Raw genomic sequence first — 111,771 nt, 5'->3', positions numbered from 1 at the left:
CGGCGCGGGGTGGAGGTCGTCGCGGTGCGCACGGTGATCTCCTCGCTCCAGGAGAAGCCGGCCGACGCCCACGACGTGTACCTGCGGCTGCACCTGCTCAGCCACCGGCTGGTCCGCCCGCACGGGCAGAACCTCGACGGCGTCTTCGGCCTGCTGGCGAACGTCGCCTGGACCTCCCACGGCCCCGTGCCCGCCGACCGGATCGAGGAGGTGCGGCTCGCGGTGCGCGCCGCCGGGCAGCACCTCCAGGTGAGCCACCTCGACAAGTTCCCGCGCATGGTCGACTACGTGCTGCCCTCCGGCGTGCGCATCGGCGACGCCGACCGCGTCCGCCTCGGCGCGCACCTCGCCGCCGGGACCACCGTCATGCACGAGGGGTTCGTCAACTTCAACGCCGGCACGCTGGGCACGTCCATGGTCGAGGGCCGGATCTCCGCGGGCGTCGTCGTCGGCGACGGCTCGGACGTCGGCGGCGGCGCGTCGATCATGGGGACGCTCTCCGGCGGCGGCAAGGACGTCATCTCCCTGGGCGAGCGCTGCCTGCTCGGCGCCCAGTCGGGCATCGGCATTTCCCTCGGCGACGACTGCATCGTCGAGGCCGGTCTCTACGTCACCGCGGGTACGAAGGTCGGGCTGCCGGACGGCACCGTGGTCAAGGCCCGCGAGCTGTCCGGCGCGAGCAACCTGCTCTTCCTGCGCAACTCCACCACCGGCGCGGTCGAGGCCCGCCAGCGCCTGGGCTCGTGGGGCGGGCTCAACGCCGCGCTGCACGCCAACGACTGACGCCGGGCGCCCGGTTCGCCGTCCGGGAGCCGCTCCCACGCGCCCCGCGGCCGGGCCGCCACGCGTGCCCGCGACCCCCTAGGGTTGCGGGCATGCGTGACTTCACCACCGGATTCGGCTACGTCGGCAAGGGGCTGCGCTGGGTCGCGGGCCACGGGCGGTCGTGGGCCCTCGGCCTCGTCCCGGCGCTCATCGCGCTCGTGCTCTACGCCGCCGCCCTCGCCGCCCTCGCGTACTGGGCCGACGACATCGCCGTGTGGGCCACGCCCTTCGCCGACGGCTGGGACTCGCCCTGGCAGGGCCTGCTGCGCGGGCTGTTCATGGCGCTGCTGCTGCTCGGCGGCATCGGCTTCGCGCTGCTCACGTTCACGGCCGTCGCGCTGCTGATCGGCGACCCGTTCTACGAGGCGCTGTCGGGGCGCGTCGAGGAGGACGCGGGCGTGTGCCCGCCCGGCCCGGACGAGCCGCTGCTGCCGGGGCTGTGGCGGTCGCTGAAGGAGAGCGTCCATGTGCTCTCGCGGGCGCTGATGTTCACCGTGCCGCTGTTCTTCCTCGGCTTCGTCCCGTTCCTCGGGCAGACGGTCGTGCCCGCGCTCGGCTTCGCCGTCGCCGGCTTCTTCCTCACCGTCGAGCTGACGTCGTTCGCCCTGCAGCGCCGGGGGATAGACGTGCGCGGGCGGCTGGCGCTGCTGCGCCGGCGCAAGATGCTCGCGCTCGGCTTCGGCGTGCCGATCGTGCTGCTCTTCCTGGTGCCGCTGGCCGCGGTGGTGGTGATGCCGGGGGCGGTGGCGGGCGCGACGCTGCTCGCCCGCCACCTGGTCGGCGACGACGTCCGGGACCGCGGCCCGGCACCGGCTCCCGGACCGCCGCCCGTCAGGGCCTGAGCCGGACCACCGAGGGGTCGTGGTCGCTGGCCTGGTCGGCGTACTCCGCGTTCAGGTGCACGATGTCGTAATCAGCGCGGGCGGCGAGCGCCGGGCTGGCCAGGATGTGGTCCAGCACCTGCGAGTTGCCGTTGAAGACGTAGCCGTAGCGCTCGTCGCGCGGCAGTTCGTTCACCAGGTCGACGAGCGCATGGTCCGCGGTCAGCCGGGCCACGGCGGGGGAGAAGGGGAAGTCGTTGATGTCGCCGGCGACGACGACGCCCGCCTTCCTGTCCACGGCGAGCACGTCCCGAACGAAATCGTTGACCAGCCCGGCCTGCGCGATCCGCTGTTCCTCCGAGCCGCGCGCCGGCGGCTGGAAGCGGCTGTCGAGGCCCTGGTCGCCGCCCTTGGAGTTGAAGTGGTTGGCGACGACGAAGACCGTGCGCCCGCGGAAGGTGAACTCGCCGGCGAGCGGCTTGCGGCTGTCGTTCCAGGCCGCGTCGCCCGGGGCGATACGGCCGGGTGAGGCGGACAGCGCCGGGGTGCCGCCGTCGTCGGTGACCCGCACGGGCGTCGTCGCGTCCCCGCCGGGGCGGTCGGTGAAGGAGACCCGCTCGGGGTCGTAGAGGAACGCGACGCGGATGTTGCCGCCCGGCTGGCCGCCGTCGGCGTCGTCCGCGGGGTCGATCTGGCGCCACTCGTACGCGGGCCCGCCCGCGGCGGCGATCGCGTCCGTCAGCTTGCGCAGGGTGGCGTCGGCGCTCGTCACGGCGTCGTTCGTGGCGCCGTTGTCGTCCTGCACCTCCTGGAGGGCGACGATGTCGGGGGAGGCGAGGCCGTCCACGAGGGCGCGGGCCAGCCGGTCGAACTTCGCGGCGCCGTCGCGGGCGGAGAGGTTCTCCACGTTGTACGTGGCCACCGCCAGCTCGGCGTCGCGCTGCGGGCGGGTGGACTCGGGGTCAGGACCGGTCTGCCGCTCGTCGCCGAGGGCCGTGGCCTGCAGCTCGTAGCCGCCGAACTGGTCGTAGTCCAGCGGGCCCGCCGTGGTGCCGTCGAGGCGGTCGCCGACGTCCAGGACCGGGAAGGGGCGCTGGGCGAACGGGATGAGCGAGGCGACCTTGAGCCGGCCGCCGTTGGGGTCGCGGTAGCCGGCGTAGAGCGTGCCGCCGCGGGCGGTGCGGTTGTGCGCGGGCTCCGCGGTCACCCACAGCTCGTTGAACTCGGTGGTGGGCCCGACGACCCGGGCGTCGCGCACCGCGACCCGCATGCCCTCCAGCGACTCGTAGCGGTCGAGCGCGTACGAGCCGGGGCGCAGCCGCAGGTCCTCGATGCTGCCGCCGCCCGCGTCGGGCGCGAACCGGGCGGGGACGGTGGCGTCGCGCAGCACGAAGGCGCCGGGCAGCGGGTTGCCGGAGGAGAGGACGGTCCAGGTGGCGCCGGTCAGCTCGGTGACGGACTGCAGCCCGGCGTTCTTGCCGCCGGGGTAGTACTCGGTGACCGAGCCGGAGACCTCGACCGCGTCTCCGGGCGCGACGCCGGGGGTGGTGGAGCCGGTGAAGACGAAGACGGCCTCGCTGGTGGCGGCGTCGGCGTCGGGCTCCGGGTCCTGGACCCAGAAGCCGCGGGCGGAGCCGAAGGCGCGGACGGCGGTGACGACGCCGGGCACGCCGGTGACCTGCTCGCCGGCGAGCGGGGATATCCGGGTGTCGCCCTGGATGTCGCGGATGCGTATCTGCCCGTCGGCCGCTCCGGCGCCCGCGGCCCCCGCGGCGGGGGCGGTGAGCAGGGCGGCGGCGAGTGCGGCGGCGACGGCGTAGGGGACGGGATGGGCGCGTGGCATGGTGTCCTCCGGGACAGGGACAGGACGGGGGAGAAGGGACCTGCGTCTACGCGCGTCAATCTCGTGTGCCCGCACGGGCGTTGTCAAGGAACGTGAAGTGAACACCGGCCGTGCGGCCCGCCGGAACGGCGTCGTCGGCCGCGCCGCCCCGCGGGGGCTACCCTTGGGCAGCGTCCGATTGATCCCCAGTCTTCGGAGTTGTCGATGACCGCAGACCGCACCGTCCTGCCGCCCGTCCGGCTGCCCGCCGAGGCGGAGCTGGCCCGGGAGGCGCTGGCTTCGCCGCTCTTCGCGCGGGCCGTCCGGCTGGCCCGCTGGGCCGGTCCCGGGCTGCGGGTCGGCGCCAGCGGCGAGCTGCCCGACGCCGAGGTGCGCGAGGCCGCGGCGGAGCTGGGCCTGGAGGAGAGCGCGGACGAGGAGGGCGAGGCGCGGGCGGTCGCCGGCGAGGCGTGGCGGATCGCCGTGGACGTCGGCCTCGTCGACGTCACGGCGCCCGAGGAGGGCGACGAGGAGCTGGGCACCGCGGCCCCGAGCGCCGACCTGCGGCTGGTCACCGGCGGCGCGCCCGCCGACGTACTGGAGCTGTGGGCCGCCGCCTGCGAGTGCGTGCTGTCCGACGCCGCGCTGCCGGACATGAGCGCGCTGGTGGAGCAGATCACCGCGGGCGAGGAGCTGGACCTGGACCGGCTCGACTGGGATCCGGAGGCCGACGCGGACTTCCTCGACGGCGCGCTCGGCAACCTCTACCTGCTCACCGCCATGGAGGGCCCCGGCGCCGACGGTGCCGTCCCGCTGCCGGCGCTGGCCGCCTCGCTCGTCGTCCCCGACGACATGGACGAGCCGACCGAGGAGGTGCTCGCGGAGGTCTCCGAGGCGGTGCTCCGGCTCGACGAGCAGTTCCGGATGCTGGAGCCCGTCGGCGTCGTGGCGTACCGCCCGGTGGCCGAGGAGATCCTCCTCGAGGCCGCCGGCACCGCACCCGCGGCGGACGAGTCCGGGGACGGCGCCGAGGACGAGGACGTGTCCCGCTACGGCGTCGTGCGCCTCACCCCCCTCGGGCTGTACGCGCTGCGCCGGCGGATGCTCGCCGAGGGCCTGGTCGCCCCGCTCGTGGGCGAGCTGGCGAGCGAGGACGCCTACGTCCTCCTGGACGCCCTGCCCCGGCTGCCCGACGCGGTCGCCCAGACGGAGGCCGAAGCCTGGCTGGAGGACCGCAAGCCCGCCGAGGCGGCCGCCGAGCTCCTCGACGCCGCCCGCGGCACCGACGAGCGCGCCCCGGCCCGCCGGCTGGCCTGCCAGCAGGCGCTGGCCGTCGCGGGCGGCGAGGCCGAGCCGGCGGTACGCGACGTGCTCCACGACCGCGAACTCGGCGGTCTGGCGCGGGTCTGGCTCACCGAGCGTGGCGTCCCCGGCGTGCCGCAGCCCTCGGAGGACATGGTCTTCTGGCTCGCCGTCGACACGGTCGCCGCCCAGTTGGGCGGGTTGCGGGACGACACCCCCGAGCTGCGCGAGCTGGTGGAGCACCTGGTGGGCATGCACCGCGGCTTCTTCGCCGCCGCCTGGCGCGTGGACCACCCGGCCACCCCCGAGGTGCTGGAGGCGATGGGCCGGCTGCACCCGGACCGCCAGGTCGCCAAGGACGCCCGCAAGGCGGCCTTCAAGGCCCGTTCCCGGACCACGGCGTAGCACCGCGCCGCCCGGCACGTATCCGAGAGCGCCCGGCCCGTACGCGGCCGGGCGCTCTCGTGTGCTCCCAACTGGGCTTTGTCCTAGCCCGGGATGAAGTTGGCTCCGGTTCCTGCCAAAGCCCTTTTCGGCAGGGACGAAAGCGGTTACGGTCCTGACGGCGGCGCGCGCCTGTCCGCACACCAGTCACATGTCCGCACACCAGTCACGCCACACATGTCAGGTATGTCGCGAACGATGCCCCGTACCCGTCACCCACGGGAGGACGCAACGTGCACAAGACCCGACCCAGACTCCGCACCGCCCTGGCGGCCTTCGCGGGCGCCCTGCTCCTCGGCAGCGGCCTCGCCCCCGGCATGGCCGCCACCGGTGCCGCGCACGAGCCGCCGGCGGCGGCCCAGGACGGCCCCGCCGCACCGGACCTCCAACAGGTCACCCTCGCCAAGGGCGTAGACCAGGTCGGCGAGCCGATGGCGCTCGCCGTGCTCCCCGACGGCGCCGTGCTGCACACCTCGCGCGACGGCACCCTCTGGCACACCGGCGCCGCGGGCGGCACCCGCGTCGCCGCCCAGCTCCCCGTCTACCCGCACGACGAGGACGGCCTCCAGGGCGTCGGCGTGGACCCGGACTTCGAGACCAACCGCGCCGTCTACCTCTACTACGCGCCTGTGATGGACACCCCGCACGGCATCGCGCCCAGCGACGGCACTCCCGCCGAGTTCGAGGCGTACGAGGGCGTCAACCGCCTCTCGCGCTTCACCCTCAACCAGGACGGCACGCTCGACCTGGGCAGCGAGCAGACCGTGCTGGAAGTCGGCACCGACCGCGGCCGGTGCTGCCACAACGGCGGCGACATCGCCTTCGACAGCGAGGGCAACCTGCTGCTGTCCACCGGCGACGACACCGACCCCTTCTCCTCCGACGGCTACACGCCGATCGACGAGCGCGAGACCCGCAACCCGTCCTTCGACGGGCAGCGCTCCGCGGGCAACACCGACGACCTGCGCGGCAAGATCCTGCGCATCAAGGTCGACCCCGCCGACGGCTCGTACACCGTCCCCGACGGCAACCTCTTCGCACCCGGCACCGAGAAGACCAGGCCCGAGATCTACGCCATGGGCTTCCGCAACCCGTTCCGGATGAGCGTCGACAAGGCGACCGACACCGTCTACGTCGGCGACTACGGCCCCGACTCCGGCGCCGCCGACCCGGCCCGCGGGCCCGGCGGCCAGGTCGAGTTCAACCGGATCACCGAGGCCGGCAACTTCGGCTGGCCGTACTGCCACGGCGCCAACGACGCCTACATCGACTACGACTTCGCCACCGGCGCGTCCGGCGAGGCGTTCGACTGCGCCGCGCCCCGCAACGAGTCGCCGCGCAACACCGGCCTCACCGAGCTGCCGCCGGCCCAGTCCGCCTGGATCGCCTACGACGGCAACTCCGTCCCGGAGTTCGGCAGCGGCTCGGAGTCCCCGATGGCCGGCCCGGTCTTCCGCCACGACCCGGACCTCGGCTCCCGGCTCCAGCTCCCCGAGCGCTACGACGAGCTGTTCTTCGCCGGCGAGCACGGCCGTGAGTGGATCAAGACCATCGGCGTGGGCGCGGACGGCGGCGTCGGCGCCATCGAGGACTTCTCCTCCGGCAGCAAGATCATGGACATGGAGTTCGGGCCGGACGGCGCGCTGTACTTCCTCGACTACGGCACCGGCTTCTTCAACGGCGACCAGAACTCCGCCCTGTACCGGATCCAGAACGCCGCCCAGGGCTTCGCCCCCGAGCCCGTCGCCTCCTCCGGCGCGACCACCGGGCACGCCCCGCTGAAGGTCGCGTTCTCCTCGGCCGGCACCGCCGACCGGGACAGCGAAGAGCTCCGCTACCGCTGGGACTTCGGTGACGGCAAGACCTCCGACAAGCGGAACCCGCAGCACACCTACGGCAGGGACGGCCAGTACTCCGCCGTCCTCACCGTCACCGACCCCGACGGCAACACCGGCACCTCCGCCGTCCGCGTCGTGGTCGGCAACACCCCGCCCGAGGTCGAGCTGAAGCTGCCCGCCGACGGCACGGTCTTCGAGTACGGCGACGACATCCCGTTCGAGGTGGCCGTCACCGACGCCGAGGACGGCGAGATCGACTGCTCCCGGGTGCGCGTCGACTACGCGCTCGGCCACGACACCCACGGCCACCCGATGACCTTCGAGGAGGGCTGCACCGGCACCATCGAGACCTTCGAGGAGGACCGGCACGACGACAACGCCAACCTCTTCGGCCTCATCCGCGCCCGCTACACCGACGGCGGCGGCGCCACCGCGGGCGTGCCCGCGCTGAACTCCAGCGCCGAGCACAAGCTCCAGCCCGCGCACCGCCAGGCCGAGCACTTCGACACCGCGGAGGGCGCCACGGCCGGCGCCGCGAGCGGCGCCGAGGGCGGCCGGGCCGTCACCGGCGGGGGCGGCGAGTGGATCGCCTTCGAGCCGTACGTGCTCGACGGCATCACCCACCTGTCCGCCCGCGTCGACGCCGCGGGCAGCGCCGACGGGGCCGTGGAGCTGCGCGCGGGCGCGCCCGACGGGCCCGTGCTCGCCACCGCCCCGGTGGGCGGCGAGAGCGGCTGGCACGAGGCGGGCGCCGACGTGAAGGACCCGCCCGCCGGGACGACGTCGCTCTATCTGGTGTTCACCGGAGGGGAGTTCAGGCTGGACAGCTTCCACCTCGGCAGCGGCTGACGCCGCACGCCGCCACGCACCGCCGCCGGCGCCCCGAGGGGAGCGCCGGCGGGCAGCGGCGGCGGGGAAGGCCGCACGTACGGTCCCGGCGGGCGCGGGTCACCCCGCGCCCGGCGGGCCGCGACCGGCAGTCGCGTGCCGCACAGGCGGCGCGCGGCGGGCCCGGAGCCGGATCCGCACCGGCCGGCTCCGGGCACCTTCCGCGCCGTAGCACCGCATCCCCCCACGGCCCCTTGACCCGTATGCCCATCGACACCACCCGAGGAGCCACACCATGCGTCGTACGAGCCTCCCGCTCGCCGGCACCGCCCTGGCCGCCGCCACCCTCGCCGCAGGACTGCTCGCCCCGACCGCGACCGCGGCCGGGGAGTCCCCAGCCGGCGCCGCCGCGGGCGACACCACCTGCGCGGCCCCCGACGCCCGCTCGACCGTCCGCTTCCTGGACGACGACAGCGGCGTGCCCAACCGCGCCGCCGGGGGCGGCTGCACGATCAACGACCTCATCGACGACGAGCGCGCCTGGGAGAGCCGGGGCGCGTTCGTGGAGCACACCCGGAAGGTGTCGGGCTCCCTGCTGCGCGCCGACGTGATCGGCCCGGCGGAGTACGTGCGGCTGCTCGTGACCGCGGCGCAGTCCGGCATCGGCGGCAAGCACGGGCCCGCGCCGTACGACGTCATCTTCGACGGCAGCAAGGAGTCCTTCGACGACTGGGGTTACGTCGGCGGGCGCGGCTTCGAGCTGAACGACGACGGCTCGTTGGTCACGGGCCCGACCCCGCCCACCGGCGGGCTCGGGCTGCTCTGGTACGAGAAGGAGAAGTTCGGCGACTTCTCGCTGCGGCTGCAGTTCCGCGACGAGCGGGCGGACAGCGGCCGTTCCAACAGCGGCGTCTTCGTCCGCTTCCCGGGCGTGGACCCGGCGGCGAACCCGGAGTGCCGGACGAACGACCCGGCGTGGGTCTCCGTCAACTGCGGGCACGAGATCCAGATCAACGACTCGGCCGAGACCTCCGGCAACGACCCGCGCAAGACCGGCTCGGTCTACGGCTTCGCCGACCTCGACCTCGCCGCGGCGAAGCCCACCGAAAAGGGCGTCTGGAACGACCTGGAGATCCGGGTGGTCGGGCAGCAGTACACGGTGATCCGCAACGGCGAGGTCATCAACGAGTTCGAGAACAAGCCCGGCCTGCCCTTCCCGGGCCGCCCGGACGACCCGGGCACCAGCGGCCGGCAGTTCGCCGAGGGCTACGTCGGCCTGCAGAACCACGACACGCAGTCGGTCGTGGAGTTCCGCAACATCCGGGTGCGCGACCTGGCGTAGCCGGAGACGCACACGAATGCGGCGGGGCCCGGTCCGCGACCGGGCCCCGCCGCCTGTGCGCGTACGGGGCTACAGCGCCGCCGCGGCGGGCTTGACCATGCCCTTCACGGTGCGCGAGTCGACGAACTCGCCGAGGGCGGTCATCTCCCACTCGCCGCTGAACTGCTTGATGAACTTCGCCATGAGAACGCCCGTTCGAGGCTCGGACGAGGTGAGGTCGAAGCGGACCAGTTCCTCGCCCGTCTGGCCGTCGAGCAGGCGGCAGTACGCCTTGGCGACGTCGGTGAACTTCTGGCCGGAGAAGGAGTTGACCGTGAAGACCAGGCCCGTGACCTCCGGCGGCAGACCGCCGAGGTGGACGGTGATGACCTCGTCGTCGCCCGCGCCCTCGCCGGTGAGGTTGTCACCGGAGTGCTGGATGGCGCCGTTGAGGATCTGGAGCTTGCCGAAGAAGCAGTTGTCGATCTTGTTGCGCTGGGGGCCGTACGCGATGACGGAGGCGTCCAGGTCGATGGACTTGGCGCGGCGGCGTCCGCCGCCGTAGGCGGGCTCCCAGCCCAGGCCCATCTTCACCGTGGTCAGCAGCGGCTGGCCGCCCTTGACCAGCGAGACCGTCTGGTTCTTCTGGAGGTTGACGCGGCCCTTGTCGAGGTTGACCTTCCCGGGCTGCCCGGCGGCCGGCGGCGGCGCGGGCTGCTGCGGGGCGGCCGGGGGCGGGCCGAAGCCGCCGGGGGCGGGCGGGGCGCCGGGCGCCGGGGGAGCGGGCGGCGGGGCCGCGGGGGCGCCCCACTGGCCCGGGGGCGGCGGGGGCATGGAGCCGGGCATCGGCGCGGCCGGCGGCATGGGCGCGGCGGGCGGCTGCGGTGCGGCGGGAGCCTGCGGGGCCGCCGGCGCCTGCGGCGCGGCCGGGGCGGGCGGCGGGGGTGCGGCGGCGGGCGCGGCCTGGGCGGGCGCGGGCGCCGGCTCGTCGACGCTGACGCCGAAGTCGGTGGCGATGCCGGCGAGCCCGTTCGAGTAGCCCTGGCCCACGGCGCGGACCTTCCACGCGCCGTTGCGCCGGTAGACCTCCACCACGACGAGGGCCGTCTCGCTCGACAACTGCGGCGGCGTGAACGTGGCGATGACCGCGCCGCTCGCGGCGTCCCGCACCGTCGCCGTCGGCTCGGTCCCCGAGAACGTCCCGCTGTCCAGGCTGGCGGTGACCACGACCTTCTCGATGTCCGCGGGCACGCCCGCGGTGTCCACCGTGATGGTGTCGGCGGTGCCCGACTGGTGCGTCACCCCCGGGCCCGAGGGCTGGTTGTAGAAGACGAAGTCGTCGTCGGAGCGCACCTTGCCGGCGGCGGTGAGCAGGAGGCCCGAGACGTCGAGCCGCACCGGCGCGGTGACGTCCACGGCCACCCGGGCGGCGCTGAGCGGTAGGTTCGAGCCAGGGGTCATCGCAGTCATGCACCGGCTAACGAACGGCCCCGGTCCGCGGTTCCGCCCGTGTCGGCCGGACGGGGACCTCGGCCGAACCGTGACGCCCCTGGTCGCCGGCCGGACTCGGCGCGGCCCCCGTGCCCAGGGTCGCCGCCGCCACGCCCGCCGCCGCGACGCCCATCCCGGCCACCGCCACGGAGCCGGGCGCCTCGCCGAACATCGCGTACGCCCACAGCGCCGTGACCGGCGGCGTCAGGTACATCAGCGCACTGGTCACGGTGACCCCGCTGCGGCGCAGGCTCAGCCAGTAGAAGCCGTAGCCCCCGGCCGTGGAGAGCACCACCACCCACGCCACCGCCAGCCAGAAGCCGCCGCCCGCGGGCGGCGCGCCCCGGCCGCCGGCCAGGGCGACGGCGCTGAAGAGCGCGGCGCTCACCAGCACGTGCACGGGCACCGCGTCCGCGGGCGGCAGCGGCGAGCGGGCCCGGCGCTCCAGGAAGCTGGCGCCGAGCAGCGCGGCCATGCCGGCGAAGGGCAGCGCGTACGCCCACGGCGGTGCCGCGCCGGCGCCGCCGAGGTCGTCCCGTACGACGAGCGCCACCCCCGCGAGCCCCACCGCCAGCCCGGCCCACTGCCGCCGGCTCACCCTCTCGCCGAGCAGCGGCCCCGCGAGCGCGCCCGCGGCCAGCGGCTGGAGCGCGGCGATCAGCGCCGCGCTGCCGGCGGGGACGCCCAGGCCCACGGCCCAGACGATGGCGCCCAGGTAGCCGCCCTGCGACAGGGCGCCGATCACGGCCTGCTCGCCCAGCGCCCGGCGCGGGAGCCGGCGGCGGCGCAGCAGCAGCCAGCCGCCGGCGAAGAGCGCCGCGGCGGCGAGGAAGCGCCACATCAGCAGGGTGTCGGCCGCGGCCTCGCGGGTGCCCAGCTCGGCGCCTATGAAGCCGGAGCTCCAGAAGGCGACGAGACCGGCGGAGACGGCCGTGACACCCATGATGACCTCCTGGATTAAACCGATCGGTTTACTCGCTTCGGCCAGTGTACTAAACAGGTCGGTATACTCGGCGGCGGAGGTGGTCGCAGATGGCGACGCAGACGGCGGTGCAGCCGCGGCTCACGCCGGCGGCGCGGAAGATCCTGGACGCCGCGGAGACGCTCTTCTACAACCGCGGCATCACCGCCGTGGGCGTGGACCTGATCGCGCGCCGGGCCGGTGTGACCAAGAAGACGATCTACGACCGCTACGGCTCGAAGGACGCCCTGGTCGCCGCCTACCTGCGGCGGCGCGACGAGCGCTGGCGCACCTGGCTGCCCGCCGAGGTCGAGCGCACCGCCGCCGGCGGCACCGCCTGCGACCGGATCCTCGCCACCTTCGACGCGCTCGGCACCTGGATGGGCGGGCAGTCCCCGCGCGGCTGCAGCTTCGTCAACGCCGCCGCCGAGCTGCCCGACCCCGGGCACGCGGGCCGCCAGGTCATCGCCGACCAGAAGCACTGGCTGCGCGGCTATCTGCGCGAGCTGTGCGAGCGGGCCGGGGCAAAGGACCCCGGGCTCCTCGCCGACGAGCTGCTGCTGATCCACGAGGGCGCGACCGTGCTCTACGGGCTCTCCGCCGTGCCCGAGCCCGTCACCGTCTCCCGGCGGCTCGCCGAGGCCGCACTGCTGCGCGCCGGCTGCACCGCCTGATCCGCACGCGTCGTACGAGGCCGGTGCCCGTACGCCGCCCGCCCGCACCCGCGTACGCCGCCCAACTCCCCCCGGCGGCACGGAAGTCGTGCCGCCGCACCCATTGACGAACCCCCCGTGCCGCCCTACTTTCAGCGCGTCGTACTTCGTACGTCATATATGAGACGCGATACCTGAGATACCCAAGGGCGGCCATGACCTTCGCTCCAGGCCCGATCCCCTCCCGCACGCAGTACGTGCAGGACGCGATCAAGCACGCCATCCTCACCGGCAAGCTCACCCCCGGGCAGCCGCTCGTCGAGACCGACCTCGCCGCGCAGTTCGGGGTCTCCAAGACGCCGGTGCGCGAGGCGCTCAAGACGCTGGCCGGCTCCGGGCTCGTGGTGATGAGCCAGTACAAAGGCGTCACCGTGCGCACCGTGGACGCCGCCATGGCCCGCGAGGTCTACGACGTCCGGCTGCTGCTCGAACCCGAGGCGCTGCGCCGCACCGTCGCGCTGGAGGCGTCGCTGCTCGCCGCGGAAGAGGCCCTGGTGCGCGCCGAGTCCGCGCCCGACGCCGCCGACCGCAGCCTCGCCAACCGCGACTTCCACCGCGCCCTGTACCTGCCCTGCGGCAACCCGCTGCTCAGCCGCATGCTCGACGACCTGCGCGACCAGGCCGCGCTGGTCTCCACCGTCGCCTGGTCCGCCAACCCCTCCTGGGAGCGCGAGGCCGGCGAGCACCGGGAGATCCTCCGGCTCGCCGCCGCCGGTGACGCGCAGGCGGCGGGCGCCGCGCTCCACGACCACATCGCGTCGTTCCTCGCCCGGGCGTTCCCCGCATGACCGCCGTCCCGGCCGCGGCCGACGCCGCCGCCCCCGACCGGAAGGCCGGCCCCATGGACCACCTCAGGCCCGCACTCGCCGAGGCCGTCGCCATCCCCGTCACCCCCTTCGACGCGGTCGGCGGCATCGATGAGGACGCGTACCGCGCGCTGCTGCGCCGCCTCCTCGACGGCGGCGTACGGACCGTCACCCCCAACGGCAACACCGGCGAGTACTACTCTCTCGGCCCCGGCGAGCGCCGCCGGGTCACCGAACTGACCGTCGCCGAGGTCCGGGGCGAGGCCGCCGTCATCGTCGGCGTCGGCCACGACCTGCCCACCGCCGTCGAGGCCGCCAGGCACGCGGCGGAGGCGGGCGCCGAGATGGTGATGGTGCACCAGCCGGTGCACCCGTACGTCTCGCAGAGCGGCTGGGTCGACTACCACCGCGCGGTCGCCGAGGCCGTCCCCGGGCTCGGCGTCGTGCCGTACATCCGCAGCGACCGGCTCGACGGTGCCCGGCTGGCGCGGCTCGGCGAGCTGTGCCCGAACGTCGTCGGCGTCAAGTACTCCGTCCCCGACGCCGCCCGCTTCGCCGCCTTCGCGCGCGACGCGGGACGGGAGCGGTTCGCCTGGGTCGCCGGACTCGCCGAGCTGTACGCGCCCGCCTACTGGGCCTGCGGCGCCACCGGCTTCACCTCGGGTCTCGTCAACGTCGCGCCGAAGGTCTCCCTCGCGATGCTGGAGGCACTGCGCGCCGCCGACTACCCCGCGGCCATGCGCGTCTGGGAGCAGATCCGCCCCTTCGAGGAACTGCGCGCCGCCGACGCCTCCGCCGACAACGTCTCCGTCGTCAAGGAGGCGCTGGCCGCCCTCGGCCTGGCCCGCCGCGACGTGCGCCCGCCGGGCCGGCTGCTGCCGGGTCCCGTGCGGGAGCGGGTGGCGGAGATCGTACGGGGGTGGGGGATATGACCGGGGAAGGGCGCGGGCAGGGGCGCGAGTTGCGCAGCCACCGCTGGTACGGGGACGGGGTCGCCGCCGGACTGCGCTCCTTCAGCCACCGCGCCCGTACCCGGCAACTCGGCTATCTGCCCGGGGAACACCTCGGCAAGCCGGTCGTCGCCGTCCTCAACACCTGGTCCGACATCAACCCCTGCCACGCCCACCTCCGCGAGCGCGCCCAGGCCGTCAAGCGCGGCGTGTGGCAGGCCGGCGGCTTCCCGCTGGAGTTCCCCGTCGCCACGCTCTCGGAGACCTTCCAGAAGCCCACGCCCATGCTCTACCGCAACCTCCTCGCCATGGAGACCGAGGAGCTGCTGCGCTCGTACCCGGTCGACGGCGCGGTGCTCATGGGCGGCTGCGACAAGACCACCCCCGCGCTGCTCATGGGCGCCGCCAGCGCCGGCCTGCCCGCCGTCTTCGTCCCGTCGGGGCCGATGCTGCCCGGCCGCTGGCGCCGTGAAGTCCTCGGCTCCGGTACGGACATGTGGAAGTACTGGGACGACCACCGCGCCGGGCTCATCGGCGACTGCGAGCTGGCCGAGCTGGAGTGCGGGCTGGCCCGCTCGCCCGGCCACTGCATGACCATGGGCACCGCCTCCACCATGACCGCCGCCGCCGAGGCCCTCGGCATGACCCTGCCCGGCGCCTCCTCGATCCCCGCCGTCGACTCCGGGCACGAGCGGATGGCCGCGGCGGCGGGCGCCCGGATCGTCGGGATGGTCGCGGAGGACCTGACCCCCGCGCGGATCCTCACGCGCGAGGCGTACGAGGACGCCGCGGCCACCGTCCTCGCCCTCGGCGGCTCCACCAACGCCGTCATCCACCTGGTCGCGATGGCCGGCCGCTCCCGCGTCGCCCTGACCCCCGCCGACTTCGACCGGATCGCGCGCACCGTGCCGGTGCTCGCCGACGTACGCCCCGGCGGCCGGTTCCTGATGGAGGACTTCCACTTCGCCGGCGGCCTGCCCGCGCTGCTCTCCCGTCTGACCGACGTGCTGCACCTCGACCGCCCCACCGTCACCGGCACGCTGCGCGACCGGCTCGCGGGCGCCCGGGTGCACGACGCGGAGGTGATCAGGACCCGCGGCAACCCCGTCGCCGCCGAGGGCGGCGTGGCCGTGCTGCGCGGCAACCTCTGCCCGGACGGCGCCGTCATCAAGCACGTGGCCGCCGAGCCCCGGCTGCTCGCGCACACCGGCCCCGCCGCCGTCTTCGACGACTACCGCGAACTCCAGCGCACCATCGACGACCCCGCGCTCGCGCTCACCGCGGACCACGTGCTGGTGCTGCGCAACGCGGGCCCGCTGGGCGGCCCCGGCATGCCGGAGTACGGGATGCTGCCGATCCCCGCGTACCTGCTCAAGCAGGGCGTACGCGACATGGTGCGGATCTCCGACGCCCGGATGAGCGGCACGAGTTACGGCGCCTGCGTGCTGCACGTCGCCCCCGAGGCGTACGTCGGCGGGCCGCTGGCGCTCGTCGAGAACGGCGACCTCGTCACCCTCGACGTCCCCGCCCGCACCCTGCGGCTGGAGGTCGGCGACGCCGAACTGGCCCGCCGCCGCGCCGCCTGGACGGCGCCGCCCCCGCGCTACGAGCGCGGCTACGGCGCCCTGTACGCCGACCAGATCACGCAGGCCGACACCGGCTGCGACTTCGCCTTCCTGGCCCGTGCGGGCCGGGTGCCCGAGCCCTACGCGGGCTGACCGCCCCGGGCGCGCACCACCCCCGCTCCACCCCGTACCAGCCTGTCCGACTCATCGAACGACGTTCGCGAAGCGCTTCGACGGCACCGATAGGAGCAGACATGGCCCAAGCCGTGGCGCGGCCGCCGGGAACGGCCCGGCGGCGCGCGGAGAGCCGGCGCGGGGGCGGCCGGCGCGGGGGGTCCCGGCGCCTTCCGTACCTGCTGATCGCCCCCGCGGGGCTGCTGATGCTGGGCTTCATCGCGTACCCGATGCTCAGCGTCTTCTCCTACAGCCTGCGCCACTACAACGTCACCAAGCCCTGGCGCGACGGGTTCGCGGGTCTGGAGAACTTCACCACCCTGCTCACCGACGACCCGCTGTTCTGGGACTCCCTGGCGTTCAGCGCCAAGTGGGTCGTCGTCGAGGTCGGGCTGCAGCTCGCGTTCGGCCTCGCCCTCGCGCTGATCGTCAACCAGACGTTCCTGGGCCGCGCGTTCGCCCGCGCACTGGTCTTCTCGCCCTGGGCCGTCTCCGGCGTCCTCACCACGACGATCTGGATGCTGCTCTACAACCCCGCCACCGGTGTCAGCCGCTACCTCGCCGACGCCGGCATCGGCTCGTACGGCACCTCGGTGCTCTCCGACACCGGCACCGTCTTCTGGGCCGCCGTGCTCGCCGAACTCTGGCGCGGCGTCCCCTTCTTCGCCATCCTCATCCTCGCCGACCTCCAGTCCGTGCCGAAGGACCTCTACGAGGCCGCGGCGGTCGACGGCGCCGGGCGGCTGCGGCAGTTCGTGCACATCACGCTGCCGCATCTGCGGGACGCGATCATCCTGTCGACGCTGCTGCGCGCGGTGTGGGAGTTCAACAACGTCGATCTCCTCTACACCCTCACCGGCGGCGGCCCCGCGGGCGAGACGACCACCCTCCCGCTGTACGTCGCCAACACCGGCATCCACGGCCACGACTTCGGCTACGCCTCGGCCCTGACCACCGTCGCGTTCGTGATCCTCCTCTTCTGCTCGATCCTCTACCTGCGCCTGAGCAAGTTCGGAGGCGACAACCGATGAGCACCGCTCCGACCGCGCTCGCCGCGCCCCCGCGCGCCCGGGGCGCCGCGCCCGCCCCTCCCGCCCGCCGCGGGCGCCGCCGCCGGCGGCGGGCGTACGACGAGGTACCGCGCTGGCAGATCTGGCTCCCGCTCGGGCTCTACCTGCTGTTCACGCTCGTCCCCTTCTACTGGATGCTGCTCTTCGCGCTGCGCCCCGCCGGCTCCACCTCGCTGGTGCCGTGGCCGATGACGTTCGAGCACTTCGACAAGGTGTGGACCGAGCGCAGCTTCGGGACGTTCTTCCAGAACAGCATGCTCGTCGGCGTCGCCACGCTCGTGATGACGACCGGCGTCGCGCTCGCCGGCGGCTACGCGCTGGCCCGCTTCGACTTCCGGATCAAGAAGGCGTTCCTGCTCGGGCTCCTGTGCTCGCAGTTCATCCCCGGGGCCCTGATGCTCGTCCCGCTCTTCGAGATCTTCCGCAGCCTGCAGATGATCAACTCGCTGGGCAGCGTCGTCATCGCCGAGACCGTCTTCCAGCTCCCGCTGTCCCTCATCCTCATCAGCACCTTCATCAAGAACGTGCCGTACGCGCTGGAAGAGGCCGCCTGGGTCGACGGCTGCGGTCGCTTCCGGGCGTTCTGCGCGGTGGTGCTGCCGCTGCTGCGGCCGGGACTGATCGCCGTCGGCTCGTTCGCGTTCGTCCATAGCTGGAACCACTTCCTCTTCGCGCTCATGTTCCTCAGCGAGCAGGACAAGCAGACGATCCCCGTCGGCCTCAACACCCTCATCGGCGCCGACAGCGTGGACCTGGGCGCGCTGGCGGCGGGCGGCGTGATCGCGGCGGTGCCGGTGGTGATCGTCTTCGCGTTCATCCAGCGGTGGCTGATCACCGGCTTCAGCGCGGGGGCGGTGAAGGGATGACCGCCCGCGACCCCCGTACGCCCGTGCCCGTCGTGCTGGCCGGCGCCCGCGGCCACGGGCGGCGGCACCTCGCCAACATCCGCCGGCTGGAGCACGCGGGCCGGGTCCGGCTGGCCGGTATCTGCGAGACGCGCCCGCTGACCGCGGCGGAGTTCGCCGGCGAACCCGTCGCGCAGGACGGCGACTTCGCCGCGCTGCTGGCCCGTACGGGCGCGCGGCTGGCCGTCGTCTCCACCCCGATCCCCACCCACGCGGACCTCGCCGTGGTGGCCGCCGCGTACGGCGTGCACCTGCTGCTGGAGAAGCCGCCCGCGCCGTCGTTCGCGCTCTACGAGCGCATCGAGGCCGCCTGCCGCTCCGCCGGCGCCGCCTGCCAGATCGGCTTCCAGTCCCTCGGCTCGCACGCCCTGCCCGCCGTCCGCGCGCTCGTCGCCGACGGCGCCATCGGCGCGGTACGGGGCATCGGCGCCGCCGGTGCCTGGGTGCGCGACGAGGCGTACTTCCGGCGCGCGCCCTGGACCGGGCGGCGCCGGCTCGACGGCAGCGACGTGGTCGACGGCGTGCTCACCAACCCGCTCGCGCACGCCGTCGCCACCGCGCTCGCCCTCGACGGCACCACGCGGGCCGGCGACGTCACCGGCATCGAGCTGGAGTTGTACCGCGCTTACGCCATCGAGGCCGACGACACCTCCTGCCTGCGGCTGACCACCGCCCGCGGCACCGAGGTCGTCGCCGCCGTCACGCTCTGCGCCGAGCGGGCGGCCGACCCGTACGTGATGGTGCACGGCGTCACCGGCCGGATCACCCTCTGGTACAAGGAGGACCGCGTCCTGCTCCAGCGCGCCGGGCACGGCCCGGAGGAGTTCACGTACCGCAGGACCGACCTCCTCGGCAACCTCCTCGACCACCTCGGCGACGGCACCCCGCTGCTCGCCCCCGTCGCGGACGGCGGCGCGTTCATGCGGGTCGTCGAGGCCGTACGCACCGCTCCCGACCCCGTGCCGCTGCCCGCCACCGCCTGGCGCGCCGCACCCGCGGACGGCGGCGCTCCGGCCGGGCGCCGCGTGGTGCCCGGCATCGACGCGCTCGTCGCCGCCGGCGCCGAGCGGCTGGCCCTCTACTCAGAACTCGGCGCCCCCTGGGCCGCCGGCAGCGAGGTGAGCCACGTATGACCGTCCCCTCCCGTAACCGCACCGGCACCGACGCCGCCACCCTGCTGAGCTGCGCGGGGCGCCGCGTCGGCCGCTACGTCCACCGCCCGCGGCTCGACGCCCGGCTCTCCCCGCGCCCGTACCTCCACCCGCTCACCACCCTGGCCGGGGTGCCGGTCACCGAGCTGATGCCCGGCGACCACCCGCACCACCTCGGCGTCAGCATCGCCGTCCCCGACGTCTCGGGCGCCAACTTCTGGGGCGGGCGCACCTTCGTCCGCGGCCGTGGCCCGGTCGAATTGGCCGACCACGGCGAGCAGCGGCACGCCGGATGGCTGCTGCGCGACCCGGACGGCTTCGTCGAGGAACTGGGCTGGTACGCGGGCGGCGCCGAGGTGCTGCGCGAGCGCCGGGCGGTCGCGGTGGCCCCGGCGGGCGACGGGGCGTGGGCGCTGGGCGTGTCGTTCGCGCTCACCAACGTCTCGGGCGCGCCGGTCTCGTTCGGCAGCCCCGCCACCAACGGCCGCCCCGGCGCGGGCTACGGCGGCTACTTCTGGCGGGCCCCGCGCACGGAGCGCCCGCCGCGGGTCTTCACCGCGACCGCCGAGGGCGAGGAGGCGGTGCACGGGCGGCCCGCGCGCTGGCTGGCGCTCGCCTCGGACGCCTGGACGCTGGTCTTCGCCGGCGCCACCGACGCCACCCGCCGCGACCCCTGGTTCGTCCGTGCCCGGGACTACCCCGGCGTCGGCTCCGCGCTTGCCTGGTCCGCGCGGGTGCCGCTGGCGCCGGGCGCGAGCCTGACGCGGCGGGTCGTCACGGCGGTGGCCGACGGACGGCTGGACCGGACGGCCGCGGCCGCGCTGGCGCGCAGGGCGGTGGCGTGACGGCCCGCCCGTACGCCGCCGTTCCCCCTCCGACTCCGTCCCCCCCCGACCCGTACCCCTCCGACCCGTACCTCCGCCATCCCACCGAAATGAGCCGACACATGACCACGACCACACCACTGAGAGCAGCCGCCGCCGTCTGCCTGGCGGGCGCGCTCACCCTCACCGCGGCCGCCTGCGGCGACGACGGCAGCACCGGCGGCGGCAGCGAGGGGAAGGGCGCGGGCTCGATCACCTTCTGGGACAACAACGGCGGTGTGCGCACGCCGGTGTGGAAGGAGATCATCGCGGACTTCGAGAAGGCGCACCCGGACATCGACGTCGAGTACGTGCCGATCCCGATCAACGACGTGCAGTCCAAGTACGACACCGCCATCGCCGGCGGCGGGCTGCCGGACGTCGGCGGCGTCACCACCTCGTACCTCGCGAACATGGTGGCGCAGGACGCGCTGGAACCCGTCGGCGGCCGGATCGAGGACGGCGGGCTGAAGGGGGTGCTGGCCGAGAGCATGACCGAGAGCGTCCGGGCCGCGGGCGGGCGGGGCGAGGAGATGTACTCCGTGCCGACCTCCGCCAACAACGGCACGCTGTGGTACCGCACGGACCTCTTCGAGGACGCCGGGCTCGCCCCGCCGACCACCTGGGACGCCTTCTACGCCGCCGCCGAGAAGCTGACCGACAAGGAGAACAACGCCTTCGGCTACACCATCCGCGGCGGCGAGGGCTCCATCGCGCAGGCGCTGGACGCGATGTACGGGCAGTCGGGGATCACCGGCTTCTGGGACGGCGAGGAGACGACGGTCAACGCGCCGGAGAACGTCGCGGCGCTGGAGAAGTACGTCGGGCTCTACGGGGAGGTCACGCCCGAGGCGGACGTGAACAACGACTTCGTGAAGATGGTCGCGCAGTTCGACAACGGCGACATCGGGATGCTGAGCCACAACCTCGGCTCGTACCAGGACCATCTCAAGGCCCTGGGCGAGGGCAGCTTCGCGGGCCTGCCGCAGCCGACGGGGCCCGGCGGGAAGCGGGTGCAGGTCTCCAACCCGGTCGACGGCCTGGGGCTGTTCAAGTCGAGCGGCAACAAGGGCGCGGCCTGGAAGTTCATCGAGTTCGCCGCGGCGCACGAGGCCAACAGCACGTGGAACGAGGCGGCGGCGCAGATCCCCGCCAACACGGAGGCGGCCGGGGACCCCTGGGTCAGGGAGTCGGCGCGGGACAACGCCGCCTTCGCGTCGCTGACGGACGGCAGCACGGAGATCGTCCAACTGCCGTACTACCTCCCGGACTGGAACGACATCAGCAAGACGGGGAACGAGCCGGCGTTCCAGAAGGTGCTCCTCGGCGAGATGTCCGCGAAGGAGTTCCTGGACGGGATGGCCGACCAGTTGAACGAGGCCCGGGCGGAGTGGCAGGAGCAGAAGTGATCCCCCGCGGGCCGGCGGCCCGTGCGGCCGCCGGCCCGCCGACACCGACTCTGTGAAGGAGCCGCACATGCGTCACCTGACACGGCACGCGACGGGTGCGCTCGCGTGCTGCGCGGCGCTGCTGGCCACGGCGGCCGGCCCCGCGTACGGGCACGACCCCGCCCGCGGCACCCTCCCCGCGGGCGACGGCTGGGCGTCGGCGGCCGGCGGCACGACCGGCGGTGCCGCGGCGGGCCGGGAGAACGTCCGCACGGTCCGTACCTGGGACGAGTTCCGCGCGGCGCTCGCGGCGGGCGCCGGGGAGCCGCAGATCGTCCGCGTCGCCGGCACGATCGACGCCGGCGCGGCCGGCTGCGCCGCTTACGAGGCCCCCGGCTACGACTTCGACCGCTACCTCGCCGCCTACGACCCCGCCGTCTGGGGCCGCGACACCCCGGTCAGCGGCCCCCAGGAGGACGCCCGCGCCGCCTCCGCCGCCAACCAGGCCGCCGCCATCGAGGCGTACGTCCCCTCCGACACCACCGTCGTCGGCGTCGGCCGCGACGCCGCCATCCGGGGCGCCAGCCTCCGGCTCCAGGACGCCGACAACGTCATCGTCCGCAACCTCACGCTGGAGAGCCCGCTCGACTGCTTCCCCCAGTGGGACCCCACGGACGGCGACCGCGGCGCCTGGAACTCCGAGTACGACGCGGCCGTGGTCCACAACTCCACCCACGTCTGGCTGGACCACAACACCTTCACCGACGGCCGCCACCCCGACAGCTCCCTGCCGCACCATTACGGCGAGCTGTACCAGCGGCACGACGGCGAACTCGACGTCGTGCGCGGCGCGGACCTCGTCACGGTCTCCTGGAACGTCTTCGAGGACCACGCCAAGACCCTGATGATCGGCAACAGCGACGGGGCGGGCGCCACGGACCGCGGCAGGCTGCGGGTGACGCTCCACCACAACCTGTTCCGCGCGGTGGGGGAGCGGGCGCCGCGGGTGCGCTTCGGGCAGGTGGACGCGTACAACAACCACTACGTGATCGCGGCGGAGTCGTACGCGTACTCCTTCGGCATCGGCTTCGAGTCGCGGCTGGTGGCGGAGAAGAACTCCTTCCGGCTGCCGCCGGGGACCGGCGCGGGCCGGATCCTGAAGAAGTGGAGCGAGGCCCCGCTGACGGCGGCCGACAACACCGTCAACGGCGTCCCGACCGACCTCGTCGCGGCCCACAACGCGGCCCACCCGGACGCCCCGCTCCAGCGGGACGCCGGCTGGACCCCGGCGCTGCGCACCCGGGTCGACGATCCGCGGGCGGTGGCGGGCGTGGTGGTGCCGCGGGCGGGAGCGGGCCGGATCGGCTGAGCCGGCCGCGTACGCGGGGCAACGATACGTGCGCGGGCACGCGCCTGTACGCCTCCGCCGCTGAGGTGTAACACAAGCTCAACCTCATCAGGCGGCTCAGCAGGCACAATGCGACCTGCCGTGTGCACGGCAACCGTCCCCGTCGCCGTTCAGGAGCACCACCGTGTCCGAGCAGATTGCCGACAAGTCCCCTTCGCCAGCGCCGGGTTCCGGAGGGCTGGAGAGTTTCTTCCGCATACGTGAGCGCGGGTCCACCGTCGGACGGGAGATACGCGGTGGACTCGCCACGTTCTTCACGATGGCGTACATCCTCGTGCTCAACCCGATCATCCTCAGCGGCGCCGAGGACAAATACGGCAACCAGCTCGACTTCGGTCAACTCGTCACCGTCACCGCCCTCGTCGCCGCCGTGATGACCGTGCTCATGGGGGTGACCGCCAACCTCCCGCTCGCGCTCGCCGCCGGGCTCGGCATCAACGCCGTCGTCGCGTACCAGATCGCCCCGCTCATGACCTGGCCCGACGCGATGGGGCTCATCGTGCTGGAGGGCATCATCGTCTGCCTCCTCGCCGCCACCGGCGTGCGCGAGGCCGTCATGCACGCCATCCCGCAGCCGCTGAAGGTCGCGATCAGCGTGGGCATCGGCATGTTCATCGCCCTCATCGGCTTCATCGACGCCGGCTTCGCCACCCGCATCCCGGACGTCGCCGACACCACCGTCCCGCTGCAGCTCGGCAGCACCGGGTCGCTCAGCGGCTGGCCGGTCCTCGTCTTCTGCGCCGGTGTGCTGCTCACCGTGTCGCTGCTCGCGCGGGGTGTGAAGGGCGCCATCCTCATCAGCATCCTGGCGATGACCGTCGTCGCCATCGTCATCAACTCCGTCGCCGACATCGCCGACGAGGCATGGGGCCTCACCGTCCCGGACTGGCCGGGCGACGTGGTCGAGGCGCCGGACTTCGGGCTGCTCGGGGAGTTCAGCTTCTTCGGCGCGTTCGACGAGGTGAGCGCGGTGACCGTGGTGCTGCTCGTCTTCACCCTCTTCCTCACCGACTTCTTCGACACCATGGGCACGGCGGTCGGCGTCACCAGCGAGGCCGGCCTTCTCGACGAGCAGGGCCGCGTCCCCCGCCTGGGCCGCCTCCTCTTCGTCGACGGCCTCGCCACCGTCTTCGGCGGCGCCGCCTCCGGCTCCTCCAGCACCAGCTACATCGAGTCCGCCGCGGGTGTCGGCGAAGGCGCCCGCACCGGCCTGGCCAACCTCGTCACCGGCGGCCTCTTCGCCCTGGCCCTCCTCTTCACCCCGCTGGCCCTGGTCGTCCCCTCCCAGGCCGCGGCGCCCGCGCTGATCGCGGTCGGCTTCCTGCTGATGACGCAGGTACGCCACGTCGACTGGACCCGCTACGAGATCGCCGTCCCGGCGTTCCTCACGATCGCCGTCATGCCGTTCACGTACTCGATCACCAACGGCCTGGGCGCCGGCTTCATCGCGTACGTGCTCCTCCAGACGGTCATGGGCCGCGCCCGTAAGGTGCACCCGCTGATGTGGGCGGTGTCGGTGCTGTTCGTGGTCTACTTCGCGATCGAGCCGATCGAGGACCTGCTCGGGGTGTGAGGTCGCGGACGCGGACCAGCCGCCCCGGTGGACGGGGACGTCAGCCGTAGTAGGCGACGTCGTCCCAGAAGCCGGTCCGCGGGTCGACGGCGCGCGGGTCCCCGGTTCCGAGCATCCAGCTCTGCAACTGCTTCCGGAGCCGGGTCCTCACCGCGGCATATCCGGGACGGTCCGCGAGGTCGTCGAGACTGTGCGGATCGGATGCGAGGTCGTACAGCTCCTCCTTCGGACGCTTGCCGGTGGCCAGCCGGAATGCCCGCGCGAATTCCGGCCGGTGCCGGTTCTCCAGGAGCTGTGTCTTGGTGGGGCCCGCGTCGATATCGCCGAAGACCCCCTGCAGGCCCAGGTCGAAGTCCGGATCGCCGGCGGGCCAGCGCTCCGGGAAGAAGTTGCGGATGTACAGCCACCTGTCCGTACGTAGTGCGCGGACGGGGTAGGCGAGGTTCCCCTCCCGGGCCCTGGCGTGTCGCTCGCGCTCGACGACGACGAACTCGCGCGGAGCAGCCGTGCCCGAGAGGGCCGGCAGCAGCGACTGCCCGGTCATCGCCGCCGGTACGGGCAGCCCGGCGGCGTGGAGGAAGGTGGGAGCGAGATCGCTCAGCACCGTCAGGCGATCGATCACCGTGCCAGGGGTGGCCCGGCCCGGCCAGCGGATCGCGAGCGGCACGCGGGTGCCGGCGTCGTAGGTGTTGGCCTTGGCCCGTGGCCAGGGCCAGCCGTGGTCTCCGGTCATCACCACGAGGGTGTTCCCGGCGAGCCCACGCTCGTCCAGGAGCCGCAGGGCATCGCCGACCTCGCGGTCGAAGCGCTCCACCTCGGCCAGGTAGTTGACGACGTCGGCGCGGACCTCCGGCGTGTCCGGGAGATACGGCGGGACGTCCACGGAGGCCGGGTCGATGCCGGACTGCTCGCCCAGCGCGGGGTCGTACGGCCGGTGGGGATCGGAGGAGCCCAGCCAGAAGCAGAACGGCGTCCGCTCCGGCTGCTGGTCGAGGAACTCGCCGAATGACGGGAAGCCCGGGCCCGCCGGGTCGTGCGGCCACTGCGGAAACACGCCGGGGCCGTAGCCCTTGCGTATGCGCCCGACACGGTATCCCGTCTGCTCGAGGAGGGCCGGGTACACGTCGAACGTGGCCGGGAGTTCGGACCACAGGTTCGCTCCCGCCCCGAGGCGGTGGGGTGCCTGGCCGGTGAGGAGCGCGTTCCGTGACGGCGTACACGAGGGGGCCGCGCAGAAGGCGTGGGTGAACAACGCGCCTTCTGCGGCGAGCCGGTCGAACGTCGGCGTCCGCGCGGCCCGGGATCCGTAGGCGCCGGCGTCCGGGTAGCCCCAGTCGTCGGCGATCGCGAGGAGGACGTTGACCGGTGGGTCCGGTTCGCCGCTCGCCGCCCGGGCCGGCGTGCCCAGCGCCAGCGCACCGGTGATTCCGGCGAGCCCGGACATCCCGGAGATCAGCATCGTGCGCCTGCGTATGTCCTTGCCGTCCGGGTGGCGTGAACTCATCGAAGAACCTCCGCTCCGGTCGCCGTCCGTCCGCCATCGGCCGCGTCGTCAGCGCACCGGCTCCACACCGCCGTGAGCCGCAGGAGCGGTGAGCCCGGCATCCGTCACGTGCCGCGCGCCACGCCCAGCATGCCCTCAACCGGTCTGCGGAAACGCCTCGCGGAGCCAGCACAGGCCGCGCGAAAATGCGTTGACGTTCCTCCGGCGGCGGGCAACCATCGCCGCTCATGCTGCAAAGTGAGATCTGGGACGACCAAGCCGCTCAGCGTTACGACACCCCCGGGACCGGCATGTTCGCACCGGAGGTGCTGGGGCCCACGGTGGACCGCCTGGTGGAGCTCGCCGGGGGCGGGCGGGCGCTGGAGTTCGCCATCGGGACGGGGCGAGTGGCGGTGCCACTCGCCGAGCGCGGGGTCCCGGTCAGCGGCATCGAGCTGTCGGAGCCGATGATCGACCGGCTTCGCACCAAAGCGGACGAGGCGGCCATCCCGGTCGTCGTCGGTGACATGGCGACCGCGCGGGTCCCGGGCGAGTTCCAGCTCGTCTACCTCGTCTTCAACACCATCTCCAACCTGCTCACGCAGGCCGGGCAGGTTGCCTGCTTCCGGAACGCCGCACGCCACCTTGCACCGGGCGGGCGGTTCGTCGTCGAGCTGTGGGTCCCCGAACTCCGCAAGCTGACGCCGGGTCAGCAGGCCGTGGTCTGGGAGTCGACGACCGGCTATATCGGGCTCGACACCTACGACGTCCTGCGCCAGCAGGTCGTCTCGCACCACTTCCGGTTCGATGCGGGAGCCGGCCACGAGGCCCGGTTGTTCCGCAGCCCTCACCGGTACATCTGGCCGGCCGAACTCGACCTGATGGCCGAGCTGGCCGGCATGACGCTGGAATCCAGGCACGCCGACTGGGCGGGAGGGGAATTCACCGCGGAGTCGCGTTCCCACGTCTCCGTCTACCGGACGGCCGGCCCGCACTGACCGGCCACGTCTCCTGCCGGCGGGTTCTCGGCGCGTGCCGAGCAGGCAGCCCACGCTCGTACGAGCGGCCCGGTCGGGCCGTGGGGAAGGCAGAACGTCATGCGTGCGGTCCGGTATCACGAGTACGGCGGTGTTCTGAGGTCCGGCGCGCTCAGCCCGGGGTGACGAAGCCCGACTCGTAGGCGGCGATCACCGCCTGCGTACGGTCCCGGGCGCCCATCTTGGCGAGCACCGCGGCGACATGCGACTTCACCGTCGCCGCGCCGATGTCCAGCCGGGCGGCGATCTCCGCGTTCGTCAGCCCCCGCGCCATCAGCCGCAGCACGTCGGCCTCGCGGTCGGTGAGCCGGGCGCGGAGCGCGGTGGTGCGGCGGGTCCTGGCGTGCGCGGCGGCCAGGGCGCGGACGGCGGCGGGGTAGAGGAGCGAGTCGGTGCGGGCCACGAGGCGTACGGCCTGGACCAGGTCGGCGGCGCCCGCGCGCTTGAGGAGGAAGCCGGCGGCGCCGGCGCGGAGGGCGTCGTAGACGTACGAGTCGTTCTCGAAGGTCGTGACGACGATGATGCGGGGCGGGACGGGCATCGTGCGCAGGAGTTGTTCGGTGGCGCGGATGCCGTCGATCTCCGGCATGCGTACGTCCATGAGCACGACGTCGGGCTCCAGGCGGCGTACGACGGAGACCGCCTCGGCGCCGGTGGCGGCTTCGCCGACGACCGCCAGGTCGTCCTCGGCGGAGAGGATGGCCCGGAGCGCGGTGCGCACCATGCGCTCGTCGTCCGCGAGGACGATGCGGAGCGGAGGCGGACCCGGCTGCGCGGCGGCGGTGTGCGGCTCACCGGCCCCGGAGCGTAGCGCTCGCGGCGGCTCTTCGGCGTTCTCCCGCGGCTCGTTCACAGCGGGAGCCTCGCCGTCAGCCGCCAGCCCCGCTCGTACGGGCCCGCCTCCGCGGCGCCGCCGAGCAGCCGCGCGCGTTCGGCGATCCCGCGCAGCCCCCGGCCCCCGCGCGCGGCGGCAGCCGTCCCGTGCGCCGTCTCCGGTACATCGTTCTCCAGCACGATCCCCAACTCTCCGTCCGCCACCGTGATCCGCAGCCGTACCGGCACCGGGCCCGCGTGCCGCAGCACGTTCCCCAGCCCCTCCTGGACGATCCGGTACGCCTCCCGCGACACCGGCCCCGGCAGCGCCGCCGTATCCGCGGCCACGTCCACCCGCACCGCCGCCCCCGCCGCCCGGGTGCGCGCCAGCAGCGCGTCCAGATCGCGGGCCAGGTCCGGCGCGGGCGCGTGGCCGGAGCCGGAGCCGGGGGCGGGGCCGGGGCCGGGGGCGGGGCCGGGGTACGGACCGGCGGCGGCGTCCTCCTGCCGCAGCAGCCCCAGCACCGTGTCCAGTTCCGCGACCGCCGAGCGGGTCGTGCCCTCGATCGCCGCCAGCGCCTCCCGTACGAACTCCGGGTCCCGGTCGAAGACCCGCCGCGCCGCGCTCGCCTGCAACGTCACCGCGCTCAGGGCATGGCCGACCGAGTCGTGCAGCTCCCGCGCCAGGCGGTTGCGGCGGGCCAGGTCGGCGGCGCGCTCCTCGGCAGCGGCGAGCCGGTCGGCGGGGGTGGGGCCGAGGAGCGCGGGGGCGGCGCGGGCCAGCAGCAGTCCGGCGGCGGCCGCGGCGGCGGTGAGCGCGGCCAGCAGCGCGAGGCCGAGCGGCGGGGCGAGCCACGCGGGCACCGCGAGCAGCCCCCAGTCCCGCTCGCGCAACTCCCTCCAGAACGGCGTCGCGAGCAGCACCGCCGCCATCGGCGGCACCGCCAGCGTCGCCCCGCTGACCAGCGCCCCCAGCCCCACGTGCAGCGTGAACCACCCCGCCGTCCGCCGCCGCGCCGCCCACGAGCGGTCCCGCCCGGCGGGCGGCAGCCCGCCCGGCACCCGGCACAGCGCCTGCGCGGCGGAGGTCTCCAGCGTCCGCACCATCGGGAACGCCAGCGGCGTCGCCGCCACCAGGGGCAGGGCCAGCAGGTACGCCACGACTTGCCAGCCCAGGCTGCGGAAGGTGTCGACGTCGTGGTCCGCGACCTGGAGTGCCACGCTGACCAGCAGGAAGTACGGCATGAGCAGCGCCCCGCCGAGCAGCAGATGGGCCCAGCGAAGCCGTATGGCCCCCGCGGACACGGATCAGCCCCGCCCGCGCGGCGGCGAGCCCGCGGGTACCGGGCCCCGCGCGGGGCCGGTGGGACCGGTGGGGAAGCCGGGCACCGCGAGGGGCCGCGGCCCGGTGCCTCCGGCGGACGCCGCGCGGCCGGCGGGCCGCGGGCCGCCCGCGGATACCGCCGCCGCGCGCTCCGCGAGGAACGTGGCGCCCACCGCGAGGACCAGCAGGCCGGTGATCATGCCGCCAGCGTAGGCGAGGTTCATCGGCTGGGTCGGCTGCCTGTCGCCCCGCACCGGGTTCTCCGTGACCAGCGACGCGAGCAGCATCCAGCCGCTCCACGCCGCCAGCGCCGCCCCGCCGGTCCAGCCCAGCGCCGCGGCCGTCGCCAGCCGGGTGCGCGGGCGCGGGCGATGGGCGACGAGGACGACGCCCGCGGCGGCGGCCAGCGCGAAGGCGACCTGGATCGCCTCGTTCACGCGGAGGTTCGCGGAGCGCTGCCCGACGAGGTGGCCGGACAGGCCCGCCGTCGACCCCAGCGCCCAGCTCAGGTGCAGCCCCGCGACCAGCAGCGCGACGACCGCGGCCAGCACCGCGAGCACGCGCTGCGCCGGCCCGGTGGGCGACGGGGGCAGGCCGGCGAGCCGGCCGCGGAGCAAGTGGCCCCAGCGGTCGCGTACGTACAGCGCGAAGAGCCAGCCGAGCGCCAGCGCCTGCACGCCGAAGCCGGTGTACACGACGGTGAAGACCCACTCGTCCAGGAACGGCTCCCCGTCGTCCGCCCCGGCGCCCCCGCCGCCGAAGAGGGCGATCACCGCCTGCAGCGGGAAGCCCACCACGATCGGTGCGAGCAGCCCGGTGGCGGCCCACAGCGGCAGCGCGACCAGCCACGCCGGGATCCGGCGGCCCCACGGCCGCGTCAGCGCGAAGGCCAGCACGATGACGGCCGCGTCCATGAGGACCGTGAGGGAGTTGACAGCGGCCATGGTGCCGCGCTTCTCCAGCAGTTCGCTGCCCGCCGGGATGCCGACCGTGCTGCCGGCGATCCATGCGGTCTTCAGCGACAGGTACGGCAGGCAGGCGACGGCGGCGACGAGGCGCAGCGCGCGGACGGTGCGTGAGGGGTGCGGGTCGGTGACGTCCATGCGTTCACGTTCCCGTGAGGCGTCCGTCCCGTACGTCGCCCGCGCCGACGATCCGCCTCCGCCGCGCGGCGGAGACGCTTCCGCCGCCGGGTCATACGCCCGGGGGGCGGGCAGGATCAGAGGTGCCGCGTCGCCAGCGTCAGCCGGTCGCGCGCGTCGAGCAGCGCGTCGCGGATCCCCTGCTCGTGCGCCGGTGTCAGCCGCGCCACCGGCACCGAGCAACTGATCGCGTCCCGCGCCGGGGTCCGGTACGGGACCGCGACCCCCACGCAGCGCAGCCCCAGCGTCGACTCCTCCCGGTCCAGGGCGTATCCGCGCTCGCGCACCCCGTGCAGTTCCTCGATCAGCCGCTCCCGGTCCGTGACCGTGTGCTCGGTGAGCGGCGCCAGCGACTCGGGCAGCAGCTTGCGGATCTCCTCGTCGGGGTACGTCGCGAGCAGCGCCTTGCCCAGCGCCGTCGCGTGCGCCGGGAGCCGGCGGCCGACGCGGGTGAACGGCCGCAGGTAGTGCTGGGACTGGCGGGTGGCGAGGTAGACGATGTTCACGCCGTCCAGCCGCGCCAGGTGGATCGTCTCCGTCGTGTCGTCGGCGAGCCGGTCGAGGGTGGGCCGGGCGGCGGCCACGACCTCGTCGCCGTCGATGTACGACGTGCCGACGAGCAGCGCCCGCACCCCGATCCCGTACCGTGTGCCGGTCGCGTCGGTCTCCACCCAGCCCAGCTCCGTGAGCGTGCGAAGGAGCATGTAGAGGCTGGACTTGGGGTAGCCGACGGCATGCTGGACGTCACCGAGGCTGTGCATTCCGGGTCTGGCCGCGAAATACTCGAGAAGTTCCACGGTGCGGACGGCAGACTTGACCTGTCCACCCCCACCGGCGTCGGCGACCCCCATGGCGCTTGACCTCTCTGCTGCCGCAGCGATAAAAGTCCAAGAAAAATTCATGTATAGAGACGGCGTTCAGAATACCGAACCAACGGTATCGTCGGTCACCGTCCGCCATGTGTGCAAGAGGAACGGAGACATCTCAGTTGTCCGCACCAGTCTGGAGCGTCGATCCCCGCACCGGTAACCGCCGGGAGCAGGTCGCCACCGAGGCGACCGCCGAGGAGGTCGACAAGACCGTACGCGCCGCGCACGCCGCCGCCCCGGCGCTCGCCGAACGCGCGCAGCGCGCCCGGTTGTTGCGGGCCGCGGCCGACCTCTTCGACCAGCACGTCGACAAGGTCGTCGAGTGCGCCGACGCCGAAACCGCCCTCGGGCCCGGCCGGCTCAGCGGCGAACTCACCCGCACGACCTACCAGTTGCGCGCCTTCGCCGACATCGCCGAGGCCGGCGACTTCCTCGACGTGCGCATCGACCACGCCGACGCCTCCCTCGCCCCGCCACGGCCCGACCTGCGCCGCTGGAAGGTGCCGCTCGGCGTCGTCGCCGTCTACTCCGCCTCGAACTTCCCGCTCGCCTTCTCCGTCCCCGGCGGTGACACCGCCAGCGCGCTCGCCGCCGGCTGCCCGGTCGTGGTCAAGGCCCACCCCGACCACCCGGGCACCTCCGAGCTGTCCGCGGCGCTGCTGCACCGCGCGGCCGAGCAGGCGGGGCTGCCGCAGGAGGTCGTCTCCGTCGTGCACGGCTTCGACGCGGGCGTGGAGCTGGTACGCCATCCCGTCGTCGCCGCCGCCGGGTTCACCGGCTCGGTGCGCGGCGGGCGGGCCCTCTTCGACGCCGCGGCGGCCCGCCCCCGGCCCATCCCGTTCCACGGCGAGCTGGGCAGCCTCAACCCCGTCGTCGTCAGCGCGGCTGCCGCCGCCGAGCGCGCCGAGGAGATCGGCGCGGGCCTCGCGGGGTCGATGACGCTGGGCGTCGGGCAGTTCTGCACCAAGCCCGGCCTGGTGCTGGTGCCGGCGGGCGAGGCCGGCGACCGGCTCGTCACCTCGCTCACGGCGGCGGTCAGCGACACCGAGCCGGGCGTGATGCTCGACCCGCGGATGCGGGAGGCGTTCATCGCGGGCGTACGGGAACGGGCGGAGCTGCCCGGCGTGGAGAGCCCCGTGACGCCGGGCGCGAACGGCGAGCACACCGTCAGCGGCGGCTTCCTCACCGTCGACGCCGAACGCCTCGCGGGCGGCGGGGAGTACGGGCTGCTGACGGAGGAGTGCTTCGGGCCCGTCACCGTCATCGTGCGGTACGAGGACGTGCCGCAGGTCTCCGCGGTGCTGGCCGGGCTGCCGGGCAACCTCACGGCGACCGCGCACCTGGGCGCGGCGGAGGCCGGGGACGCGGACGCCGGGGACGGCGGCGCGGCACGGCTGCTCGCCGAACTGACGCCGCTCGCCGGGCGGATCCTCGTCGACGGCTGGCCCACGGGTGTCGCCGTCGCCCCCGCGCAGCACCACGGCGGCCCCTACCCGGCGACGACGTCGACCTCGACGTCCGTCGGCGGCACGGCGATCGAGCGCTGGCTGCGCCCGGTGACGTACCAGAACGCGCCCCAGGCGCTGCTCCCCGCCGAGCTGCGCGAGGACAACCCGGCAGGCGTGCCCCGCACGGTGGACGGCGTCCGGGAGAACTGACGCGCGGGGCGGGCGGCGGCGGTTCGAACGCCGCCGCCGCCGTCGCCCGTACGGGTGGCACGAGGCGCCGCACCCCCGTCCCGTCCCGCAGGATGGCTCCCCGGGAGAGCCCGCAGACGCTCCCGGGGAGGAGCACCATGGTCCGGTCCAGGCGCCTGGCCGCGGCGTGCGCGCTCGCCGCGGCGCTGTCGTTCGCCGCCGTTCCGAACGCCCGTACCGCGGACACGCCGCGCGTCGACCTCCGCGTCCTCGTCGTGGACGACGGCGGGGAGCCGGTCGCGGCGATCGCCGAGCACCTGGCGGCGATCGGCACGCCGGTCACGGCGGTGCGGCTGGGGGAGCGCGGGAGGCCGCGGATCGACGCGGAGTTCCTCGCCGGCACGGAGGAGGGGCGCCCGCGGGCGCGGTACCAGGCGGTGGTGGTACCGGGCGGAGGCGGCGCGCGGGAGCCGGGCGGCGGCGTTGCCGGTGCCGTTGCCGCCGTTCCCGCCGTTGCCGCGGGCGGCCGTGGGCCCGCAGGCGCCGCAGCCCCCGTTCCCGGCGGCGCCCGCGCACCGGCCCTCGGCCGCGCCGAGACCGCCGCCCTCGCCGCGTACGAGCGGCGCTTCGGCATCCGCCAGGTCGACGCCCACGCCGCCGCAGGACCGCACTCCGCCCTCGGCGCACCCGCGTGGTCCGGCCGGCTCGACGGCCGCACGGCCCGCGTCACCCCCGCCGGGCGGGCGGGTCCCTTCAGGTATCTCGCGGGTCCCGTGCCGTTCGCGGACCTCGATCCGCGGGCGGCCGAGACGTACGGCCGGCTCGTGCGGCCGGGCCCGGACTTCACGCCGTACGTGGACACCGCCGTGCCCGGGAAGCCGCGCGCACGCGGCGCGCTCGTCGGCGAGTACGCCGACGACGGTCGGCGCCGGCTCCTCGTCACGTTCGGCGCCCCCGGCGACCGGCTCGCCTACCGGCTGCTCGCCCGCGGCATCGTCGACTGGGCCACCGGCGGCGTGCATCTGGGCGCCGCCCGCTACGGGTTCGCCGTCCAGGTCGACGGCGTCCTCGACCGCGACGCCCGCTGGGACCCCGACGGCGACTGCACCTCCGGCACCCCCGGCTGCGCCGGCCTGCCGCCGATCCGGATGAACCGCGGCGACGCCGCGTACGCCCGCGACTGGTCCGCCCGCCGGGACTTCACCCTCGACCTCGTCTACAGCGGCGGCGCCGCCGAGCGCCACCGCCGGGCGCACGGCGGCGCCGACGCGCTGGCCGACCGGCTGATCACCGACCGCGAGGCGTTCCGGTGGATCAACGGCACGTACGATCGCGCGCCGCTCGGCTGCGTCCGCGGGCGCGGCGGCGACGCGGCGCGCTGCGCGCGGGACGCGGCGGGCGAGGTGCGGTGGACGCCGGAGCGGCGCATCGCGCTGCAGATCGAGGAGAACGTCCGCTGGGGGTGGGCACGGAACCTGCTCGTGCGCAGGGACGAGCTGGTCACCGCGGGACACACCGGACTCGCCGTCCCGCCGGGGCAGCCGCTCGACAACCCGGGCCTCGCGCCCGCCCTGGGCACGACGGGCGTCCGCTGGCTGGCCGCCGACCGGGCCCGGGACCCGCTCTCGCGGCGGGTGGGGACGGCGTCGACGGTGCCGCGGTACGGGCTGGGGCTGTTCGCGGGGGCGGGGACGGAGCGGGAGCAGATCGACGCGTACGCGTACCGGTTCGGGGAGGGGAGCCGGGGCGGGGGCGGCGATCCGGCGGGCGGCTACCGCTCGTATCTCGTCCCCCTCGCCGCCCGCGCCGCCCTCGGCCACGTCCTCGCCGCCGACCCCGCCCCGCACTACCTCCACCAGTCGAACCTCGCCGAGGACCGCATCGCGTACCCCCTCCTCGACCGCGTACTCGCCGACTACCGCCGCCTGTTCACCCCCGGCACCCCGCTCGACAACCCCCGCCCCCGGGCCATCGCCCGCGACCTCCAGCGGCGCGCCGTCTGGGCGGAGGCGGTACGGAACGGGAAGGTCACCGCGTACCGCGTCGGCGGCACCGTGACGGTGCGGGCACCGGCCGGCGTCGAGGTGCCCGTCACCGCCCCGCCCGGCACCCGTCAGCGGTTCAGCCGCGGCGACGCCGAGGTGGGCCGTCCGTACGCCGGGCGGGCCGCCGGCTGGACGCGCGCCGATCCCGTCCGCGAACGGGTCGTCCTCCGGCTGCCGTGAGCGCACCGCGGGCGGCCGGGCCTCAACTCAGCGCCCTGGCCAGCGCCTCGGCGAACCGGTCCGTCGTCCGCCGGTCCCGCACCGCGAGCCGCAGCCAGCCGGGGCCGAGGCCGGGGAAGGTGTCGCCGCGGCGTACGGCGAAGCCGAGTCCGCGCAGCCGGTCGCGTACGGCGAGACCGGCGGCGGCGCCGTCCGCGCCCGCCACATGGACCAGCACGAACGGCGCCGCCGCCGTCCCCGCGGTCGTGACCTCCGCGAACTCCCCGAGCCTGGCCAGCAGATACGCCCGGTCCGCGCCGACCGCCCGCGCCGCCGCCTCCGCCTCCGCGAGCGCCCGCGGCGCGCACACCTCCTCCGCGGCGATCAGGGCGGGTGTCGACACCGGCCACAGCGGCTGGGCCCGCGCCAGCGCGGCGACCGTTGCGGGGTCGCCGAGGACGTAGCCGACGCGCAGGCCCGCGAGCCCCCAGGTCTTCGTCAGGCTGCGGAGGACGACCAGGCCGGGGACGTCGGTGCGCCCGGCCAGCGACTCGCGCTCGCCCGGCACCGCGTCCATGAACGCCTCGTCCACGACGAGGACGCGCCCCGGCCGGGCCAGCGCGGCGAGGGCGGCGGCGGGGTGGAGGACGGACGTCGGATTGGTGGGGTTGCCGACGACGACGAGATCGGCGTCCTCCGGCACCGCCCGCGGCGGCAGCCCGAAGCCGTCCTCCGCGCGCAGCAGCACCCGGTCCACGGCGTACCCCGCGTCCCGCAGCGCCGCCTCCGGCTCCGTGAACTGCGGGTGCACGACCACCGCCCGGCGCACCGCGGGCCGCAGCGCCCTGGCCAGCAGCACGAACGCCTCCGCCGCGCCCGCGGTGAGCAGCACCCGGTCGGCCGGCACCCCGTGGCGGGCGGCGACGGCGGCGCGGGCGGCGCGGCCGTCGGGGTAGGCGGCGAGCCGGTCGAGGGAGGCGGCGAGGCGTTCCTTCAGCCAGGCGGGAGGCGTGCCGGCGCGGACGTTGACGGCGAGGTCGGTGAGGCCGGGGGCGGCGTCGCGGAGTTCGGCGTCGCCGTGGTGGCGGAGGTCGTGCGGGACGGACGGTGGGGAGGGCTCAGTGCGCATGGGCGTGGTCGCCGTGGTGGTGACCCGGGCCGGGGGCGTGGGTGTGGCCGTGCCCGGGTCCGTGGTCGTGGGCCGTGCCGTCTTCGCCCGGGTGGAAGTGGGGTTGCTGCGGGGCGCCGACCTTGGCCTCGTAGCCGGGGAGGGCGACGCGGTAGACGCAGGAGTCGCAGTTCATGCGCAGGTCCCCGGCGACGGCCTCCTCGTACCGCTCCGTCACCAGCTCCACCAGCTCCTCCTCCGGGCCGATGACGTCCGCCGTGCGCACGACGACCCCGGGGTGCGCCGCCGCCCACTGCCGCGCCTGGTGGGCGACGCGTCCGGGGAGGACCCCGGTGAAGAGGAAGTAGGGGAGCACGACGACGTGTTCCGCGCCCAGCCGGCGGCAGCGCTCCAGCCCGGCGGTCACGTCCGGCGCGGCGAGCGACACGAACGCCGTCTCCACGCCCGCGTACCCGCGGCCCTCCCAGAGCAGCCGGGCGGCCTTGTGGACCTCGGCGTTGGCGTCGGGGTCGGTGGAGCCGCGGCCGACGAGGAGGACGGTGGTGCGGGCCCGTTCGGTGCTCTGGGCCTCCGCCACCCGGCGCGCCAGGACGGCGAGGAGCTTCGGGTGCGGGCCGAGGGGGCGGCCGTAGGCGTACGAGAGGCCCGGGTGGCGCTCCTTCTCGCGGGCGAGGGCGGCGGGGATGTCGCCCTTGGCGTGCCCGGCGGAGACGAGCATCAGGGGCACGGCGGCGAAGTGCCGTACGCCGCGCGCCACGAGCTGTGCGACTGCCTCGCCCAGCGGCGGCGGTGACAGCTCGATGAACCCTCCGGCGACGGGCAGCCCGGGGTGGCGCTCGGCGAGCACGCGCACGAACGCGCGGAACGCCTCGGCACCGGCGGCGTCCCGGGTGCCGTGACCGGCGATGAGCAGGGCGGGCTTGGTCACTTGCGTCTCCTCGGTGGTACGGGACCCGGCGGGGCCGGGCGTGGTGGCGCTGGGGGAGGGGAGGGGCGGCTACGGGCCGGTGCTGAGCGGGGGCGCGGCGGATCCTGCGGGCGGCGGGTTCCGGCCGGCGGCCGGGCTCGGGGGCTCGGCGGCCGTGCCCGTGCGGTACGCGGATGCCGGGGGCGGCGTGTAGAGGAGGGCGTTCAGGGCGGCGGCGGCCACCGCGGAACCGCCCTTCTCCGAGAGGTTGCTGATCGCCGGCAGCCCCGTGGCCCGTAGCGCCTCCTTGCTCTCCACCGCCCCCACGAACCCCACCGGCAGCCCGACGACCAGCGCCGGGCCCGCGCCCAGCGCGAGCAATTCCTCCAGCGCCGTCGGCGCACAGCCGACCACCCACACGGCGCCGTCGCCGACTTCCTCGTACGCCAGCCGCACCGCCGCCGCCGAGCGGGTCAGCCCGGGTGCGGCCACCGCCTCGCGCAGCCGGCAGACCGCCCTGCGGGCGGTGATGCCCGCCGCGACCATCTCGACGTCGGCCACGACCGGCGCGCCCGCGTGCAGCGCGGCGTGCGCGGCGCGCAGCGACGTCTCGTCGCACACCAGGTCGCCGGCGTAGGCGGGGTCGGCGGAGGAGTGGATGACCCGCTCGACCACCGCGCGGGTGAGCGGCGGCAGATGCGCGGTATCGACGCGGGCGCGCAGCCTGCGGTACGACTCCTCCTCGATGGGGTGGACGGTCCTCGTCACGGGCGCTCCTCGGGGGCCTCGTCGATGGCGTCGGCCGGGCAGACCTCCACGCACTCCAGACAGCCGGTGCACAGGTCGGCGCGGACGAACAGGGCGCCGCCGCGGGGGCGGATGGCGTGGGCGGGGCAGGTGAGGAGGCAGGCGCCGCAGCCGGTGCAGCGGTCGCTGACGGTGAGGGTGAGGGCCGGAACTCCCGCCGGGCGGGGTTCGGGGAGGCTGCCGGCCGCTCGGGCGGCGGTGTGTTCCGCGGCGGTCGGGGGCGCGCCCGTGCGCGTACAGGCGTTCACGTCTGCCACCGGTAGCCGCGCGGCGTCACCATCCGGCCCGCGATCTCACGGGTCGCCGAGTTGCCGACCGTCACCACGGTCATCATGTCGACACTCTCCGGGTCGAGTTCGGCGAGCGTCGTCAGCAGCACGTGCTCGCCGGGGCGGGAGGCGTTCCGTACGACGCCCACGGGCGTCCCCGGCTCACGGTGCTTCGCCAGCAGCGCCAGCGCCTCCGGGAGCTGGCGGCGGCGCGCGCGGCTGCGCGGGTTGTAGAACGTGACCACGAGGTCCGCTTCCGCCGCCGCCCGCACCCGGCGCTCGATGACCTCCCACGGAGTGTGCAGGTCGGACAGGCTGACGGAGACGTGGTCGTGCCCCAGCGGCGCGCCCAGCAGCGCCGCCGCGGCCAGTGCCGCCGTCACGCCGGGCACGCCGGCGACGTCGATGTCCGCGCCCGCCTCCGCCAGTGCGGGCGAGGCCATCGCGTACACCCCCGCGTCGCCGCTGCCGACCAGCGCGACCGCGTGCCCGGCGCGGGCCTCGGCGACGGCGGTACGGGCCCGCTCCTCCTCGGCGCCCAGCCCCGATGCGAGGACCCGGGTGCCGGGCCTGAGCAGGTCGCGGATCTGCGCGAGGTACTGGTCCAGGCCGACGACCACCGACGCCCGGCGCAGCTCGGTGCGGGCCCGCGGCGTCAGCAGGTCGCGGGCGCCGGGGCCGAGGCCGACGACCGCGAGCCGCCCGCGGGGGCGGCGGCGGGCGACGGCGCAGGTGGCCATGGCGGGGCGGTCCGCGGGGGCGGACTTCCGTTTGCGTACGAGGAGTTCGGCGCCGGGGCCCGCGGCGGTGAGCGCCGCGGCCTCCGCGACGCTGGGCGTGCCGACCGCGGCGAGGGGCGCGGCGGACGGCGTGGGCACGTCGACGGCGGCCAGCTCGGCGGCGGGGAAGGTGCGCAGCGGCACCCCGAGGCGGTCGGCGGCGGCGAGCAGGCCCGGTTCTCCGGCCTTGGCGTCGACGGTGGCGAGCGCCGCCACGGACCGCGGGCTCAGCCCGGCCCCGTCGAGGGCGTCCTGGACGAGGCCCAGCACCTCGTCGGCCCCGGCGCCGCGGCTGGCGCCCACGCCGACGACGAGGGACGGCGGGCGCAGCACCGCCTCGCGGGCGGCGAGGGGAAGGCGGCGGTCGGTGACGTAGAGGCGGACGTCGGTGGCCACGCCGCGTACCCCGACGTGCGGCGGCAGCGCGGGCAGCGGCCACGTCGCGTCGGCCCGCAGCGCGACGGGAGCGCCGTCCAGCACCGCGCGCGTCACGGCGGCGACCGCGCCTTCGACGGGCCAGCCGACGGAGTCGAGCCCGGGGATGCCGGCGGCATCGGTGGCGGTGGTCACGACCGGCGTGCACCCGTCGCCGAGCAGGTCGGCGACTTCGGCGGCCAGGTCGTTGGCGCCGCCGCCGTGGCCGCCGAGGAGCGCGACGGCGAAGCGGCCTGCCTCGTCGACGCAGACCACGCCGGGGTCGGCGGCCTTCCCGCGGAGCAGGGGGGCGAGGAGGCGGACGGCGGCGCCGGTGGCGAGAAAGCAGACGAGCTGGTCGCAGTCGGCGAAGGCGCGCGCGACGGCGGCACGGACCGGGCCCTCGTCGTAGCGGCGGGTCCGGCCGGGCCAGGCGTCGGCCAGCCGCTGCGCGGCGGCGGAGCCGGCGGCGGTGACGGCGACGAGGCCGATCACGGGGCGGTCCGGTGGTGCGGGGCGGTCACGGGTTCTCCAGAGGAGTCGCGGGTGGTGGTGTGTCATGTGCGGGCGAGGGGGCGTCCGGCGGCCGTCCGCTCGCCGGCTCCGGCCGTGCTTCCGCGGGCACGTCCCGGCGGCCCCACAGGACGAACACCGGGTTGGTCGCCGCGAGTCGCGTGACCTCGCCGGGCAGCGGCGCGAGCCGTGAGGAGTGCAGCAGTACGCCGTCCACCGCGAACCCGGCGGCCGTCAGCGCGGCGCGTACCCCCGGCACCCGGTCGACGGCGGCCAGCGTCACGACCACCGCCCGCCGCGCCCGCCGGGCACACGCCGCGACGACCTCCGCCACGTCGCCGCCCCCGCCGCCGACGAACACCGCGTCGGGGTCGGGGAGTCCGGCCAGCGCGGCGGGGGCCGTACCGTGCACGGCCCGTACGTCGACGCCGTGCGCCGCCGCGTTGGCGCGGATCCGTACGACGCCCTCGGCGTCCCGCTCCACGGCGACGACGGCGGCCCCGAACCGCGCGCACTCCACCGCGACGGACCCGGACCCGGCGCCCACGTCCCACACCAGGTCGCCGAGGCGGGGCGCGAGGCGGGCGAGGGCGAGGGCGCGGACCTCGTACTTGGTGACCATGCCGGCCCGGTGCGCGAAGTCCCCCTCGGGCAGCGCCCAGCCGTCGCCGGGGCGGCGGGCGAGGGGATACGGGCCGGGGCCCGCGAGGACGCGCTGCGCGGGGCGAGGGTGCGGCCGGGGCGCGGGTCGAGGCAGAGCACGACGCTGACGGCCCGCGGCGGCCAGGTGCGGGCGGCGGCGTCGGCGGGGTCGAGGTACACGATGTCCTCGCCGGCGGAGCCGAGTCCGGTGCCGACGACGAGAGTACGGGGCACGCCGGAGCCGGCGAGGGCGGCGCCGAGTTCGGCGGGACCGGCGCCGGGTCCGGTGAGGACGGCGGTCTTGGGGTGGGCGCGGCAGACGTTGACGGCGGTACGGAGGTCGCGCCCGTGGGCGCTGACGACGGCGGCGTCGTCCCAGGGAAGCCCGGCGCGGGCGAAGGCGAGGGCGAGGGAGGGGACGGTGGGGCGGATGTCGAGGAGACGGGGGCCGAAGCGCTCGGCGAGTACGCGGACGATCCCGAAGAACCCGGGGTCGCCGGAGGCGAGTACGACGACGCGGGCGGGGGGTTGGGTGGTTCTCCCCGCCCCCGCCCCTCCCCGGACCCCAGGGGCTCCGCCCCCGAGTCCCCCACCCGGGGCTCCGCCCCCGGGCCCTGCCTGGGGCTCCGCCCCGAACCCCACCCGGGGCTCCGCCCCGGATCCCGCCGGGGGCTGCGCCCCCTGACCCCCATGGGGCTCCGTCCCGGGCCTGAGCCGCGCCCGCGCCTCTGCCGCCTCTGCCTGGAGAGTCCCCCCGGAACACCCGCGGGGCTCCCGCTGTGCCGGGGCGGGCTCGTTCGCCGGGGTCCAGGCGTCTCGGCCCACGTACGCCGCGATCCGGTCCAGGGCCGGGCCCAGCGGGCCCAGCGTCACGCGTTCCGCGTCCCGCGGCAGTTCCGCCTCCGCCAGGTGCCGCGCCGCGCCCACCACCAGCGCCGCGTCCTCGATCCGCGCCGGAGGCGAACCCGTGCCGCAGCCTATGACCGTGATCACCGCAGCAGCTCCCCGTCGCTCCGCGCCACCAGCACCCGCCCCGTGAAGTCCACCATCGCCGCCTCCGCCGCGACCCTCCGCTCCGTGAAGCGCTCCAGCACCTCCGCCACCCGGCCGCACAACTCCCGTCCCGCCGCCGGCAGCAGACCCGCCGCCTCCCACAACTCGTACGCGTGCCGCCCCGTGTTCGCGGCCCCCACCTCCGCCGCCAGGCTCTCTGGACCGCCCGCCGCCCGCGTGATCTCCGCCAGCACCCCCGGGTCCACCTTCGAGCGCGTGTAGTGCGTCATCAGCACCCCCGCCGCCAGCTTCGTCAGCTTCCCGACCATGCCGACGAACACCACCCGCTCCACCCCCTGCGCCACCGCCCGCCGCAGCGCCGCCCCCGTGAAGTCCCCCACCTCCACGAAGCACACCGCGGGCAGCCCCGGCAGCAGTTCCCTCGCCCCCCGCTCCGTCCGGCCTCCCGTGCACAGCACCACCGCCGTCTCGCCCTGCGCCGCCGCCACCGACACCGCCTGCTCGACGCTCGCCCGCCACGACGCCGTCGAGAACGGCCGCACGATGCCCGTCGTCCCGAGGATGGAGATGCCGCCCAGGATCCCCAGCCGGGCGTTCGTCGTCTTCCGCGCCCGCCGCTCGCCGTCCGGCACGCTGATCGTCACGTCCAGACCGCGCCGCCCCAGGTCCACGACCTCCGCCACCGCCTGCGTGATCATCCGCCGCGGCACGGGGTTGATCGCCGGGCCGCCCAGCTCCAGGCCGAGACCCGGTTTCGTCACCACTCCCACCCCCACGCCGCCGTGCAGTCCGAGACCGGGCCGCGCCCGCCAACTGACCGTCGCCGTCAGGTGCGAGCCGTGCGTGACGTCCGGGTCGTCGCCCGCGTCCTTCACCACCACCGCCTCCGTACGCCCCGGCCGCAGCTCCACCGCCCGCTCCACCGCGAACGTCACCCGCCGCCCCGACGGCAGCGCCACCTCCACCCACTTCCGCGCCTCGCCGGTCGCCAGCAGCAGCGCCGCGGCGCGGGCGGCGGCCGACGCACAGGTGCCCGTGGTCCAACCCGTACGCAACGCCTTCTGCCGCACCTTGGCCGTACGCGGCAGGTCGGGTTCACGGAGGCCGGGACCCGGCTGACCGGGCACCCGCGGCGCCGGTTCCGGCACGTTCGCTTCCCGCGCGTGCCGTTCCCGCGCGTCTCGTTCCCGCATGTTCCGTTCCCGTGCCTCCCCGGTCATCCGCACCCCTCCTCTCCGCCGACCCGAACCGACCCGGACACCGCCCTACGCCCCGCCCTCGCGCAGCGCCCTCCGCGCCTCCGGCTCCGCGCGGCGGAAGCCGTGGAAGTGCCCCGGGTGGTACAGGTGCGACCGTGTGCCCGCCGCCCCCAGCGCCGGGCCGACCAGGAAGAGCGTGTGCTTCCACAGCCGGTGCTCCTTCACCGCCGCCGCCAGCGTGCCGACCGTGCAGCGCACCACCAGTTCGTCCGGCCACGTCACCCGGTACGCCACCACCACCGGCGTCTGCGCCGCGTACCCGCCCGCCAGCAGCTCTTCCGCCAGCCGCCCGGAGCGCGCCGCCGACAGGAACACCGCCATCGTCGTGCCGTGCCGGGCGAACTCCCGTATCTCCTCGCCGCCCGGCATGGGCGTCTTCCCGCCGCCCAGCCGCGTGAGGATCACCGTCTGCGCCACCTCCGGGACCGTCAGCTCCCGTCCCGCCGCGGCCGCCGCCGCCGAGAACGACGACACCCCCGGCACGATCTCCACCTGGAGGCCCAGCGCCGCGCACCGCTCGACCTGCTCCTGCGTGCCGCCCCACAGCGCCGGGTCGCCGGAGTGGACCCGCGCCACCCGCAGCCCCGCGCGGGCCGCCCGGGCGTAGACCGCGACGACCTCCTCCAGCGGCACCGCGGCGGAGTCGACGATCTCCGCGTCCGCGCGGGCGTGTTGCAGGACGTCCTCGTGGACGAGGCTCGCCGCCCAGATCACGACGTCCGCCTCCGCGATGGCGCGCGCGGCCCGGAACGTCAGCAGATCCGCCGCCCCCGGCCCGGCTCCGACGAACGTCACCCTGCCGGTGGCGGGCGGCAGTTTCGCCGGGTCCGGTTCCGGCTGCGGGGCCGGGCTCCCCGTCGCGTACGGGCGCCGGCCCGGCATCCCCTTCCCGCTCACAGCTTCTCGCCCCGCCCCGCCCGCCGCGCCGGCGCGATCAGCGTCGACAGATACGGCAGCGGCTCCGCCCCCAGCTCCGCCGCCGGCCGCACCGACTCCTCCGCCAGACCCAGCGACGATCCCCACACTGCCCCCTCCATCCGGCCCGTCTCCGCGAGCGCCCCCGCCACCTCGCCCGCCAGCCGGCCGAACTTGTACGCCACGACCGTTCCCGGCCCCCGCAGCGCCTCCTTCAGCACCGCCGTGCCCGCCGTCACCGGCACCAGCGTCAGCGGCTCCGTGCCCTCCGCGAGCACCGCGCCGCCGCGGGCCGCGAGGTCCTGCATCGCGGTGATGCCGGGCACGCTCTCGATCCGTACGCCGGGGAGCAGGGCGGTGACGGTCGCGGCGAGGTACGTGAACGTGGAGTAGACGTTGGGGTCGCCGAGCGTGGCGAACGCCACCGAGCGGTGCGCGCGCAGCAGTTCCGCGACCCGGGCGCCCGCCGCGTCCCACGCCGCCTCGCGGCGCGCGGCGTCGCTGCGCTCGTTGAGCGCGAAGACGACGCGCACGACCTTCGCCTCGTCGACGTAGTGCAGGACCGTCGCCTCCGCGCGGCCCGTGCCGCCGCCCTCCATCACGGGGACGACGACCACCGCCGCCGTCCGCAGCGCGCCCGCGCCCTTCACCGTGACCAGTTCGGGGTCGCCGGGGCCCACCCCGACGCCGACGAGTCGCATGCTCATGCCGTTTCACACCCTTCGACGAGCCGGCGCGCCATGGCGGGGGCGGCGGCCCAGTGCACGTGCAGGTACGAGGCGTGGACGCCGCCCCGTACGAATCCTTCGACGCGCCGGACCGGCTGCGTCATCCCCCATGCGGGCGTCTCGCCCGCGGGCGGGTCGAGGGCGGTGCGGTGGAACTCGTGGCCGCGTACCCGGGTGCCGGCGGCGGCGAGCGCGCTGTCGGCGACGGCGACGGCGTCGCGGTAGCCGAGGGTGAGGAGGTCGCTCATACGGGCCCGTGCGTCCAGCACGCCGCACATGGGGGCGCCGTCGAGGTCGCGGGCCAGGTAGACCAGGCCCGCGCACTCGGCCGCCACCGGCGCGCCGCCGGCGGCGAGCCGGGCGACGTCGCGGCGCAGCGGCTCGTTGGCGGCCAGCTCGGCGCCGTACACCTCGGGGAAGCCGCCGCCGATGACGAGGGCGCGGGTGCGGGGCGGCAGGGCCTCGTCGTGCAGGGGGTCGAAGGGGACGACGTCGGCGCCGGCGGCGGCGAGGAGTTCGGCGTGCTCGGCGTACGCGAAGGTGAACGCGGGCCCGGCCGCCATGGCGACCACCGGCCGTTCCGCGGGGCGGGGAGTGTTCCCCGGTCCCGCCCCTTCCCGGAACCGGGGGCCGGCCCCCAGGCCCCCGGCATCGCCCGCGTCCGCGGCGCGCGGGGCGCTTCGGGGGCTCCGCCCCCGGGCCCCCGCCGCGGCTCCGGTCTCGGGGTCGCCTCGCGTGCCGCGCGCACCCGGCGGCTCCGCGCCGGTCTCCCTCCGGGGGCTTCGCCCCCCGGCCCCCGCCGCGGCGCGAGTCTCGCTGTCGTCTCGCGTGCCGGGCCCTCCCCGCTGCCCCGCTGCCGCCACCGCGTCCGCAGCCGACCACGGGTCCGCCGGGAGCGGCGGGGCCGTGCGGGCCAGCCGCAGCAGCTCCGGTACGTCGCACGACTCGCGTACCCGCGCCGCCAGTGCGCGTACCGCCGCCACCGCCGCCGGGCGTCGTTCCGCCGCCGGGACCAGGCCCAGGTGCCGGGACGGTGCCGCCAGTTGCGGGTCGCGGCGCAGGGCGCCCAGGACCGGGACGCCCGCCGCGTCCAGGGACTCGCGGAGCAGCGACTCGTGGCGGTCGGAGGCGACCTTGTTGAGGACGACGCCCCCGATCCGTACCTCCGGATCCCAGGACGCGAAGCCGTGCACCAGCGCCGCCACCGACCGCGACTGCCCCGAGGCGTCGACCACCAGCACCACCGGCGCCCGCAGCAGCTTCGCCAGCTCCGCCGTCGAGCCGGACTCGCCGGCGCCGGAGGCGCCGTCGTACAGGCCCATCACGCCCTCCACGACGGCCACGTCCGCCCCCGCCGCGCCGTGCGCGAAGAGCGGGGCGATCAGGCCGGGACCGCACATGTGCGCGTCCAGGTTGCGGCCCGGGCGCCCGCCGCCCGGGGAGCCGGCGACGGCGAGCGCGTGGTAGCCCGGGTCGATGTAGTCGGGGCCCGCCTTGTGCGGCGAGACGGTCAGGCCGGCGGCGGCGAACGCCGCCATCAGGCCGGTCGCGACCGTCGTCTTGCCGCTGCCGGAGGCCGGTGCGGCGACGACGAGCCGGGGGATGCCGATCACGGAACTCTCACCATTCGATGCCCCGCTGGCCCTTCTGGCCCGCGTCCATGGGGTGTTTGACCTTGCCCATCTCGGTGACGAGATCGGCGAACTCCACCAGCGGCGCCGGCGCGTTGCGGCCCGTGACGACGACGTGCTGGCTGCCCGGCCGCTCCCGCAGCACCGCGATCACCTCGGCGGTGTCCACCCACCCCCAGTGCATCGGGTACGCGAACTCGTCGAGCACGTACAGCCGGTAGGTCTCCGCCGCCAGGTCCCGCTTGACCTGCTCCCAGCCCTCCCGGGCCCGCGCCTCGTTGTCCGGCTCGGCGTCTCCGCCGGGGCGCGCCGGCCGCTGGATCCACGACCAGCCCTCGCCCATCTTGTGCCACGCCACCGTGCCGCCCTCGCCGCTCGCGCCGAGGACCCGCAGCGCCCGCTCCTCGCCGACGCGCCACTTGGCGGACTTGACGAACTGGAACACCCCGATCGGCCACCCCTGGTTCCAGGCCCGCAGCGCCAGCCCGAAGGCGGCCGTGGACTTCCCCTTGCCCGGGCCCGTGTGCACCACGACCAGGGGGCGGTTGCGGCGCTGCCGCGTCGTCAGCCCGTCGTCCGGCACGGCATCCGGCCGTCCCTGCGGCATCAGGCCGCCCTCCTCGAACTCGCCGGTCCACGCCCGGTGCCGGGCCCTTCGCGTACGGCACGCGCGCGCCGGTCGTCCCGGGCCTCCCGTACGAGCCCGCTCACCGCCTCCGCCCGCAGCTCGCCCAGCGCCACCGCCGTGCCCCGCAGCTCGCGGGCCAGCTCGCCCGCGAGTCCCAGCCGCACAGGACCCGACTCGCAGTCGACGACTACCGAAGCGACCCCCTCGGCCGCCAGCAGGCGCGCCGCGCGCGCCGCCCGGCCGACCGGCTCGTCGCCGCCGGTCGCCCGGCCGTCCGTGACGACGACCAGCAGCGGGCGGCGCGCCGGGTCCCGCAGCCGCTCGACGCGCAGCGTCTCGCGGGCCCGCAGCAGCCCGGCGGCCAGCGGGGTGCGGCCGCCGGTGGGCAGCCGCTCCAGGCGGACCGCCGCGGCGTCCACCGACGAGGTGGGCGGCAGCGCCAGCTCCGCGTCCCGGCCGCGGAAGGTGACCAGGCCGACCTTGTCGCGGCGCTGGTACGCGTCCAGCAGCAGCGACAGCACCGCGCCCTTCACGGCGCCCATGCGCTGCCGCGCGCCCATCGATCCGGAGGCGTCGACGGCGAAGAGCACGAGATTCGCCTCGCGGCCCTCGCGGACCGCCTCGCGCAGGTCGTCGCGGCGGACGACGAGGCCGGGGCCGCGGCGGCCGCGGGCGTGCTGGTGCGGGGCGGCGGCCTGGACGGTGGCGGCGAGGTGCAGGGTGGCGAGACCGCCGCGGGGGCGGCGGGCGCCGGTGGTGCGGCCGTGGGCGGTACGGGCGCGGGAGCGGCGTCCCGCGGCGCCCTCCCCGACGCCGGGGACGTCGAGGCGGCGGGTGCGGAACGGCTCGGCGGGGGCGGCGGGTTGCTCCCCGGGCGGGGGTGGCGCGGTCCCGGGCGGGCGGGGCTCCGCGCCGGGCTCCTCCGCCGGACCACGGGTGGCGGCGGGGGCGGAGCCGGGGGGTTCGGGGGCGGCGTCCGTGCCGGAGGGGGCCTGCGGTGCGGGGTCTTCGGGGGCGCCGGGTTGCTCCTGCCGCGCGGCGTCCGGTCCGTGGGGTCCGTCCGGGCCATCCGGTCCGTCCGCGGCGCCGGGGGGCGCCCCGCCGCCGTCGCCGTCCGGCGGGTCCTCGCCGGTGCCGCCGTGCTCCCGCAGCGTGTCGTCCAGCTTCTCCTCGTCGAGGCCCGGCGCGTCGAACGGGTTGCGCCGCCGCCGGTGCGGCAGCGCCAGCAGCGCCGCCTGCCGTACGTCCTCCGCCGTCACCTCCGTACGTCCCGACCACGCCGCCAGAGCCGTCGCCGTACGGGCCATGACGATGTCCGCCCGCATCCCGTCCACCTCGAACGCCGCGCACGTCGCCGTGATCTGCCGCAGCGCCGCGTCGCCCAGCACCACCGCGGGCAGCAGCGCCCGCGCCGCCGCGATCCGCGCCCGCAGCGCGTCCTCCTCCGCCGCCCAGCGCACCGCGAAGCCGGCCGCGTCCGCGTCGTACGCCAGCCGCCGCCGCACCACGTCCGCCCGCTCCGCGGGCTCGCGCGACGCGGCGACCTCCACCGTCAGCCCGAACCGGTCCAGCAACTGCGGGCGCAGCTCGCCCTCCTCCGGGTTCATCGTGCCCACCAGCAGGAAGCGCGCCGCGTGCCGCACGGAGACGCCCTCGCGCTCCACGTAGTTGGCGCCCATGGCCGCGGCGTCCAGCAGCAGGTCGACGAGGTGGTCGTGGAGCAGGTTGACCTCGTCCACGTACAGCACGCCGCGGTGCGCCTCGGCCAGCAGCCCGGGCTCGAACGTCTTGCGGCCCTCGGCCAGCGCCCGTTCGATGTCGAGCGCCCCCGCGAGCCTGTCCTCGGACGCGCCCACGGGCAGCTCCACCATCCGGGCCGCCCGCACCCCGTGCGGGCGCGCGGCCTCGTGCGGCCCGTCGGGGCAGCCGGCGTCCGGCGCGGCCGGGTCGCAGGAGAAGCGGCAGCCGGGCACGACGGCGACCTCGGGGAGCAGGGCGGCGAGGGCTCGTACGGCGGTCGATTTGGCCGTCCCCTTCTCGCCGCGCACGAGCACCCCGCCGACCGCCGGGGACACCGCGTTGAGCAGCAGCGCGAGCCGGAGTTCTGCCATGCCGACGACGGCGGTGAACGGATAGTGCGGCGCACCGGTGTTCATGCGCGGGCCCCTCCAACGGGTGATATGACGGTCGACTGCTGTGATACGCGGAAGAATCGTGCCAGCGTGTACGTGCCGGGCGTGGAGCGGACTTGTACGGTCCACGTCCTGTGGGTCATTCCTCCCCCTCCAGATCGCCCTCGAGTTCGAGGTAGATCTCGCGGAGCCGGGCCAGGGTCCGCTGGTCCGGCTCCGCCCAGAGACCCCGCTCGGCCGCCTCCAGCAGCCGTTCGCCGATCCCGCGCAGCGCCCACGGGTTCGAGCGCCGCATGAACTCCTGGTTCTCCGGGTCGAAGACGTACTCGGCGGCGAGCTTCTCGTACATCCAGTCGTCCACCACGCCCGCGGTGGCGTCGTAGCCGAAGAGGTAGTCGACGGTGGCGGCCATCTCGAACGCGCCCTTGTAGCCGTGCCGCCGCATCGCCGCGGTCCAGCGCGGGTTCACCACCCGGGCGCGGAAGACGCGGTGCGTCTCCTCCCCGAGCGTGCGCGTCTTCACCTGCTCGGGCACGGCGCTGTCGCCGATGTACGCCTCCGGCGAACCGCCCGTCAGATGGCGGACCATCGCCACCATGCCGCCGTGGTACTGGAAGTAGTCGTCGGCGTCGGCGATGTCGTGCTCGCGGGTGTCGACGTTCTTCGCCGCCACCTGGATCCGCCGGAACGCCGCCTCCATGTCGCCGCGCGCCGCCCGGCCGTCGAGCCCGCGGCCGTAGGCATAGCCGCCCCAGACCGCGTAGACCTCCGCGAGGTCCGCGTCCGAGCGCCAGTTGCGGGCGTCGATCAGCGGCAGCAGGCCCGCGCCGTACGCGCCGGGCTTGGAGCCGAAGATGCGGGCGGTGGCGCGGCGGCGGTCGCCGTGGACGGCGGTGTCCTCGTCCGCGTGCGCCCGTACGAAGTTCGCCTCCGGCGGCTCGTCCAGCTCCGCGACCGCGCGCACCGCGTCGTCCATGAGGCCGACGACGTGCGGGAAGGCGTCGCGGAAGAAGCCGGAGATGCGTACCGTCACGTCGATGCGCGGCCGGCCCAGCTCCGCGGCCGGCACCACCTCGAAGCCCGTCACCCGCCGCGACGCGTCGTCCCACACCGGGCGGCAGCCCAGCAGCGCCAGGATCTCCGCGATGTCGTCGCCCTGGGTGCGCATGCAGGAGGTGCCCCAGACCGTGAGCCCCACGGACTTCGGGTACGTGCCGTGGTCGGCGAGGTGGCGGGCGAGGAGGGAGTCGGCGAGGGCGCTGCCGACGTCCCAGGAGAGCCGGGAGGGGATGGCCTTGGGGTCGACGGAGTAGAAGTTGCGGCCGGTGGGCAGCACGTTGACGAGCCCGCGGGTGGGGGATCCCGACGGCCCGGCGGGAACGTAGCCGCCGTCGAGCGCGTGCAGCACGTTGCCGATCTCGTCGCCCGTACGGCGCAGCCGCGGAATGAGTTCCGCGGCTGCGAACTCCAGCACCCGCACGGCGTCGGGGCACTCGACCCCGAGCACCTCCGCCACGGCCCGACCTGCGGCCTTGACGGACCAGTCGCTCGCCTCCATGAACTCCACGAGGCGACGGGCCAGGGACTCCAGCAGATCGATGGCGTCGGAGGCCGTACGGAGGGCCGCGGGCCGCCGGTCCGCCGCGGCGGCCGGGGCATCCGTGGGCGCCGCCGGACCGCGTCCGGCAGGCTGACCGGCACTCTGCGCGGCGCCCCACTCCGCCAGCCCCGCCGGTGAGGCGATCCGCGCGCCCGGCTCGGCCAGCAGCTCCGCCTCCACCAGCCCCGCCCGGGCCGCGAGCGCCGCCCGCAGCCCCGGCAGCGCGCCGCCGGCGCCGCCCCACATCTGCGCGGAACGCAGCACCGCCAGCGCCAGGTTCACCCGTGGCTCGCCGACCGGTCCGGCTCCGAGCACGTGCAGCCCGTCCCGTATCTGCACGTCCTTGATCTCGCACAGCCAGCCGTCGACGTGCAGCACGAACTCGTCGAAGTCGGCGTCCTCCGGCTGCTCCGCCACGTGCAGGTCGTGGTGGAGTTCCGCGGCCCGCACCAGCGTCCAGATCCGGCCGCGCACCGCGGGCGCCTTCGCCGGATCGAGGTCGGAGACGAGCGCGTACTCGTCCAGCAACTGCTCCAGCTTCGCCAGGTCGCCGTAGGAGTCGGCGCGGGCCATCGGCGGCACGAGGTGGTCGACCACCGTCGCGTGCCCGCGGCGCTTGGCCTGGGTGCCCTCGCCCGGATCGTTGACGATGAACGGGTACACCAGCGGCAGGTCCCCCAGCACCGCGTCCGGCGCGCAACCCGCCGACAGCCCCAGCCCCTTGCCCGGCAGCCACTCCATCGTGCCGTGCTTGCCCATGTGCACGAGCGCGTCGGCGCCGAACGTGCGGTCCAGCCAGCGGTACGCGGCCAGGTAGTGGTGCGACGGCGGCATGTCCGGGTCGTGGTAGATGGCGATGGGGTTCTCGCCGAAGCCGCGCGGCGGCTGGATCATCACCACCACGTTGCCGAAGCGCAGCGACGCGAGCACGATCGCGGGTCCTTCGCCGCCGTCGTCCACGTACAGCTCGCCCGGAGGATCGCCCCAGTGCTCGACCACCGAGGCCCGCAACCCGGGGTCCAGCGCGGCGAACCACCGCTCGTAGTCGTCCAGCGGCACGCGCGCGGGCGCCGCCGCCAACTGCTCCTCCGTCAGCCACTCCACGTCGTGCCCGCCGGCGGCGATCAGCCGGTGGATCAGCTCGTCGCCGTCGTCCGGGTGGCCGTCGACGCCGTACCCCGCGGCCCGCAGCGCGTCGAGCAGCCTGACCGCGGAGGCGGGCGTGTCCAGGCCGACGGCGTTGCCGACCCGGGAGTGCTTGGTGGGGTACGCGGTGAAGACCAGCCCGATCCGCTTCTCGCCGTTCGGCGTGTGCCGCAGCCGCGCGTGCCGCACCGCGATCCCCGCGACCCGCGCGGCCCGCTCCGCGTCCGCGACGTACACCGGCACGCCGTCGGGACCGTCCTCCTTGAACGAGAACGGCACCGTCACCAGCCGCCCGTCGAACTCCGGTATCGCCACCTGCATCGCCGCGTCCATCGGCGACAGCGCCGCGTCCGAGTCCAGCCACGCGGCGCGCGCCGACGTCAGGCACAGCCCCTGGAGCACCGGCACGTCCAGCTCCGCGAGCGCCCCGACGTCCCACGCCTCGTCGTCCCCGCCGGCGGAGGCGTCGCCCGGCCGCGTACCGCCGGAGGCGAGCACCGTGGCGACGAGCGCGTCCGCGCGCCCCAGCAGCTCGAACAGCCCGGGCTCCGCGCCGCGCAGCGAACCGCAGTACACGGGCAGGGCGTTGGCGCCGTGTGCCTCGACGGCCTCGCAGAGGGTGTCGACGAAGGCGGTGTTCCCGGAGAGCTCGTGGGCGCGGTAGAAGAGCACGCCGACGGTGGGCCGGTCCTCCTTCAGCGCGTACGCACCATGCACGCCGTACGCGGGCATCTTCCGCGGCGGGGCGAAGCCCTCGCCGGTGAGCAGCACGGTGTCCGACAGGAACCGGCTCAGCTCGGCGAGGTTCGCGGGCCCGCCCTCCACGAGATACCGCAGCGCCTCGGCGACCACCCCGGCGGGCACGGACGACTCGGCCATCAACTCGGCGTCCGGCACGGACTCCCCGCCCAGCAGCACGGTCGGCAGTCCGGCGGCCCCGAGGGCTGCGAGGCCGTCCTCCCAGGCGCGCTTGCCGCCGAGGAGGCGGACGACGACGAGGTCGGTGCCGTCGAGGAGCGCGGGCAGGTCGTCGGGGCCGGTGCGGGAGGGGTTGGCGATCCGGAAGTCCGCGCCGGAGGCGCGGGCGGCGAGGAGGTCGGTGTCGGCGGTGGAGAGGAGGAGGACGGTGGTCATGCGTGACTCGCTTCGGTGGGGAGGAGGGCGGCGGCGAGGGTGGTGGTGAGGAGGGCGAGGAAGGAGACACGGGCGGAGAGGCGGACGGCACGCTCGATGTCGTGCACGCCCGGAGCGCGCCCGGCCGGATTGAGCACGGCCCGGTGCTCGGTCCGCCCCGCATACGACAGCTCCCCACCGAGCCGCAGCCCGAGCGCACCGGCGAACGCGGCTTCCACGGGTCCTGCGTTGGGGCTGGGATGCCGCGGCCCGTCCTCGCGCCACACGCGCCGGGCGGCGCGGGGGTCGGGCCCGGCGAGCGCCGCGAGCGCGGCGGTGAGCCGCGCGCCGGGATAGCCGGCGAGATCGTCGAGCCGGGCGGCGGCCCAGCCGAAGCGCAGATAGCGGGCGGACTTGTGCCCGACCATGGCGTCGAGGGTGTTGACGGCCCGGAACCCGGCGAGCCCGGGAACGCCACCGACCGCCCCCCAGAGGAGGGCGCCGACGACGGCGTCGGAGGTGTTCTCGGCGACGGACTCGACGACGGCCCGGGCGATGTCGGCTTCGCCGAGGCGGTGGGGGTCGCGGCCGCAGAGGTGGGGGAGGCGGTGACGGGCGTCGGCGAGGTCGTGGGCGCGGAGGGCGTGGGCGATGCCGAGGGCTTCACGGCGGAGGGAGGCTCCGCCGAGGACGGCCCAGGCCGCGAACGCGACGAGCAGAACAAACGGGACCTGTTCCCCGATCCCGCCCCTTCCCGAACCTCGGGGGCTGCGCCCCCAAGGCCCCGCCGGGGCTGCGCCCGTGGGGCCCTCGGGGCTTCGCGGCCCGGGCCCTGGCGTGGTTGTGGCCGGGGTCGTCTGGGGGCTACGCCTCGTGGCCGGGCCCGCGGGTGCGGTGAGGGGGGTGTGTTCCCCGATCCCGCCCCTTCCCGAAACTTGGGGGCTGCGCCCCCAAGACCCCGCCGGGGCTGCGCCCCTGGCCCCCTCGGGGCTGCGCCCCGAACCCGGGCACCGGGGTGCGCCCGCGTGCCCCTCCGGGCTTCGCCCTTGGGGTCCCGGTGCGGCTGTGGCAGCGGTGAGGTCCGGCTGGGTCGTGAGGGGGGTGTGCTCCCCGACCCTTCCCGGACCTCGGGGACTGCGCCCCCAAGACCCCGCTGGGGCTGCGCCCGCGGGGGCGCGGCGACCGGGCCTCGTGCCCTCGCCCCTGCCCCCTCCGGGACCCAGCGCCGAACTCCCGCCCGGGGCTGTGTCCGAACGTCCCGCGGGGCTGTGCCCCGAGCCCGGGTCCCGCTCCATGCCCGTGCGTGCGTCGAGGCTGCGCCTCGCCGTCCACGTGCTCTGGCCCCAACCCGGGGCTGTCGCCCTGCGCGTTGCTGCCGTGGCCAGGGCGGCCGTCGCCACCGTTGCGCCTACGCAGAGTGCCGTGTGCAGGACGCCCGCCGCGCGGTTGTCGCGCCAGAGGCGGGATTCGAGTGCTGCGGCGGCGCGGCCGAAGGCCGCTACCGGGTGGGCGCGGCGGGGGTCGCCGAAGAGGTGGTCGGCGGCGTAGCCGAGGGTGGCGCCCAGGGCGTACGCCAGCGGGCGGCCGCCGATGAGCCGGGCGGGGTGTGACGCGGTGTCGGGTGTCATGGTGCCGTTCGGTGCGGGGCGTGTGCCGGTGGGCATTCGGTGGTCGGGTTCCGGGGGCGAAGCCCCCGGGAAAGGGGCGGGGCGACAGCCCGGCGATCGGGCGGGATACGTGGCCGTCTGCGGTCTGGGGGCACAAGCCCCGCGGGGTTCGGGGCGTAGCCCCGGGCGGGGTCAGGGGCGCAGCCCCGGCGGGGTCTCGGGGCGGAGCCCCCGAGTTTCGGGAAGGGGCGGGGTCGGGGAACAACCCCCCTCAGCCCGCCACCCCCGCACCCGGCCCCGCCGGCATCCCGCGCAGCAACACCCCACGCACCGCCGCAGAGTTCAGTGTGATCACCGAGAGGCGAATCCCAGCAGGTGACGGCCGTCGTGCAGCCACTCCCGCACGCCCTCGCCCGGCACCAGAGACCCGGCACCCTGTCCGGCACCGACGACATACGGCAGAACGAGCATCAGGATCCCGCCGAACAGCGCCCACGGGGCGATGGTCCTCAGCGGCACAGGGGTGAGGAGAGAGTCTGTCGTGGGTGACACGGCCGACTGAGCCATGGCGGAAACCTCCCGGGGATCACGCGTCCCATCCGGTGGAGCTCTTCACGACGGTGCGGGTCTGACTCACCGAACTCCGCCCCGCGCGGGGCGTCGTCCGGCTCACAGTGGCGCGGCCGTGCCGGAATCTCACCGGGCTTCCGTTGCGCCGTCGTCTTCGGTTGACGAGGTGACGATACCGTCGCCTGCGGGCCGGCGACCACAGGGCGTCCGCCGGCCGAGATGCGGAAGGGGCAGGTGAGACTGCTGGTGACGGTCCGGGTGATGCTCGTCACGCCGGCGGTCAACGCCGAGCTGCGGCACGCGGTGTTCGGCGCGGACGAACCGCTGGACGCGGCGGGTCGACGTGCGGCGGAGCGCGCGGGGGCCCACGCGGCGGCTTCGCTGCGTACGCACACGCCGGCGTACGCCGCGCCGTCGGTCCGCTGCCGGCAGACGGCCGACGCGCTGGGGCTCGCGGCGGAGCCCGAGGCGGAGCTGGCGGACTGGGACGTCGGCCGCTGGCGCGGGCGGGGCCTGGAGGAACTGGCGGCGGCGGAGGGCGAGGCGGTACGGGCCTGGCTGACGGATCCGGCGGCGGCCCCGCACGGTGGGGAGTCGCTGCTGCAGTTGCGGGGGCGGGTCGGCGTATGGCTCGACGGCCTGACCGGACCGGCGGGCACGGCAGGACCGGCGGGCACGGCAGGACCGGCGGGCACCGCGGGCACCGCGGGCACGGCAGGAACGGAGACCACCGGCGACACCGGCGACACGCACCGGACGGACAGCGCCCCAGCCCCCGCCCTCACCCACCGCGTCGTCGCCGTCGCCGAGCCCGCCGCCGTACGCGCCGCCGTCGTGCACGCCCTCGACCTGCCCTCCGCCGCCTTCTGGCGCCTCGACGTACCGCCGCTGACCCGCACCGAACTGACCGGCCGCGCCGGCCGCTGGAACCTCCGTTGCGGCATCCCCCTGACCCCGGACCCCTGACCCCGGACCCCTGACCCGGGGAATACCCGCCACCACCCCGTCCGTTTCCGCCGTCATGCGTGTAGAGATCTGGTCCGACGTCATCTGCCCCTGGTGCTACATCGGCAAGGCCCGGTTCGAGAAGGGCCTCGCCGCCTTCGCGGGCCGGGACGAGGTCGAAGTGGTGCACCGCTCCTTCGAGCTCTCCGCCGGTGCCGCGCGGGGCGGCCGGCAGGAGCTCGGCCCCGAGCTGAAGGCCAAGTACGGCTGGGACGACGCGCAGCTCAAGGCGATGGAGGACCGGGTCGGCGCCGCCGCGGCGGCCGAGGGGCTCGGCATGCGCCACGACCGGTTCGTCACCGGCACCTTCGACCTGCACCGCGTCCTGCATCTCGCCAAGGAGCGCGGCCTTCAGGACCGGCTCCTCGACGCGTTCTACACCGCCAACTTCGCCGAGGCCCGCCCGATCAGTGAGGACGACACGATCGTCGACATCGCCACCGGCGCCGGCCTCGACGCCGGCGAGGTGCGCCGGGTGCTCGCGGACGAGGACGCCTACGCCGACGCCGTACGCGCCGACGAGAAGGAAGCCGCCGAGCTGGGCGCCACCGGTGTGCCGTTCTTCGTCATCGACCGCCGCTTCGCCGTCTCCGGCGGGCAGCCGGCGCAGGTCTTCACGCAGGCCCTGGAGCAGGCCGCCGCCGCGGGCGGGCTGCAGACCGTCGCGGGCACGGGCGGCGACGGCGCCGTCTGCGCCGACGACGACGCCTGCGACGTCCCGTAGCGGACCGGCCCCCCAGGAGCCCAGTCCCGCGGAACACGGCCGCGCCCCCCGCCCGGAAGGATCCGGGCGGGGGGCGCGGCACCGTCCCGGTGTCACATCCCCGCAGGTCCGCGGAGGTACGCCACGGCCATCGCGCTCCGCGTCACCGCACCGGCGTGAAGTCCCGCGCGCCGATGAAGTCCGGCCGCCGCACCGGTGCCGCGAACGGCTCCACCGCCGCGTTCTCCACGCTGTTGAAGACGAGGAAAACGTTGCTGCGCGGGTACGGCGTGATGTTGTCGCCCGAGCCGTGCATGCAGTTGCAGTCGAACCAGGTCGCACCGCCGGCCGCGCCGGTGAACAGCTTGATGCCGTGCGCCTCCGCCATCTCCGTCAGCGCCTCGTCCGACGGCGTGCCGGCGTCCTGCATCTGCAGGGACTTCTTGTAGTTGTCCTTCGGCGTGGCACCCGCGCAGCCGAGGAACGTCTTGTGCGACCCCGGCATGATCATGAGGCCGCCGTTGGTCTCGTAGTTCTCCGTCAGCGCGATCGAGACCGACACGGTCCGCATGTTCGGCAGGCCGTCCTCGGCGTGCCAGGTCTCGAAGTCCGAGTGCCAGTAGAAGCCGCTGGCGCCGAACCCGGGCTTGATGTTGATCCGGCTCTGGTGGATGTAGACGTCGGAGCCGAGGATCTGCCGCGCCCGCTCCAGGACGCGCTCGTCGCGTACCAGCTTGCCGAAGACGTCGCTGATCTTGTGGATCTCGAAGATGGAGCGTACGGCCTGGGTGCCCGCCTCGATGATCGAGCGCTCGTCGGCGCGGACCCGCGGGTCGGCGATGAGCCGGTCCAGCTCGGCCTTGTACGTCTCCACCTCCTCCGGGGTGATCAGCTGGTCGACCGTCAGGTAGCCGTTGCGCTCGTAGCCCTCCAGCTCCCAGGGCGGGATGGGCCCGTCGGCACCCGGTTCCGACCAGACCACCGGGTCCTGACGGGGCGTGCTCACTTCTTCCGCGCCGCGCGTCGGGTAGAGGTCGGTGACAGTCGGGCTGGCCATGGTTCTCAGTCCTCCTCAGTCAGCAGCGGGTACACGCCGTTCTCGTCGTGGTCCTCGCGGCCCGTGACCGGCGGGTTGAAGACACAGATGCAGCGGAAGTCCTCCTTGATCCGCATCGTGTGCCTCTCGTGCCCGTCCAGCAGGTACATCGTCCCCGGCGTGATGGCGTGCTTCTCGCCGGTCTCGTCGTTGGTGAGTTCGGCTTCGCCCTCGACGCAGACGACGGCCTCTATGTGGTTCGCGTACCACATCGACGTCTCGGTGCCCGCGTAGAGCACGGTCTCGTGGAGGGAGAAGCCGACGCGCTCCTTCGCGAGCACGATGCGCTTGCTCTCCCAGGTGCCCGACGCGGACTTGATGTGCCGGTCGGTACCTTCAAGCTCCTTGAAGGATCGGACGATCACGGTGCCTCTGTGCCTCTCTCTCGGGATCGGTCGGCGGCTCTGCCGCTCTGTCTGCCGGCGTGTACGTGCCTGCTCGTACGCGACGGGCGGGCCGCCCCGGCCCTCAGGCGGTCTCGCGGACCGCCCGGGCCAGCGTGCGCAGCCCCTCGTCCAGGTCGTCCGGCGTCGTCGTCAGCGCCGGCAGCAGCTTGACGACCTCGCTCTGCGGCCCGGAGGTCTCCAGGATCAGCCCCAGCTCGAAGGCGCGCCGGCAGACACGCGCGGCGCGCGCCGGGTCGGGGAACTCGAGCCCCCACACCATGCCGCGGCCGCGGTATGTGGCGTCCGCGTCGGAGTGCTCCGCGCAGATCGCGACCAGCGCCTGCTCGATCTGGGCGCCGCGGGCGAGGGTCTGCTTCTCCATCTGGCCGTCGGCCCAGTACGTGTCGAGCGCCGCGGTGGCGGTGACGAACGCCGGGTTGTGGCCGCGGAAGGTGCCGTTGTGCTCGCCCGGCTCCCAGATGTCCAGCTCCGGCTTGAAGAGCGTGAGCGACATCGGCAGCCCGTAGCCGCTGATCGACTTCGACAGCGTGACGATGTCGGGCGTGATGCCCGCGTCCTCGAAGGAGAAGAACCCGCCGGTGCGGCCGCAGCCCATCTGGATGTCGTCGACGATGAGCAGCATGTCGCGGCGTTTGCACAGCTCGGCGAGGCCGCGGAGCCAGTCGGCGCGGGCCACGTTGATGCCGCCCTCGCCCTGGATGGTCTCGACGATGACGGCGGCGGGCTTGTTCAGCCCGGAGCCCTGGTCCTCCAGCAGCCGCTCGAACCACAGGAAGTCCGGGACCTGGCCGTCGAGGTAGTTGTCGAACGGCATGGGGGTGCCGTGCACCAGCGGGATGCCGGCGCCGGCGCGCTTGAACGCGTTGCCGGTGACGGCGAGCGAGCCGAGCGACATGCCGTGGAAGGCGTTGGTGAACGAGACGATCGCCTCGCGGCCCTTGACCTTGCGGGCCAGCTTCAGCGCGGCCTCGACGGCGTTGGTGCCGGTCGGGCCCGGGAACATGACCTTGTACGGCAGGTCGCGGGGGCGCAGCACGACGTTCTGGAAGGTCTCCAGGAACGCGCGCTTGGCGGTGGTGGCCATGTCGAGGCCGTGGACGATGCCGTCGCGCTCCAGGTAGTCGAGGAGCGCGCGCTTGAGCACGGCGTTGTTGTGGCCGTAGTTGAGGGATCCGGCGCCGGCGAAGAAGTCGAGGTAGGTGTGGCCGTCCTCGTCGTACAGATAGCTGCCCTGGGCCCGGTCGAAGACCGCGGGCCAGCCACGGCAGTAGCTGCGCACCTCCGACTCCAGGGTCTCGAAGACGCTCAGGGCGGGCGGTGTGATGGTCACAGCGTTCTCCTGGGAGATGATCCGGTGTGCGGGGGGTGCGAATGGGTCGGTCGGCTCAGCCCGCGAGCGGGCCGATGCGGTACAGCAGCTCGGGCTCGTGCCCGTCCGGGAAGTGCTCCCCCTGGAACAGCACGTCGCGGTCGACGCCGGCGCCGTGGCGGCGCGCGTACGAGCGGAAGAGCTGGTCGGAGGCGGAGTTGTCCGGCGTGATGGTCGTTTCGAGGCGGCGTATGCCGCGGTCCGCCAGCGCGCGCTCGGTGAGCCCGTCGAGGAGCGCGCCTGCCAGGCCGCGGCCGCGGAACGCGGCGTCCACGGCGATCTGCCACACGACGAGGGTCTCCGGCCGCGCGGGCCGGATATAGCCGGTGACGAAGCCGACCGGGGCGCCGTCCGAGTCCCGTGCCACGACGCTGGTGTCGGCGAAGTCGCGACACCACAGCAGGTAGCTGTACGACGAGTTGAGGTCCAGCGATCCGGAGTCGCGTGCGATGCGCCAGATTGCGGCGCCATCCTCGATTCGCGGGGTGTCCAGCCGGACACCCGCCTCGTCTGCAGCCGCGGTGCGGGGTTTATCGGGAGGGCCTGCTAGGTCTGCTTGTGCGGCAGTCATGCAGATTGAATTTACCTAGGGGAAATTGAAATCGCACGGCCGGTAGGGGTTACAAAAGGGACGTAGGTGTGTTATCCGCGGGCACGCGCGAGCGCGCGAACCGAAGGGGATATGCCCCGATATATCAGCGAATTCCCGGGGGGAGTCGGCGCCCGGTCCCGAAATGTAACGTATTGATAACGACTCCGGCCGGTGTCCGGATTGAGAAGGTTGACTGGCCGAAAAATTACCTGGTTTATCCGACCGGGAAGCGGGCAGAAGAAGACGGGAAAATCACTTCGCGGAGGCGACGATAAACTGCCGTTAAACATACGTCAATGCCTCACCCCCCGTGTTCGTTCCTTCGCGTGAGCTCGGCTGTGGTACGCCCCGGAGATCGCCGCGAACGGCCGCCCGCTAGGGTGCCCGGCATGAGCGAGAGCCCGGTGCTGCGCGTGAGGGGCCGGGTACTGACCGGCCGCGAGGAAGTCCGCGACGAGCTGTGGGTGGTGGGCGGGCGCGTCACCTTCACGCCGCCCGCCGCCGCGCGCGAGGTCGTCGACATCGAGGGCTGGGCGCTGCCCGGGCTCGTCGACGCCCACTGCCACGTCGGGCTCGACGCGCACGGCGCGGTGGACGACGCCACCAGCGAGAAGCAGGCCCGTACCGAGCGCGAGGCCGGCGCCCTGCTGCTGCGCGACGCGGGCTCCGCCGCCGACACCCGCTGGATCGACGACCGCGACGACCTGCCGCGGCTCGTCCGCGCCGGCCGCCACATCGCCCGTACCCGCCGCTACATCCGCAACTACGCCCACGAGATCGAACCGGACGACCTCGTCGCGTACGTCGCCCGCGAGGCGCGCAGGGGCGACGGCTGGGTGAAGCTCGTCGGCGACTGGATCGACCGCGAGGCCGGCGACCTCACCCCGTGCTGGCCGCGCGAGGCCCTGGCCCCCGCGATCGCCGAGGCGCACCGTTTCGGCGCCCGCGTGACCGCCCACTGCTTCGCCGAGGACTCGCTCCGCGACCTGGTCGAGGCGGGCATCGACTGCATCGAGCACGCCACGGGCCTCACCGAGGAGACCGTGCCGCTCTTCGCCGAGCGCGGCGTCGCCATCGTGCCCACCCTCGTCAACATCGCGACCTTCCCGGAGCTGGCGGCGGGCGGCCAGGCCAAGTTCCCCCGCTGGGCGGACCACATGCGCCGGCTGCACGACCGCCGGTACGCCACCGTGCGCGCGGCCTACGACGCCGGCATCCCCGTCTACGCGGGCACCGACGCCGGCGGGTCGCTGGCGCACGGCCTGGTCGGGCAGGAGGTGGGCGAGCTGGTCGCCGCGGGGATCCCGGCGGCGGACGCCGTCTCGGCGGCGGCGTGGGGCGCGCGGGAGTGGCTCGGGCGCCCGGGCCTGGAGGAGGGCGCCCCCGCGGATCTCGTGGTGTACGAGGCCGATCCGCTGGCCGACGTGCGGGTGTTGACGGCGCCGCGGCGGATCGTCCTGCGCGGGCGGGTCGTCGGCTGAGAGCAGAGGAGCGGGGGGCGCGGGGCGACTTCCGCGATCTGATTCCCCCGAAGGGGTGAACGAGCGCAGAGTGTCCGTCGCGTCACCCTGAGTGCGTAAAGCTGGCGGGGCAGTTGACGATCCGACGCACGTAAACCCGTGGGGGGTTTGTTCCTTGTCCCGCTTGTCCCGCCTTTTTCGCATGCCCGCGACCGCCGTCACGGCGGCCGCACTGGCCGCCGGCCCGGCCCTGCTCCTTGCCGCACCCGTCCACGCCGACGGCGCCGACGGCGCGGCCCCGGCCCGTACCGGCTCGGCCGGCGCCTCCGTGCTCCGCGCCGACCTCGACGTCTCCCTGCTCGACAAGACAGTGCGGGTGCCGGTGCTTTCGACGCTCAACGAGGTCCGGGTGCCCGCCGCGGGCCGGGACTCCGGTGCCGCGGACAAGACCGCGCTCGACGTCCGGGTCGACGGCCTCGCGGCCGCCGAGGGCGGCGAACACCCGGAAGGACCCCGGGCGGTGAACATCGCGCGCGCCGAAGTCGCCACCGCGGACGCCACCGTGGACGTGTACGGCGCCGAGGCGTCGTCGCACCTCGCCCGCGCCGAGGTGCACGTCCCCGGGCTGCCGGCGCTCCCGCTCATCAAGGTCGAGGAGGTGACGTCGAAGGCCGTCTGCGCGGTGGGGGAGAAGCCGAAGGCGGAGTCCCGCACCCTCGGCTCCGTCACCGTCCTCGGCAAGCGCGTCACGGTCACCGTGGGCGGCGAGCCGACGGTGGTCGCGGTGCCGGGCGTGGGGGAGGTGTCGCTCGGCTTCTCGCAGACGGAGACCACGCGCGCGGCGGCGAGCGCCGCCGCGCTGCGGCTGCGGGTCTCGGTGAACCCGCTGAAGCTGAACGTCGCCGAGGTGGAGGGCGAGGTGACGCTGGTCGAGGCGGCGTGCGAGACGCCTGCCGGCGGTACGGGCCCGGGGGAGGAGCCCGGCGACCGCCCCCAGGGCGACGCCGAGCCGGTCCAGGACGAGCGGCCCGCCGACGCCACCGACCCCGCCCCCGAGCGGCAACTCGCAGAAACGGGCGGCAGCTCGGCGACCCCGTACCTGGTCGGCGGCGCCGCCCTCCTCGTCGGCCTGGGCCTCAGCGGCCTGGTGCTGGCCCGCATCCGGACGCGGGGCTGACACGCGCGAGAGCGGCGCGCGTGCGGCACCGTGTCTGACGGCCGTACCGGTACCGGGGACGTCCCCCGCGTGCCGGTACGGCCGCTACGCCGTCGGCGCCCCGGGCGGCAGGAACGGCAGGTCGCCCGGGGCGCCCGACTCGATCAGGCGCAGCAGGGCCTTGGTGTCCGCGTGCTCCTCGATCAGGTCGCCCAGCTTCTCCAACTGCTCCTCCCGCAGTGCCGCGAAGGACGTGTCCGGCGCCGGCACGAACGCCCGCCCGGCGTCCGCCGCCACCTGCCGCAGGAACGCCCGCCGGAAGCCGTCGTTCTCCAGGGCCCCGTGCCAGTGCGTCCCCCACACCTGGCCCACCCGGCACCCGGCGAGGAACGGCTCCCCACCCCGTACGTCCGCCACCCCGTGGTGGATCTCGTACCCCGCCACCGGCTCGCCCAGCGCCGTGCCCGCGGGCCGGCCCAGCGTCTTGCGCGCCGCGAACTCCACCCGTACCGGCAGCAGTCCCAGCCCGGCCACCGACTGCGCGGGCCGCGCCTCCACGCCCGCCGCGTCGCCGATCCGCTCCGCCAGCATCTGGAACCCGCCGCAGATGCCCAGCACCGGCCGCCCCTGCGCCGCCCGGCGCGCCACCGCCGTGTCCAGGCCCCGCTCCCGCAGCCACGCCAGCGCCCGTATCGTGCCCCGCGTCCCCGGCAGCACCACCAGGTCCGCCTCCGCCAGCTCCTCCGGCCGGTCGGTGAACTGCACGGCGACGCCGGGCTCCGCGGCCAGCGCGTCCACGTCGGTGAAGTTCGACATCAGCGGCACCGGCACCACCGCGACCCGCAGTGCCTCCCGCCCGTGCGGCGGCTCCGCGGGCAGCTCGCGGATGCGGCCGCGCAGCGACAGCCGCAGCCCGTCCTCCTCGTCGATGCCCAGCCCGTGCCGGAACGGCAGCACCCCCAGGGTCTGCCGCCCGGTCAGCCCGCGCAGCATCGACAACCCCGGCTCCAGCAGGGAGACGTCACCGCGGAACTTGTTGACCAGATAGCCCGCGACCAGGCCCTGGTCCGCCGCGCTCAGCAGCGCGGTGGTGCCGAAGAACGACGCGAAGACCCCGCCCCTGTCGATGTCCCCGACGACCACGACGGGCAGCCGCGCCGCCCGCGCCAGCCCCATGTTGACGATGTCGCTGTGGCGCAGGTTGATCTCCGCCGGGCTGCCCGCGCCCTCGCAGATCACCACGTCGTACGCGCGCCGCAGCTCCTCCAGGCAGTCCGTGACCGTGTCGAACAGCGCCCGCTGCCGCTCCCCGTGGTAGCCCGCCGCGCTCAGCTCCGCCACCGGCCGGCCCAGCACCACCACCTGGCTCTGCGCCTCGCCGCCGGGCTTCAGCAGCACCGGGTTCATCAGCGCGGTGGGCTCGGTGCGGGCGGCCGCCGCCTGCATGGCCTGGGCCCGCCCGATCTCGGCGCCCTCGCGGGTCACGTACGAGTTGAGCGACATGTTCTGCGCCTTGAACGGCGCGACGGAGACGCCGCGCCGGGCCAGCCACCGGCAGATGCCGGCGGTGACCACGCTCTTGCCCGCGTCCGACGTCGTGCCGGCGACCAGCAGGCCGCCGGCGCGCGCCGTCACTTGACGATCAGATAGATCCCGTAGGCCACGGCTGCTGCACACAGCGTGAAGCATACGTACGCACCCGCCCTGGCCAGGGCGGAGGGTGCCGTCTCGGTCGCCGCGGCACCCTCGGGTCCTTCCGGCTCCGTCTTCGGGGAGAGACCGACGATGCCCACCGTGAAGAGGCCCACGAGCGCCACCGTCATGACGAGGCTGACGCCGAAGACCTCGCCGAGTGCTGCCCAGTCGATGTCCATGCTGCTTCCTTGGTCTCAGTCGGGATCGGCCGTCAGACCGTGGCCTGGGAGGCGGGGCCGGACGCGGTCCGCGGCGCGGGTATGCTCACCGGCTCCACGGCACCGTCCGCGCCGTCGCCGGCGGTGACGGGCTCTCCGGTCACCGGGTCCACGTCGTTGACGTTGGAGTGGTCGACCCGGTCGCGGCGCGAGGCCGCCCAGATCGTCGCGCAGGCGGCGACGCCCAGGACGGCGACCGTCACCACGCCCCAGTCGCCCCGGTCCGCCAGGAACGCCGCGGCCCCCGCGATCAGCCCCGCGGCCGGCAGGGTCAGGCCCCACGCGGCGACCATCCGCCCGGCGGTGCTCCAGCGCACCACGCCGCCCTTCTTGCCCACGCCGGAGCCCATGATCGAGCCGGAGCAGACCTGGGTGGTGGACAGGGCGAAGCCGAGGTGCGAGGAGGCGAGGATCACCGTGGCCGAGCTGGTCTGGGCGGAGAAGCCCTGCGGCGGCTGGATGTCGGTGAGGCCCTTGCCCATGGTGCGGATGATGCGCCAGCCGCCGAGGTACGTGCCGAGCGCGATGGCCAGCGCGGCGGAGACGATGACCCAGGCGGGCGGGTCGGAGTCGGGGGCCAGCGAGCCGCCGGTGATCAGCGCCAGGGTGATGACGCCCATCGTTTTCTGGGCGTCGTTGGTGCCGTGGGCGAGGGAGACCAAGGCGCCGGAGGTGATCTGCCCGGCGCGGTAGCCCTTCGCGGTCTGGTCCGCGGAGCGGCGCTTCGCGAGCCGGTACGTCAGCCGGGTCGCGGCGGCGGCGGCGATGCCCGCGACCAGCGGCGCGGCGATGGCGGGGATGAGGACCTTCATGACGATGGCGTCCATGTGCACGCCGTTCCAGCCGACGGAGACGAGGGTCGCGCCGATCAGGCCGCCGAAGAGGGCGTGCGAGGAGCTGGAGGGCAGCCCGGCGAGCCAGGTCAGCAGGTTCCAGACGATCGCACCCACCAGCCCCGCGAAGATCACTTCGGGCTGTATGCCGGACCCTTCGTCGATGATGCCGCCGGAGATGGTCTTGGCGACTTCCACGGAGAGGAAGGCGCCGATGAGGTTGAGGACTGCGCTCATCGCCACCGCCGTCTTGGGCTTGAGCGCCCCGGTGGAGATGGTGGTGGCCATGGCGTTGGCGGTGTCGTGGAACCCGTTCGTGAAGTCGAACACCAGGGCGGTGACTACGACGACTCCGATGATGAGAGTGAGGTGTTCCATGTACCCAAGCAATCCGCTCGAAGGTCGGGGGCCGTGAGGAACGTAAGTACTCCGAGTGAACACAAGGTGAACTGGGCCGGACGCGACGGTGACGAGGGCGAATGGGTGTCGCAATGTCCCCGGCCAAACGCTTCATGCGCAGGTCATAGGGAGGATACAGATGCGTCACGCGTGGCGTGAGCTGCTGGCGACGGCCCGGCGGATGTACTCCGAAGGGCTGGTCGTCGGAACCTCGGGCAACGTCTCCGCGCGGGTGGGCGACCATGTGCTCATCACCCCGACCGGCGTTCCCTACGAGGAGTTGGGCGACGACGACCTCGTCGCCGTCGACCTGCGGGGGCGGCAGACGCACGGCTCGCTCAAGCCGACGAGCGAGCTGTCCATGCACCTGGCGGTCTACGGGAACACCGACGCGAGCGCCGTCGTGCACACCCACGCCGTGCACGCGACCGCCGTCTCCACGCTCGTGCCGGAACTGCCCACCGTCCACTACGCCACCGCGGCCCTCGGCGGCCCGGTGCGCGTCGCCCCGTACGCGCTCTACGGGACGCCCGAACTGGCCGCGGGCATGCTGACGGCGCTCGCCGGACGGTCCGCGTGCCTGATCCAGAACCACGGCACCGTCGCCTACGGCGCCGGCCTCGCGGAGGCATACGACAGGACCGCGCAGCTCGAATGGATGTGCCGGGTGTGGCTGGCCGCACGCTCGGTGCCGGGGCTGAGCCCGTCGCTGCTGTCGGCGGAACAACTCGGGGAGGTCGCGGAGAAGCTGAAGGGCTACGGCCAGCGGTGAGCCCGTGCCCGTGACCCGGGCGGGTGCGCGCACTGGCAGGGTCCTGGCCGTACGCGGACAATGACTGAGATGCGTATCAAACCGGCCGCCGCGGCCCTGACCAGCCTCCTCGCCGCCGGAGTCGGCGCCGGTGCCGCCGCCGTGGCCGCCGGGCGGTACGGCTCCCGCGCCGCCCTGCGGCCCGCCCCCGCGGGCCCCGTCGGCTTCGAGGGACCCCGGCTGCGGGTGATCGCCGCGGCCGGCGGGCAGGTCACCCTCGGGCCCGGCTCACCGCCCGCCCTGCGCCCCGAGACGTACGGGCTGACCGGCCGGGACGTGCACGCCGTCGTCGGCCCGCTGGTGCGCGCCGAGTCGTGGCCGGGCGGCCGGCTCGTGCGCCGGCTGGAGCGCGTCACGTACGGCAGCCTGGACGCGGGCACCCGGGTGCGGCTGACGCCGAAGGTGTACGTGGGCACGCCGCGCTCGGCGCTGGGCATCGCGTACCAGGAGGTCACCGTCGCGGGCCCGCTGGGCGCGCTGCCCGCGTGGTACGTGCCGGGCACCCGCGGCACCTGGGTCATCGCCGCCCACGGCCTCGGCGACACCCGCGAACAGGCCCTGACCGCCCTGCCGTTGCTGCACGAGCTGGGCCTGCCGGTCCTCGCCCCCGCCTTCCGCGGCGACCCCGGCGCCCCGCCCGTCCCCGGGGGCCGCGGTGCGCTCGGCCGGGCCGAGTGGCCCGACCTCGACGCGGCGCTCCACTGGGCGGTGCGGCACGGCGCGCGGCGCGCGGTGCTGTACGGCTGGTCGACCGGCGCCACCATGGCGCTGCGCACGGCCGCGGAGTCCGCGGCGGCCTACGGCATCGCGGGACTGGTGCTGGACTCGCCGGTGCTCGACTGGCGCGCCGCGGTACGTGCCCTCTCCGGCCGCTCCGGCGCCCCCGGGCGGCTTCCGCTGCCCGGCCGGCTGCGCGGTCTCGCGGTGCTGGCGGCCGGCGAGTACCCGGAGCTGGACACCGCGCTCGCCGTACCGGAGGCGCCGACGCTGGTGCTCCAGGGCCAGGCCGACGACATCGCCCCGCTCGCCGCGGCGCGGGCGTTCGCGGCCCGCGGCGGCGACAAGATGCTGCTCCGCGAGGTCCCCGACGGCGGGCACGCGACGCTGTGGAACGCCACCCCGGCCGCGTACGAGGACACCGTCCGCCGCTTCCTGACCCCCCTGCTCTAGGCCGTTTCCGCCGTATCCCCCCTCCACGGCCCCCCGGTCCGGCAAGATCCAGAAGACAGCCCACGGCCCCGTTTCCGGCCCGCCGTCGAGCCCGCCGCGGCGCGCCCGACGGCCCCTCGCCAACCCCGGATTGGGCTTTCGCCGCCCCACCCGCGAGACTTGGTGCGTGATGGCGCACAGTTCGCACCACCCGCCGCTCCGCCTCGTCCCCAGGCAGCCCCGTCGCGAGATGGCCGCCGCAGCCCGCCGGGCCGTCGTCGACCGGGCCCTTCGCCCGGCGCCGCGGCCCCCGGAGGGCATCGCCGCGCCCCGGGTGCTCGCCGGCCACGCCCGCGCCCTGCTCGCCGAGGCGGTGCGGGTCGCCCGGTGGGCGGAGGGGAGGCCACAGCCCTGGACGGAGGCACCACAGGCCGAGTGGGACCGGGCCAGGCTCGCGGGCCTGGTCGAGGTGCAGGGCGCGTACGCCCGCCCCGCCTGGCGGCTGCGGGCCTGGGACCGCGACGAGCGCGCGGTGCTCCGCGGCTGGGTCGCGCTCTTCGACGCCTGGTCGCTGGCGCACCCCGCGCCCGAGCCGCTGGCCGTCGACTCGGTCGCCCTCGGCGACGCCATCGAGGCCATGCCGCAGATGCTCGCCCTGCTCCACCTCACCGGCGGCCCCGTCGCGTACCCGTCCTGCTCGACCTCCTCGGCCAGCGCGTCGCCGAACTGCGCACCGAGCGCTGCGAGGTCGCGTACGGCAGCGAGGGCACCCCCGTGCCGGGCCAGGCCGCCGAGCCGGCGGCCGCGGAGGTCCCGGACGCGGAGCTGCCGGCGCTGCTGTCCGGGCTGCTGGACTGGGCGCTGGAGGCGTTCGCCTCGGTGGGGGCGCTGACCCGGGAGGGCCCGGAGGTGTCGCTGACGCCGCTGGGCCACTGGGCCGTGTGGATGAAGATCGAGCAGATCTGCATCGCCGCCCAGGGCCCCGAAGGGCACATCGAGAAGCCCGCCGAGGCGATGCTGCGCAGTTGCGCGGGGCTGACGCCGGGCCCGGCCCGCGCCGAGTACCGCGCGTGGCTGGCGGCGCGGCCCTCCGGCAGCGCGGTCGCGGAACTGCTGGAGGTGGCGCGGGGCGACGACGCGCTGCTGCGCGGGCTGGCGTTCGAGGCGCTGCGCGCGGTCGGCGCGGCGGCGGAGAGCGCGGTGCGCGAGGCGTGCGACGAGCCGATGCTGCGGCCTTACGCGCTGCTGTGGCTGGCCGAGCAGGAGGGCGGCGACGCGGACGAGGCGCTGGGCGCGCTGACCCGGGAGGAGGCGACCTGGCTGTGGGTCGACACCGCCGCCGCGGTCGCCGACCACGGCGAGGGCAGCCTGCTGGTGCGGCACCTGGAGTCGGCGGTGCAGGGCAGCGTGCCCGCGCTGCTGGCGGAGGTGGGCGGCGCGGGCCATCCCCGTACGGTCCAGGTGCTGGTGGCGCTGGCCGCCGCGCACCCCGACCCGGCGGTGGCCAAGGCCGTGCGCCGGGCGGCCTTCCGGGTGCACACCGGCGGGGCGTGAGCGGGGCGGGGGCGGGTCAGCGGGGGGCGGGCGCGTACGTGCCGAAGCTCCAGACGTTGCCCTCGTGGTCGCGCGCCATGTAGTCCCGCGCCCCGTAGTCCTGGTCGGTGGGCGGCATCAGGATCTCCACGCCGTGCTCCACGGCCTGCCGGTGGTGCGCGTCGGGGTCGTCCACCACCACGTACACCCCGCTGGGGCCGCCCGCGCCCACCGCCCTGTCGAACTCGCTGCCGGTGCCCTTCGAGCCCAGCATCACCATCCCGTTCCCCTGGGCCAGCTCCGCGTGCACCACCCTGCCGTCCTCGCCCTCGAAGACCGCGACCTCCCGGAAGCCCAGCCCCTCGGTGAGCAGCCGGACGGCGGCCTTGGCGTCGTCGTACAGCAGGGTGGGGTAGACGGTCGGGGCGTCGTCGCTGCCGGGCATGCGGATCACATCCTCTCGAAGCCTGTACGGGCAGTCTGGCACCGGCCACCGACACCGGCAGCCGGGCCGCGCTCCAGGGGGCCGCCCGCCGGGATCCGGCGGGTTAATCGGGTTGCGGGCCCCGATACACTTGCCGCATGGCAACTCTCCACGTGCATGAGTAGCGGCGTAGCTCCGTAACCCCCGTCCTTGCCGTCTTCCGCCCTGCCCTGGAGAACTTCCGTGATCACCGCCACCGGCCTGGAGCTGCGCGCCGGCGCCCGCGTCCTCATCGAATCCGCCACCTTCCGCATCGCCAAGGGCGACCGCATCGGCCTCGTCGGGCGCAACGGCGCCGGCAAGACCACCCTCACCAAGGTGCTGGCCGGCGAGGGCCAGCCCGCCGCCGGCACCGTCACCCGCGGCAGCACCGTCGGCTACCTGCCGCAGGACCCGCGCACCGGCGACCTCGACGTGCTCGCCCGCGACCGCATCCTGGCGGCCCGCGGGCTGGACGCCGTCATCCGCAAGATGCGCGAGGACGAGCAGCGGATGTCCGGCGGCAAGGGCGCCACCCGTGAGAAGGCCATGCGGCGCTACGAGCGCATGGAGACCGAGTTCCTCACCAAGGGCGGGTACGCCGCCGAGGCCGAGGCCGCCACCATCGCCGCCAGCCTCGGGCTGCCCGACCGGGTGCTCGGCCAGCCCCTCCATACGCTCTCCGGCGGCCAGCGCCGCCGCGTGGAGCTGGCCAGGATCCTCTTCTCCGACTCCGAGATCCTGCTGCTCGACGAGCCGACGAACCACCTCGACGCCGACTCGGTCGTCTGGCTGCGGGACTACCTGAAGACGTACCACGGCGGCTTCGTCGTCATCTCCCACGACGAGCAACTCGTCGAGACCGTCGTCAACAAGGTCTTCTACCTCGACGCCAACCGGGCCCGCATCGACGCGTACAACATGGGCTGGAAGCTCTACCTCGCGCAGCGCGAGGCGGACGAGAAGCGCCGCCGCCGCGAGCGCGCCAACGCGGAGAAGAAGGCCGCCGCCCTCAACGCCCAGGCCGACAAGATGCGGGCCAAGGCGACCAAGGCCACCGCCGCGCAGAACATGGCCCGCCGCGCCGAGCGGCTGCTCTCCGGGCTCGACGAGCAGCGGCAGGCCGACAAGGTCGCGCGGCTGCGGTTCCCCGACCCGGCCCCGTGCGGCAAGACGCCGCTGACCGCCGAGGGCCTGTCCAAGTCGTACGGGTCGCTGGAGGTCTTCACCGACGTCGACCTCGCCGTCGACAAGGGCTCCCGCGTCGTCATCCTCGGCCTCAACGGCGCCGGGAAGACCACGCTGCTGCGGCTGCTGGCCGGCGTCGAGAAGCCCGACACCGGCGGGGTGACCCCCGGCCACGGCCTCAAGCTGGGCTACTACGCGCAGGAGCACGAGACCCTCGACCCGGACCGCTCGGTGCTGGAGAACATGGCCTCGGCCGCGCCCGACATGGACGCCGTCGAGATGCGCAAGGTGCTCGGCTCGTTCCTCTTCTCCGGCGACGACGTCGAGAAGCCGGCCCGCGTGCTCTCCGGCGGTGAGAAGACCCGGCTCGCGCTGGCGACCCTCGTCGTCTCCTCCGCGAACGTGCTGCTGCTCGACGAGCCGACCAACAACCTCGACCCGGCCAGCCGCGAGGAGATCCTCGGCGCGCTGCGCACCTTCACCGGCGCCGTCGTCCTCGTCACCCACGACGAGGGCGCGGTGGACGCGCTGGAGCCGGAGCGCATCATCCTGCTGCCGGACGGCGTCGAGGACCTGTGGAACGCGGACTACGCAGACCTGGTAGCGCTTGCTTGATCACCTCCGTCTGGATCATTCGGCTCATGGGTGATCCATCATCTGAGTGAGTGGTGCTCGTACCGCGGCGTGGCGCCTGGTCACCGGGCGTGCGGTGCCGGCTACGCGCGCCGTCGCCGCCGACCCGCCCCGGCACCGCCCCCTGACCTGCCTAATCGCTCCGGTCCGCGGTCCTCGCCGGTGCGCGGACCGGCTCGGAACGCCGGGTTCCGAGACTCCCCGCGAGGAACTCGGGAGAAAACCTCGTGCCGCGGACCTTGCCGAACGGGTGGCCAGGAGGCCATAAAGGGGTGATCATGAGAGTCCAGAGCGCACTTCCGTACGAGGAGGCACGGGTGGCCGAGACTCTGAAGAAGGGCAGCCGGGTTACCGGCGCCGCGCGCGAAAAGCTCGCGGCTGACCTGAAGAAGAAGTACGACTCCGGTGCGAGTATCCGGGCGCTGGCCGAAGAAACCGGTCGCTCCTATGGATTCGTGCACCGGATGCTCAGCGAATCCGGCGTGACCCTGCGCGGTCGCGGCGGCGCGACGCGAGGCAAGAAAGCGTCGTCCTGACGGGACCGCCCGCGGCCGCCCCGAGGGGCGCCCCGGACCCCGCACAGGCACCCGGCCGGTCCGCCGGACCGGCCGGGTGGTTACTGTTCGGTATATGACAGAGCTGCTGCACAGAGACGGCGTACGGCTCGCCCTGGACGGCGAGGACGGCACGCTGGCCACGGTGACCCTCGACCACCCCGCCCGGCGCAACGCGCAGTCGCCCGCCCTGTGGCGGGCGCTCGCCGCCGCCGGGCGTGAACTCCCCGGCAGCGTCCGCGTGGTGGTGCTCCGCGCCGAGGGCAAATCCTTCTCCGCCGGACTCGACCGGCAGGCATTCACCCCCGAAGGCTTTGCGGACGAGCCGTCATTCCTTGAGCTCGCCCGCTATTCCGACGGCGACCTCGACGCGGTCATCGCCGAATACCAGGAGGCGTTCATCTGGTGGCGGCGGAATGACATCGTTTCCCTCGCGGCGGTGCAGGGACATGCGATTGGCGCGGGTTTTCAGCTTGCCCTCGCCTGCGACCTCCGGGTGTGCGCGGACGACGCGCAGTTCGCGATGCGGGAGACCTCGCTCGGGTTGGTGCCCGATCTCACCGGGACCGGCCCGCTGGTGCAACTCGTCGGATATGCACGGGCGTTGGAGATGTGCGTCACGGGGCGTTTCGTGCACGCGGCGGAGGCCGAGCGGGTGGGCCTGGCGAACCTCGTGGTCCCGGCGGCGGAGTTGGGCGCCGCGACCGCCGACCTGGCGGCGGCGCTGCTGGCGGCGCCGCGGGACGCGGTGATCGAGACGAAGGCGCTGCTGCGGGAGGCCGCGGGCCGGACGTACGAGGACCAGCGCGCGGCGGAACGCGCGGCGCAGGCCCGCAGGCTGCGGGACCTGGCGGGGGCGGGGGAGTAGGGGGCCGCTGCGGGTGGGACCGGGCTGGGCTCGGGTGCCGCGGTGGTACGGGGCGCGCGTACGGCCGCCGGGCGGTTACCGGATGTCGGTGACGAGGACCGTGACGGTCGCGGCGTCGGTCCCGGCGCGTACGGCGAGGGCCACGTCGAGCGCGCGGTGCGCGGAGTCGAGGACGACGCGTACCTCGGCGTGCTCGCCGTCCCGGAGGACGTCGCGGTCGAGCACCCCCGGCACGTCCGGTGCGCCGTTGCCGGAACGGGCGTTCTCCCGGGCCCCGGGCGGGGGAGGGTCCGGCGGGCCGCCGGGGGCGGGCTGTGCGGCGGTCTGCGGGCTCTCCAGCAGTCCTGCCACGTGCACGTCCACCGCGGCCACGCGGAGCCCCAGGCGTTCCTCCGCGCCCCGCAGCAGGGCCTCCCGCAGGGCCGCCGCGGTGGCGGTCATCGGCCGGTCCACGGTGGCATCGCACTGCGCCGAGATCCGCAACTCCCCGTACGGCAGCGCGCTCACGGGCGCGGGCCCGGCCGCGGCGGCTCCGCCGGGGGCACGGGGTCCGAGGTAGTGGACCTCGCCCCCGGCGCCGCCCGCGTCGCGCACCGTCTCCCGGCCCGCGGGCCGGGAGACGCCCCCGCGCGGGTCACCCCCGCGGCCCCCGCACCCGTGGCGTCGCGTACCGGCCCCGTGCCGCCCCGGGCATCCGCCCGCCCGTGGAGAGCCTCCTCATCGCCGGGGTCCGCCGGCCCCACCCGCAGCCCCGTCACCCGCGCCTCGCGCAGCCCCGCCGCCGCGCGGCGCAGCACGCAGGCCGCCGCGCGCTCGGCGATCCACGTGCCGTCCGCGGCGTCGCCCAGGGGCAGCAGCCTCCCGAGCCCCACCTGCTCGCGCACCGCCTGTTCCCAGCTCCGCGCCGTCATACATCCCATCCTCCCCGACCCGGACCCCGTCCCCGCCCACCCACGCGGCGGCACCCACCGCCTGCTTCGTGTTTCCCCCTCCTACGCCCCCATGTCCCCGCTCACCGCGCCCTGCCACCCGTTCACGGACCTGCGTGGGCCGGGTGTCGCATTCCCCTGGCCCGGCCCGGGCAGGGGACGGATAGTGGGGGGCGAAAACGAGCGCACGCCATGTTCGTCAGAAAGGAAGGATGGAGACGGTGAGCAGCGAGTCGACGGTCAGCGAGGTTCCGCGGGAGCCGGCGGCGGCCCCGCCGAAGGTGCTGGGCACGCGGCGCGGTACCGGCGATCCGGCGACGCGGGGGCGGACGACGATCGCCGACGGCGTGGTCGAGAAGATCGCGGGCCTCGCCGCGCGCGACGTCGTCGGCGTGCACGCCATGGGCAGCGGCCTCGCCCGTACCGCGGGCGCCGTACGGGACCGCGCACCCGGCTCCACCCGGACGTGGACCGGGGTGCGGGCCGAGGTCGGCGAGGTGCAGACGGCGCTCGACCTGGAGATCGTCGTCGACTACGGGGTCTCCATCACCGAACTCGCCCGCGCCGTACGGGAGAATGTCATCTCGGCCGTCGAGCGGATGACCGGCCTCGAAGTGGTCGAGGTCAACATCGCGGTGACCGACGTGAAGCTGCCCGACGACGAGGAAGAGGGAGCCGAGCAGCCGCGGCTGCAGTGACGGCGGGGCGGTGGACCCGCCCCGGGGAGCTTGGGGAAGGTGCGTGCGATGAGCATGGCAGTGGTCGGCCTGATCGCCGGCATGGCGCTGGGCTTCGCCGGCTACTTCGGCGGATTCGGTGCCTTCCTGCTGGTGGCGGCGCTCGGCGCGATCGGCTTCGTCGTCGGCCGGGTGCTGGACGGCGATCTGGAGCCGGGCGACTTCTTCCGCAGGCCGGGCGAGCGCGACGACCGGCGGCGGTGACGGGTGACGTCCGTGGCGAGCGAACACGCGGAAGAACACGCGGAAGGGCACGCGGCAGACGCGGCGGCAGCGGCACCCGCCGAGGACGCCGGAGGCGGCGAGCCCGCCGTGCCGGCGGGGGAGCGGGGCGCGACCCGGATCGAGGACCGCGTCATCGCGAAGATCGCCTCCCAGGCGGCCCGCGAGGCGCTCCTCGGCGCGCCCGGCACCGACGCCGCGCACGCCGCCGTCGTCGTCCGCGGCGACACCGCCCGCGTCCGCGTCGGCGTCCACCTGGGATTCCCGTCCGACCTGGGCGCCCAGTGCTGCGCCGTGAGTCGGGCGGTCACCGAGCGGGTAAGGGCTCTGGTCGGGCTGGAGGTCCCGGAGGTGGCCGTGGAGGTCGAGCGGCTGCACGCCACGGAGCGGCCGAACGCGCCGCGGGGGAGGGTGCGATGAGCGGCAACGACACGAAGTCCTGGCCGGACGCCGGCTCGGCCGGTACGGCGGCCGAGCCGCGGCCGGACGAGTGGCGGCAGAGCACGTCGGCCTCCGGGTACGCGGCCGGGCCGGACGGCGGGAGCGCCGACGCGGCGGCCCGCTTCTGGTCCGTACGCCGCGTGCCCGCCGCGCTCACCGCCGCCGCGGTCACCGTGGGCGTCGGGCTGCTCCTCTACGACGTCGTCGCCGTACGCGCGGAGCGCCCCGCGATGCGCTGGCGCCGCCGCGTCGCCGACGAACTGGCCGCCCGCCCGCTCGACGACGCCTGGGTGCTCGCCGCCGCCGCCCTGGCCGTGCTGCTCGGCGCCTGGCTCGTGCTGCTGGCCGTCACGCCGGGGCTGCGCGGCGTGCTGCCGATGCGGCACTCGGCGCCGGACCTGCGGGCCGGGCTGGACCGGCGGGCGGCGTCCGTCGTGCTGCGCGACCGGGCGATGCAGATCTCCGGCGTCCGGTCGGTACGGGTCTCGGTGGGCCGCCGCCGCGTCAGCGCCCGCGCCGAGTCCCACTTCCGCGAGCTGGACGACGTACGTGCCGACCTCGCCGCGGTCCTCGGCGACGGCATCCGCGAACTCGGCCTCGCCCGCAGGCCCGAGCTGTCCGTCCACGTACGCCGGCCGCCGGCGAAGGGGTGAGCGCGATGCTGCGCGTGGTCAACCGGATCCTGCTCGCCGTCACCGGCCTCCTCGTCGCCGGGGCCGGGATCGCCGTGCTCTTCGCCGGGCTCGACCTGCCGCGGACCGGCTTCGCGCCGTACGCCGGCGGCTCCGACGACGTGCTGCTGAGCCGGGCCACCCGGCTGCGGTGGCGGGACGACGGCTGGTGGTGGCCGACGGTGATCGGCGGGCTGTCGCTGCTGCTGCTCTGCAGCGGCTGGTGGCTCGTCGCCCAGTTGCGCCGGGCCCGCCTCGGCGAGGTCGTCGTCGACACGGGCGGCGCACTAGCGCCCGCCGCGCCGGGCACCTCCGGTGCCGAGCGCGCCCAGGAGGGCGACTGGGCTTCCGCCACGGACCCGGACCCCGACGGCGCGGAGTCCGGGGGCACCGCCACGCTCACGCTGCCGGCCGCCCCGCAGGCCCTGCTGCGCGGCTCCGCGCTGGAGGAGGTGCTGGCGGAGGAGGCCGGTGCGCTGGAGGGGGTGGAACGGGCCCGGGTGACCCTCACGGGCCGGCGCACGGCGCCGCGCGCCAGCTTCGGTGTACTGCTGGGCCCCGGCGCGCATCCCGCGGCGGCGGTGGACCACATCGAGGAGCGGGCGCTCGCCCCCGCCCGCGCGTCGGTGGGCCTGGCACGGCTGCCCGCGGAGATCAGGTTCCGCTCGGCCAAGCACCGCCCGGAGCGCGTCTCGTGACGGCGGGGGCGGGCGCGGGCCGTAGCTCCTGACCGTGCCGGACGACCGAGGCCGGCGCGCGGCGCGCCCGGCCCGTACCGGCGGTACGGCTCGTAGGGCGCACGCGCGACCGGCCCCGGGGCTCCGCGCCCGTCCCGCTCGCGGGTAAGCGGGGTAAGCGGCCGGCGTCCGTGCCCGTCCGTGCGCTCCGTCCGGCCATCGCGCTCAGATGCTCCGCCGCATGCCGCCGTCGATCGGCAGCATGATCCCGGTCAGGTACGACGCCGCGGGCGACAGCAGGAACGCCGCCGTCCGGCCGAACTCCTCCGGCGTGCCGTAGCGGCCCAGCGGGATCTTCGCCTCCATCCGGGCCCGTGCCGCCTCCGCGTCGCCGGAGAGCGCGTCCAGCTCGCGGGCCCGGTCGGTGTCGATCCGGGCCGGCAGCAGCCCCACGACCCGCACGCCGCGGGGCCCGAGGTCGTCGGCGAGCGACTTGGCGTACCCGGCGAGCCCCGGGCGCAGCCCGTTGGAGATGGTGAGCCCGGGAATCGGCTCGTGGACGGAGCCGGAGAGCACGAAGCCGATGACCCCGCCCTCCTCCAGCTCGCCCGCGGCCGTCCTGGCCATCCGCAGCGCGCCGAGGAAGACGGAGCCGAACGCCGTCTCCCACTCGGCGTCGGTGTTGGCGGTGGCGTTGCCCGCCGGCGGGCCGCCGACGCTGATGAGCACGCCGTCGAAGCGGCCGAAGTGCTCCCGGGCGGCGGCGATGAGGCGGTCCGGGGTGCCGGGTTCCGCGTTGTCGGCGGCGACGCCGACGGCCGACTCGCCGAGCGCGGCGGCGGCGCTCGCCACGCGGTCCTTGTCGCGGCCGCTGAGCACCACCTTCGCGCCCTCGGCGAGCAGTTGCCCGGCGACGGCGAGACCGAGGCCGCGCGAGCCCCCGGTCACGACGTAGGCGCGGTCGTTGAGTCCAAGATCCATGGGGGTCAGTCTGCCGCCATCTGCTCGGCGGGCGCCAGGGATGGGGCGCGGTCGTCGTCCGCGGCCCGCCGCGCCGGGGCGTCCGCGGTCTTCCCGGCCTCGCCGGCGGGGGTCCCGCCGGGCGCTTCCCCGTCCTCCGCGGGCTCGGCCGGTGCCGCGGTCTCCCCGGCCGCCTTCGCTGCCGCGGCCTCGCGGTCCCGGCGCTCCCGGCGTACGAGAACCCACCAGCCGAACGGCACCGCCGCCGCGAAGATCCACCACTGGATCGCGTACGCGATGTGCACCCCGATGCTGCTGTGGTCCGGCTCGGAGACCGGCTCCGGCTGCTTGCCCGCGGCCTTCGGAGAGGTGGCGACCAGTTCGACGAACCCGCCGAGCACCGGCCCCGGCAGGCCGTCCGCGGCCTCGTCGGCGCTGTTGATGAGCATCACCTGGCGGTCCGGCAGCCCGGCCTTGTCGCGGATGCCGCTGCCCGTCGTCTCGTCGGGGCGCAGCCGGCCGGTGACGGTGACCTCGCCGGCGGGCGGGGGCGGCACCTCGGGGAAGGTGGTGAGGTCGGCGCCCGCGGGCACCCAGCCGCGGTTGACGAGGACCGCGGAGCCGTCGGTGAGGCGGAGCGGGGTGACGACGAAGTAGCCCTGCTTGTCGTCGGCGCCGAGCCGCTGCCGTACGACGACCTCGCGCTCCGGCTCGTACGCGCCGGTGGCCGTGACCGTGCGCCAGGTGTCCTCGCGCGGCACCGTGCGGCCCTCGCGCATGAGCCGGTCCACCGGGACCGGCTCGGCCTTGAGGTTGCGGGCGACGAGGTCGTTGCGCGCGACCCGGTCCTCGTGGCGGTGGAACTGCCAGAAGCCGAGCTGGATCATCACGGGGATGAGCAGGACGGCCACCAGGGTGACGATCACCCACTGCCGGGACAACAGGAAGCGGTACACCCCTCGACCGTACTCCCCGGTCCGCCGCCGCCCGACGGGACCCCGCTACCCCGCCCCGCCCTCCTCGCCGGGCGGCGCCTCCGCCGGCTCGACGTCCCGCATGAGGTGGAGGAAGGCGGCCTCGTCGATCACCGGGGTGCCGTGCGCCGCGGCCCGCGTCACCTTGCTCGTCGGCGCGCCCGGATCGTTGGTGACCAGCAGGCTCGTGTAGCGCGAGACGCTCCCCGCGACGTGCAGCCCGGCCTCGACGGCCCGGTCCTCCAGCAGGCTGCGGTCCACCGAGGTGTCGCCGGAGAAGGCCACGCGCATGCCCTGCTTGAGCCGGCCGCCGCGCACGTACCGCCCCGGGTTGGGGTACGGGGACGCGGGCAGCCGGCGGTTGGGCCGCCAGGTGCGCCACTGGTACGCGCCGTGCCCGCCCGGCGAGCGGGTGCCGCCGGTGCCCCCGGCGGGCGCCTGCTCCGCCCACTCCGTCAGCGGCTGGCAGGCCAGCAGCGGCAGCCGGGCGCCGGCCGCGGCGGCCTGCCGCAGGCTGGGGCGGAAGATCTCGGCGAGGACGCGGGCGTCGTCCTCGGCGTCGTGGGCCTTGCGCTGGGCGACGCCGAAGTGCTCGGCCAGCGACGCCAGCCGGGCGTTGGGCAGCGGGAGCCGCAACTGCCGGGCGAGCGCGATGGTGCACAGCCGCCGGCGCACGGGAGCGGTCAGCCCGGCGCGGGCGTACTCGCGGGCGATCATCATCCAGTCGAAGACCGCGTTGTGCGCGACGAGCACCCGGTCCTCCAGCCGCGCGGTGAACTCCTCGGCGATCTCCGGGAAGAGCGGCGCGTCGGCGAGCATCTCGCGGGTCAGGCCGTGGATCCACACGGGCCCCGGGTCGCGCTCCGGGTTCACCAGCGTGTACCAGCTGTCCTCCACCGCGCCGTGGGCGTCGAGGCGGTAGACGGCGGCGGAGACGATGCGGTCGTCGGAGCGCAGCCCGGTGGTCTCGACGTCGACGACGGCGTACGCCTCGGGGTAGTCGGCGGGCCAGCCGTCGGCGGGGGCGGCGGGCGGGGGCAGCGGGAGGGCCGGCTGCGGCGCGGCCGGATCAGCGCCCGGAAGCGGCTGCTGCCGCGCGACGTGACGGGGACTCAGGGGCGTCGCGCGGTCTTCGAGCATGGGTTCAGAGCATAGAGCCTGCCACCGACACGGCGGCGCGCGCGGGGGCCGCCTGAGCACCCGTCAGGGGTCAGTCCGCGGGCTGCCCCGCGACCGGGCCGCGCGGGGTGACCAGGCCCGTCTCGTAGGCGAGCACCACGAGTTGGGCCCGGTCGCGGGCGCCGAGCTTCGTCATCGACCTGCTGACGTGCGTCTTTGCGGTGATCGGGCTGATGTGCAGCCGGGCGGCGATCTCCTCGTTGCTGAGGCCGCCCCCGACGAGGGTGACGACCTCGCGCTCGCGCCGGGTGAGCTCGCGCAGCGCGTCGTCCGTGCCGGGCACGCCGCCCGCGGGGCGGGACACGTACTCCTGGATCAGCTTGCGCGTCAGCGCGGGGGAGAGCAGCGCGTCGCCGCGGGCGGCGACCCGTACGCCGTGCAGCAGGTCCTCCGGCTCCATGTCCTTGACGAGGAACCCGGCCGCCCCGGCGCGCAGCGCGCTCCAGATGTACTCGTCCACGCCGTAGTTGGTGAGGATGACGACGTGCACGCCCGCCAGGTCGGGGTCGGCGGCGATCCTGCGGGTGGCCTCGATGCCGTCGAGCACCGGCATCTGCACGTCGACCAGCGCCACGTCGGGACGGTGCCGGGTGGCGAGCCGGACCCCCTCGGCGCCGTCGGCGGCCTCGCCGACCACCTCGATGTCGTCCTCGGCGTCGAGCAGCGCCCGGAACCCGCCCCGGATGAGGGCCTGGTCGTCGACGAGGAGCACCCGGATCACGTGGCCGCCCCCGCGGGGCCGCCCGCGCGGGGCAGCGGCAGCTCGGCGCGCACCCGGAAGCCGCCCTCCGGCCGCGGCGCGGCGTGCAGCTCGCCGCCGAGCGCGGTGACCCGCTCGCGCATCCCCGTCAGTCCGATGCCCGGCCGCGGCGGTGCCCCGGGGTCGGCGGCGCCGTCGTCGTCGACCTGGACGACGACCTTGTCCGGCGCGTACGAGACGTGCACGCCCACGGCCGCCGCGGGCCCCGCGTGCCGCGCGACGTTCGTCAGCGACTCCTGCACGATCCGGTACGCCGCCCGGTCCACCTCCGCAGGCAGCACCGGCCGCTCGCCCGCGACCGCCACCGTCGCCGGCACCCCCGAGCCCCTGGCCCGTTCCACCAGCTCGGGCAGCCGCTCAAGACCGACGCCCTCGGCGCCGCCGTCCGCGTTGCGCAGCACGTGCAGCGTGGAGCGCAGCTCGCGCGCGGCGTCGCCGCTGGCCTCCTGGATGGCGAGCAGCGCCGGCGGCGGCTCCTCACCGCGCTTCTTCGACAGGTGCACGGCCACCCCGGCCTGCACCTTGATCACGGAGATGCTGTGGGTGAGGGTGTCGTGCAGCTCGCGGGCGATGCGCAGCCGCTCCTCGTCTGCGCTGCGCTGAGCGTTCTCCGCGGCGCGCTCCTCGGCCTGCGCCAGCATCGCCTCGTGCTGGATGCGCATGGCCGCACCCATCGCGCATGCCACCACCCAGCCGAAGGTGAGGAACCGCTTCTCCAGCGCCGCGCGCAGCGCCTCGTCGCCGAGCGGGAGCAGCGGCAGCGAGCCGAGGCTCACCACGAGGGAGAGGAGGGCGGTGACGGCGAAGAAGCCGCGGTGCCCGCCGCGGATGGACCGGTAGACGGCGACCAGCATCGGCAGCACCGGGCTGCCGTCGGGGTAGCCGCGGAGCTGGTACGCGACCATGGCCGCCGCCGCGATCACCAGCACCGCGCGCGGGAAGCGGTGCCTGGCCACCAGCGCCACGCTGCCGATGAGGCCCAGCGCCCAGGCGAGCGCGTCGAAGCCGGTCCGCCCGTCGGGCGCCAGCAGCATCGTGCCCACGCAGCCGAGCGCCACGGCGGCGGCGAAGCCCGCGTCCTTGGCGTACGCGCGGGCATCGCGCCCCGTCTCCCGCCCGTCCTCGATCGCGGTCGCGAGGTAGCGCAACACCGTGTGCTCGCTGTTCGCGTCCGTCTGCGCTGCCGCCGTCATGCTCTGCACCGTAGCCAATCGGCGCCGGTCAGGCGTCCTCCGGGAGGCGCAGCGGGCGCTGCTGCGCAGGTTGCAGGCGGCGGGCCACCTGCACCCCTGACCGCAGCGCGGGAGCCACTCGCCGGACGATGACGGGCGGCGGTCCCGGGGCGGATCGTGGAGCCCGACGGCAGCCGGCCGTCGGACGGCCGGCACGCGCACGGCGGACGGGAGAGCCACCATGCCCCTTTACGGAACGGACGGAGACCACCGCGTACGGATCCCGCAGCCGGCGGCGGACCGGCACGCACTCCGGCACGGCGGCGGTCCGTGGGCCGCGGCGGTGAGGCCCGCCCGGCACCTCCTGCTGCGGCTCGCGGAGCCCGCGCGCCGCGCCGAGGCGCGGCGGCTGCTGGCGCTCGTCCTGGACGTGCCCCCGCTGCCGGGCGCGGAGCCGGCGGTGCTGATCGCCGAGGTGCCGGACGGCCGGCGGGCGGTGGACGTGCTCATCGAGCTGGCGTGGGCGGGGATCGAGCTGGACGGGTTCGCGCTCGACGCCGCGGCGTGACGGCCCGCGCCGGGAGCGGTGACGAGGGAGCGCGCCCGGCGCCGGCCGTCCAACTCACGGGCCCCCATGGTCACTTGGCGGGGTGCGGGGCACGTATCGTGTGGCGCGTCCATGCAAAAAAGTGATGGCGCGGGCGAAGAGGGCGGTGACACGATCCCCCGGTGGACTCTCGATATCTGCGCGCCTTCGTGACGGTGGCCGAGACCGGCGGGATATCGGCCGCGGCCGAGCGGCTGGGGTACGCGCAGTCGAGCCTCAGCGCCCAACTGCGCCGCCTGGAACAGGAACTCGGCGTCACGGTCGTGGTCCGCACCTCCACGGGGGCCTCCCTCACCGACGCCGGCCGCCGGCTGCTCCCGTACGCGCGCGAGGCGCTGGTGATCGACGAACGCATGCGCAGCGCGGCCGCCGCCTCCCGGCCGCGGCTGCGGATCGGGGCCCCGGAGACGCTGGCGGGGGAGTGGTTGCCGGACATCGTCACCGCGCTGGACTACGGCGCCGGCGGGCCGGACGCGGACGCGGAGATCAGCGTGGTCGTCGGCCCCCGGGAGCGGCTGGCGGAGCAACTGGCCGCCGGCGAACTGGACCTCGCCTTCCACTTCGACGACGGCAGCCGCACGGCGGGCCCGAGCGCCGTCGTCGGCCACGAGGACGTCGTGCTCGTCACCGGCCCCGCGCATCCGCTGGCGGGCGCGGCGGAGGTGACGGAGGCGGACGTGCTGGCCGCCGAGTTCCTCGTCGCGGAGCCGGGCTGCAGCTCGGCCGTCCTCTACGACCGCCTCAGCCGCGACCTGCCCGCCCGTACCCGCGCGGCCACCGCCGCCGGCTCCCTGCCCGCGCTGCGCCGGCTGGCGGCGCACGGCCGCGGGGTGGCGCTGCTGCCCCGGCTGGCCGTCGTACGGGACCTGGAGGACGGCGGGCTCGTCGACCTCCCGATGGCCACGCCGGCGGGCCCGGTGGCGATCGAGGCCCGCTGGCGCCGCGACCCGGGGCAGGCGGAACCGACGCTGCGGGCCGTCCTGCGCCTGGCCCGCCGCCACACCACCCAGCTCCCCCCGCCCGCGGCCCTCCGCCGCACCCCGGCCCGTACGGCCTGACCCGGAGGCGGCGGCTGCGCGGAGCCCCGTACGCCGGTAGGGGCGATCGCCTCGACCGCGTCTTCCCCGTCGGGACCTCTTCGGTGCCGCGCCCGCGGACGCGGGGCGGTTCTTGCGCCAGACTGAGGCCATGGCCGACGCCGCCCTGCCGACCCCCCGTCCCCGTTCCCGGGCGCTCCGCGGGGCCGTCGTGCGGGCGGCCCGGGGGGCGTTCGCCGCGGCCGCCGCCGCGCATCTGGTGGGGCAGCTCGCCGGAGCCGACTGGCTCGTGCACACCACCAAGCCCCTGCTCATGCCGGCCCTCGCCGCCTACGCCGCCGCCCGCGGCGCCCCGCGGGCGCTGGTCGCCGGACTGGCCTTCGGCTGGGCCGGCGACGTGCTGCTGCAAGTGGGCGGGGAGGGGCCGTTCCTGGCCGGGATGGGGGCGTTCGCCGCCGGGCACGTCTGCTATCTGACGCTCTTCCGGCGCGGGCACCGGCTGCCCCGGGCGGGGGAGCGGCGGCTCGCCGTCGCGTACGGGGCCGCCTGGGCCGCCGGTGTCGGCGCGCTGTGGCCGGGGCTCGACCCGGGGCTGCGCGGGCCCGTGGCCGCGTACAGTCTGCTGCTCGCCGCGATGGCGTTCGGCGCCGCCCGGTTCGGCCGCGGGCCGGTGCGGGGGGCGCGCTCTTCCTCTTCTCCGACACCCTCATCGCCACCGACCTCGCCGGCCGGCCGCAGCCGCCCGCCGCCGGGTTCTGGGTGATGGCGACCTACCTGGCCGCCCAGTACCTCATCACGGACGGCGTGCTGCGCCGCCGGCAGGCCGTCCCCGGCCCCGCCCGCGGGGCGGAGCAGCCCGGCCCCGGACACGGCGAAGGCCGGGCCGCGGCGCCCTGAGGCGCCGCCGCCCGGCCCGGTGGCCGCCGGTGGGGTTACGTCACCGGCGGGGCCTCACCGCCGTACGGCGTCGTAGGCGTCCACGATCCCCGCCCCGTAGAAGGCGTTGGTCCGCTTGTCGCCGGTGCAGGTGGAGTCCTCGACCCCGTTGCCGTCCGGGTCGTAGAACTCCGGGCAGCCAGGGTTGTCCGCCTGCGACTTCATCAGCAGGTGCAGCGCCGTGGGCGACACCCGCGGGTGCTTGCTCTTGATGAGCGCCGCCACGCCCGCGGCGTGCGGGGTGGCCATCGACGTGCCCTGCAGCCAGCCGTACTTGTTCTCCGGCAGCGTCGACAGGATGCGGCCGTTCTTCGACGGCGTGTCCGGGATCTGGTAGCCGTCACCGCCGGGCGCGGCGACGTCGACGACCTTCTGGCCGTAGCTGCTGTAGTACGACTTGTCGTCGTTCACGCCGGTCGCCGCGACGGTCACGATGCCCGGGAGCTGGGTCGGCACGTCCCAGCACTCGGACGGGTCGATGGTGCGCTCAAGAGGCGTGGTGTCGTTGGGGCTGGAGTCGTCCACGATCTCGTCGGAGGCGAGGTCGTCGTTGGAGTTGCCGGCCGCGGCGAGGTGCAGGGTGCCCTTGCCCATCGCGTACAGCGAGGCGCGGTTGACCGCCTCGACGATCGCCCGCTGGTCGGGGTCGTCGAGGCAGTTGTAGAGCCACGGGTCGACGTAGTAGCTGTTGTTGGTGATCTCGATGCCGTTGTCGCCGGCGAAGACGAAGGCGCAGACGACGGCCTCGGCGTAGAACAGCGCGGTGTCGGGCTCGCTCACCTTGAGCGAGGCGACCTGCACGCCGGGCGCGACGCCGGCCACGCCGACGCCGTTGCGCGCGGCGGCGATCTCACCGGCGACGTGGGTGCCGTGGTAGTCGCCCGCCGGGTCGTAGGGGCGCCAGGCGCCCTCGGTGGTGTCCGCGACGCCGCCGACGCAGTTGGCGGACTGCTTGGCGGAGAAGTTGGCCTTGAGGTCGGGGTGCGTGTCGTCCACGCCGGTGTCGATGACGCCGACGGTGACGTCACGGCTGCCGGTCGAGATCTTGTGCGCCTTGTCGGCGCCAATCGCCGGCAGGTCCCACTGCTCCTTCTCCAGCGGCTCGACGCCCGGGTCCTGCGAACGGGCCTTCGCGGCGCCCTTGTAGACCTCCGGCGCGCTGGTCTCCAGCGTGCCGGAGGGCGTCAGCGGCGCGGTACGGCTCGCGCCCGCGGACTGCACGCCGCGGACGTCGCGCAGCTCCGCCGCGAAGTCCGGGTTGGTGGAGTGGGCGACGACCACGCCGATCTTCTTGTGCGTGACGACCACCGAGCCGTCCGCGTCGGCGATCGCGTCCTCGACCCGGGCGATCGTCTTGTCGTCGGCCCTCGTGTTGACCACGTACGAAAGCTTCTCGCCGGCCGCGGCCCCGGCGCTGCCGCCGGGCTCCGGGGCCGACGCGGCGGAGGCCGCCCCCGGCAGGAGGCCGAGCGCCGCCGCGAGGGTCAGCCCCAGGGGCACTGCCAGCAGGCGCCGACCGCGGGGTCGGAGATGAGTCATGGGATCTCCAGATCATCAGTCAGGAATCCGCCGCGGACCGTTGCCGCGGTCAGGTACACGGCAAGCGAACGTAGCGCTGATCACCCGTGGCCATCAATACATCGCCCTGCAGTGTCTTTTGGCGTGTCGTGCACGCCAGGCGCTCGTGGCCCAGCCGTCACGCGCGTACGGCGGAACGTTTCACCGCCGCAACCTCTACAAACTGTTGATTGTCGGTGGCCTGGCGTAGGCTTCCAGAGGTCAGGTACCGCCGTGGGAGGGCCTTCTCCATGCTGCGTGACACCTATGGGCGAGTCGCCACCGACCTTCGCGTCTCGCTCACCGACCGCTGCAACCTGCGGTGCACGTACTGCATGCCCGAGGAAGGGCTCCAGTGGCTCGGCAAACCCGAGCTGCTCACCGACGACGAGATCGTCCGCCTCGTCCGCCTCGCGGTCACCGAGTTCGGCGTCACCGACGTGCGCTTCACCGGCGGCGAGCCGCTGCTGCGCCCCGGGCTCACCGGCATCGTCGAGCGCTGCGCCGCCCTCACGCCCCGCCCCAAGCTCTCCCTCACCACCAACGGCATCGGCCTGGAGCGTACGGCCGCGGCCCTCAAGGCCGCCGGGCTCGACCGGGTGAACGTCTCGCTGGACACCCTCAGCGCCGACGTGTTCCAGCGGCTCACCCGCCGCAAGCGCCACGGCGACGTGCTCCGCGGCCTCGCCGCCGCCCGGGCCGCCGGCCTGGACCCGGTGAAGGTCAACAGCGTGCTGATGCCCGGGTTCAACGAGGACGAGGCTCCCGATCTGCTCGCCTGGGCCGTCGCCGAGGGCTATGAGCTGCGGTTCATCGAGCAGATGCCCCTCGATCCGCAGCACGGCTGGCAGCGCGACGGCATGATCACCGCGGGCGACATCCTCGCCTCCCTGCGGACGCACTTCACGCTGACACCCGAGGGCGAGGCGGTGCGCGGCTCCGCCCCGGCCGAGCGCTGGCTCGTGGACGGGGGCCCGGCCCGCGTCGGCGTCATCGCCTCCGTCACCCGGCCCTTCTGCCGGGCCTGCGACCGCACCCGGCTGACCGCGGACGGGCAGGTGCGCAACTGCCTCTTCGCGCGCGAGGAGACCGACCTGCGGGGCGCGTTGCGCTCCGGCGCGCCGGACGAGGAGATAGCCCGGCTGTGGCGTATCGCGATGTGGGGGAAGAAGGCGGGCGCCGGGCTCGACGACCCGTCGTTCGTCCAGCCGGACCGGCCGATGTCCGCGATCGGCGGCTGACGCGGGGGAGCCGGGGATACTTCCGGGTGCGGCGGGCGCCGCTCAGGCCCGGCCGGGCCCCGGCCCGCTTTCGCCGTCGGCGCCCCTTTCTCCGGTTTCCGCCTTTTCTCCGGTTTCCGCGTTTGCCGCGCTCTTCTCCGCCTCCTGCCAGTCCGCCAGCGTGACGACCTCTTTGAGGAAGTCCCGTACGCCCAGGAACCGGCTCAGGTATTCGCGGTGCTCCTCGCACGCGAGCCAGGTCTTGCGGCGCTCCGGCGTGTGCAGCTTCGGGTTGTTCCAGGCGAGCACCCACACCGCGGGCGCACGGCAGCCCTTGGCGGAGCAGATGAGAGCGGGATCAGCGGTGTTCACGGGGCCCAGCCTACGTACCGGAACATGGGCGACGCCGGGCAGCCACGGGGGGAGCCGCCCGGCGTCGGTCCGTCGCTCCGACGGGGGATGCGGAGCGCGTACGAAGTATGTCACGCGAGAAGGGCCGCCCGGCACCGGATGGGCATATTTGATTTGAGCTTTTTCTGAGCTTGCACTCTTGGGGATCAAACGGGCGGCGGCACGCTGTCGCTGGTCGTCGACTCGTTGCCGGCCGGGGCCCGTTCACCCCTGGTGCCGGGCTCACGCGCGGTCCGCCGCGGCGGGGCGATCACTCTGCGCTCCGGGGCGACGACGAAGGTGGAGGGCAGCGAACGGATGCTCTCGCGGCCCGCGTTCGCGATGATCACCGCGAAGTACGGGATGAACATGCCGAGAATGAGCGCGACGACGGCGGTATGCCGCTGGACGTTCCAGAGCAGGGCCGCGGCCACCACCGAGACCGCCCGGATCGTCATGGAGATCACGTACCGCCGCTGCCGGCCGCGTACGTCATCGTCCAGGCTCTGCCGCGCGCCGGTGATCCTGAACACGTCGGCATCGCCGCGGCGCTTCCGCTTCACATTCCACCCCCTGGCACCGGGTACCTCCCCAAGGTACGCCGGGAAAGCGCTCCGCTCGATCCGGGGGCGGGACATACCGCCCCACAACCCGAACAGACCTGGCCGGAATGCGTCCCCCTGGTCACCGCAAGAAACTGGCACGGCAGGCGGACACCGCCGCACGAGGAGGCGACATGAACTGGCTGTGGGCCATCGTGCTGGGCCTGATCCTGGGCGTGATCGCCCGGATCATCCTGCCCGGCCGGCAGGCCATCCCCATCTGGCTGACCATCGTGTTCGGCATCATCGGGTCGATCATCGGCAACGCCGCGGCCTCGGGGATCGGCGTGGCCGACACCAGGGGAGTCGACTGGATCCGGCACCTCCTGCAGCTCGCCGGCGCCGTGGGGGTCGTGGCGCTGGGCGCCCCGATGTACGAGAGGTTCCGCGGCCACAAGATCCGGAGCCCCCGCTAGCGGAAGGCTCCGCTCCCCCCGGCCGGGGGGAGCGGAGCCTTCCGTCAGCCGTCCTGGGGGGCCGCCAGCTCGATCGCCGCCAGGTTGCGCTTGCCCCGGCGCAGCACCAGCCAGCGCCCGTGCAGCAGGTCCCCGGGCGCCGGCACGGCGTCCTCGGCGGCGACCTTCACGTTGTTCACGTACGCCCCGCCCTCCTTGACCGTCCTGCGGGCCGCCGACCTGCTCGGCGCCAGGCCCACCTCGGCCAGCAGCTCCACCACGGGACCCAGCTCCGCGACCCGCGCGTGCGGCACCTCGGCCAGCGCCGCCCGCAGCGTCGCCTCGTCCAGCTCGCCCAGCTCGCCCTGCCCGAAGAGCGCCCGCGACGCGGCGATCACCGCGGCGCACTGCGCCGCGCCGTGCACCAGCGTCGTCAGCTCCTCCGCCAGCGCCCGCTGCGCGGCCCGCGCCTGGGGCCGCTCCGCCGTCTGCCGCTCCAGCTCGATCAGCTCCTCGCGGCTGCGGAAGCTGAGGATCCGCAGGTAGCGGGAGACGTCGCGGTCGTCGACATTCAGCCAGAACTGATAAAAGGCGTACGGAGTCGTCAGCTCCGGGTCGAGCCAGACCGCGCCGCCCTCCGTCTTGCCGAACTTCGTGCCGTCGGCCTTCGTCATCAGCGGCGTCGCCAGCGCGTGCACCGTGGCCTCCGGCTCGACCCGGTGGATCAGGTCGGTGCCCGCCGTCAGGTTGCCCCACTGGTCGCTGCCGCCCGTCTGCAGCGTGCAGCCGTACCGCCGGTAGAGCTCCAGGAAGTCCAGGCTCTGCAGGATCTGGTAGCTGAACTCGGTGTAGCTGATGCCCTCTTCCGACTCCAGCCGGCGCGCGACGGCCTCCTTGGCGACCATCTTGTTCACCCGGAAATGCCGCCCGATGTCGCGCAGGAACTCGATCGCCGACAGGCCCGAGGTCCAGTCCAGGTTGTTGACCATCCGGGCGGCGTACGGGCCCTCGAAGTCGAGCAGCGGCTCGATCTGCGCGCGGACCCGCTCCACCCAGCCGGCGACGACCTCCGGGTCGTTCAGCGTGCGCTCCGCGTCCGGCTTGGGGTCGCCGATCTGGCCGGTCGCCCCGCCCACCAGGGCCAGCGGCAGGTGCCCGGCCTCCTGGAGCCGGCGCACGGTCAGCACCTGCACCAGATGTCCCACGTGCAGGCTGGGCGCCGTCGGGTCGAAGCCGCAATAGAACGTGACGGGACCGTCCGCGAGCGCCTTGCGCAGTGCGTCCTCGTCGGTGGACAGGGCCAGCAGCCCGCGCCACCGCAGCTCGTCGACGATGTCCGTCACGTGTCTCGTCTCTCTTCTCGGTCTCGATCCCGGTCCCGTGCCCGGCCGACCGCGCGGCCGGGCACAGGAGTGCTGCGTACGAGGGTAATGGCGGCTAGACGCCCTGGCTGACCGAGCTCATGTTGAAGTCGGGGATCCGGACCGGCGGCATCGCCGCCCGCGTGAACCAGTCGCCCCACTCGCGCGGCAGCGTCCGCTCCGTGGCCCCGGCCTCGGCCGCGCGCCCCAGCAGGTCGACGGGCGACTCGTTGAAGCGGAAGTTGTTCACCGCCCCGGTCACCTCGCCCTTCTCCACCAGATACACGCCGTCCCTGGTCAGCCCGGTCAGCAGCAGCGTCGCCGGGTCGACCTCGCGGATGTACCAGAGGCAGGTCAGCAGCAGCCCCGGCCCGTCGTGCCCGAGGCCCGCGACCATCTCGTCCAGCGACTTCGTGCCGCCCCCGTCCAGCACCAGGTTGTCCGCCTCGGGCGTGACGGGCAGTCCTGTGAGGTCACCGGTGAAGCGGCTCGTCAGCAGATGCTGCAGCGTGCCCTCGCGCACCCAGTCCGTGGGCCGGACCGGCATCCCGTTGTCGAAGACCGACCAGTCGTCGGTGGAGGTGTGCGCGATGACGAACGGCGCCGACTCCAGGCCCGGCTCCGCCGGGTCGCTGCGCAGCGTCAGCGGCAGCCCGGCCAGCTTCTCGCCGACGCGCGTGCCGCCGCCCGGCTTGCTGAACACCGTGCGGCCCTCGTGCGCGTCCCGCCCGGAGGCCGACCAGAACATGTACACCAGCATGTCCGCCACCGCGCTCGGCGGCAGCAGCGTCTCGTACCGCCCGGCGGGCAGCTCCACCGTCCGCTCCGCCCACGCCAGCCGCTGCGCCAGCTCCGCGTCCAGCTCGGCGGGGTCCACGTCGGTGAAGTCCCGGGTCGAGCGGCCCGCCCAGGCGGACTTCGTCCGGTCCGGGGACTTGGCGTTCAGCTCCAGCGTGCCGGTCGGCTGGTCGTGGCGCAGCCGCAGCCCGGTGGAGGTGCCCAGGTAGGTGGAGGTGAGCGTGTGGTTCGCGAAGCCGTAGAGCTGCCGGCCGCCGGCGCGGGCGCGGGCGAAGGACTCGCCGAGCACGGGCGCGAAGGCGGCGAACACGTCGGAGGAGGTCTCGGCGGGCGGCTCGGCGAAGTCGGCCGAGTGCGGCACGCCCTCGACCAGCGGCCGGGCGTCCTGCGCGGGACCGCTCTCCCGCGCCGCCGCCTCCGCGGCCCGTACCAGCGGCTCCAGGTCGTCCGCGGTGACCGCGGCCCGGGAGACGACACCGGAGGCCGTGCCCTCCCGGCCGTCGACGGTGGCGATGACGGTGAGCGTACGGCCGCGGGTCTCGCCGTTCGTCGTCAGCGCGTTGCCCGCCCACCGCAGGTTCGCGCTCGACTCCTCGTCGGCGATCACCACGCAGCCGTCGGCGCGCGACAGCTCCAGGGCCCGCTCGACGGTCTCGTGAGGCTCGGTCGTCCGGGTCGTCCGCGTCATCGGCCGGCCTCCTGGGTGGTGTTGAGGATGTTGACGTTCCGGAAGAGCGCGGACGGGCAGCCGTGCGAGACGGACGCCGACTGCCCCGGCTGCGCCTTGCCGCAACTGAAGGTGCCGCCCAGCACGTACGTCTCCGGGCCGCCGATCGCCGACATCGAGCCCCAGAAGTCGGTGGTCGTCGCCTGGTACGCCACGTCCTTGAGCTGCCCCGCCAGCCTGCCGTTCTCGATCCGGAAGAACCGCTGCCCGGTGAACTGGAAGTTGTAGCGCTGCATGTCGATCGACCAGGAGCGGTCGCCGACGACGTAGATGCCGCGCTCGACCTCGCCGATCAGCTCCTCGGTCGTCGGGCCCTCGGGCGCGGGCTGCAGGGAGACGTTCGCCATGCGCTGGACGGGCACGTGGGCGGGGGAGTCGGCGTAGGCGCAGCCGTTGGAGCGGTCGAAGCCGGTGAGCTTCGCGATCCGGCGGTCCGTCTGGTAGCCGACGAGCACGCCTTCGCGGACCAGGTCCCAGGACTGGGCCTGCACGCCCTCGTCGTCGTAGCCGATGCTGGCGAGCCCGTGTTCCGCGGTGCGGTCGCCGGTGACGTTCATCAGGCCGGAGCCGTAGCGCAAGGTCCCGAGCTGGTCGAACGTGGCGAAGGAGGTGCCCGCGTACGCGGCCTCGTAGCCGAGGGCGCGGTCCAGCTCGGTGGCGTGGCCGACCGACTCGTGGATCGTCAGCCACAGGTTCGACGGGTCGACCACCAGGTCGTACGAGCCGGCCTCGACGCTCGGCGCCGCCATCTTCTCGGCCAGCCAGCCGGGGATCCGCGCCAGCTCCTCGTCCCAGTCCCAGCCGGTGCCGGTCGCGTACTCCCAGCCGCGGCCCGCGGGCGGGGCGAGGGTGCGCATCGAGTCGAAGTCGCCGGAGTCGGTGACGGTCACGGCGGTCAGCTCGGGGTGCATCCGCACCCGCTGCTGGGTGGTCGAGGTGCCGGCGGTGTCGGCGTAGAACTTGTTCTCCTGCACCGCCAGTAGCGAGGCGTCCACGTGCGAGATGCCCGGGGCGGCGAGCAGCCGTTCGCTCCACTCGGTGAGCAGCCCGGTCTTGTCGGCGTCCGGTACGTCGAAGGGGTTCACCTCGTACGCGGAGATCCACGTCTTCTCCGCGTGCACCGGCTCCGGCGCCAGCTCGACCCGCTCGTCGGACCCGGCCGCCGCGATGACCCGCGCCGACAGCTTGGCCATCGCCACCGCCCGGGCGGCGACCCGCGCGGCGGCGTCCATCGTCAGATCGACCCCGGCCGCGAAGCCCCACGCCCCGCCGTGCACCACGCGCACCGCGTACCCGAGATCGGTGGTGTCCGTGGCGCCCGCCAGCTTGGCGTCCTTCAGCCGCAGGGCCGCGCTGCGCACCCGCTCCAGGCGGAAGTCGGCGTGCTCGGCGCCGAGCGCCCGGGCCCGCGCGAGCGCGGCGTCCGCGAGGGCACTCAGCGGCAGTGCGAGGAACCCGTCGTCGAGGGAATGGACCGACTTGCTCACGTTCTGCCCTCCGGTCGGTGGTGGGTGGTGGTGCCGCGGGCCGCGTCCGGGCCCCCGGCCGATCATGCCCGAGCGGCTGCCCGGTGCCCAGCGGGTTTCTGTCGGAACCCCACAAGTGTCCGCCGCGGGCCTGTGTGGGGGGCGGAATGCCCGTGGCGCGTCCCGTACCGATAGCTTCTCGGGTGAGGAGTCCTGGAGAGAGTCCGGGAGCCACCAGGGAGAAGGGATGGGTCCTTGAGCCGCTCGGTTCTGGTCACCGGAGGCAACCGCGGTATCGGCCTCGACATCACCCGCGCGTTCGCCGAGGCGGGCGACAAGGTCGCGTTCACGTACCGCTCCGGCGAGCCGCCGGCGGCGCTGGTGGAGCTGGGCTGTCTGCCGGTGAAGTGCGACATCACCGACACCGAGCAGGTCGACCAGGCGTACAAGGAGGTGGAGGAGGCACACGGCAACGTCGAGGTGCTGGTGGCCAACGCCGGTATCACCAAGGACCAGTTGCTGATGCGGATGTCCGAGGAGGACTTCGTCTCCGTCCTGGACACCAACCTCACCGGCACCTTCCGCGTCGTCAAGCGCGCCAACCGCGGCATGCTGCGGGCCCGCAAGGGCCGCGTGGTGCTCATCTCCTCCGTGGTGGGCCTCATGGGCTCCCCGGGCCAGTCCAACTACGCCGCCTCCAAGGCGGCGCTCGTCGGCTTCGCCCGCTCGCTGGCGCGCGAGCTGGGCTCGCGCAACATCACCTTCAACGTCGTCGCGCCCGGCTTCGTCGAGACCGACATGACGCGGGTGCTCTCGGCGGAGCGGCAGGCGGAGATCGCCGCGCAGGTGCCGCTCGGCCGGTACGCGCGGCCGGAGGACGTCGCCGCCGCGGTGCGCTTCCTCGCCTCCGACGACGCCTCGTACATCACCGGAGCCGTCATTCCCGTGGACGGCGGATTGGGCATGGGTCACTGAGCACCATGAGCGGAATCCTCGACGGCAAGCGCGTCCTCATCACCGGCGTGCTGCTGGAGTCGTCCATCGCCTTCCACGCGGCGAAGCTGGCGCAGGAGCAGGGCGCGGAGATCATCCTCACCGCGTTCCCGCGGCCCACGCTCACCGAGCGCATCGCGAAGAAGCTGCCCAAGCCGGCGAAGGTCGTCGAACTCGACGTCACCGACGACGAGCACTTGGCGCGGATCGAGGGCATCGTGCGCGAGGAGCTGGGCGGGCTCGACGGCCTCGTGCACTCCGTGGGCTTCGCCCCGCCGGACGCGCTCGGCGGCAACTTCCTGCACACCCCCTTCGAGTCCGTCGCCACCGCCATGCACGTCTCGGCGTTCTCGCTGAAGTCGCTGACGATGGCGTGCCTGCCGCTGATGCAGGGCGGCGGTTCGGTCGTCGGCATGACCTTCGACGCGCAGTTCGCGTGGCCGCAGTACGACTGGATGGGCCCGGCGAAGGCGGCCCTGGAGGCCACCAGCCGCTATCTGGCCCGTGACCTGGGCAAGGAGAACGTCCGCTGCAACCTGGTCTCGGCCGGTCCCATCGGCTCCATGGCGGCGAAGTCCATCCCCGGCTTCTCGGATCTGGCGGACGTGTGGAACACGCGCTCGCCGCTGGAGTGGGACATGGCGGACCCGGAGCCGGCGGGGCGCGGGGTCGTGGCGCTGCTGTCCGACTGGTTCCCGAAGACGACGGGCGAGATCGTGCACGTGGACGGCGGCGTGCACATCATGGGCGCGTAGCCGGGAGGACCGGCAGCCGGCACCGGCTCCGAGGCGGACGGGCGGCCCCCTGCGGGGGTCGCCCGTTCGGCGTAGGCCGGTGGGCCGGGGGCGGGGCGGCGGCGCACGCTGGAGGGGCGGTTACCGTCCCCTTGTGGTGCAGCAGCGACGCGCGCACGTGCGTCGCCGTACGGCCGAGGAGGTTGTGTGGTGCGTGAGGGCCCGCGTCGTTCCGGCCGCCGCACCCGGGTCTCCGCCCGCCGCCGTACGCTCCTGTGCGCGGCGGCCGTCGCCTTCGCCGCGCCGGTGCTGCTGCCGGCCGCGGGCCCCGCGTACGCCGCGGACGGCCCCGGCTCTCTCCCCGGCCCCGCCGCGGTCCCCGGCGCCGACGACCGCGGGGGTCCGACGAGGGCCGAGTGCCGCACCACCGTCACCGGCTCGACCGTCACCGCCCGCTGCTACAACGCGGGCCCCTACACGGACGCGGTCCAACTGCACATCGAGTGCGCCCGCTGGTGGGATCCGGACGTCGACGGCATGCGCGTGCGCCTCGACCCGGCGGAGAGCGGCGAGCTGACAGACCGCTGCTGGTTCGACGTCGCCCACGCCTGGGTCACCCACGAACCGATACGCGACGTACCGGACGGCTAGCGGGGTGCCTCCCCTTCAGCCGCCGAGGGCCGGTTCCGGCATGCAGCCGTAGGCGTGGCTTGCGGCCTCCTCCGCGGCGGTTTCCGCGTCGCCCGCGCGGATCGCCGTCACCATCCGGGCGTGGTCCAGGTGTTCCGCCGGCAGCAGCACGTCGCCCACCTTGGAGCGCAGCGTCGTGCGGACGACCTCGCCCAGGTCCGCGTAGACCGCCGTCAGCACCTCGTTGTGCGACGCCGTCGCCACCGCCAGGTGCAGCGTCGCGTCCGCGTCGACGAACGCCGCCGCGTCGCCCGACTCCCACGCCTCCTCGCGGCGCCGCAGCAGCAGCTCCAACTGCGTCATCTCGGCCTCCGTACGGCGCACCGCCGCCAGCCGGGCCGCCTGCGCCTCCAGCGCGCTGCGCAGCTCCGCGACGTGCGCGGGACGGGCATCGGCGAAGCGGCGCTGCATCACGCCGGCCAGCTCGCTCGTCGCGGCGACGTACGTGCCGGAGCCCTGCCGGATGTCGAGCAGGCCGTTGTTCGCGAGCGCCCGCACCGCCTCGCGGACGGTGTTGCGCGCGACGCCCAGTTGCTCCACCAGCTCCGGCTCGGTCGGGATGCGGCTGCCGACCGGCCACTCGCCCGCGGTGATCTGCGTGCGCAACTGCGCGATCACCTGGTCGGTGAGGCTCGATCGGCGCGGCGAGGTCAGTGCCATGTCTCTCCCGTGCTCGGACTGCGGAGTGGACAACCATTCATCCAATGATTCTATGATGGTCCGCATGCCACGCCGCAGCATCCTCACGAAAACCGCCGAGACCCCGGGAGAGCCGACCGGAGAGGTGCGGGCCGACGCGCCCCCGGCGGCTACCGGACCGGCGGCCGCGCCGCGGATCGCGCCGTGGCTGCTGCGGCTCATGATCCCCGCGCTGCTGCTCGCGGCGATCAACCTGCGGCCGGCGATAGCCTCGTTCGGCTCGGTCCTGGAGGACGTGCGCACCGACATCGGCATGAGCGGCACGGTCGCCGGCCTGCTCACCTCCATGCCGGCGCTATGTTTCGCCGTCTTCGGCAGCCTCGCGCCCCGCTTCGCCCGCCGCTTCGGCCCCGTGGCGGTCGTCGCCGGCGGGCTCGTCGCGATAGCCGGCGGCCTGGCGCTGCGCCCGCTGTTCGGCAACACCCCCGCGTTCCTGGCCGCCAGCGCGCTGGCGCTCGGCGGCATCGCCGTGGGCAACGTGCTGATCCCCGTCATCGTCAAACGCTGGTTCCCGGACCGGGTCGGCTCGATGACCGGGCTCTACTCGATGGGCCTGGCCCTCGGCACGGCCTCCGCCGCCGGTCTCACCGTGCCGCTGAGCGAGGCGCTGGGCGGGAGCTGGCGCCTGGGGCTCGGTGTGTGGGCCGCCGTCGCGGCGGTCGCCGTGGTGCCGTGGGTGGTGCTGTCGCGCGGGTCGCGCCGCGCGGGGACCGCCGAGTCCGCGGGGCGGCCGGATCCGCGGCGTCCCCGGGGTCTGCGGGTTCTGCGGGGTCCGCGCGCGACACCGGTGCCGAGGGGGCGGCGGAGCCGGCGCGGCCGGTTCGTATCACCGCCAGCCCCACCGCGTGGGCGCTCGCCGTCTTCTTCGGCCTCCAGGCCACCGCCGCGTACGTCACCATCGGCTGGCTGCCGCAGATCTACCGCGACGCCGGTGTGTCCGCCTCCACGGCCGGGCTGCTGCTCGCCCTCGCGATGGGCATGGGCGTCCCGCTGGCCTTCGTGCTGCCGCGGATCGCGGCCCGGCTCCACCACCAGGGGCCGCTGGTCGTGGTGCTCGGCGCGTGCGGCCTCGGCGGCTACGCGGGGCTGTGGCTGGCGCCCGCGGGCGGGGCCTGGGTGTGGGCGCTGCTGCTCGCCGTGTCCAACTGCGCGTTCCCGCTGGTCCTCACCCTGCTCGGGGCCCGGGCCCGCAGCCACGCCGGGCTTGTCCGGCTCTCCGCCTTCGCGCAGAGCACCGGCTACCTGATCTCCATCCCGGGCCCGCTGGCCGTCGGCGCGCTGTACGGGGCCACGGACGGCTGGACCGTCCCGCTTGCGGTGCTCGCGGCGTTCATGGTCGCCCAGGTGGCCGTGGGGATCGTCGCCGGACGCGACCGCGTGGTAGAGGACGAGCTCTGACGGCGGCACGCCCCGTCGGCGACACCGACGGCGGCGGGCGCGTGCCTCAGGGCGAGGCGATCGTGGCGATGACGCCGATGACCACCGTGATGGCGAGCATCGCGCCGAGCACGTAGAGCAGCTTGCGCTGCCCGTTCTGGGGGTTCGGGTCGAGCACGGGCATACGGCCAGTCTCGCATCCCCGCACCGCCGCCCCGCGCGGGGGCGCCGCGGCGCCCGGGGGTGGGGCTAGCCCCACCCTCCCCTAGGGGGCCAGGGTCAGGGGGAACTGGGTGGGTCACCGGATGGGACGCGCGGCCCCGGCTCCGTAGGTTCGTAGCAGTACGAAGGACTCGGGACGTCAGGCAACCCCACGGAGGCGAAGATGTCAGCCGGTGCCCACACCCAGCCCGCACCGCCGGCGGCGCAGCGCTGGCTGCCGTGGTGGTCCGTCGCCCTGCCCGTCATGGCCTTCACCGCGCTCTTCGCCCTGCGGCTGCTCTGAACCCGCGCCCGCACCCGCGGCCGGGCGCGGCCGCCCGTCACTCCTGGCGGGAGACCCTGCGAACTGCCCGGACCCCGCGGCCGGTTTCGTGCGAAGCTGAGCTTATGAGCGCAGGAACGCCCCGCAGCATCGTCCTTCTCCGACACGCCAAGGCCGAATGGGCCCAGGACTCCGACCACGAGCGCCCGCTCGCCGAGCGCGGCCGCGCCGACGCTCCCGCCGCCGGGGATTTCCTCGCGGCCCACGACATCGACCCCGACCTGACCCTCTGCTCCAGCGCCAAACGCACCCGCGAGACCTGGAAGCTCGTCGTCGGCCAGCTTCCCCGCCGCCCCCGGACGGTCTACGAGGAGCGGCTGTACGAGGCGTCCCTCGGCGAGCTGATCCAGGTGCTGAACGAGGTCCCCGACGACGTCTCCACGCTGCTGGTCGTCGGCCACAACCCCGGCATGCACGGCCTCGCCGACGCCCTGGCGGGCTCCGCCGAGGGGGACACGCTGACCAGGCTGAGCCGCGGCTTCCCGACCTCGGGCGTGGCCGTGGTGGAGTTCGACGGCTCGTGGAAGGGCGTGGAGCACGGCGTGGGCCGGCTCACCGAGTTCTGGACGCCGCACCAGCAGTGAGCTGAGCCCGGACCGCCGCCCGCGGCCCCGGGCCGGGGCCACGGCCCGGGCCCGGGCGGCGCCCGGCCCTTACGTCTACGTCTACGTCCCTACGCTCATCCCGCGAGGTCCCGGCGCAGATACTCCGCCGTCGCCGACCCCGCCGCGCGGGCCGGCCCTGTCCGGGGTGGCCCCGGACAGCACCCGCCCGCCGTCCCGCCCGGTGCCCGGCTCGCCGAAGACGTACGCCCTGCCCGGCAGCCCCAGCCGGACGGCGAGCTGCTGAGCTGCCGTGACCTCGACGCCACGGACGAAGGAGGTCGGAAGATGTCCTCCTTCTCGGTCATGATCGGAGGATGAGCGACACCCCCGCACGGCTCCTCAGGCTGCTGTCCGTGCTGCAGAGCGGGCGCGAGCACAGCGGCCCCGAGCTGGCCCGGCGCCTCGGCGTCAGCGTGCGCACCGTACGCCGCGACGTCGACCGGCTGCGCGCGCTGGGCTACCCCGTGGCCGCCACCGTCGGCGCCGTCGGCGGCTACCGGCTCGCCGCGGGCACCGCGATGCCGCCGCTGCTCCTCGACGACGACGAGGCCGTCGCCGTCGCCGCCGGGCTGCGCGCCGTGGCGGCCGGGGGCGTCGAGGGGATCGGGGAGACGTCCGTACGGGCCCTCGCCAAGCTGGAGCAGGTGCTCCCGGCGCGGCTGCGCCGCCGCGTCTCCGCGCTCCAGCGGGCCACGGTGCCGCTGACCGTGAGCCCCGCGGGCGCGGTGGCGGCGGCGGGGGCGCCGGTGGCCGCGGAGGTGCTGGCGGTGCTGGCGGCGGCGAGCAGCAGGGGGGAGGGGCTGCGATTCGGCTACCGGGGCAAGCGCGGCGGAGACGCACCCGAGGACGGTGCGGCGGACCCCGAGGGGCATCCCGGGTCCCGCTCCGCGCCGCCGGCCGCCGGGCCCGGCGGCGGGCCGGTGGGCGAGGGCCGGACCGGCCCCGACGACGGCACGCGGCGGCACGTCGAGCCGTACCGCCTGGTCAGCACGGGACAGCGGTGGTATCTCGTCGCGTACGACCGCGACCGCGCCGACTGGCGCAGCTTCCGCGTCGACCGGATCGACGACCCGCGACCGACCGGCGTCCGCCACCCCCCGCGCGAGCTGCCCGCGGCCGACGCCGCCGCCTTCGTCGCCGAGTCCGTCGCCGGCCACCGCGGCCGCTACCGCGCCGTCGTCACCCTGCACGTCTCCCTGGACGAGGCCGTACGCCGCCTCCCGCGCGGCGCTGGGCTGCTGGAGCCCGGGGGGCCCGGCCGCTGCACGCTGGTCACCGGCGGCGACGCGCTCGACTGGCTGGCCGTGCGGATCGCGCTGCTCGGCGTGGACTTCGAGGTGCGCGAGCCGCCGGAGCTGGCGGACTTCCTGCGCGACCTCGGCGACCGCATCAGCCGGTCGTGTCCGCCGCCTCCACCTCGTCGCGCGTGATGCCCAGCAGATAGAGGACGGTGTCGAGGAACGGCACGTTCACCGCCGCGTGCGCGGCCTCCCGGACCAGCGGCTTGGCGTTGAACGCCACTCCGAGGCCCGCCGCGTTGAGCATGTCGAGGTCGTTCGCGCCGTCCCCGATCGCCACCGTCTGCGACAGCGGCACGCCCGCCTCGGCGGCGAAGCCGCTCAGCAGCCGCGCCTTGCCCGCCCGGTCCACGACCGGCCCGGTGATCCGCCCGGTGAGCTTGCCGTCGACGATCTCCAGGGTGTTCGCGGCGGCGAAGTCGAGCGAGAGCCGTTCCTTGAGGTCGTCGGTGATCTGCGTGAAGCCGCCGGAGACGACGCCCACCTGGTAGCCGAGGCGCTTGAGCGTACGGATCAGGGTGCGGGCGCCGGGCGTCAGCCGTACCTCCTCGCGCACCTTGTCCACCACCGAGTCCTCCAGCCCCGCCAGCAGCTCCACCCGGGCGTGCAGGGACTGCTCGAAGTCCAGCTCGCCGCGCATCGCCGCGGCGGTCACCTCCGCGACCTCGGCCTCGCAGCCGGCGTGCGCGGCGAACAGCTCGATGACCTCGTCCTGGATGAGGGTGGAGTCGACGTCCATCACCACCAGCCGCTGCGCCCGGCGCTGCAGTCCGGAGGCGACGACGGCGACGTCCACGCCGAGGCGGGCGGCGGCTATGGCGAGCGCGGGGCGCAGCTCCTCGGTGGCGGCGCCGGAGACCTCGAACTCGACGGCGGTGACGGGGTACTTCGCGAGCCGGAAGATGCGGTCGATGTTGGCGCCGGTGCCGGTGATCGTGGCGGCGATGCCGGCGGTCGACTCGGCGGTCAGCGGCTGCCCGAGCACGGTCACGTGGGAGCGGCCGGGGGCGCGCGGCTCGTTGTCGCCGGTGCCGGAGATTATCTCCGCCTCCAGGCGCATCGAGCCGGCCCACGAGTGGATCGTCGCGCGCAGCTCGCCCTCGGTGGCCCCGACGGGGGGCGTGACCAGGGCGCACAGCGTGATGCGGCCGCGGGTGACGATCTGCTCGATGTCGATGACCTCGACCCGGTAGGCGGCGAGGGTGTCGAAGAGGCCGGCGGTGAGACCGGCGCGGTCGCGGCCGAAGATCTTGACGAGAAGCGTGCGGGCGGCGGTGGTCATGGTGCGACCACGGTATCGCGGTGCGGCCCGCGGACGGCCGGGCGGGTCGGCGTTGCGGCCGGGCGCGGCGGGGCCGCTGGGCTGGGAGGTTGCGGCGAGGGGAACGTGCGGTTGCGAGCGGCCGAACGGGCGGGGGAGGGGGTCTGGGGGGCGTCACGGCCGGGGACCGCGGGGGAGGGCTCCCAGGGCCCCGCGGACGGTCCGCGGGGTCTCCGCGGGGTGCCCGGGGGAGGCCGAGGTCCGGGGGCCTTCCGGCGTACGGGTCCGGCGGTGCCGCGGGCGGTCGCCGGCCCTCCGCCGGGCGGTACGGCCCGTCCGTCCGCGGCGCCCGGAGAGGCCCGTACGCCGGCGTGCGCCCCGCCCGCGCCGGCAGCGGCACCGCGGCCCGGCGGCCGTGTCCGGCCCCCCGCCGCGATTCCCGGATCCGGCCGGGCGCTGCCACCGGTATCTCCCCGCTCGCGTACCTGCGTTGCCACCGGCCGTACGTGATCAAGTGCCGCCAACCTGCGCGAACCGCCCGGCGGCGGGTGGAAGTGGAAGCCGGAACTCCGCCTCACTGCCGTGACCCGCGTTTTCGTGAAGCGACTGTTACTGAAATAGTTCCTCAGGATGTTCGCCATCCCTAGACTCCTTACGGGCCTGTTGAAGTGGGTGCCGTGCAAGGGGCACCTCGGGGGACAACTTTGTGGGGCATGGAGTGCCTGAACTCGTACTTGAACTGAACGGACAGACATGGACTCTCGACCCGGCGCGCGCCTATCGCGTCGGGCGGGATCCGCAGGGGGACGTGGTGCTGGAGGACGCCAGGGTCTCCTGGCGGCACGCCAGCCTGCGGTGGGGCGGCCGTAGCTGGCTGCTCGAGGACGTCGGCAGCACCAACGGCTCGTACGTGGAGGGCCAGCGGGTCCACCAGATCGAGGTCGGCCCCGGCTCGGTCGTGTACCTCGGCAACGCCACCGACGGGCCGCAGTTGCGGCTCTCCGCGCCGGCCGGCGCCGCAGCCCCCGACGTGTACAGCGCGCAGACCGCGATGGCCCAGCCGCCGCCCGGCGCCCACCAGGCCGCGCCGCCGCAGCAGGCGCCCGGCGCCTGGGGCGCCCCGCCGCAGGGCCCTCCCCAGGGACCTCCGCCCCAGGGGCCCCCGTTCCAGGGGCCGCCGGCCGGCATGCCGCCCCAGCAGCAGCCGTACGTGCCGCAGCAGCAGTCCGCGCCGCAGCGCCCGCCCGCCGCCGCCGGCGCGGGCCACGGCGGCGGCCCCGGCGCCCCGTCGGTCTACGGCGACCGCAGCCCCACGACGTTCCACCAGCTCTCGCTGGGCCGCGTCACCCGCATCGGCCGTGCGCTGGAGAACGAGCTGGTCGTCTCCGACCTCCAGGTCTCGCGCCACCACGCGGAGTTCCGGTCCACGCCCGACGGCCGCTCCGAGATCGTCGACCTCGGCAGCCACAACGGCACGTACGTCAACGGTGAGCAACTGCCGCAGCGCGGCCGCCGGCCCATCGGCCCCGACGACATCATCGGCATCGGCCACTCCACCTTCCGGCTGGTCGGCGACCGGCTCGAGGAGTTCGTCGACACCGGTGAGGTCAGCTTCTCGGCCCGTCACCTGACCGTGAAGGTCGACGGCGGCAAGGTCATCCTGGACAACGTCTCCTTCGGCGTGCCCGAGAAGAGCCTGATCGCCGTCATCGGCCCGTCCGGGTCCGGCAAGTCCACGCTCCTCAAGGCGCTGACGGGCTACCGCCCCGCGGACGTCGGCGAGGTCCTCTACGACAACCGGAACCTCTACAAGCAGTTCGCCGAGCTGCGCCACCGCATCGGCCTGGTGCCGCAGGACGACATCCTGCACACCCAGCTCACCGTCACCCGCGCCCTGCGCTACGCCGCCAAGCTCCGGTTCCCCGGTGACACGGCCGAGGCCGAGCGCGCCGCCCGCGTCGACGAGGTGCTGCGCGAGCTGAAGCTCGACATCCACAAGGAGAAGCGGATCAGCTCGCTCTCCGGCGGCCAGCGCAAGCGCGTCTCGGTGGCCCTGGAGCTGCTCACCAAGCCGTCGCTGATCTTCCTGGACGAGCCCACCTCGGGCCTCGACCCGGGCATGGACCGCGACGTCATGCAGTTGCTGCGCGGCCTGGCGGACGACGGCCGTACGGTCCTGGTCGTCACCCACTCCGTCGCCGAACTCGCGCTCTGCGACCGGCTGCTGGTCATGGCGCCCGGCGGCGGCGTGGCGTACTTCGGGCCGCCGGAGGAGGCGCTGAACTTCTTCGGCTACGAGACCTGGGCCGACATCTTCTCCGCCTTCGAGAACTACCGCGAGTACGACTGGAAGGGCCGCTGGCAGGGCTCCCAGCACTACCAGATGTACGCCGCGGACATCGACGCCGTGGCCCCGCAGCCCGTCGCGATGCAGCCACCGCAGATGCTCCGCCCGTCGAAGCCGCAGGGCTGGGGGCCACAGCTCTGGACGCTGGTGAGACGGTACGTGTCCGTCCTCGCCTCCGACCGCTTCTTCATCGCGCTCACCATCATTCTCCCGGTGGTGCTCGGCGTCGTGAGCATGGTCATCCCCGCCGAGTTCGGTCTCGGCTACGGGCCGGCGAAGATCCACCTGATCAACAGGGCCGCGGGCACCATCCTGCTCATCCTCGCGGTCGGCGCCTGCTTCTCCGGCGCCGCGAACTCCGTGCGTGAGCTGATCAAGGAACGGGTGATCTACGAGAGGGAACGGGCGGTCGGCCTCTCCCGCTCCGCGTACGTGATGTCCAAGGTGCTCGTCCTCGGCATCATCACGATCTTCCAGGGCGCCGTCATCAGCGCCATCGGCGTCCTCAGCCGCAGCAAGCTGCCCGAGGAGGGGGTGATCCTCTCCGACCTGCCGGCGGTGGAGCTGGCGATCGGCGTGACCACGCTGGGCCTGACCTCGATGATGTTCGGCCTGATCATCTCGGCGCTGGTGAAGACCTCCGAGATGACCATGCCGCTGCTGGTGATGTTCGCGATCGTGCAGGTGGTCTTCACCGGCGTGCTCTTCCAGTTGCACGGCACCCCCGGCGTCGAGCAGCTCGCCTGGCTGATGCCCTCGCGCTGGGCGGTGGCCGCGATGGGCTCGACGTCCGACCTGAACGTGCTGCTGCCGTGGGACAGCGGTGAGACGGACGCGCTGTGGGAGCACACGGCGGGCACGTACATGCTGAACATCGGCGTGCTGCTCACCATGGGCGTGATCTGCGGCTTCATCGTCGCCCGGCTGCTGCGCAAGCACGAGCCCGAGGTCATGCGCTGAGCGCACCTCCGCCCGGCTGACGGGCGGCACCCCTCACCGGGGGTGCCGCCCCTCAGCCGTCCGTCCCGGTCGGCACAGCGGCCTAGGACCGGGGGCCGATACGGGTCGGGACCGCGGCTGGATCACGGGGACCGGGCCTGCGGGTAGCGTGATCTGCATGTCCACACCCGCCGCAGGACCGGTCGCGGGACTCGAAGCGGTCAGCCGCGCCCTGCTCGCCATGAGCAGGCAGGTGCAGGTCCGCGACGTGCTCCAGACGATCACGGCGTCCGCCCGCGAGCTGCTCCAGGCCGAGTACGCCGCCCTGGGCGTGCCGGACGACCACGGCGGCTTCGCCCAGTTCGTCGTCGACGGCGTCAGCGACGCGCAGTGGAAGGCCATCGGCCCGCTGCCCCGCCAGCACGGCATCCTCGCCGCACTGCTGGAGGATGCCGAGCCGGTGCGCCTGGGCGACGTACGCAAGGACCCCCGCTTCGGCGGCTGGCCCAGCGCCCACCCCCGGCTGCGGGACTTCGTCGGCGTCCCCATCGCCGACGGCGAGGAAGTCCTCGGCGCGCTCTTCCTCGCCAACAAGCAGTGCGAGCCGGACGACCCGCCGGGGCCCGACGGCTGCCGCTTCGGCGCCGAGGACGAGGCCCTGCTGCGTACCCTCGCCGACCACGCCGCCATCGCGCTCACCAACGCCCGCCTCTACGAGCGCAGCCGCGAGCTGACCATCGCGGGCGAGCGCGCCCGCATCGCGCACGAACTGCACGACGCCGTCTCCCAGAAGCTCTTCTCGCTCCGCCTGACCGCGCAGGCCGCCGCCGCCCTCGTCGACCGCGATCCCACGCGCGCCAAGGGCGAGCTGCAGCAGGTCGCGCGGCTCGCCGCGGACGCCGCGGACGAACTGCGCGCCGCCGTCGTCGAGCTGCGCCCCGCGGCCCTGGACGACGACGGCCTGGTGGCCACCCTGGCGACCCAGGTGCAGGTGCTCGACCGGGCTCACCGCGCCCGCGTCACCTTCACCTCCGCGCAGGTGCGCGCCCTGCCCGCGGCGCAGGAGGAGGCGCTGCTACGGGTCGCGCAGGAGGCCCTGCACAACGCGCTGCGGCACGCCGACGCCGATGAGGTCGACGTCGCCCTCACCCGGTACGGACGCGGCGCCCGGCTGCGGGTGCGCGACGACGGCCGGGGCTTCGACCCGGAGACCGTCCGCTCCGCCGGCCGCCACCTGGGCCTGGTGTCCATGCGCGACCGCGCCGCCGGGGTCGGCGGCGGCCTGACCGTCCAGTCGGCGCCCGGGGAGGGCACCGTGATCGAGATGGAGGTGCCCGGTGGCTGAGACGGGCGAGAAGCAGCGGACCGCGGGCCCGGACGAGACGGCCGCCTCCGGCCGGATCCGGGTGCTGCTGGTCGACGACCACCAGGTCGTACGGCGCGGGCTGCGCACCTTCCTGGAGGTGCAGGACGACATCGAGGTCGTCGGCGAGGCCGCCGACGGGGACGAGGGCGTGGCCCGTACCGCCGAGCTGGTGCCGGACGTGGTCCTCATGGACGTGAAGATGCCCGGCACCGACGGCATCGAGGCGCTGCGCCGCATCCGCGAGTCCGGCAGCGCGGCACGCGTGCTGGTCATCACCAGCTTCACCGAGCAGCGCACCGTCGTCCCCGCACTGCGCGCAGGCGCCGCGGGCTATGTCTACAAGGACGTCGACCCCGAGGCCCTGGCCAGGGCGATCCGCTCGGTGCACGCCGGGCACGTGCTGCTCCAGCAGGACGTCGCCGGGGCGCTGCTGGCGCCGGAGGCCGGCGGCGGCCCCGCGCAGGGCCGGGGGACGACGCTGACCGAGCGCGAGCGCGAGGTGCTGGCGCTGATCGCGGACGGCCGCTCGAACCGGGAGATCGCCCGCGCCCTCGTGGTCTCGGAGAAGACCGTGAAGACGCACGTGTCGAACATCCTGATGAAGCTCGACCTGGCGGACCGTACGCAGGCCGCCCTCTGGGCCGTACGCCACGGCCTGAGCGGCTGAGACGACTGTCGTGCCGGGCCCGGCCGGGGGCCACCGGAACGATGTCCTCCGGTCCGAGATTCATACTGTCGTGTAGATGTCGCCCGACCGGCGCAACCGCGCCCGGCTCCCCGCGTTCTCCATGGCACGCCGCGGCACAGGCCGCGGCCGACCCGAGGAGGAACACATGCGGAACCTGAAGCGGGCTGCGGCCCTCACCATCGCCGCCAGCGGCCTGGCCATGGCCGGTGCGGGCGTGGCCGCCGCGCACGGCGGCGCGGCCGCCGGCGGCCAGGCCGTCGGCTCGCCGGGCATCGGCTCCGGCAACCTGGTCCAGGTGCCGGTCCACGTGCCCGTGAACGCCTGCGGCAACACCGCCACCGTCGTCGGCGCGCTGAACCCGGCGTTCGGCAACCTCTGCCTCAACCGCTGAAGGACCGCGGTCCGCCGGCGCCGGAACCGGCCCCCGGGCGCCGCCCGGCGGGCCGGTCCGGTCCGCTCGCCGCGGTCGTACGATCGCCGTTCCCTTGCGCCGAACGGTGGGCCCAGGCCGCCGCGGCGTGTCCGCTGGACTCCGCGGCCGTTGCGCAGCATGCACCCCCGAGCCCGGGGTGTGCGCAGCCAACAGGAGGAACGACTTTCCATGCATGCAGTGAAGAAGGCCGCCTTCGTCCTCGCCACCGCGGGTCTCGCAACCGGTGCCGGGGCGAGCGCGGCGGTCGCCGACGCCGGTGCCGGGGCCACGGCCCAGGGCTCGCCCGGCGTCGTCTCGGGGAACGTGGCCCAGCTCCCCGTGCACGTGCCGGTGAACCTCGTCGGCAACAACATCTCCGTCGTCGGCCTGCTGAACGCGCCGTTCGGCAACACCGGCGTCAACGGCTGACGCAGCGCACCTTCCGTCCCGTACGCCCCCCACGGCACGACCGCGGGGGGCGTACGCGCCACCGCTCGCCCCCGTGCGCCCCGCACGTCAGCCCCGCCGCGCGCCGCGAGAGGGAAAGCGGCGCGCCCGCCGGCACGTCAGCCCCGCTCCAGCTCCTCCACGAACGCGTTGTACGCCGCCACCCGCGCCCGCCGCGCTGTCCGCTCCAGCGGCCGCAACGCCTCCCCGCGAGCCGCTATCTGCCCCGCGCTGACCGCCGCCCCGTGCCCCTCGCCGGGATCCCGGGCGATCTCCACCAGCGCCCCCACCCGCTGCGCCAGCTCCAGCACCCGCACCGCCCGCGGCGGATACCCCGGGGCCAGCACCTCGCGCCCGCGGTCCGCCCGCGCCCGGTACGCCGCCAGCGCCGCCTCCGCGACCGGCCCGGACCCCGCCACGTCCAGCCGCGACAGCACCTCCGTGGCGTCCCGCATCGCCTCCGCCAGCTCCCGCTCCGCCTCACCCAGCGACGGCACGTCCGCCGGCGGCGCGTCCCGCACCGGCAGGCAGCGCCAGCGCACCCGGACCACCTCGTCGCCCTCCGGACCCACCGACCAGACCTCCGGCACCAGCCCCAGCGGCGGCCCCCCGGTCGCCAGCACCGCCTCGCCGGCGTCCAGCGCCAGCGCGTTGAACTCCGGCGGCCCGGCCAGGCCCAGCGGGTGCCCCGGCACCGGCAGCGCCACCCGCAGGCCCTTCGCGCCCAGCGCCCGCAGCCGTCCCAGCGCCATCGTCAGGGCCACTCCCTCGGCGGACTCCTCCTCCGGCAGCCCCGCCACCCGGTGCCCGGCGTCGTCCGCGACGATGCGCTCCGCGGCCTCGTCGGGCGAGATGTGCCCGGAAAGCAGGGCATTTCCCCAGGCCGCCAGCCGGCCTGAACGTGGTTCTTCGAGCATGGCACCAGCCTACGGACCGGGTCCGACATCGCGTGGCGTAGGTTTGCCCTGGGGCGGTGTCGCAGGCGCGCACCGCGTACGAAGGACCGACACTGCAAGGGGAGACGGCACGCTCATGAGCGATGTACTGGAGCTGGTGGACGTATCGGTGGTCCGCGACGGCAGGGCTCTGGTCGAACAGGTCTCCTGGTCGGTCGCGGAGGGCGAGCGGTGGATCATCCTCGGCCCCAACGGCGCGGGCAAGACCACGCTGTTGAACATCGCCTCCAGCTACCTCTTCCCGTCCGCCGGCACCGTCCAGATCCTCGGCGAGAAACTCGGCGGTGTCGACGTCTTCGAGCTCCGCCCCCGCATCGGCATGGCCAGCGCCGCGCTCTCCGAGAAGCTGCCCAAGAGCCAGACCGTCCTGCAGACCGTCCTCACCGCCGCGTACGGCATGACCGCCACCTGGCAGGAGCGCTACGAGGCCGTCGACGAGGACCGCGCCAAGGCGTTCCTCGACCGCCTCGGCATGAGCGAGTACCTGGACCGGAGATTCGGCACCCTCTCCGAGGGCGAGCGCAAGCGCACCCAGATCGCCCGTGCCATGATGACCGACCCCGAACTCCTCCTCCTCGACGAGCCCGCCGCCGGCCTCGACCTCGGCGGCCGCGAGGACCTCGTACGCCGCCTCGGCCGGCTCGCCCGCGACCCGTACGCGCCCTCGATGATCATGGTGACGCACCACGTCGAGGAGATCCCCCCGGGCTTCACGCACGTGCTGATGATCCGGCAGGGCAAGGTCCTCGCCGCCGGACCGATCGAGGCCGAACTGACCTCGCGCAACCTCTCGCTCTGCTTCGGCCTCCCGCTCGTCCTCGACCGCGCGGGCGACCGCTGGACCGCGCAGGGCCTCCCCATGTCGAAGGCGTAGCGCCCGCCCGGCCAACCGGCCCACGACAGACGTAGCTTCCCGGTCACAGCCCCCGGGCATCTGTCCCGAATCCCTTGCCCCGCAATAGCATTGGACCTGTGGATGCATGGGTGTGGTGGCTGATCGCCGCCGTGGGCATGGGCATTCCCCTGGTGCTGACCGCCATGCCGGAGTTCGGCATGTTCTCGGTCGGCGCGGTCGCCGCCGCGGTGACGGCCGGCCTGGGGGGCGGCCTGGTCGTGCAAGTGATCGTCTTCGCGGTCGTCTCGACCGCCCTCATCGCCGCCGTACGGCCGGTGGCGCGCCGCCATCGCGGCCAGGGCGGAGCGACGACGGGCACCGACGCCCTCAAGGGCAGACAGGCGGTGGTGCTGGAGCGCGTCGACGGCACAGGGGGGCGCATCAAGCTCGCCGGCGAGGTGTGGAGCGCCCGGGCGCTCGACTCGGGTGAGGTTTACGAGCCCGGCAGGACGGTCGATGTTGTGGACATCGACGGTGCGACCGCCGTCGTCATGTGACCGGAAGCGCCCTTACGGGCAGGGCCGTTCTGCCACACTCGGCGGCTGGGCCGCACAATTGGATCACTAACCGGGGAGCAGCATGCAGCCGATCATCATCGTCCTGATCATCCTGGTGGTGCTCGTCTTCATCGCACTCATCAAGACGATCCAGGTCATCCCGCAGGCCAGTGCGGCCATCGTGGAGCGCTTCGGCCGCTACACCCGCACCCTCAACGCCGGCCTCAACATCGTGGTGCCGTTCATCGACACCATCCGCAACCGCGTCGACCTGCGCGAACAAGTCGTGCCGTTCCCACCGCAACCCGTGATCACCCAGGACAACCTGGTGGTGAACATCGACACGGTCATCTACTACCAGGTCACCGACGCCCGCGCCGCCACCTACGAGGTCGCCAGCTACATCCAGGCCATCGAGCAGCTCACCGTCACCACCCTGCGCAACATCATCGGCGGCATGGACCTGGAGCGCACCCTCACCTCCCGCGAGGAGATCAACGCCGCGCTGCGCGGCGTCCTCGACGAGGCCACCGGCCGCTGGGGCATCCGCGTCAACCGCGTCGAGCTGAAGGCCATCGAGCCGCCCACCTCCATCCAGGACTCGATGGAGAAGCAGATGCGCGCCGACCGCGACAAGCGCGCCGCGATCCTCACCGCGGAGGGCGTCCGGCAGTCCGAGATCCTCACCGCCGAGGGTGAGAAGCAGGCCGCGATCCTCCGGGCCGAGGGTGAGGCCCGCTCCGCGGCGCTGCGCGCCGAGGGCGAGGCGCAGGCCATCCGCACGGTCTTCGAGTCCATCCACGCCGGCGACCCGGACCAGAAGCTGCTGTCGTACCAGTACCTGCAGATGCTGCCGAAGATCGCCGAGGGCGACGCGAACAAGCTCTGGATCGTGCCCAGCGAGATCGGCGACGCCCTCAAGGGACTCGGCGGCGCCCTGGGCAACTTCGGCCCGCCCTCGCCCACCGGCGGCGGCGACGGCGCCGCCCCCAAGACGAGCACCCGCAAGGCGCCCACCTACCGCGAGCAGCCCCCGCTGGAGTAGACCCGCGCGGCGCCCAGGCGCGTCCTACGACACGAGCCCGCCCCCGGTCGTCGCCACGACCGGGGGCGGGCTCTTCTCCGTACCGCGCAGACGGGGCGCTCACGCGCCGGAAGTCACGCGGCGACACTCACCTCGCGGCCCTCCGGCGGCACCAGCCACTCCGGCAACTGCTCCTGCTCGCGCACTCCCAGCGCCAGGAGCAGCGCGTCCGCCGGCGTCGGCTCGAAGGGCCGCCGCAGCAGCCGCATCCCCGCCTGCTCCGGCGTCCGGTCCGCCTTGCGGTGGTTGTCCGCGGCGCACGACGCCACCGTGTTCAGCCAGGTGTCCCCGCCGCCCAGCGAGCGCGGCAGGACGTGGTCCACTGTCGTCGCGCGCCGGCCGCAGTACGCGCACCGGTGCCGGTCGCGCACCAGCACACCCCGCCGCGACCACGGCGCGCGTCTTCGGAACGGCACCCGCACGTACCGGCAGAGCCGGATCACCTGGGGCACCGGCAGCTCCACGCTCGCCGCCCGGAGCCGCATACCGGAGTGCGCCTGCTCGACCACGGCCTTGTCCTGGAGCACCAGCACCACCGCGCGGCGGAGCGACACCGTCGACAACGGCTCGAAGCTCGCGTTGAGCACCAGCGTCTCGCGCATCCCGGTCACCTCCCGACAGGCCCCGCCGAGCGGCGAGGTGGCTCCACTCTGCCCCGGGAGATCGGCCGCGACAACGCAATTTCAGCCCGCCGCGGGCTCCTCGTGGGTGCCGATGAGCTGCGCCCTCGCGAGGGTGTGGAAGCGGAGGTTGAAGCCCACGACGGCCGGCGTCGCCGACGCGTCGGGACCCAGCTTCTCCTGGTCCACCGCGTACACCGTGAACACGTACCGGTGCTCACCGTCACCGGGCGGCGGCGCCGCCCCCGTGAAGTCGTGGGTCCCGGCGTCGTTCCGTACGGTCACCGCACCCTGCGGCAGCCCGGCCATGTCGCCGGTGCCCGCGCCCGCGGGCAGCTCCGTCACCGACACCGGGATGTCGAACACCGACCAGTGCCAGAACCCGCTGCCGGTCGGCGCGTCCGGGTCGTAGCAGGTGACGGCGAAGCTCTTCGTCCCCTCCGGGAACCCCGACCAGCGCAACTGCGGCGAGGTGTTGCCCTTCGCCCCGATCTGCGCGTCGGGCAGAGGGGCGCCCTCCCGCACGTCGTCGCTGGTGACGGTGAACGACGGCACCGCGGGATGGAAGTCGTGGGGCAGCGGCGGCCGGTTCTGCTCGGGCACGTGAGACACCTCCGGGTGGCTGTGACGCAAGGACACGGCGTGGCGGGTACGCGGACACGCGGTACCCGCCACGGCGGTCAGCCTAACGAGCAGCGGCCGGAGCGCCGCCGCCACACGACGTGCGGCTCAGAACCAGTTGCGCCGCGACCCGACCTCGGAGATCCACTGGTTCAGGTACGCGGACCAGTCCGTCTGCTGGAAGTCGGTGAGCCCCACCTGGAACATCCGGAACGAG

100 protein-coding genes, 5 pseudogenes and 1 riboswitch (2 of these 106 cut by a window edge) are annotated in these 111,771 nt (G+C 74.7%); of the genes and pseudogenes, 53 read left to right on the top strand and 52 right to left on the bottom strand.

All coding sequences use genetic code 11. The features are described from left to right. Both dapD and DMB38_RS05745 read left to right on the top strand, forming a co-directional pair. A protein-coding gene (gene dapD / locus DMB38_RS05750; protein WP_125934226.1) for a 2,3,4,5-tetrahydropyridine-2,6-dicarboxylate N-succinyltransferase crosses the window boundary here: on the top strand, positions 1-783 show its 3' portion. 213 nt of this gene lie to the left of the window's left edge; the window shows 783 of its 996 coding nt (coding positions 214-996); the start codon falls outside the window, past its left edge; it ends in the stop codon at positions 781-783. 92 nt (positions 784-875) lie between these two features. Continuing rightward, positions 876-1,667: an EI24 domain-containing protein gene (locus tag DMB38_RS05745; RefSeq protein WP_125934225.1), complete on the top strand. Its 792-nt coding sequence runs from the start codon at positions 876-878 to the stop codon at positions 1,665-1,667. Here the strand turns inward: DMB38_RS05745 and DMB38_RS05740 are convergent. Continuing rightward, positions 1,657-3,489, bottom strand: a complete 1,833-nt coding sequence (locus tag DMB38_RS05740) for an endonuclease/exonuclease/phosphatase family protein (RefSeq protein WP_125934224.1) — start codon at positions 3,487-3,489, stop codon at positions 1,657-1,659. The genes DMB38_RS05745 and DMB38_RS05740 overlap by 11 nt on opposite strands. Positions 3,490-3,693: 204 nt before the next feature. On the opposite strand from DMB38_RS05740, the gene DMB38_RS05735 reads away from it, so the two are divergent. From DMB38_RS05735 to DMB38_RS05725, 3 genes are all read left to right on the top strand, one after another. Next, a complete protein-coding gene (locus DMB38_RS05735) occupies positions 3,694-5,175 on the top strand; it encodes a hypothetical protein (protein WP_125934223.1) in 1,482 nt (493 codons plus the stop codon). A 356-nt stretch (positions 5,176-5,531) separates the two neighbouring features. After that, positions 5,532-7,901, top strand: a complete 2,370-nt coding sequence (locus tag DMB38_RS05730) for a PQQ-dependent sugar dehydrogenase (protein ID WP_125938833.1) — start codon at positions 5,532-5,534, stop codon at positions 7,899-7,901. Positions 7,902-8,175: 274 nt separating this feature from the next. Further along, the gene (locus tag DMB38_RS05725) at positions 8,176-9,222 is read left to right on the top strand and encodes a DUF1080 domain-containing protein (RefSeq protein ID WP_125934222.1); all 1,047 of its coding nucleotides are present in this window, start codon (positions 8,176-8,178) and stop codon (positions 9,220-9,222) included. A gap of 69 nt (positions 9,223-9,291) precedes the next feature. Here DMB38_RS05725 and DMB38_RS05720 read toward each other — a convergent pair whose 3' ends face one another. After that, positions 9,292-10,662, bottom strand: coding sequence for a TerD family protein (locus DMB38_RS05720; protein ID WP_164715930.1), 1,371 nt, complete (start codon positions 10,660-10,662; stop codon positions 9,292-9,294). 16 nt (positions 10,663-10,678) lie between these two features. Then, on the bottom strand, positions 10,679-11,635 hold the full coding sequence (locus DMB38_RS05715; protein WP_125934221.1) for a DMT family transporter: 957 nt from the start codon (positions 11,633-11,635) through the stop codon (positions 10,679-10,681). Between the two features lie 89 nt (positions 11,636-11,724). Here DMB38_RS05715 and DMB38_RS05710 point away from each other — a divergent pair, with 89 nt between their 5' ends. The 11 genes from DMB38_RS05710 to DMB38_RS05660 all read left to right on the top strand — a co-directional run bounded on the left by DMB38_RS05710 (position 11,725) and on the right by DMB38_RS05660 (position 24,219). Beyond that, positions 11,725-12,327 (top strand): TetR/AcrR family transcriptional regulator, encoded by a 603-nt coding sequence (locus DMB38_RS05710; protein WP_125934220.1) that lies wholly within the window; start codon positions 11,725-11,727, stop codon positions 12,325-12,327. Positions 12,328-12,521: 194 nt separating this feature from the next. Next, positions 12,522-13,154 (top strand): GntR family transcriptional regulator, encoded by a 633-nt coding sequence (locus tag DMB38_RS05705; RefSeq protein WP_047015095.1) that lies wholly within the window; start codon positions 12,522-12,524, stop codon positions 13,152-13,154. Further along, the gene (locus DMB38_RS05700) at positions 13,151-14,104 is read left to right on the top strand and encodes a dihydrodipicolinate synthase family protein (RefSeq protein ID WP_125934219.1); all 954 of its coding nucleotides are present in this window, start codon (positions 13,151-13,153) and stop codon (positions 14,102-14,104) included. Before DMB38_RS05705 ends, DMB38_RS05700 begins: the two co-directional genes overlap by 4 nt. Next, the gene (gene araD, locus DMB38_RS05695) at positions 14,101-15,840 is read left to right on the top strand and encodes an L-arabinonate dehydratase (protein ID WP_125934218.1); all 1,740 of its coding nucleotides are present in this window, start codon (positions 14,101-14,103) and stop codon (positions 15,838-15,840) included. The genes DMB38_RS05700 and araD overlap by 4 nt, the downstream gene beginning before the upstream one ends. A gap of 101 nt (positions 15,841-15,941) precedes the next feature. Next, positions 15,942-16,892: a sugar ABC transporter permease gene (locus DMB38_RS05690; protein WP_047015093.1), complete on the top strand. Its 951-nt coding sequence runs from the start codon at positions 15,942-15,944 to the stop codon at positions 16,890-16,892. Further along, positions 16,889-17,797 carry a carbohydrate ABC transporter permease gene (locus tag DMB38_RS05685; protein WP_125934217.1) on the top strand — a complete coding sequence of 303 codons (909 nt, stop codon included), beginning with the start codon at positions 16,889-16,891 and terminating at the stop codon, positions 17,795-17,797. Before DMB38_RS05690 ends, DMB38_RS05685 begins: the two co-directional genes overlap by 4 nt. After that, a complete protein-coding gene (locus DMB38_RS05680; protein ID WP_125934216.1) occupies positions 17,794-18,969 on the top strand; it encodes a Gfo/Idh/MocA family oxidoreductase in 1,176 nt (391 codons plus the stop codon). The genes DMB38_RS05685 and DMB38_RS05680 overlap by 4 nt, the downstream gene beginning before the upstream one ends. Next, positions 18,966-19,832 carry a PmoA family protein gene (locus DMB38_RS05675; protein ID WP_125934215.1) on the top strand — a complete coding sequence of 289 codons (867 nt, stop codon included), beginning with the start codon at positions 18,966-18,968 and terminating at the stop codon, positions 19,830-19,832. Before DMB38_RS05680 ends, DMB38_RS05675 begins: the two co-directional genes overlap by 4 nt. A gap of 101 nt (positions 19,833-19,933) precedes the next feature. Next, positions 19,934-21,259, top strand: a complete 1,326-nt coding sequence (locus DMB38_RS05670) for a sugar ABC transporter substrate-binding protein (protein WP_125934214.1) — start codon at positions 19,934-19,936, stop codon at positions 21,257-21,259. A gap of 67 nt (positions 21,260-21,326) precedes the next feature. Next, on the top strand, positions 21,327-22,607 hold the full coding sequence (locus DMB38_RS05665; RefSeq protein ID WP_125934213.1) for a polysaccharide lyase family 1 protein: 1,281 nt from the start codon (positions 21,327-21,329) through the stop codon (positions 22,605-22,607). 163 nt (positions 22,608-22,770) lie between these two features. Further along, a complete protein-coding gene (locus DMB38_RS05660; protein WP_125934212.1) occupies positions 22,771-24,219 on the top strand; it encodes an NCS2 family permease in 1,449 nt (482 codons plus the stop codon). A gap of 40 nt (positions 24,220-24,259) precedes the next feature. Here the strand turns inward: DMB38_RS05660 and DMB38_RS05655 are convergent, their stop codons facing one another. Next, positions 24,260-25,723 (bottom strand): sulfatase, encoded by a 1,464-nt coding sequence (locus tag DMB38_RS05655; protein WP_240661996.1) that lies wholly within the window; start codon positions 25,721-25,723, stop codon positions 24,260-24,262. 227 nt (positions 25,724-25,950) lie between these two features. Here DMB38_RS05655 and DMB38_RS05650 point away from each other — a divergent pair, with 227 nt between their 5' ends. Beyond that, positions 25,951-26,700, top strand: coding sequence for a class I SAM-dependent methyltransferase (locus DMB38_RS05650; RefSeq protein WP_125934211.1), 750 nt, complete (start codon positions 25,951-25,953; stop codon positions 26,698-26,700). 151 nt (positions 26,701-26,851) lie between these two features. On the opposite strand, the gene DMB38_RS05645 is transcribed toward DMB38_RS05650, so the two are convergent. From DMB38_RS05645 to DMB38_RS05630, 4 genes are all read right to left on the bottom strand, one after another. After that, the gene (locus DMB38_RS05645; RefSeq protein ID WP_125938830.1) at positions 26,852-27,487 is read right to left on the bottom strand and encodes a response regulator transcription factor; all 636 of its coding nucleotides are present in this window, start codon (positions 27,485-27,487) and stop codon (positions 26,852-26,854) included. A 101-nt stretch (positions 27,488-27,588) separates the two neighbouring features. Continuing rightward, positions 27,589-28,857: a histidine kinase gene (locus DMB38_RS05640; protein WP_125934210.1), complete on the bottom strand. Its 1,269-nt coding sequence runs from the start codon at positions 28,855-28,857 to the stop codon at positions 27,589-27,591. A 3-nt stretch (positions 28,858-28,860) separates the two neighbouring features. Beyond that, positions 28,861-29,979, bottom strand: coding sequence for a hypothetical protein (locus tag DMB38_RS05635; protein ID WP_240661995.1), 1,119 nt, complete (start codon positions 29,977-29,979; stop codon positions 28,861-28,863). Between the two features lie 116 nt (positions 29,980-30,095). Further along, positions 30,096-30,869, bottom strand: coding sequence for an IclR family transcriptional regulator (locus tag DMB38_RS05630; protein WP_125934209.1), 774 nt, complete (start codon positions 30,867-30,869; stop codon positions 30,096-30,098). Positions 30,870-31,006: 137 nt separating this feature from the next. On the opposite strand from DMB38_RS05630, the gene DMB38_RS05625 reads away from it, so the two are divergent. Then, a complete protein-coding gene (locus DMB38_RS05625; RefSeq protein ID WP_240661994.1) occupies positions 31,007-32,545 on the top strand; it encodes an aldehyde dehydrogenase (NADP(+)) in 1,539 nt (512 codons plus the stop codon). A 137-nt stretch (positions 32,546-32,682) separates the two neighbouring features. Continuing rightward, the gene (locus DMB38_RS05620) at positions 32,683-34,749 is read left to right on the top strand and encodes a hypothetical protein (RefSeq protein WP_240661993.1); all 2,067 of its coding nucleotides are present in this window, start codon (positions 32,683-32,685) and stop codon (positions 34,747-34,749) included. 22 nt (positions 34,750-34,771) lie between these two features. Here the strand turns inward: DMB38_RS05620 and cobC are convergent, their stop codons facing one another. From cobC to DMB38_RS05540, 16 genes and pseudogenes are all read right to left on the bottom strand, one after another. Then, positions 34,772-35,857, bottom strand: a complete 1,086-nt coding sequence (gene cobC / locus DMB38_RS05615) for an Rv2231c family pyridoxal phosphate-dependent protein CobC (protein WP_125934207.1) — start codon at positions 35,855-35,857, stop codon at positions 34,772-34,774. Further along, positions 35,847-36,785: a sirohydrochlorin chelatase gene (locus DMB38_RS05610; RefSeq protein WP_125934206.1), complete on the bottom strand. Its 939-nt coding sequence runs from the start codon at positions 36,783-36,785 to the stop codon at positions 35,847-35,849. Before DMB38_RS05610 ends, cobC begins: the two co-directional genes overlap by 11 nt. A 69-nt stretch (positions 36,786-36,854) precedes the next feature. Then, positions 36,855-37,532, bottom strand: coding sequence for a precorrin-8X methylmutase (locus tag DMB38_RS05605; protein ID WP_125934205.1), 678 nt, complete (start codon positions 37,530-37,532; stop codon positions 36,855-36,857). Next, positions 37,529-37,819 carry a 4Fe-4S binding protein gene (locus tag DMB38_RS05600; RefSeq protein ID WP_125934204.1) on the bottom strand — a complete coding sequence of 97 codons (291 nt, stop codon included), beginning with the start codon at positions 37,817-37,819 and terminating at the stop codon, positions 37,529-37,531. Before DMB38_RS05600 ends, DMB38_RS05605 begins: the two co-directional genes overlap by 4 nt. Further along, the gene (gene cobJ / locus DMB38_RS05595; RefSeq protein WP_125934203.1) at positions 37,816-39,528 is read right to left on the bottom strand and encodes a precorrin-3B C(17)-methyltransferase; all 1,713 of its coding nucleotides are present in this window, start codon (positions 39,526-39,528) and stop codon (positions 37,816-37,818) included. Before cobJ ends, DMB38_RS05600 begins: the two co-directional genes overlap by 4 nt. A gap of 25 nt (positions 39,529-39,553) precedes the next feature. Further along, positions 39,554-40,830: pseudogene (gene cbiE / locus DMB38_RS05590) on the bottom strand (precorrin-6y C5,15-methyltransferase (decarboxylating) subunit CbiE). Between the two features lie 347 nt (positions 40,831-41,177). Beyond that, complete coding sequence (locus DMB38_RS05585; RefSeq protein WP_240661992.1) at positions 41,178-42,395, bottom strand: cobalt-precorrin-5B (C(1))-methyltransferase; 1,218 nt, start codon at positions 42,393-42,395, stop codon at positions 41,178-41,180. A gap of 72 nt (positions 42,396-42,467) precedes the next feature. Beyond that, positions 42,468-43,358 (bottom strand): precorrin-4 C(11)-methyltransferase, encoded by an 891-nt coding sequence (cobM, locus tag DMB38_RS05580; protein WP_240661991.1) that lies wholly within the window; start codon positions 43,356-43,358, stop codon positions 42,468-42,470. Next, positions 43,355-44,083, bottom strand: coding sequence for a precorrin-2 C(20)-methyltransferase (cobI, locus tag DMB38_RS05575; protein WP_125934202.1), 729 nt, complete (start codon positions 44,081-44,083; stop codon positions 43,355-43,357). The genes cobM and cobI overlap by 4 nt, the downstream gene beginning before the upstream one ends. Next, complete coding sequence (locus DMB38_RS05570) at positions 44,080-45,717, bottom strand: cobyrinate a,c-diamide synthase (RefSeq protein WP_125934201.1); 1,638 nt, start codon at positions 45,715-45,717, stop codon at positions 44,080-44,082. The genes cobI and DMB38_RS05570 overlap by 4 nt, the downstream gene beginning before the upstream one ends. 7 nt (positions 45,718-45,724) lie before the next feature. Continuing rightward, on the bottom strand, positions 45,725-46,342 hold the full coding sequence (gene cobO, locus DMB38_RS05565; protein WP_125934200.1) for a cob(I)yrinic acid a,c-diamide adenosyltransferase: 618 nt from the start codon (positions 46,340-46,342) through the stop codon (positions 45,725-45,727). Next, positions 46,342-48,519, bottom strand: coding sequence for a putative cobaltochelatase (locus tag DMB38_RS05560; protein WP_125934199.1), 2,178 nt, complete (start codon positions 48,517-48,519; stop codon positions 46,342-46,344). Before DMB38_RS05560 ends, cobO begins: the two co-directional genes overlap by 1 nt. 115 nt (positions 48,520-48,634) lie before the next feature. Beyond that, positions 48,635-52,375, bottom strand: coding sequence for a cobaltochelatase subunit CobN (gene cobN, locus DMB38_RS05555; protein ID WP_125934198.1), 3,741 nt, complete (start codon positions 52,373-52,375; stop codon positions 48,635-48,637). Then, entirely contained in the window at positions 52,372-53,271 is a 900-nt protein-coding gene (locus DMB38_RS05550; RefSeq protein ID WP_240662672.1) for a CobD/CbiB family cobalamin biosynthesis protein, read from the bottom strand. Before DMB38_RS05550 ends, cobN begins: the two co-directional genes overlap by 4 nt. A 462-nt stretch (positions 53,272-53,733) precedes the next feature. Beyond that, positions 53,734-53,982: pseudogene (locus DMB38_RS05545) on the bottom strand (cobalamin biosynthesis protein); the annotation flags it as partial. A 330-nt stretch (positions 53,983-54,312) separates the two neighbouring features. Then, positions 54,313-54,528, bottom strand: a complete 216-nt coding sequence (locus DMB38_RS05540; protein ID WP_125934197.1) for a CbtB-domain containing protein — start codon at positions 54,526-54,528, stop codon at positions 54,313-54,315. A gap of 59 nt (positions 54,529-54,587) precedes the next feature. Beyond that, a riboswitch (cobalamin riboswitch) is annotated at positions 54,588-54,670 on the bottom strand. Between the two features lie 122 nt (positions 54,671-54,792). Here DMB38_RS05540 and DMB38_RS05535 point away from each other — a divergent pair. Then, positions 54,793-55,497 (top strand): histidine phosphatase family protein, encoded by a 705-nt coding sequence (locus tag DMB38_RS05535; protein ID WP_125938826.1) that lies wholly within the window; start codon positions 54,793-54,795, stop codon positions 55,495-55,497. 55 nt (positions 55,498-55,552) lie between these two features. Next, positions 55,553-56,260, top strand: coding sequence for a DsbA family oxidoreductase (locus DMB38_RS05530; RefSeq protein WP_125934196.1), 708 nt, complete (start codon positions 55,553-55,555; stop codon positions 56,258-56,260). A gap of 142 nt (positions 56,261-56,402) precedes the next feature. On the opposite strand, the gene thpD is transcribed toward DMB38_RS05530, so the two are convergent. The 4 genes from thpD to ectA all read right to left on the bottom strand — a co-directional run bounded on the left by thpD (position 56,403) and on the right by ectA (position 59,682). After that, positions 56,403-57,296, bottom strand: coding sequence for an ectoine hydroxylase (thpD, locus tag DMB38_RS05525; protein ID WP_125934195.1), 894 nt, complete (start codon positions 57,294-57,296; stop codon positions 56,403-56,405). Between the two features lie 5 nt (positions 57,297-57,301). Continuing rightward, positions 57,302-57,700 (bottom strand): ectoine synthase, encoded by a 399-nt coding sequence (locus DMB38_RS05520; RefSeq protein ID WP_125934194.1) that lies wholly within the window; start codon positions 57,698-57,700, stop codon positions 57,302-57,304. A gap of 103 nt (positions 57,701-57,803) precedes the next feature. Continuing rightward, positions 57,804-59,072, bottom strand: coding sequence for a diaminobutyrate--2-oxoglutarate transaminase (gene ectB, locus DMB38_RS05515; RefSeq protein ID WP_125934193.1), 1,269 nt, complete (start codon positions 59,070-59,072; stop codon positions 57,804-57,806). Between the two features lie 55 nt (positions 59,073-59,127). Then, positions 59,128-59,682, bottom strand: a complete 555-nt coding sequence (ectA, locus tag DMB38_RS05510; RefSeq protein ID WP_125934192.1) for a diaminobutyrate acetyltransferase — start codon at positions 59,680-59,682, stop codon at positions 59,128-59,130. A gap of 410 nt (positions 59,683-60,092) precedes the next feature. On the opposite strand from ectA, the gene DMB38_RS05505 reads away from it, so the two are divergent. Further along, positions 60,093-61,184 (top strand): amidohydrolase family protein, encoded by a 1,092-nt coding sequence (locus DMB38_RS05505; protein WP_125934191.1) that lies wholly within the window; start codon positions 60,093-60,095, stop codon positions 61,182-61,184. Between the two features lie 181 nt (positions 61,185-61,365). Continuing rightward, positions 61,366-62,340, top strand: coding sequence for an SCO1860 family LAETG-anchored protein (locus DMB38_RS05500; RefSeq protein WP_125934190.1), 975 nt, complete (start codon positions 61,366-61,368; stop codon positions 62,338-62,340). A gap of 84 nt (positions 62,341-62,424) precedes the next feature. On the opposite strand, the gene DMB38_RS05495 is transcribed toward DMB38_RS05500, so the two are convergent. From DMB38_RS05495 to DMB38_RS05485, 3 genes are read right to left on the bottom strand one after another with little or no spacing between them, the layout of a single operon-like run. Continuing rightward, on the bottom strand, positions 62,425-63,954 hold the full coding sequence (locus tag DMB38_RS05495; RefSeq protein WP_125934189.1) for a cobyric acid synthase: 1,530 nt from the start codon (positions 63,952-63,954) through the stop codon (positions 62,425-62,427). Further along, positions 63,951-64,193 (bottom strand): hypothetical protein, encoded by a 243-nt coding sequence (locus DMB38_RS05490; RefSeq protein WP_047015062.1) that lies wholly within the window; start codon positions 64,191-64,193, stop codon positions 63,951-63,953. The genes DMB38_RS05495 and DMB38_RS05490 overlap by 4 nt, the downstream gene beginning before the upstream one ends. 32 nt (positions 64,194-64,225) lie before the next feature. Beyond that, on the bottom strand, positions 64,226-65,443 hold the full coding sequence (locus DMB38_RS05485) for an inorganic phosphate transporter (RefSeq protein ID WP_125934188.1): 1,218 nt from the start codon (positions 65,441-65,443) through the stop codon (positions 64,226-64,228). A gap of 160 nt (positions 65,444-65,603) precedes the next feature. Between DMB38_RS05485 and DMB38_RS05480 the strand changes: the two genes are divergently transcribed. From DMB38_RS05480 to DMB38_RS05470, 3 genes and pseudogenes are all read left to right on the top strand, one after another. Continuing rightward, complete coding sequence (locus tag DMB38_RS05480) at positions 65,604-66,236, top strand: class II aldolase/adducin family protein (RefSeq protein ID WP_125934187.1); 633 nt, start codon at positions 65,604-65,606, stop codon at positions 66,234-66,236. A gap of 69 nt (positions 66,237-66,305) precedes the next feature. Beyond that, entirely contained in the window at positions 66,306-67,445 is a 1,140-nt protein-coding gene (locus tag DMB38_RS05475; RefSeq protein WP_125934186.1) for a prolyl oligopeptidase family serine peptidase, read from the top strand. A 229-nt stretch (positions 67,446-67,674) separates the two neighbouring features. After that, a pseudogene (locus DMB38_RS05470) lies at positions 67,675-68,978 on the top strand (hypothetical protein). 16 nt (positions 68,979-68,994) lie between these two features. Here DMB38_RS05470 and DMB38_RS05465 read toward each other — a convergent pair. Next, positions 68,995-69,402 carry a VOC family protein gene (locus tag DMB38_RS05465; protein ID WP_125934185.1) on the bottom strand — a complete coding sequence of 136 codons (408 nt, stop codon included), beginning with the start codon at positions 69,400-69,402 and terminating at the stop codon, positions 68,995-68,997. A 222-nt stretch (positions 69,403-69,624) separates the two neighbouring features. Here DMB38_RS05465 and DMB38_RS05460 point away from each other — a divergent pair, with 222 nt between their 5' ends. From DMB38_RS05460 to DMB38_RS05450, 3 genes are all read left to right on the top strand, one after another. Next, positions 69,625-71,223 carry an ABC-F family ATP-binding cassette domain-containing protein gene (locus DMB38_RS05460; RefSeq protein ID WP_125934184.1) on the top strand — a complete coding sequence of 533 codons (1,599 nt, stop codon included), beginning with the start codon at positions 69,625-69,627 and terminating at the stop codon, positions 71,221-71,223. 335 nt (positions 71,224-71,558) lie between these two features. Next, positions 71,559-71,777 (top strand): helix-turn-helix domain-containing protein, encoded by a 219-nt coding sequence (locus tag DMB38_RS05455; RefSeq protein ID WP_026276177.1) that lies wholly within the window; start codon positions 71,559-71,561, stop codon positions 71,775-71,777. A gap of 94 nt (positions 71,778-71,871) precedes the next feature. Continuing rightward, positions 71,872-72,663: an enoyl-CoA hydratase/isomerase family protein gene (locus DMB38_RS05450; protein WP_125934183.1), complete on the top strand. Its 792-nt coding sequence runs from the start codon at positions 71,872-71,874 to the stop codon at positions 72,661-72,663. A gap of 75 nt (positions 72,664-72,738) precedes the next feature. On the opposite strand, the gene DMB38_RS05445 is transcribed toward DMB38_RS05450, so the two are convergent. Together DMB38_RS05445 and DMB38_RS05440 are read right to left on the bottom strand one after the other, a co-directional pair. After that, entirely contained in the window at positions 72,739-73,170 is a 432-nt protein-coding gene (locus DMB38_RS05445; protein ID WP_240661990.1) for a hypothetical protein, read from the bottom strand. Continuing rightward, positions 73,167-73,574 (bottom strand): hypothetical protein, encoded by a 408-nt coding sequence (locus tag DMB38_RS05440; RefSeq protein ID WP_125934182.1) that lies wholly within the window; start codon positions 73,572-73,574, stop codon positions 73,167-73,169. Before DMB38_RS05440 ends, DMB38_RS05445 begins: the two co-directional genes overlap by 4 nt. Positions 73,575-73,804: 230 nt before the next feature. Here DMB38_RS05440 and DMB38_RS05435 point away from each other — a divergent pair, with 230 nt between their 5' ends. Genes DMB38_RS05435 through DMB38_RS05415 form a run of 5 tightly spaced genes read left to right on the top strand, consistent with a single transcriptional unit; the run spans position 73,805 to position 76,361 of the window. Further along, positions 73,805-74,290: an Asp23/Gls24 family envelope stress response protein gene (locus tag DMB38_RS05435; RefSeq protein ID WP_125934181.1), complete on the top strand. Its 486-nt coding sequence runs from the start codon at positions 73,805-73,807 to the stop codon at positions 74,288-74,290. A 48-nt stretch (positions 74,291-74,338) separates the two neighbouring features. Then, complete coding sequence (locus tag DMB38_RS05430; protein ID WP_018835772.1) at positions 74,339-74,533, top strand: hypothetical protein; 195 nt, start codon at positions 74,339-74,341, stop codon at positions 74,531-74,533. 3 nt (positions 74,534-74,536) lie between these two features. Beyond that, positions 74,537-74,971 (top strand): hypothetical protein, encoded by a 435-nt coding sequence (locus tag DMB38_RS05425; RefSeq protein ID WP_240661989.1) that lies wholly within the window; start codon positions 74,537-74,539, stop codon positions 74,969-74,971. Then, on the top strand, positions 74,968-75,645 hold the full coding sequence (locus DMB38_RS05420) for a DUF6286 domain-containing protein (protein ID WP_240661988.1): 678 nt from the start codon (positions 74,968-74,970) through the stop codon (positions 75,643-75,645). Before DMB38_RS05425 ends, DMB38_RS05420 begins: the two co-directional genes overlap by 4 nt. 5 nt (positions 75,646-75,650) lie before the next feature. After that, positions 75,651-76,361, top strand: coding sequence for a hypothetical protein (locus DMB38_RS05415; RefSeq protein ID WP_125934180.1), 711 nt, complete (start codon positions 75,651-75,653; stop codon positions 76,359-76,361). Between the two features lie 204 nt (positions 76,362-76,565). Here DMB38_RS05415 and DMB38_RS05410 read toward each other — a convergent pair whose 3' ends face one another. The 5 genes from DMB38_RS05410 to DMB38_RS05390 all read right to left on the bottom strand — a co-directional run bounded on the left by DMB38_RS05410 (position 76,566) and on the right by DMB38_RS05390 (position 81,406). Continuing rightward, positions 76,566-77,321: an SDR family oxidoreductase gene (locus DMB38_RS05410; protein ID WP_125934179.1), complete on the bottom strand. Its 756-nt coding sequence runs from the start codon at positions 77,319-77,321 to the stop codon at positions 76,566-76,568. Between the two features lie 5 nt (positions 77,322-77,326). Further along, positions 77,327-78,256: an SURF1 family protein gene (locus DMB38_RS05405; protein ID WP_125934178.1), complete on the bottom strand. Its 930-nt coding sequence runs from the start codon at positions 78,254-78,256 to the stop codon at positions 77,327-77,329. A 45-nt stretch (positions 78,257-78,301) separates the two neighbouring features. Beyond that, entirely contained in the window at positions 78,302-79,414 is a 1,113-nt protein-coding gene (locus DMB38_RS05400) for a DEDDh family exonuclease (protein WP_125934177.1), read from the bottom strand. Positions 79,415-79,484: 70 nt separating this feature from the next. Beyond that, on the bottom strand, positions 79,485-80,174 hold the full coding sequence (locus DMB38_RS05395; protein ID WP_125934176.1) for a response regulator transcription factor: 690 nt from the start codon (positions 80,172-80,174) through the stop codon (positions 79,485-79,487). Continuing rightward, positions 80,171-81,406: a histidine kinase gene (locus DMB38_RS05390; RefSeq protein WP_125934175.1), complete on the bottom strand. Its 1,236-nt coding sequence runs from the start codon at positions 81,404-81,406 to the stop codon at positions 80,171-80,173. The genes DMB38_RS05395 and DMB38_RS05390 overlap by 4 nt, the downstream gene beginning before the upstream one ends. A 220-nt stretch (positions 81,407-81,626) precedes the next feature. On the opposite strand from DMB38_RS05390, the gene DMB38_RS05385 reads away from it, so the two are divergent. The 3 genes and pseudogenes from DMB38_RS05385 to DMB38_RS05375 all read left to right on the top strand — a co-directional run bounded on the left by DMB38_RS05385 (position 81,627) and on the right by DMB38_RS05375 (position 83,926). Beyond that, complete coding sequence (locus DMB38_RS05385; RefSeq protein WP_125934174.1) at positions 81,627-81,953, top strand: hypothetical protein; 327 nt, start codon at positions 81,627-81,629, stop codon at positions 81,951-81,953. 161 nt (positions 81,954-82,114) lie between these two features. Then, the gene (locus tag DMB38_RS05380; RefSeq protein WP_125934173.1) at positions 82,115-83,050 is read left to right on the top strand and encodes a LysR family transcriptional regulator; all 936 of its coding nucleotides are present in this window, start codon (positions 82,115-82,117) and stop codon (positions 83,048-83,050) included. A 130-nt stretch (positions 83,051-83,180) separates the two neighbouring features. After that, positions 83,181-83,926, top strand: a pseudogene (locus tag DMB38_RS05375) (lysoplasmalogenase). A gap of 54 nt (positions 83,927-83,980) precedes the next feature. Here the strand turns inward: DMB38_RS05375 and DMB38_RS05370 are convergent. Further along, positions 83,981-85,504, bottom strand: a complete 1,524-nt coding sequence (locus tag DMB38_RS05370) for a S8 family serine peptidase (protein WP_125934172.1) — start codon at positions 85,502-85,504, stop codon at positions 83,981-83,983. 269 nt (positions 85,505-85,773) lie between these two features. Here DMB38_RS05370 and moaA point away from each other — a divergent pair, with 269 nt between their 5' ends. Beyond that, entirely contained in the window at positions 85,774-86,763 is a 990-nt protein-coding gene (gene moaA, locus DMB38_RS05365; protein WP_125934171.1) for a GTP 3',8-cyclase MoaA, read from the top strand. Between the two features lie 42 nt (positions 86,764-86,805). Here moaA and DMB38_RS05360 read toward each other — a convergent pair whose 3' ends face one another. Then, a complete protein-coding gene (locus DMB38_RS05360; protein WP_240662671.1) occupies positions 86,806-87,123 on the bottom strand; it encodes a hypothetical protein in 318 nt (105 codons plus the stop codon). 176 nt (positions 87,124-87,299) lie between these two features. Then, entirely contained in the window at positions 87,300-87,695 is a 396-nt protein-coding gene (locus DMB38_RS05355) for a DUF3099 domain-containing protein (RefSeq protein ID WP_125934169.1), read from the bottom strand. Positions 87,696-87,868: 173 nt separating this feature from the next. On the opposite strand from DMB38_RS05355, the gene DMB38_RS05350 reads away from it, so the two are divergent. After that, the gene (locus DMB38_RS05350) at positions 87,869-88,150 is read left to right on the top strand and encodes a GlsB/YeaQ/YmgE family stress response membrane protein (protein ID WP_125934168.1); all 282 of its coding nucleotides are present in this window, start codon (positions 87,869-87,871) and stop codon (positions 88,148-88,150) included. 44 nt (positions 88,151-88,194) lie between these two features. Here DMB38_RS05350 and tyrS read toward each other — a convergent pair whose 3' ends face one another. From tyrS to DMB38_RS05335, 3 genes are all read right to left on the bottom strand, one after another. Then, complete coding sequence (tyrS, locus tag DMB38_RS05345) at positions 88,195-89,472, bottom strand: tyrosine--tRNA ligase (protein WP_125934167.1); 1,278 nt, start codon at positions 89,470-89,472, stop codon at positions 88,195-88,197. Positions 89,473-89,566: 94 nt separating this feature from the next. Further along, positions 89,567-90,976 (bottom strand): metallopeptidase TldD-related protein, encoded by a 1,410-nt coding sequence (locus tag DMB38_RS05340; RefSeq protein WP_125934166.1) that lies wholly within the window; start codon positions 90,974-90,976, stop codon positions 89,567-89,569. Beyond that, positions 90,973-92,502: a TldD/PmbA family protein gene (locus DMB38_RS05335; RefSeq protein WP_125934165.1), complete on the bottom strand. Its 1,530-nt coding sequence runs from the start codon at positions 92,500-92,502 to the stop codon at positions 90,973-90,975. The genes DMB38_RS05340 and DMB38_RS05335 overlap by 4 nt, the downstream gene beginning before the upstream one ends. A 234-nt stretch (positions 92,503-92,736) precedes the next feature. On the opposite strand from DMB38_RS05335, the gene fabG reads away from it, so the two are divergent. From fabG to DMB38_RS05320, 3 genes are all read left to right on the top strand, one after another. Beyond that, the gene (fabG, locus tag DMB38_RS05330) at positions 92,737-93,456 is read left to right on the top strand and encodes a 3-oxoacyl-[acyl-carrier-protein] reductase (protein ID WP_125934164.1); all 720 of its coding nucleotides are present in this window, start codon (positions 92,737-92,739) and stop codon (positions 93,454-93,456) included. A 5-nt stretch (positions 93,457-93,461) separates the two neighbouring features. After that, positions 93,462-94,229, top strand: coding sequence for an enoyl-ACP reductase FabI (gene fabI, locus DMB38_RS05325; RefSeq protein WP_047015033.1), 768 nt, complete (start codon positions 93,462-93,464; stop codon positions 94,227-94,229). Between the two features lie 186 nt (positions 94,230-94,415). After that, positions 94,416-94,859: a hypothetical protein gene (locus DMB38_RS05320; RefSeq protein ID WP_125934163.1), complete on the top strand. Its 444-nt coding sequence runs from the start codon at positions 94,416-94,418 to the stop codon at positions 94,857-94,859. Between the two features lie 15 nt (positions 94,860-94,874). On the opposite strand, the gene DMB38_RS05315 is transcribed toward DMB38_RS05320, so the two are convergent. Then, positions 94,875-95,558 (bottom strand): FCD domain-containing protein, encoded by a 684-nt coding sequence (locus tag DMB38_RS05315; RefSeq protein WP_047015031.1) that lies wholly within the window; start codon positions 95,556-95,558, stop codon positions 94,875-94,877. Positions 95,559-95,610: 52 nt separating this feature from the next. Here DMB38_RS05315 and DMB38_RS05310 point away from each other — a divergent pair. Further along, a pseudogene (locus DMB38_RS05310) lies at positions 95,611-96,995 on the top strand (MFS transporter). A 46-nt stretch (positions 96,996-97,041) separates the two neighbouring features. On the opposite strand, the gene DMB38_RS37435 reads toward DMB38_RS05310, so the two are convergent. Further along, positions 97,042-97,158, bottom strand: a complete 117-nt coding sequence (locus tag DMB38_RS37435; protein ID WP_018835810.1) for an SGM_5486 family transporter-associated protein — start codon at positions 97,156-97,158, stop codon at positions 97,042-97,044. A 425-nt stretch (positions 97,159-97,583) separates the two neighbouring features. On the opposite strand from DMB38_RS37435, the gene DMB38_RS05300 reads away from it, so the two are divergent. Then, positions 97,584-98,102: a histidine phosphatase family protein gene (locus tag DMB38_RS05300; RefSeq protein WP_125934162.1), complete on the top strand. Its 519-nt coding sequence runs from the start codon at positions 97,584-97,586 to the stop codon at positions 98,100-98,102. 335 nt (positions 98,103-98,437) lie between these two features. After that, the gene (locus DMB38_RS05295; protein ID WP_125934161.1) at positions 98,438-99,553 is read left to right on the top strand and encodes a WYL domain-containing protein; all 1,116 of its coding nucleotides are present in this window, start codon (positions 98,438-98,440) and stop codon (positions 99,551-99,553) included. Here the strand turns inward: DMB38_RS05295 and serB are convergent. Next, the gene (gene serB, locus DMB38_RS05290) at positions 99,513-100,703 is read right to left on the bottom strand and encodes a phosphoserine phosphatase SerB (RefSeq protein ID WP_125934160.1); all 1,191 of its coding nucleotides are present in this window, start codon (positions 100,701-100,703) and stop codon (positions 99,513-99,515) included. The two genes, DMB38_RS05295 and serB, sit on opposite strands and share 41 nt — an antisense overlap. Before the next feature lie 697 nt (positions 100,704-101,400). Here serB and DMB38_RS05285 point away from each other — a divergent pair. The 5 genes from DMB38_RS05285 to DMB38_RS05265 all read left to right on the top strand — a co-directional run bounded on the left by DMB38_RS05285 (position 101,401) and on the right by DMB38_RS05265 (position 106,863). Next, positions 101,401-103,989: an FHA domain-containing protein gene (locus DMB38_RS05285; protein ID WP_240661986.1), complete on the top strand. Its 2,589-nt coding sequence runs from the start codon at positions 101,401-101,403 to the stop codon at positions 103,987-103,989. A gap of 157 nt (positions 103,990-104,146) precedes the next feature. Next, the gene (locus DMB38_RS05280) at positions 104,147-105,313 is read left to right on the top strand and encodes a GAF domain-containing sensor histidine kinase (protein ID WP_125934159.1); all 1,167 of its coding nucleotides are present in this window, start codon (positions 104,147-104,149) and stop codon (positions 105,311-105,313) included. Beyond that, positions 105,306-106,001: a response regulator transcription factor gene (locus tag DMB38_RS05275; protein ID WP_125934158.1), complete on the top strand. Its 696-nt coding sequence runs from the start codon at positions 105,306-105,308 to the stop codon at positions 105,999-106,001. Before DMB38_RS05280 ends, DMB38_RS05275 begins: the two co-directional genes overlap by 8 nt. 166 nt (positions 106,002-106,167) lie before the next feature. Further along, entirely contained in the window at positions 106,168-106,413 is a 246-nt protein-coding gene (locus tag DMB38_RS05270; protein WP_125934157.1) for a chaplin, read from the top strand. 210 nt (positions 106,414-106,623) lie between these two features. Continuing rightward, positions 106,624-106,863: a chaplin gene (locus DMB38_RS05265; protein ID WP_164715928.1), complete on the top strand. Its 240-nt coding sequence runs from the start codon at positions 106,624-106,626 to the stop codon at positions 106,861-106,863. 137 nt (positions 106,864-107,000) lie between these two features. On the opposite strand, the gene DMB38_RS05260 is transcribed toward DMB38_RS05265, so the two are convergent. Further along, positions 107,001-107,798 (bottom strand): hypothetical protein, encoded by a 798-nt coding sequence (locus tag DMB38_RS05260; RefSeq protein WP_125934156.1) that lies wholly within the window; start codon positions 107,796-107,798, stop codon positions 107,001-107,003. A 115-nt stretch (positions 107,799-107,913) separates the two neighbouring features. Here DMB38_RS05260 and DMB38_RS05255 point away from each other — a divergent pair, with 115 nt between their 5' ends. From DMB38_RS05255 to DMB38_RS05245, 3 genes are all read left to right on the top strand, one after another. Then, the gene (locus DMB38_RS05255) at positions 107,914-108,711 is read left to right on the top strand and encodes an ABC transporter ATP-binding protein (protein WP_047015021.1); all 798 of its coding nucleotides are present in this window, start codon (positions 107,914-107,916) and stop codon (positions 108,709-108,711) included. Positions 108,712-108,848: 137 nt separating this feature from the next. After that, positions 108,849-109,229, top strand: a complete 381-nt coding sequence (locus tag DMB38_RS05250) for an NfeD family protein (protein WP_047019791.1) — start codon at positions 108,849-108,851, stop codon at positions 109,227-109,229. Between the two features lie 82 nt (positions 109,230-109,311). Further along, positions 109,312-110,274 carry an SPFH domain-containing protein gene (locus DMB38_RS05245; protein WP_047015020.1) on the top strand — a complete coding sequence of 321 codons (963 nt, stop codon included), beginning with the start codon at positions 109,312-109,314 and terminating at the stop codon, positions 110,272-110,274. 113 nt (positions 110,275-110,387) lie between these two features. On the opposite strand, the gene DMB38_RS05240 is transcribed toward DMB38_RS05245, so the two are convergent. From DMB38_RS05240 to DMB38_RS05230, 3 genes are all read right to left on the bottom strand, one after another. Next, complete coding sequence (locus DMB38_RS05240) at positions 110,388-110,915, bottom strand: HNH endonuclease (protein WP_047015019.1); 528 nt, start codon at positions 110,913-110,915, stop codon at positions 110,388-110,390. Positions 110,916-110,996: 81 nt separating this feature from the next. After that, complete coding sequence (locus DMB38_RS05235) at positions 110,997-111,536, bottom strand: YbhB/YbcL family Raf kinase inhibitor-like protein (RefSeq protein WP_125934155.1); 540 nt, start codon at positions 111,534-111,536, stop codon at positions 110,997-110,999. Positions 111,537-111,662: 126 nt separating this feature from the next. Beyond that, positions 111,663-111,771, bottom strand: partial view of a sporulation protein gene (locus DMB38_RS05230; RefSeq protein WP_047015017.1) — the end only. 674 nt of this gene lie beyond the right edge of the window; only the last 109 of its 783 coding nucleotides appear in the window; its start codon lies beyond the right edge, outside the window; the stop codon is at positions 111,663-111,665.

This window comes from Streptomyces sp. WAC 06738 (genome assembly GCF_003945505.1).
GTDB lineage: Bacteria > Actinomycetota > Actinomycetes > Streptomycetales > Streptomycetaceae > Streptomyces.
This window is presented reverse-complemented; position numbering and strand designations above follow the sequence as displayed.

Excerpts from the sequence above, each read along its gene's own strand:
- DMB38_RS05745 (WP_125934225.1), top strand. The coding sequence starts at position 876 with ATGCGTGACTTCACCACCGGATTCGGCTACGTCGGCAAGGGGCTGCGC.
- DMB38_RS05740 (WP_125934224.1), bottom strand. The coding sequence starts at position 3,489 with ATGCCACGCGCCCATCCCGTCCCCTACGCCGTCGCCGCCGCACTCGCC.
- DMB38_RS05735 (WP_125934223.1), top strand. The coding sequence starts at position 3,694 with ATGACCGCAGACCGCACCGTCCTGCCGCCCGTCCGGCTGCCCGCCGAG.
- DMB38_RS05730 (WP_125938833.1), top strand. The coding sequence starts at position 5,532 with ATGGCCGCCACCGGTGCCGCGCACGAGCCGCCGGCGGCGGCCCAGGAC.
- DMB38_RS05725 (WP_125934222.1), top strand. The coding sequence starts at position 8,176 with ATGCGTCGTACGAGCCTCCCGCTCGCCGGCACCGCCCTGGCCGCCGCC.
- DMB38_RS05720 (WP_164715930.1), bottom strand. The coding sequence starts at position 10,662 with ATGACCCCTGGCTCGAACCTACCGCTCAGCGCCGCCCGGGTGGCCGTG.
- DMB38_RS05715 (WP_125934221.1), bottom strand. The coding sequence starts at position 11,635 with ATGGGTGTCACGGCCGTCTCCGCCGGTCTCGTCGCCTTCTGGAGCTCC.
- DMB38_RS05710 (WP_125934220.1), top strand. The coding sequence starts at position 11,725 with ATGGCGACGCAGACGGCGGTGCAGCCGCGGCTCACGCCGGCGGCGCGG.
- DMB38_RS05705 (WP_047015095.1), top strand. The coding sequence starts at position 12,522 with ATGACCTTCGCTCCAGGCCCGATCCCCTCCCGCACGCAGTACGTGCAG.
- DMB38_RS05700 (WP_125934219.1), top strand. The coding sequence starts at position 13,151 with ATGACCGCCGTCCCGGCCGCGGCCGACGCCGCCGCCCCCGACCGGAAG.
- araD (WP_125934218.1), top strand. The coding sequence starts at position 14,101 with ATGACCGGGGAAGGGCGCGGGCAGGGGCGCGAGTTGCGCAGCCACCGC.
- DMB38_RS05690 (WP_047015093.1), top strand. The coding sequence starts at position 15,942 with ATGGCCCAAGCCGTGGCGCGGCCGCCGGGAACGGCCCGGCGGCGCGCG.
- DMB38_RS05685 (WP_125934217.1), top strand. The coding sequence starts at position 16,889 with ATGAGCACCGCTCCGACCGCGCTCGCCGCGCCCCCGCGCGCCCGGGGC.
- DMB38_RS05680 (WP_125934216.1), top strand. The coding sequence starts at position 17,794 with ATGACCGCCCGCGACCCCCGTACGCCCGTGCCCGTCGTGCTGGCCGGC.
- DMB38_RS05675 (WP_125934215.1), top strand. The coding sequence starts at position 18,966 with ATGACCGTCCCCTCCCGTAACCGCACCGGCACCGACGCCGCCACCCTG.
- DMB38_RS05670 (WP_125934214.1), top strand. The coding sequence starts at position 19,934 with ATGACCACGACCACACCACTGAGAGCAGCCGCCGCCGTCTGCCTGGCG.
- DMB38_RS05665 (WP_125934213.1), top strand. The coding sequence starts at position 21,327 with ATGCGTCACCTGACACGGCACGCGACGGGTGCGCTCGCGTGCTGCGCG.
- DMB38_RS05655 (WP_240661996.1), bottom strand. The coding sequence starts at position 25,723 with ATGAGTTCACGCCACCCGGACGGCAAGGACATACGCAGGCGCACGATG.
- DMB38_RS05650 (WP_125934211.1), top strand. The coding sequence starts at position 25,951 with ATGCTGCAAAGTGAGATCTGGGACGACCAAGCCGCTCAGCGTTACGAC.
- DMB38_RS05635 (WP_240661995.1), bottom strand. The coding sequence starts at position 29,979 with ATGGACGTCACCGACCCGCACCCCTCACGCACCGTCCGCGCGCTGCGC.
- DMB38_RS05630 (WP_125934209.1), bottom strand. The coding sequence starts at position 30,869 with ATGGGGGTCGCCGACGCCGGTGGGGGTGGACAGGTCAAGTCTGCCGTC.
- DMB38_RS05620 (WP_240661993.1), top strand. The coding sequence starts at position 32,683 with ATGGTCCGGTCCAGGCGCCTGGCCGCGGCGTGCGCGCTCGCCGCGGCG.
- cobC (WP_125934207.1), bottom strand. The coding sequence starts at position 35,857 with ATGCGCACTGAGCCCTCCCCACCGTCCGTCCCGCACGACCTCCGCCAC.
- DMB38_RS05585 (WP_240661992.1), bottom strand. The coding sequence starts at position 42,395 with ATGCGGGAACGAGACGCGCGGGAACGGCACGCGCGGGAAGCGAACGTG.
- cobI (WP_125934202.1), bottom strand. The coding sequence starts at position 44,083 with ATGAGCATGCGACTCGTCGGCGTCGGGGTGGGCCCCGGCGACCCCGAA.
- cobO (WP_125934200.1), bottom strand. The coding sequence starts at position 46,342 with ATGCCGCAGGGACGGCCGGATGCCGTGCCGGACGACGGGCTGACGACG.
- DMB38_RS05560 (WP_125934199.1), bottom strand. The coding sequence starts at position 48,519 with ATGAACACCGGTGCGCCGCACTATCCGTTCACCGCCGTCGTCGGCATG.
- cobN (WP_125934198.1), bottom strand. The coding sequence starts at position 52,375 with ATGACCACCGTCCTCCTCCTCTCCACCGCCGACACCGACCTCCTCGCC.
- DMB38_RS05540 (WP_125934197.1), bottom strand. The coding sequence starts at position 54,528 with ATGGCTCAGTCGGCCGTGTCACCCACGACAGACTCTCTCCTCACCCCT.
- DMB38_RS05535 (WP_125938826.1), top strand. The coding sequence starts at position 54,793 with ATGCTCGTCACGCCGGCGGTCAACGCCGAGCTGCGGCACGCGGTGTTC.
- DMB38_RS05530 (WP_125934196.1), top strand. The coding sequence starts at position 55,553 with ATGCGTGTAGAGATCTGGTCCGACGTCATCTGCCCCTGGTGCTACATC.
- thpD (WP_125934195.1), bottom strand. The coding sequence starts at position 57,296 with ATGGCCAGCCCGACTGTCACCGACCTCTACCCGACGCGCGGCGCGGAA.
- ectA (WP_125934192.1), bottom strand. The coding sequence starts at position 59,682 with ATGACTGCCGCACAAGCAGACCTAGCAGGCCCTCCCGATAAACCCCGC.
- DMB38_RS05505 (WP_125934191.1), top strand. The coding sequence starts at position 60,093 with ATGAGCGAGAGCCCGGTGCTGCGCGTGAGGGGCCGGGTACTGACCGGC.
- DMB38_RS05500 (WP_125934190.1), top strand. The coding sequence starts at position 61,366 with ATGCCCGCGACCGCCGTCACGGCGGCCGCACTGGCCGCCGGCCCGGCC.
- DMB38_RS05490 (WP_047015062.1), bottom strand. The coding sequence starts at position 64,193 with ATGGACATCGACTGGGCAGCACTCGGCGAGGTCTTCGGCGTCAGCCTC.
- DMB38_RS05485 (WP_125934188.1), bottom strand. The coding sequence starts at position 65,443 with ATGGAACACCTCACTCTCATCATCGGAGTCGTCGTAGTCACCGCCCTG.
- DMB38_RS05480 (WP_125934187.1), top strand. The coding sequence starts at position 65,604 with ATGCGTCACGCGTGGCGTGAGCTGCTGGCGACGGCCCGGCGGATGTAC.
- DMB38_RS05475 (WP_125934186.1), top strand. The coding sequence starts at position 66,306 with ATGCGTATCAAACCGGCCGCCGCGGCCCTGACCAGCCTCCTCGCCGCC.
- DMB38_RS05465 (WP_125934185.1), bottom strand. The coding sequence starts at position 69,402 with ATGCCCGGCAGCGACGACGCCCCGACCGTCTACCCCACCCTGCTGTAC.
- DMB38_RS05450 (WP_125934183.1), top strand. The coding sequence starts at position 71,872 with ATGACAGAGCTGCTGCACAGAGACGGCGTACGGCTCGCCCTGGACGGC.
- DMB38_RS05440 (WP_125934182.1), bottom strand. The coding sequence starts at position 73,574 with ATGACGGCGCGGAGCTGGGAACAGGCGGTGCGCGAGCAGGTGGGGCTC.
- DMB38_RS05435 (WP_125934181.1), top strand. The coding sequence starts at position 73,805 with ATGGAGACGGTGAGCAGCGAGTCGACGGTCAGCGAGGTTCCGCGGGAG.
- DMB38_RS05430 (WP_018835772.1), top strand. The coding sequence starts at position 74,339 with ATGAGCATGGCAGTGGTCGGCCTGATCGCCGGCATGGCGCTGGGCTTC.
- DMB38_RS05420 (WP_240661988.1), top strand. The coding sequence starts at position 74,968 with ATGAGCGGCAACGACACGAAGTCCTGGCCGGACGCCGGCTCGGCCGGT.
- DMB38_RS05415 (WP_125934180.1), top strand. The coding sequence starts at position 75,651 with ATGCTGCGCGTGGTCAACCGGATCCTGCTCGCCGTCACCGGCCTCCTC.
- DMB38_RS05410 (WP_125934179.1), bottom strand. The coding sequence starts at position 77,321 with ATGGATCTTGGACTCAACGACCGCGCCTACGTCGTGACCGGGGGCTCG.
- DMB38_RS05400 (WP_125934177.1), bottom strand. The coding sequence starts at position 79,414 with ATGCTCGAAGACCGCGCGACGCCCCTGAGTCCCCGTCACGTCGCGCGG.
- DMB38_RS05390 (WP_125934175.1), bottom strand. The coding sequence starts at position 81,406 with ATGACGGCGGCAGCGCAGACGGACGCGAACAGCGAGCACACGGTGTTG.
- DMB38_RS05385 (WP_125934174.1), top strand. The coding sequence starts at position 81,627 with ATGCCCCTTTACGGAACGGACGGAGACCACCGCGTACGGATCCCGCAG.
- DMB38_RS05370 (WP_125934172.1), bottom strand. The coding sequence starts at position 85,504 with ATGACTCATCTCCGACCCCGCGGTCGGCGCCTGCTGGCAGTGCCCCTG.
- moaA (WP_125934171.1), top strand. The coding sequence starts at position 85,774 with ATGCTGCGTGACACCTATGGGCGAGTCGCCACCGACCTTCGCGTCTCG.
- DMB38_RS05350 (WP_125934168.1), top strand. The coding sequence starts at position 87,869 with ATGAACTGGCTGTGGGCCATCGTGCTGGGCCTGATCCTGGGCGTGATC.
- DMB38_RS05340 (WP_125934166.1), bottom strand. The coding sequence starts at position 90,976 with ATGACGCGGACGACCCGGACGACCGAGCCTCACGAGACCGTCGAGCGG.
- fabI (WP_047015033.1), top strand. The coding sequence starts at position 93,462 with ATGAGCGGAATCCTCGACGGCAAGCGCGTCCTCATCACCGGCGTGCTG.
- DMB38_RS05315 (WP_047015031.1), bottom strand. The coding sequence starts at position 95,558 with ATGGCACTGACCTCGCCGCGCCGATCGAGCCTCACCGACCAGGTGATC.
- DMB38_RS37435 (WP_018835810.1), bottom strand. The coding sequence starts at position 97,158 with ATGCCCGTGCTCGACCCGAACCCCCAGAACGGGCAGCGCAAGCTGCTC.
- DMB38_RS05300 (WP_125934162.1), top strand. The coding sequence starts at position 97,584 with ATGAGCGCAGGAACGCCCCGCAGCATCGTCCTTCTCCGACACGCCAAG.
- DMB38_RS05295 (WP_125934161.1), top strand. The coding sequence starts at position 98,438 with ATGAGCGACACCCCCGCACGGCTCCTCAGGCTGCTGTCCGTGCTGCAG.
- serB (WP_125934160.1), bottom strand. The coding sequence starts at position 100,703 with ATGACCACCGCCGCCCGCACGCTTCTCGTCAAGATCTTCGGCCGCGAC.
- DMB38_RS05280 (WP_125934159.1), top strand. The coding sequence starts at position 104,147 with ATGTCCACACCCGCCGCAGGACCGGTCGCGGGACTCGAAGCGGTCAGC.
- DMB38_RS05270 (WP_125934157.1), top strand. The coding sequence starts at position 106,168 with ATGCGGAACCTGAAGCGGGCTGCGGCCCTCACCATCGCCGCCAGCGGC.
- DMB38_RS05265 (WP_164715928.1), top strand. The coding sequence starts at position 106,624 with ATGCATGCAGTGAAGAAGGCCGCCTTCGTCCTCGCCACCGCGGGTCTC.
- DMB38_RS05260 (WP_125934156.1), bottom strand. The coding sequence starts at position 107,798 with ATGCTCGAAGAACCACGTTCAGGCCGGCTGGCGGCCTGGGGAAATGCC.
- DMB38_RS05255 (WP_047015021.1), top strand. The coding sequence starts at position 107,914 with ATGAGCGATGTACTGGAGCTGGTGGACGTATCGGTGGTCCGCGACGGC.
- DMB38_RS05250 (WP_047019791.1), top strand. The coding sequence starts at position 108,849 with ATGGGCATTCCCCTGGTGCTGACCGCCATGCCGGAGTTCGGCATGTTC.
- DMB38_RS05245 (WP_047015020.1), top strand. The coding sequence starts at position 109,312 with ATGCAGCCGATCATCATCGTCCTGATCATCCTGGTGGTGCTCGTCTTC.
- DMB38_RS05240 (WP_047015019.1), bottom strand. The coding sequence starts at position 110,915 with ATGCGCGAGACGCTGGTGCTCAACGCGAGCTTCGAGCCGTTGTCGACG.